This window comes from Micromonospora sp. NPDC049060 (genome assembly GCF_040649055.1).
GTDB lineage: Bacteria > Actinomycetota > Actinomycetes > Mycobacteriales > Micromonosporaceae > Micromonospora > Micromonospora reichwaldensis.
In genome coordinates, this window is record NZ_JBEZEV010000017.1 from 1 (window position 1) to 86,398 (window position 86,398).

An 86,398-nucleotide genomic window follows, 5' to 3' on the forward strand; every position below is an offset into this window, starting at 1 on the left:
CGACGGGTTCCGGCACGGCGAGACCGTCGGAGGCGGCGGCAACCGGGGCCACCGGCCCGAGCGGCCGAAGCGGGGCTGGCGGAACGTCATCGGCATCCGCCTCCGGGAGCAGGTCCTGTGCCTCGGTGACCGGCTGCCCGAGCAGCGTCGTCGGGGTGGCGGCCCGGATCCGGGCCATCGCGTCGGCGATCAGCCGTAGGTCGTCCACCCGTACGGAGAGCTGGTCCGTGTGGTGCACGCCGAACTCGGCGGCCAGCTCGTCCAGCCGGTCGGTCAGGGTGCGCCCCTGCGCCTTGAGCCCGGCGGCCAGCTCCGCCACGGTCAGCGCGGCGGTGATGCCGTCCTTGTCGCGTACGTGCTCCGGGGCGACGCAGTAGCCGAGCGCCTCCTCGTAGCCGAAGACCAGCGGCTCGGTCCCGCCGCCGGCCCGGACGATCCACTTGAACCCGGTCAGCGTCTCGTCGTAGGGCAGGCCCCGGGCGGCACACATCGCCCGCAGCAGCGACGACGACACGATCGTGGTGGCGTACAGGCCGGTCACGCCGCGCCGCATGAGGTGGTCGGCCAGCAGCACGCCCACCTCGTCGCCGCGCAGCATCCGCCAGCCGGGCGGGTTCGCCGCCGGCTGATCCGGGCCGGCGACCGCTGCCTGCGTGCTCACCGCGGGACCGGTGTCCCGGACGGCCACCGCGCAGCGGTCCGCGTCGGGGTCGTTGGCGATGGCGATGTCCGCGCCGGTCGCCTCGGCCAGCGCGACCAGCCGGTCCACCGCCCCGGGCTCCTCCGGGTTGGGGAAGGAGACGGTCGGGAACGCCGGATCGGGCTCGGCCTGCTCGGGCACCACACCGGGCACGGGGAAGCCCGCGCGGGCGAACGCCGCGGTGAGCACCGCCGCGCCCACCCCGTGCAGCGGCGTGTACGCCACCGCCAGGTCGCGCGACCCGTCCGGGTCGATGACGGCGGCGGCCCGCTCCACGTAGGAGGCCACCAGGTCGTCGCCGAGCACCTGACCGGCCGGCCCGAGGGGCACCTCGGCCAGCGACCCGACCGACCGGATCGCGGCCTCGATGCCGGCGTCGGCCGGGGGCACGATCTGGGCGCCGTCGCCGAGCGTCCCGCCCAGTTCCGCGCCGAGGTAGACCTTGTAGCCGTTGTCCTGCGGCGGGTTGTGGCTGGCGGTCACCATCACCCCGGCGACCGCCCCGAGGTGGCGCACCGCGTACGCGAGCACGGGGGTGGGCAGCGGGCGGGGCAGCAGCAGCGCCAGGCGTCCCACGCCGGTGGCGACCTGGGCGGTCCGCTCGGCGAACTCGCGGGAACCGTGCCGGGCGTCGTACCCGATCACCAGCGGGCCGGAGCCGCCCTGGGCGGCGAGCCAGCCGACCAGCCCGGCGGCGGCCCGGGTGACCACCGCGAGGTTCATCCCGTTGGGGCCGGCGCGCAGCGGGCCGCGCAGCCCGGCGGTGCCGAAGGTCAGCGGGCCGGCGAAGCGGTCGGCCAGCTCCGGGGCGCTCGCCGGCAGGCGGTCGAGCACCGCCCGCAACTCCTCCCGGCTGGCCGGGTCGGGATCGTCGTCGAGCCAGCGCCGTGCTTGCTCGCGAATGTCGTCGATGTCAGTGGTTTCCGCCGGCATGTCTCTTGATAGCACGCCGGCGGATCACCACCGCGCTTCCCCCGGGCTCAGCCGGCCTCGGTGAGCTGGAACGTCTTCACCATCTCGTCGAAGATCGGCCGGCTGTCGGCGAACTTCGTGTCGGTCGAGGTGAGGTAGAACGAGTAGACCTTGCCCTCGTGGACCACGCCGCGCCACACGCCGTGCCGCTTGGCCTCGCCCTCGCCGCAGGTGTACTCGAACTCGGCCGCCGCCTTGCCGACCCACTGCACCTCGTTCATGGCGAGCTGGGCGTACGGCTTGGCGCAGGACTTGGAGCGGTTCTTCAGACCGTCCTCGGCGACCTCGGCCCAGCGCATCGAGTTGGTGCGGAAGTCCTCCACCAGGATCCGGACCTTGCGGCCCTCGTCCTCCGGGTCGACGTAGTCCACCCAGTTGCCGGCGCTTTTGATCTCCCAGCCCTGCGGCACCATGACCCGTACGCCCTTGCCGGTGTGCTCCTTCATCTCGGGCACGCCGGCGGCCGGGGCCTGCGACGTCGGGGCGGCCTGCGGGACGGTCGGCGCCGGGTCGTCGCCGCCGGTGAAGAGGACGACCGCCCCGATCAGCAGCAGTGCCGCCAGGCCGCCGGCGGCGGCGAGCTGCACCTTGCGCGGCCAGCCCTTGACGGTGCCGACGAGCTGGTTGCCGACGGCGCCGACCCGGCCGCCGAAGCCGCCGCCCGAGCCGCTCGCGGCGGGCGCGGTGGCGGGGGTCGCCCACGGCTGCCCGGTGCCCGGCACCGACCACTGGCCGCCGCCGTAGGTGCCGCCGAGGTGCTGGGTGGCCTCCGGCGGCGGTGCGCCGAAGACGGGCGCTCCGGCGCCCACCCGCTGGGTGGCCTCGGGCGGGGTGCCGAAGGTGGGCGTGCCCGCCTTCACCCGCTGGGTCGCCTCGGTCGGGCCGCTGAAGCCGACCAGGCCGGCGGCGTTGGTGCGCAGCTGCTGGGTGGCGTCCGACCCGCCGGACGTCATCCGCTGGGTCGCCTCGGCGCCGCCGTAGGTGCGGCCGGCCGGCGTGGACCCGCTCGGCGCCGGCATCGCGCCGGTGGGGGTGTGCAGCGGTCCGGCCAGGGCGTCGGCGCTGGTGTCGTCCATCGCGGCGGGGCTCGCGGCGAGGGCGGCCTGCGCGGGGCGCTCGCCCCGGCGCAGCGCCGCCAGCCGGTCGGTGAGCGACTCGCCGGGGTTGAGCATGGCCCGGCCGCCGATCTGCCCGCTCGGCTTCGGCTGCTCCGGCGCGGCGGCCGGCGGGGTCGGCACGGGCCGCTGCACCGGGACCACCGAGTAGGGATCGGTCACCGAGTTCACGGCGGCGGCGTTGCTGGTCAGCGGGCCGGCGAGCAGCTCGCGCAGCATGGCCCGGGCGGTGTGCACGTCGAGGCGGCGGGCCGGGTCCTTCTCCAACAGGCCCATCAGCACCCGGGCCAGCGGCCCGCTGCGCTGCGGCGGGGCAGGCGGGTCCTCGACCACGGCGTGCATGGTCTCGATCGGGTCGCCCTTGTCGAACGGGGGCCGCCCCTCCACCGCCGTGTAGAGCGTGACGCCCAGCGAGAAGAGGTCGCTCGGCGGGCCGAACTCCTGGCCCATCGCCCGCTCGGGGGAGATGAAGTGCGGCGAGCCGAGCACCATCCCGGGGGTGGTGAGCTGCACGTCGGTGGGCATCCGGGCCACGCCGAAGTCGGTCAGCACGCAGCGCCCGTCGGCGCAGATCAGCACGTTGGCCGGCTTGACGTCGCGGTGCAGCACGCCGATCGCGTGCGCCACCTCCAGCGCGCCGAGCAGGGCGATGCCGATCTTGGCGACCACCCGCTGCGCGACCGGCCCGTCCTCGATCACCATGTCGGCGAGGCTGCGGGCGTCGAGCAGCTCCATCACGATCCACGGCCGGCCGCCCTCGGTGACCACGTCGTAGACCTGGACGACGGCCGGGTGCTGGATGGCCGCCGCGGCGCGGGCCTCGCGCAGGGTGCGCTCGTACATGGCGTCGCGGTCGCTGGGGGCCAGCCCCGGGGGCAGGACGACCTCCTTGACGGCCACGTCCCGCCGCAGGAGTGTGTCCGTGGCACGCCAGACCGTGCCCATGCCGCCGTTGCCCACCGCCGAACGCAGCGAGTAGCGCTCGCCGATGGTCGTGCCGGGCGTCGCGCGTCCGTTGGGGGAACTGACTGGTCCGCCGCTCCACGTCGGGATCTGAGTCACAGAAAAGCCACCGGGGGAATTCGAGGGGGGCTGGGACACAACCCCCCTATCTTGCTGGTTCCGACGCCCGATGCGAAACCCGACGCGGCGGACGTTTGTCGAACTGGACGGTACGTGTCCGAGCGTTCACCTCTCGTCGATGCCCGTCGACGCGTCGACCGGTGTGCGGTATCCCTCACCCGCCGACGCCGTCGCGCGTCCTACCATCCGCTAATGAGCGAACCGCGGTCAAGCGAGTCCGGTTTCCCGATCAAGGGCGTCTACACGGCGGCGGACCTTCCGGAGGATCTGGACTCCCGGCTCGGCGGCCCGGGCGAGTTCCCGTACGCGCGCGGGGTCTACCCCACCATGTACACCTCCCGCCCCTGGACCATGCGCCAGTACGCCGGCTTCGGCACTGCCACCGAGTCCAACGCGCGCTACCACCAGTTGTTGCGGGCCGGCACGATGGGTCTCTCCGTGGCCTTCGACCTGCCGACGCAGATGGGCTACGACTCCGACGACCCGATCGCACACGGCGAGGTGGGCAAGGTCGGGGTGGCCATCGACTCGATCGACGACATGCGGCTGCTCTTCGACGGCATCCCGCTCGACAAGGTCTCGACCTCGATGACCATCAACGCGCCCGGCTCGGTGCTGCTCCTGCTCTACCAGCTCGTGGCCGAGGAGAACGGGGTCGCCGGCTCGGCCCTCAACGGCACGATCCAGAACGACATCCTGAAGGAGTACATCGCCCGCGGGACGTACATCTTCCCGCCGAAGCCCTCGCTGCGGCTGGTCGCCGACACCTTCGGCTACTGCCGCAAGGAGGTGCCGAAGTGGAACACCATCTCCATCTCCGGCTACCACATGGCCGAGGCCGGCGCGTCGCCCGCGCAGGAGATCGCGTTCACCCTGGCCAACGGCGTCGAGTACGTCCGGGCCGCGCTGGAGGCCGGCCTGGCCGTGGACGACTTCGCGCCCCGGCTGTCGTTCTTCTTCGTCGCCCGCACGACCCTGCTGGAGGAGGTGGCCAAGTTCCGGGCCGCCCGCCGGATCTGGGCCCGGCTGATGCGCGACGACTTCGGCGCCAAGAACCCGAAGTCGATGATGCTGCGCTTCCACACCCAGACCGCGGGCGTGCAGCTCACCGCCCAGCAGCCGGAGGTCAACCTGGTCCGGGTGGCGGTGCAGGGCCTCGGCGCGGTGCTCGGCGGCACCCAGTCGCTGCACACCAACAGCTTCGACGAGGCGATCGCGCTGCCCACCGAGAAGGCGGCCCGGCTGGCGCTGCGGACCCAGCAGGTGCTGGCGTACGAGACGGACCTGACCGCCACCGTCGACCCGTTCGCCGGCTCGTACGTGGTGGAGGCGATGACCGCCGAGATCGAGGCGGCGGCGACCGAGCTGATGGAGCGGGTGGCCGACCACGGTTCGGCGGTCGACGCCATCGAGGCGGGCTTCCAGAAGCGGGAGATCGAGCAGTCCGCGTACCGGATCGCGCAGGAGATCGATTCCGGCGAGCGGGTGGTGGTGGGCCTCAACCGGTTCACCGTCGACGAGGAGGAGCCGTACGAGCCGCTGCGGGTCGACCCGACGATCGAGGCGGCGCAGGCCGAGCGGCTGGCCCGGCTGCGTGCCGAGCGCGACGCCGGGGCGGTCGAGCGGGGACTGGCCGAGCTGCGGGCCGCCGCCGAGGGCACGGAGAACGTGCTCTACCCGATGCGGGAGGCGCTGCGGGCCCGCGCCACCGTGGGCGAGGTCTGCGGCACCCTGCGCCAGGTGTGGGGGCTGTACCGCCCGAGCGACCGGTTCTGATCACGTCGGCCGACGGCCGTCCGACCTCCCGCCGCGTCGGGGGCGGGCGGCCGTCGGCGTACGGTGCGGCGCTGCTTCACCCCTGCGCCGTAACCGGCCGGTGCACGTCCGGGTAACGACCCGCCCACGGCGCGTTCCCGCTGGTCGCGGGCGTGCGGGGCGGAGCGCTACAGTCGGAGCAGACGCTGGCCGCCCATCGGCGGCGCGGGCGCGTGGAGCAGTCCCGGCGACGCCGCCGGAGGGCCGCGCGCGGTGCGGGGCGACGTGGCCGACCGGCCACGGCGTGTGCCGGACGGGTTCGGGGGTAACCCGACCGGGTGGACGTGGACGCACACGGTGTGCGGTTGGTCGGCGACGGGGTGTGTGACCGTCTCGGGTGCCCTCGCTCGGGCGATGGTCGGGTAATTGTCGGAGTGTCCGTCGGTGTGACCGACTAATGCGACAATTCGGAAAAGCGGCCTCTGCGATCGGCATCGATTTCGCGACGGCCGGGCCGATTACGCGTTGTAGGAGGTGGGGGGCGGATGACGGCGTTCGACCGCGATCTACCTGCTGTCCCGCAGATCTACGAGCGCTCCGAGCAGGGCATACGTGACGCTGTGCGGTCCGACGGCTACCGGAACGACGTTGCGCAGCGTCACCGTCGGAGGTCTAGGCTGTCTGCTGTTCCTGATGATCCATCCATCTCTAGCGAACGAGAATTCGACGTGACGAGTGCGTTGACGCTGCCCACCGGCAACCAGCTGGCGTCGTCCTGGCCGGAGGCGCCGGCCGGCTCCCAGCCCCTGCCGTTCGAGCTGGACCACCTGCTCGCCCTCCGGGTGCCCGGGCTGATCGCCACCCGTCGCCACCTCCACTCCCACCCGGAGCTCTCCGGCGAGGAGTTCGAGACGGCCGCCCTGATCGCCCGGGAGCTCACCCTGGCCGGGCTGAGGCCGCGGCTGCTGCCGAAGGGCAACGGGGTCATCTGCGACATCGACGGCCGCCCCGACGGCCCGGTGGTCGCGCTGCGCGCCGACATCGACGCCCTGCCGCTGACCGACTCGAAGGACGTGCCGTACCGCTCCACGGTGGACGGCGTCTGCCACGCCTGTGGCCACGACGTGCACACCACCGTGATGCTCGGCGTCGGCATGCTGCTGGCCCAGCTCGCCGACCTCGGCGAGCTGCCCGGCCGGGTCCGGCTGATCTTCCAGCCCGCCGAGGAGATCCTGCCCTGCGGCTCGCTGGAGGTCATCGAGGCGGGCGGCCTGGACGACGTGGTGCAGATCTTCGCGCTGCACTGCGACCCCAACCTGCCGGTCGGGCAGGTCGGCCTGCGGGTCGGCCCGATCACCGCCGCCGCCGACAACGTCACCGTCCGGCTCACCGGCCCGGGCGGGCACACCGCCCGCCCGCACCTGACCGTCGACCTGGTCGACGCGCTGGGCCGCCTGATCACCGAGGTGCCGGCCCTGGTCAGCCGCCGGGTGCCGGCCAACAGCGGGCTGCTGCTGGTCTTCGGCCACGCCTCGGCCGGCACCCGTTACAACGTCATCCCCTCCGAGGCGTGCGCCTCCGGCACCCTGCGGGTGATGGACCGCGACACCTGGGAGTTGGCCCCCAAGATCGTGGGTCAGGTGGTCCGCGACGTCGTCGCGCCGACCGGTGCCACCGTCGACCTGGAATACCTGCGGGGCCGCCCGCCCGTGTGTAACGACTCCCGGGCCATCCAGGTCCTGACCGGCGCCACCGTCGCCGCGCTCGGGCCGGAGGGCGTCGCCGAGACCCCGCAGAGCATGGGCGGCGAGGACTTCTCCTGGTACCTGGAGTACGTCCCCGGCGCGCTCGCCCGGCTGGGCGTCGGCCGCTCCGGCCCGAACGTGGACCTGCACCGGGCCTCGTTCGACGCGGACGAACGGGCCATCCCGGTCGGCGTACGACTCATGGTCCAGACCGCGCTGCGGGCACTGGCGGCGGCGCGGTAGGCGGCAGCGGCGCGGCCGGTCCGGTCGGCGTCATCGCCGGCGGGGCCGTACGCCGCCGCCGGCGCAGCACCACCAGCAGCACCGCCACCGGTACGCCGATCGCCAGCAGCCACGGCAGCACCGCGCCCAGCACCGTCAGCAGGATGGTCATGGAGGTCAGGAAGACCTTCCAGCCGCCCTTGAAGCCCGCCAGGAAGCCGATCTCGGTTTCCTCGTCTGCGGTGCTCGCGTCGGGGCCGACCAGCGACACGGTGATCGTCGACAGGCTGGTCAGGTCCGCCAGCCGCTCCTTCTTCGCCTCCAGCGAGGCGAGGTCGGCCTCCCGGCGCGACAGCTCGTTCTCCAGCGACACCAGGTCGCTGATCGAGGTGGCCCGGGCCAGCAGCTTGCGGGCGCTCTCCACCCGGGCGCGCTGGGTCGTGATCCGCGCGTCCAGGTCGACCATCTGCTCGGTGACGTCCTCCGTGCGGATCTCCCGCCGCTGCTGCCGGCCGAGCTTCGCCAGCTCGTCGACGACGCCGTGGAACTTCGCCGCCGGCACCCGCAGCTCCAGCTCGGCCCGCGCGTCCGCGTCGGCGCTGCGCCGCTGGTCGCCGCCGATGAAACCACCGGCCGCCGTGACCGTGGCGATCGCGCTCCGCGCCGCCTCGTCCACATCGTCCACCTGCACGCGCATCGTGCCCGTGTAGATGATGGAGCGCTGGTCGACCCGCAGGTCCGGTGCGCCGGCGCCGCTGCCCTGCTCGGCCTTGCCGCCGCCCCGCTCCGCCGCGCCACCCGCCGGGTCCGCAGCGCCACCGGCCTGGTCCGCCGCGCCGCCGGCCCGGTCCCGCTCCGCCGGGGCCGCCGCCGGCCCGCTGTCGGCGTTGTCCCGCGCGTCGCTGCCGCAACCCGCGAGCGCGAACAGCGCCACCAGCGCGGCGGCCGTCAGCCGTACGCCTCGACGTCGCCGATCCCGTCCGTCCATCCCGCCTCCATCGTCCTCGCCCCCGTGCGGGGCGATACCTCAGACGTGACGCGTCCCCACGTCGGTTCCGGCAGACTGCGCTCAGGACATCACGATTCGATAATCTTGGAGTCACGATGCAGCTCACCAAGTACGCCCACTCCTGCCTCCGGGTGGAACACGACGGGGGAGTGCTGGTCATCGACCCGGGTGTGTTCAGCGATCCGGCTGCGCTCGACGGGGCCGACGCGGTGCTGATCACCCACGAGCATCCCGACCACCTCGACGTCGAGGCGGTCACCCGGCAGCTCGACCGACGGCGCTTCGTCATCCACGGGCCGGCGTCGCTGGCCGACACCCTGGGCGACGCCGCCGAGGCGCTCGACGCGGTCCGACCCGGACAGTCGTTCACGGCCGCCGGCGTGCCGGTACGCGCCCACGGCGGCCGCCACGCCGTGATCCACCCCGACATCCCGGTGATCGACAACCTGGCGTACCTGCTGAACGACACGGTGTACCACCCCGGGGACAGCCTGGTCGTCCCCGAGGACGCGCAGGTCGACACGCTCTTCCTGCCGATCCACGCGCCGTGGACGAAGTTCTCCGAGTCGCTGGACTTCCTCCGGGCGGTCGCCCCGCGCCGGGCGTACGCGCTGCACGACGGGCTGCTCAACGACAACGGGCTCAACGTGCTCAACGGCAACTTCACCCGGCTGTCCGACGTGGAGTACCGCCGGCTCGAACCGGGCACCCGGATCGACGCCTGACGGCGATGCCCGGCCCGCCCCGAGAGCTGGTGCACCGGCTCTACACCACCCCGCCGGACCGGTTCGTCGCGATCCGCGACGAGGCCGTCGCCGAGGCCCGCCGCGCCGGCGACCCGAAGGCCGCCCGGGAGATCGCCAGGCTGCGCCGGCCCACCGTGGCCGCCTGGCTGGTCAACCTGCTCGCCATCCGCCGCCCCGAGCTGGTCGCCGACCTGGCCCAGCTCGCCGAGGCCCTGCGCACCGCCCAACGCGAGCTGCGCGGGCCCCGGCTGCGGGAACTCTCCACCCAGCGGCGGGCGGTGGTCGGCGCGCTCGTCGCCGAGGTACGCAAGCTGGCGGCCGGGGTGGAGGAGGCCCCGCCGACCGGGAAGCTGCCGCTGGGCGAGGTGGAGGCCACCCTCAACGCCGCGCTCGCCGACACCGACGTCGCCGAACAGGTCCGCTCCGGCCGGCTGCTGCGGGCCGCCACGTACGCCGGCTTCGGCGAGGTGCCCCGCCCCCAGCTGCGGCTGGTGACCGGCGGGGAGGAGCCGGAACCGGAGCTCCGGCCCGAGCCGGCCGGGAAGCAGCGGGGCGGCGTCGACCGGGCCGCGCTCCGGGCCGAGCAGGCGGAACGGGCCGCCCGGGCGGAGCGGGCGCGCCGCCGGCGGGCGCTGGAGAAGGAGCTGGCCAGGGCGCGTACCGACCAGGAGCGCGCCGAGGCGGAGCTGGCCGGCGCGACGGCGGCCGAGCGCGACGGCGTCGGCGCCCTGGACGCGATCGAGGCGGAACTGGCCGAGCTGGAGCGGCGCCGGGCCGTCGCCGAGCAGGACCTGAGCCGGGCGAGGCTGGCCCGGCGCGGGGCGGAACGCACGGTGACGGCCGCGCGCCGCCGCGCCGGCGAGGTCGAGGCGGCGGTGGAGGCCCTCGACGCCGAAGAGGGGGATGCCGAGTCGGGCGGCGGCGCGGCAGACTGACCCCTGTGGACGGACGGGGAGCGGGCGGATGACGCCGGAACAGGTCGCCGCGGCCAGCAAGCCGATCGTGCTGGACCTCGGCGACGTCTTCACCCGCTGCCCGACCACCCTGCGTCGGGCCCGGCTGCTCGGCATCCCCGGCTGGGCGTTCTACGTCACCGGGCGGGCCGGTGCCCTCGGGGACGTGCGCGCCGAGACGGTCGCCGCCGCCCTCGGCTTCCTGGCCCCCGAAGCGGTCGCCGACGGCTGGGACGCGGCCCGCCGGGTCGTCCCGCCGGTCGAGGTGGCCGCCGCCACCATGGTCGAGTGCTGCCGGTGGGGCGAGGAGCGGCTCGACACCCTCGCCGGGGTGAGCCGGCTCGCCGCCCTGCTCAGCCGCGCGGTCGACGCCGCGGACGCCAGCGGCATGCCGCTCTTCGCGGCCTGGCGCGCCATGCCGGTGCCGGTCCGGACGGCCGGCGCCCGGGCGGCCGTCGGCCTGCGCCTGCTCAGGGAGCACTTCGCCGGGGCCCACCTGATCGCGGTCCGGGCCAGCGGGATGACCCCGCTGGAGGCCGTGCTCGCCGGCCCGGACGGGGAGGCGGGCGCGGTCGCCTGCGGCTGGCCGCCGCCGTACCCGCCGGTCGGGCCGTTGGTGCGCAGGCGGCTCTGGGCCGAGGCGGTGACCGACCGGCTGGCCTCGCCGGCCTTCGCGGCGCTCGGCCCCGCCGACGGCACCGAGCTGGTGGAGCTGCTCACCGCGACCCGGGCCCACCTGACCGACCCGGGCTGAGCCGCCGCGCCGGACCCCGGTCCGCGCCGGAACGGTGCCCGCGCAGGAACCTGGTCCGCGCCGGAGCCCGGCCGCCGGGGCGGGCCGGAAAATCGGCGGCGACCCGCCGGCCCGCCTGTCAGGATCGCCCCCGTGACTCTTCCCGCCGGCTGGCACGCCCGCCGACCCACCCTGGACGACGTACCGGCGATCCTGGCGGTGGTGCACGCCGCCGACACCTTCGCCATCGGCTACCCGGACTTCGACGCCGACGACGTGCGCGAGGCGCTCACCGCGCCGAACGTCGACCCGGAGCGGGACTCCTGGGTGGTGGCCGATCCGGAGGGCGCGCTGGTGGCCTGGGCGATCCTGCAGAACGAGACCGGGACGGGGCGGGAGTTCGTCGACGTGTTCGTCGACCCGGACCGGGGCGCGGAGGTGCGGGCGCCGCTGCTGGCCCGGCAGCTGGACCGGGTGGCCGCGCGGGCCGCCGAGCGCGGTCTGCCGGACCTGACCGTGCGCTGCCCCGCCTGCGAGCCCGAGCGCCGGTGGGCGGCCGAGCTGACCGAGGCGGGGTTCGACTTCGTCAAGCGGTACCAGCTCCTGCGCCGGTCGTTGGCGGGGGTGCCCGGCGAGCCGCCGCCACCGCCGCCCGGGGTGACGGTCCGGCCGGTGCGTCCCGGCGACGAGTCGGAGCTGCGCGACTTCCACCGGATCTTCGACACCGCCTTCCGCGACACCCCCGACTACGAGCCGTCGGGCTACGACCGGTGGCGGGCCCTCATCAGGCCCGGGACGGCCTGGGACGAGTGGTTCGTCGCCGAGGTGGACGGGCAGCCCGCCGGCGTGCTCCGGTCGTCCGACCAGGCGCTCGACCGGAACGAGGGATGGGTCAGAAACCTCGCGGTGCTGCCCGGTCACCGGCGTCGCGGGGTGGGCGCGGCACTGCTGAACCACGCGTTCGCCCGGTACGCGGAGAAGGGCCGGGAGTCCGTCGGCCTCGGGGTCGACCTGGCCAACCCGACCGCGCCGCTCTCGCTCTACCGGTCGGTGGGGCTGCGCGAGGTGCGCTGGGTCGACATGTACGAGCTGGTCGTGCCGGCCGCCGGTGTGTGATTGACGACGCCGGGCGGGGCCGGATGGGGGCCCCGCCCGGCGCCGGAGCAGACTGGGGGCCGTGGGATACGCGCGGGGCCGACCGTACGGGCTAGGCCGACGCGGTGCCGGTGGGACGGGACCGCAGCTCGGTGACGTAGTCGTCCGGCGCGCCCGCCTTCTCGGCGGCGTTCGCGATCTCCGAGAGGTACCACGCCGTGGGCAGCCCGCCCTCGTACCCGTCGAAGACGTAGATCCACGCGGTCACGTCGCCGTCGAGGGTGGAGATCCGCACGTGCAGCTTGCGGTACGTGCCGGCGGTCACCCCCTCCAGCTCGTCGAGCTGGGCGGCGTCGTAGGGGTGGATGTCGTAGATGGCCACGAAGACCCGGTCGCCGGGCGACTCGACGACCGTGCTGACCGCGCCCTCCCAGCCGATCACGTCCTCGCCCGCGAAGGTGAGCCGCCAGCCTTCCAGCCAGCCGGTGCCCACCATCGGCGAATGCGGGCAGTAGGCGCGCATGCGGGCGGGGTCGAGGTTAGAGCCGTAGGCGGCGTGATGACGCACGGCGATGACGATAGCCCGCCCGCGGGGTGGGGGAGAATACGACTGAGCGTGTCGGACGCGTTCGGGAGAAGAAAGTCACTGTGAGCATTGGTCGGAGGCGGGCACGGTGAGCGCGAGGAGCGCAGCGGAGCGGAGCCCCGCAGCCGCGAACGAGAGGATGGCCCTGTGAGCCGGATCGTGATCATCGGCGGTGGACCGGCCGGCTACGAGGCGGCCCTGGTCGCCGCGCAGCTGGACGCTGATGTCACCGTCGTGGAGGCCGAGGGCGCCGGCGGGGCCTGCGTGCTGTCCGACTGCGTACCGTCGAAGACCTTCATCGCCAGCTCGGAGGTGGTGACCGGCTACCGGGACACCGAGGAGTTCGGGGTGGACTCCGACGGCCTGGAGGCGGTCACGGTCGACGCCGGCGCGGTGCACGAGCGGGTCAAGCGCCTCGCGCTCGCCCAGTCCGCCGACATCCACGCCAAGCTGGTCAAGGCCGGGGTGACCTTCGTGTCGGGCACCGCCCGGCTCGGCGAGGACACCCTCGGGCACACCCACCGGGTGCTCGTCACCCCGACCGACGGCGGCGGCGAGCAGTCCATCGCCGCGTCGACCGTGCTGGTCGCCACCGGCGCCACCCCGCGCCAGTTGCCCACCGCCGTACCGGACGGCGAGCGCATCCTGACCTGGCGCCAGGTGTACGACCTGCCGGAGCTGCCCGAGCACCTGATCGTGGTCGGCTCCGGCGTCACCGGCGCGGAGTTCGCCAGCGCCTACCTGGCGATGGGCGTGCCGGTGACGCTGGTGTCGAGCCGCGACCGGGTGATGCCGCACGAGGACGCCGACGCGGCCATGGCCATCGAGCGGGTCTTCCGCACCCGGGGCATGAGCATCCTCAACAACTCCCGGGCCGACGCGGTCCGGCGTACCGCCGACGGGGTGGAGGTCGAGCTCTCCGACGGCCGGAAGGTGGCCGGCTCGCACGCGCTGATCGCGGTCGGCTCCATCCCCAACACCGCCGACCTGGGCCTGGCCGAGTACGGCGTCGCGCTGGCCCGGGGCGGCTACGTCACCGTCGACCGGGTCTCCCGGACCAACGTGCCCGGCATCTACGCGGCCGGCGACTGCACCGGGGTGCTGCCGCTGGCCAGCGTCGCCGCCATGCAGGGCCGGATCGCGATGTGGCACGCGCTCGGCGAGGCGGTCCGGCCGCTGCGGCTGCGTACCGTCGCGGCGAACGTGTTCACCGACCCGGAGCTGGCCACGGTGGGCGTCTCGCAGGACGAGGTCGACTCGGGCAAGGTGCCGGCCCGGCAGGTCATGCTGCCGCTGGACGGCAACGCCCGCGCCAAGATGGACGGCCTCGCCGACGGCTTCGTCAAGCTCTTCTGCCGCCCGGCCAGCGGGCAGGTGATCGGCGGCGTGGTGGTGGCGCCGAAGGCCAGCGAGCTGATCCTGCCGATCACCATGGCGGTGGAGAACAACCTCACGGTCAACGAGCTGGCCCAGACGATCACGATCTACCCGAGCCTGTCCGGCTCCATCACCGAGGCCGCCCGCCAGCTCATGCTGCACGAGCTGGAGTGACCCGCCGGAGCAGGGTGACCGCGACGACGACGAGCACGGCGACCTCGGTGAGGATCAGCAGGCGCTCGACCAGGCCGAGCAGCAGCCGGTCGCCGGCGTAGGCGGACCAGACCATCGTCGCCGCCAGGACCACGCTGGCCGTGGCGAGACCGCGTACCCGGCGGCCCGCGGCTGCGGGCAGGCGTCGGGCGAGCAGCCAGCCGGCGGCCGGCAGCGCCAGGAAGGCGACCACCGAGGCGTACCGGTGGACGTAGGCGGCGGTGTCCATGGGCAGGCCGGGCTCGTTCGTCGGCACCACCGCGGCCAGCAGCAGCCCGCCGACCCAGGCGGCCAGGAACGCCTCGGCCGCCCGTCCCGCTCCGGCGGCGGGCGGCCGGTGGCCGCGCCACAGGGCGGGCAGGAGCACGGCGGTGGCCGCCGCGAGCACCAGCATGGCGACGTCGATGACGCCGCCCCGGTCGGAGACGGCGTAGTCGCTGACGGTCAGCGTCCACGGGTCCAGGTTCTCGTTGACCTCGACGTGGCCGATCACGGCGAGCAGCGTCGCCAGGGCGATCCCGCCGAGGGCCAGCAGTCCACTGTTCCGGGTTCCGCGCATGGCTCAGCCTGTCCCGCGAGGGACCCCAGACGGATCCGGGCCGCCCACCGAGATCGGCCCCCGGGACCACCCCTAGGCGGCGCCGGGGCGGCCGGTCACTCCGCCCCGGGCGCGTCCCGCCTCGCCGCGACGACGACCGGCACCGCGACCGACTCGGCCGCCCGCCGGGCCCCGACGGCGGTCATGGCCCAGCCCGCCGCCGCGAAGCCGGCCGCCGCGACCCCCGCGATCAGCGCCAGCCGCCACGCGCTCTCGGTGAGCGCCGTCCCGCCGAGGTGCCCGACCAGCCCGCCGTACGTCGCCCAGGCCAGCGCCGCCAGGCCCTCGTAGAGCAGGAAGAGGCGGTACGGGTACCGGCTGCGGCCGGCCGAGAAGCAGGCGGCCATCCGCCCGCCGGGCACGAAGCGGCAGAGCAGGATCACGAGCGGCCCGGGTCGGCGCAGCCCCTGGGTGACCCGGCTGGCGACGCGCCGGGCCCGGCCCCGTTGGGCGTCGCGCGGCGCCCGGCGGTCCGGCGCGCCCCGCCCGAGCAGGTAGCAGGCCAGGTCCCCGACGAAGACGCCGAGCGCGCCGACGGCGATGGTCACCGGCAGGTTCAGCCCGCCGTACACGGTGAGCGCGCCGCCGGTGATCATCACGACCTGGGTGGGGATCACGGGGACGAAGGCGTCCGCGACCAGCAGCGCGAGCAGTGCGAGGTACGCCCAGGCCGGCGTTGCGACCTCAGTGAGTAGTTCGGGCACGACTGCCACCTCGCCGGACGGGGCCGATTGCGGGTACCGAGCCTGACGGGTGGTCCGGCGTCACGGGGCGGGACCCTGGCGCGTGGTGACCACCGACACGGCAGGGCCACCGGACACAACGAGCGGAGACCGCCGCGGGTGACGGATGGGCGCGGCGCCGAGGGTCGGCGGACCGGGGCGCCCCGGCGTACCGTTGTCGGGGCGCGGCCCCACGACCGTCAGGTCCCCCGTTCCTGACGGTGCGGCCGCCGCGGGCCGTCGGCAGGTCCCGTGCCGGCGGCCCGCCCCCGTGCCCGTCCGCGCTCCCGCCCCCCTCGTGCCGGGCCGCCCGGAAAAACCGGCTGCGGTCCCCGCGGGCAGGGCCGTACGGTCGCGGCATGCGCAGTGCGGTATCCACCACGACGCCGGGAGACCCCGGCGCGCCGTACTGACCTGACCGTCGACGAGGCCCCGGGGCGATCCGCCCCGGGGCCTCGCGGCGTCCGGTGACCGGGTCGCCTCCGGGTCGTACCCGATCAAGGAGCGCGACATGATCGACCACCGCAGGCTCGGCCGGGAGCTGGAGCTGTTCGGTTCCGACCCGCTGGCCGGCGCCGGGCTGCCGCTCTGGCTGCCGGCCGGCGCCGCCGCCCGGCACGCCGTCGAGGAGTACGTCCGCGAGCTGGAACGCCGGGCCGGCTACCGGCACGTGTCCACCCCGCCGCTGGGCAGGCGGGAACTCTTCGAACTCTCCGGCCATCTCGGCTACTTCGCCGAGGACATGTTCCCGCCGATGGCGCTCGGCGCCGACGACGAGCTCGTGCTGCGCCCGGCGCTCTGCCCGCACCACGCCCTGGTGTTCCGGGCCCGGGACCGCTCCTACCGGGAGCTGCCGCTGCGGATCGCCGAGCTGGGCGGCATGTACCGCGCCGAGCGCTCGGGGGTGCTCGGCGGGCTGTCCCGGGTGCGCGCCATCTCGCTCAACGACGCGCACAACTTCTGTGCCCTGGAGCAGGTGGGCGAGGAGGTCGTCGAGATCCTCCGGCTGATCCGCGAGGCGCACGCCGCGCTCGGCGTACGGCCGGCGGGGTTCCGGCTGTCGCTGCGCGGGCCGGGGGAGAAGTACGTCGGGGACGACGCCGGCTGGGTGCGGGCCGAGGAGCTGCTGCGCGCCGCGCTCGACGGGGTGGAGTTCACCGAGGCGCCGGGGGAGGCCGCGTTCTACGGGCCGAAGATCGACGTGCAGGTGCGCGACGCCGCCGGGCGGGAGTTCACCCTCTCCACCGTCCAGCTCGACTTCGACAAGCCGGAGCGGTTCGACCTGTCGTACACCGACGCGTCCGGGGCGCGGCGTCGACCGGTGCTGGTGCACCGCAGCCTCGTGGGCAGCATGGAGCGGCTCTTCGCGTACCTGATCGAGGTGCACGAGGGCGCCTTCCCCGCCTGGTACGCCCCGGTGCAGCTGGTGGTGCTGCCCGTCGGCGACGACCAGGCCGGGGCGGCGGCCCGGCTCGCCCGCGACGCGCTGGCTGCCGGGCTGCGCGTCGAGGTCGACGGGGCCGGTTCGCTGGGCTCCCGCATCCGCGACGCGGCCCGCGCCCGGGTCCCGTACGCCGCCGTCGTCGGACCCCGCGAGGCGGCCGGGGGCGCGGTCTCCCTGCGGTTGCGCGGCGGCCGGGCCCTGGACCCGATGCCCGCCGCCGACGCCCTCCGGCTGATCGGCGCGGTGGTGGCCGACCGCGGCCCGGCCCTGCTGCCGACCCGCTGAGCCCCCGCCCGGCCCCGACCCCGTCGACCGCCCGCCCGTCGCCGCCGGCGGTCTCCCCGTCACCGGGACGACCCTTCGAGCGGCGCGGGCTCGGGGCCGGCCTGGAGGTCGAGGCCGGGCTGGGGTTCGGGGTCGGGTTCGGGCTGGAGGGCGGCGGTGAACTGCGACCGGTACAGGCGGTGGTACGCGCCCCGCGCGGCGAGCAGTTCCTCGTGCGTGCCCTGCTCCACGATCCGGCCGTCCTCCATCATCAGGATCAGGTCGGCGTCGCGGATGGTGGAGAGCCGGTGCGCGATGACGAAGCTCGTCCGGTCCGACCGCAGCGCGGCCATCGCCCGCTGGAGCAGCACCTCGGTGCGGGTGTCCACCGAGCTGGTCGCCTCGTCCAGGATCAGCAGCGACGGCTCGGCGAGGAAGGCCCGGGCGATCGTGATGAGCTGCTTCTCGCCGGCGCTGACGTTGCTGCCCTCCTCGTCGATCACCGTGTCGTAGCCGTCGGGCAGGCTGCGCACGAACCGGTCCACGAACGTGGCCCGGGCCGCGGCCAGGATCTCCTCCTCGGACGCCCCGGGGCGGCCGTACGCGATGTTGTCGCGGATGGTGCCCCCGAAGAGCCACGTCTCCTGGAGCACCATGCCGATCCGGCCGCGCAGGTCGTCGCGGCGCATCGTGGTCACGTCCACCCCGTCGAGCGTGATCCGGCCGGCGTCCAGCTCGTAGAAGCGCATGACCAGGTTGACAAGCGTGGTCTTGCCGGCCCCGGTCGGCCCCACGATGGCGACCGTGTGGCCGGGCTCGGCGACCAGGGACAGGTCCTCGATCAGCGGCTTGTCGGGGGCGTACCGGAAGGAGACGTTCGCGAACTCGACCCGGCCGTGCGGGTCGCGTACGCGGGCCGGCTCGGCCGGGTCGGGGCTCTGCTCCTCGGCGTCGAGCACGGCGAAGACCCGCTCGGCGGAGGCGACCCCGGACTGGAGCAGGTTCGCCATCGAGGCGACCTGGGTGAGCGGCTGGGTGAACTGCCGCGAGTACTGGATGAACGCCTGCACGTCGCCGAGGCTCATCGACCCCGACGCCACCCGCAGGCCACCGACCACGGCGATCGCCACGTAGCTGAGGTTCCCGACGAACATCATCGCCGGCATGATGATCCCGCTGATGAACTGGGCGCCGAAGCTCGCCCGGAACAGCTCGTCGTTCTTGGCGGTGAAGGCGGCCTCCACCTCGCGCTGCCGGCCGAAGACCTTGACCAGCTCGTGGCCGGTGAACGCCTCCTCGATCTGGCCGTTCAGCTCGCCGGTGTGCTCCCACTGGGCGATGAACTGCTGCTGCGACCGCTTGGCGATGGCACCGGTGACGACCACCGAGACCGGTACCGCGACCAGGGCCACCAGGGCCAGCAGCGGCGAGATCCAGAACATCATGGCGAGCACGCCGACGACGGTGAGCAGCGAGGTGAGCAGCTGGCTCAGCGTCTGCTGGAGGCTCGTCGAGATGTTGTCGATGTCGTTGGTGACCCGGCTGAGCAGCTCGCCCCGGGGCTGCCGGTCGAAGTAGGGCAGCGGCAGCCGGTTCAGCTTCTCCTCCACCTCGGCGCGCAGCCGCAGCACGGTGCGCTGCACCACCCCGTTGAGCAGCCAGCCCTGCCACCACATCAGCAGGCTGGCCACCAGGTAGAGCCCGAGTGCCAGCAGCAGCACCCGCGCCAGCGCGGTGAAGTCGATGCCCTCGCCGGGCACCACGTCCATCCGGGCGAGCATGTCGGCGAAGTTGTCGTTGCCGGCCGCCCGCGCGGCGGCCACCGCCTGGTCGGCGGTGGTGCCCGCCGGCAGCTGCCGGCCGATCACCCCGGTGAAGATCAGGTCGGTGGCCCAGCCGAGCACCTTCGGCCCGACCACGCTGAGCCCGACGCTGAGCACGGCCAGCGCGATCACGGCGACGAGCTGGAGGCGCTGCGGGCGCAGCAGGCCCAGCAGCCGCCGGGCCGAGGGCCCGAAGTTCATCGACCGCTCGGCGGGCATCCCGGCGCCCGCGTGCGGACCGCCGCGCTGCCCGCCGGGCGGCAGCCGCTTCGGCGTCGCGGCGTCGGCGGCCGGCTTCTGCTGCGGTACGGCGCTCGCGCCGCTGTGCCTGACGGTGGGCTCGCTCCGCTCGCTCACGCGACCACCTCCGTGGTGTTCTGCGACGCCACGATCTCGGCGTACGTCGGGCAGGTGAGTAGTAGCTCGTCGTGCCGGCCGATCCCGACCACGCCCCCGTTCTCGAGGACGACGATCTGGTCGGCGCCGACGATCGTGGAGACCCGCTGCGCCACGATCACCACGGCGGCGTCCGCGGTGACGGGGCGCAGCGCCGCCCGCAGCCGCGCGTCCGTGCCGAGGTCGAGCGCGGAGAACGAGTCGTCGAAGAGGTAGATCTCCGGCCGCCGGACCAGGGCCCGCGCGATGGCCAGCCGCTGCCGTTGCCCGCCCGAGACGTTCGTGCCGCCCTGCGCGATCGGCGCCGCCAGCCCCTCGGGCATCGCCTCGACGAAGTCCCGCGCCTGGGCGATCTCCAGCGCGTCCCAGAGTTCCGCGTCGGTCGCGTCCGGGTTGCCGTAGCGCAGGTTGCTCGCCACGGTCCCGGTGAACAGGTACGGCCGCTGCGGCACCAGCCCGATGCGGCGCCACAGCTCGTCCGGCGCCAGCTCCCGCACGTCGACGCCGTCGACCAGCACTGCGCCGGCGGTCGCGTCGACCAGTCGGGGCACGAGCGACAGCAGGGTGGTCTTGCCCGCGCCGGTGCTGCCGATGACCGCCGTCGTCGTCCCCGGCGTCACCCGGAACGACACGTTGCGCAGCACCGGCTCGGCCGCCCCCGGGTACTGGAACGCGACGTCGCGCAGTTCCAGCTCGCCGTGGCTCGTCACCTCGGTCACCGGGCGGGCGGCGGGCACCACGGAGGAGTCGGTGTCGAGCACCTCGACGATCCGTTCGGCGCAGACCGCCGCCCGCGGCACCATCATCAGCATGAAGGTGGCCATCATGACGGCCATCAGGATCTGCATCAGGTACTGGAGGAAGGCGGTGAGGGCGCCGACCTGGATCGCCCCGGCGTCCACCCGCTCGGCGCCGAACCAGAGCACCGCGACGCTGGAGACGTTGAGCACCAGCATCACCACCGGGAAGATCAACGCCATCAGGCGGCCGATCCGCAGGGCGGTCGCGGTCAGGTCGGCGTTCGCCGTGGCGAAGCGATCCGTCTCGTACGGCTCCCGGACGAACGCCCGCACCACCCGGATGCCGGTGATCTGCTCGCGCAGCACCCGGTTGACCGTGTCGATGCGGGTCTGCATGAGCCGGAAGCCCGGCACCATCCGCCGGATGATCAGCCACAGGGCGACTGCCAGCACGGGCACGCTGACGAGCATCAGCCAGGAGAGCCCGACGTCCTCGCGCAGCGCCATCACCACGCCGCCGACGCTCATGATGGGCACGGCGACGAGCATCGTGCAGCTCATCAGCACGAGCATCTGCACCTGCTGCACGTCGTTGGTGTTGCGGGTGATCAGCGAGGGCGCGCCGAACCGGGCGACCTCGCGGGCGGAGAAGCGGTTGACATGCCCGAAGATCGACGACCGGACGTCCCGGCCGAAGGCCATCGCCGTGCGCGCGCCGAGGTAGACGGCCGCGACCGAGCAGACGATCTGGATCAGGCTGACCGCGAGCATCCAGCCGCCGGTGCGCATGATGTAGCCGGTGTCGCCCCGGGCCACGCCCAGGTCGATGATGTCGGCGTTGAGGCTGGGCAGGTAGAGCGACGCCATGGTGCCGACGAACTGGAGCAGTACCACGGCGGCCAACGGCCGGTGGTACGGGCGAAGGTGCGTACGCAGCAGCCGGGTCAGCACGCCGGGCTCCCTTCCGGGGTGCTGTGGTCGCCGTTGCCGATGACCTCGAGGAGGAACTCGCGGATCACCGCCGCCTTCGCCGGGTCGGCGTCGACCGAGGTCAGCGGCTGCCCGGAGCGGATCATGGCGGTCAGCGCGTCGATCCGGGCGCGGCCGGCCGGGGTGATCGCGATCTTGACGCTGCGCCGGTCGGCCTCGTCGCGCTGCCGCTCGACGAGGCCGTCGCGTTCGAGGGTGTCGACGATGCCGGTCAGGGTGGCCGGTCGGACGAAACAGTGCTCGGCGACCGCGCGGTGCGCCAGCTCGCCGTGCTCGGCGAGAGTCATCAGAGCGACCATCCCGGCCTGGGTGAGGCCGTGCGCCTCGGCCAGGTAGCGATTCCACCGCTGCCCGGTGACGTGCCCGGCGACCACGAGCAGTCGCGCTATCGGCACGTCCCGTAGCGTCAACAATTCCATGGGCGGCAGATTAGCGCCCTGAACGTCAGGCCCCAAACGAAATAGCGACAGCCACTCCGACGAAGAGGATCTGCTCCGCCGTACGCGGGACGAGGGGGGTCGCCGGGCGGCCGGCCAGGGTCAGCCCGCGCCGTACCGCCGAGACGTTCGCCGGGAACATGGCCAGCATCAGCAGGGCGAGCCCGGCCGCGGTCCAGCGGGCGGTCGCCGGCACCAGCAGCCCGACCGCGCCCACCAGCTCCAGCACGCCGGTGACGGTGACCAGTAGGTCGGGCCGGGGCAGGCGCGGCGGCACCATCGCGATCATGTCGGCCCGGTAGGCGGGGGCGAAGTGCGCGACGCCGGTCACCACGAACATCAGCGCCAGGCCCACCCGCAGCGCCGGATGCCAGCCGTCGAGGGCGGCCACGCCGGCCAGCCCGGCCAACCGGGCGAGCGCGGTGCCGGCCACGAGTGCGATCAGCGGAGCCATCGGTACCTCCTCGGTCGTAACTTGTCGGCGACAAGATTGCCTCCGGAAGTGTCATCTTGTCAATGGCAAGATATGATGGCGCAATGACCGGAACGCGCGGCTACCACCACGGCGACCTGCGTCGCGCCCTGCTCGCGGCGGCGGTGCAGGTGATCGAGGAGTCGGGCCCGGCAGCGCTGAGCCTGCGCGACCTGGCCCGCCGGGCGGGCGTCTCGCACGCCGCCCCGGCCCACCACTTCGGCGACAAGGCCGGGCTGCTCACCGCCCTCGCCACCGAGGGCTTCCACCTGCTGGCCGAGGCGCTGCACGGCGCCGGCGGCGAACTGCTCGACCGGGGCGTCGCGTACGTCGACTTCGCGGTCCGCCACCGCGCGCACTTCGAGGTGATGTTCCGTCCGGACCTCTACCGGGCCGACGCGAAGGAGCTGGTGGCGGCCCGCCAGCGCGCCGGGGCCGCGCTGCACTCGGGCGTCGCCGGGCTGTCCGAGCGACGCCCGACGGCGGAGGATCCGCAGGGCGACGCGCTCGCGGCCTGGTCCATCGTGCACGGCTTCGCCACGCTCTGGATCTCGGGCGCGCTGCCGCCCCGCGTCGGCGACGACCCCCGGAAGGCGGCCCGCGAGGTGATCCACCGCCTCTTTCCGCAGCAGCCCTGACGGGCGAGTGCCGGCCGGGCGACCGGGTGGCAGTGCCCGTGCCGGTCCTGTCGAGCTGATGTCGTAGCCGATTCAGCCCGACAGGCGCCGCTGACGAGACCGGCCCGGCGGTCCCATGTGGGGCCACCACCAACCGCCGCCGGCCACCGACAGGCAGCGTCAGCCCACTGCGGCGCGGCCCGGGGGTCTCACCAGCTGGTGGGCAGCGGCATCCCCTCGGTGTAGCCGGCCGTGCTCTGCACGCCGACCAGGGCCCGCTCGTGGAACTCCGCGAGGTCACGGGCGCCCGCGTAGGTGAAGGCGCTGCGCACCCCCGCGATGATCTCGTCGATCAGGTCCTCCACGCCCGGGCGGGTCGGGTCCAGGTACATCCGCGCCGAGGAGATGCCCTCCTCGAAGACCGCCTTGCGGGCCCGGTCGTACGCGCTGTCGTCGGCCGTCCGCGCGCTTACCGCCCGCGCCGAGGCCATGCCGAAGCTCTCCTTGTAGCGCCGGCCGTCGGCGTCGGTGTAGAGGTCGCCGGGGGACTCGTAGGTGCCGGCGAACCAGGAGCCGATCATCACGTTCGAGGCCCCGGCGGCCAGCGCCAGCGCCACGTCGCGCGGGTGCCGCACGCCGCCGTCGGCCCAGACGTGCCGGCCGAGCTGCCGGGCCGCCGCGGCACAGTCGAGCACGGCGGAGAACTGCGGCCGGCCCACCCCGGTCATCATCCGGGTGGTGCACATCGCACCCGGGCCGACGCCGACCTTGACGATGTCGGCCCCCGCCCGCACGAGGTCGCGTACGCCCTCGGCGGTCACCACGTTGCCCGCCGCGACCGGGACCGCCGGATCCAGCGCGCGGACCGCCCGCAGGGCGGTGATCATGCGTTCCTGGTGGCCGTGCGCGGTGTCCACCACCAGCGTGTCCACCCCGGCCTCCAGCAGCGCCGCCGCCTTGCCGGTCACGTCGCCGTTGATGCCCACGGCGGCGGCGATCCGCAGCCGGCCCCGGTCGTCCACCGCCGGCCGGTAGAGGGTCGCCCGCAGCGCGCCCTGCCGGGTCAGCACCCCGACCAGGCGGCCCTCGGCGTCGACCACCGGGGCCAACCGGCGCCGCCCCGCCGAGAGCCGCTCGAAGCCGGTACGCGGGTCCGCGTCCGCCGGCACGGTGTGCAGCTCCGTGGACATCACGTGCCGGAGCTGGGCGAAGCGGTCCACGCTGACCGTGTCGGCCTCGGTCACCACGCCCACCGGCCGGCTCTCCTCGTCGATCACCACCACGGCGCCGTGCGACCGCTTCGGCAGCAGGTGGATCGCGTCGCCGACGGTGTCGGTCGGGCCCAGCGTGATCGCCGTGTCGTGCACCAGGTGCCGCCGCTTGACCCAGGCGACGACGTTCGCCACCACCTCGATCGGGATGTCCTGCGGGATGACCGCGATCGCGCCGCGCCGGGCGACCGTCTCGGCCATCCGGCGGCCGGACACCGCCGTCATGTTCGACACGACCAGCGGGATGGTGGTGCCCGTGCCGTCGGGGGTGGCCAGGTCGACGTCGAGCCGCGACCCCACCTCGGAACGGACGGGCGCCATGAAGACGTCGTTGTAGGTCAGGTCGTGCGCGGGGACCGCGCCGTGAAGGAACCGCACGTCGCCATCATTCCCGCCCGCCGGCGCCCGCGCCCCCGGTGGTAGCCGAAAACACCCCGACCGGCGGGTGTGCGTCGTCAGTCGAACAGCAGGGTCGCCGCGACCGCCACCATCACGACGGCCACCGTCCCGTCGATCACCCGCCACGCCCCGGGGCGGGCCAGCACGGGCGCGAGCCGGTGGGCGGCGGCGCCGAGGACCGTGAACCAGACCACGCTGGCCAGCGCGGCGCCCGCGCCGAAGACCCAGTGGTGCGGGTGCTGGCGGGCCACCCCGCCGAGCAGGAGGACGGTGTCGAGGTACACGTGCGGGTTGAGGTAGGTGAACGCGAGGCAGGCCAGCAGCGTCGCCCCGAGCGTGGCCGGCGGCCGGTCGGCGGGGGAGAGCGCGCCGGGACGCAGCGCGCGGCGGGCGGCCAGCACGGCGTACCCGAGCAGGAACGCGGCGCCGAGCCACCGGACGGCGGTGAGGGCGGTGGGGTGCTCCGCCGTCGCGCCGCCCATGCCGGCGATGCCGAGCGCGATGAGCAGCGCGTCGGACGCGGCGCAGACGGCGACGACCGGCAGGACGTGCTCGCGGCGCAGGCCCTGCCGCAGGACGAAGGCGTTCTGCGCGCCGATGGCGGCGATCAGCGCGATGGCGAGGGAGAAACCGGCGGCGGCGGAGCCGGCCACGGAGCTGCTGAGGATGTCGGGCACGAGCCGAGGTTACGAGCCCCGCGTGATGCAGCCCAGCTAAAGATTCTCATGCCGGATAAGCTCTGCTTCATCATGCTGGACACCACGCAGCTCCGGACCTTCGCCGCGGTGGTCCGCGAGGGCAGCTTCGAGGCGGCGGCGCGGTCCCTGCACGTCACCCCCTCGGCAGTCAGCCAGCGGCTCAAGGCGCTGGAGCAGTCCGTCGGTCAGGTGCTCGTCCAGCGGACGAAGCCGTGCCGGGCCACCGACGCGGGCCGGCCGCTGCTGCGGCTCGCCGGGCAGGTGGCCCTGCTGGAACGGGAGGCGCTGGACGCCGCCCGGCCCGCGCTCGGCGGGCCCGCGCCCACCCGCGTGACGGTCGTCGCGAACGGGGACTCGCTGGGCACCTGGTTCGTCGGCGCGCTGGCCCGACTGCCCACCGAGCTGGCGCTGCTGTTCGACGTACGCCGGGACGACGAGGACCACACGGCGGAGCTGATCCGCGACGGCACGGCGATGGCGGCCGTGACCGCGCAGCGCGAGGCCGTGCAGGGCTGCCGGGTGGAGCGGCTGGGCGCCATGCGGTACGTCGCCCTCGCCGAGACCGGGTTCGCCGCGCGCCACTTCCCCGACGGGCTCACCGAGGCCGCCCTGGCGTCGGCGCCGATGATGGCGTTCGACCGTAAGGACCAGCTCCAGCAGCGGTTCGCGCGCACCGTCACCCGGCGTCGGCTCGACCCGCCGGTCCACTACGTCCCGTCCTTCGACGGCTTCAACGAGGCGGTGCGGCTCGGGCTCGGCTGGGGACTGGTCCCGGAGCGGATCGCCCGCGCCGACGTGGCCGCCGGACGCTGCGTCGACCTCGGCGCCGGGCGCCACCTGGACCGCCCGCTGTACTGGCAGCACTGGCGGGTGGACTCCACCACCCTGGACGCGCTGACCGCCGCCGTCCGAACGGTGGCGGGCGCCGAACTGCGCTGACCGCCCGGCGGGCTCAGGCGATGGTGCAGATCGCCGCGCCGGCGGTGATGACGGCGCCGACCTCGGCCGCGAGGCCGCTGACCGTGCCCGCCTTGTGGGCGTGCAGCGGCTGCTCCATCTTCATCGCCTCCAGCACCACGACCAGGTCACCCTCGGCCACGGTGTCGCCGTCGGCGACCGCGATCTTGACGATGGTGCCCTGCATCGGGGAGGTGAGCGCGTCGCCGCTGACCGCGACGCCGGCCTTGGCCCCGCCGCCCCGGCGGGCCGGCTTGCGCGCGGCGGGCGCGGCGGTGGCCGTACCCCCGCCGAGGCCGGCGGGGAGGCTGACCTCCAGCCGCTTGCCGCCGACCTCGACCACGACGGTCTCGCGCTCGGCCGGCGCGTCGGCGGGGCCGGCGGCGGCGGTGAACGGCGCGACGGTGTTGTCGAACTCGGTCTCGATCCACCGGGTGTGCACGGTGAAGGGCTCGGCGGTGAACGCCTCGTCCCGGACGACCAGCCGGTGGAACGGCAGCGCGGTGGCCATGCCCTCGACGACCATCTCGTCCAGGGCGCGGCGGGCGCGCTCCAGCGCCTCGGTACGCGTCTCGCCGGTGATGATCACCTTGGCCAGCAGCGAGTCGAAGTTGCCGCCGATCACGTCGCCGGCGGAGATGCCGGTGTCGACCCGGACGCCGGGGCCGGTGGGCAGCCGCAGCGCGGTGACCGTGCCGGGGGCGGGCAGGAAGGTGCGGCCCGGGTCCTCGCCGTTGATCCGGAACTCGATCGAGTGCCCGCGCGGCGTCGGGTCCTCGGTGAACCGCAGCCGCTCGCCGTCGGCGATCCGGAACTGCTCGCGGACCAGGTCGATGCCGGCGGTCTCCTCGGTGACCGGGTGCTCGACCTGGAGTCGGGTGTTGACCTCCAGGAAGGAGATGGTGCCGTCGGCGCCGACCAGGTATTCCACCGTGCCGGCGCCGTGGTAGCCCGCCTCGCGGCAGATGGCCTTGGCGCTGTCGTGGATCTGGGCCCGCTGGGCGTCCGTGAGGAACGGCGCGGGGGCCTCCTCGACCAGCTTCTGGTGGCGGCGCTGGAGCGAGCAGTCCCGGGTGCCGACCACGATCACGTTGCCGTGCCGGTCGGCCAGCACCTGCGCCTCGACGTGGCGCGGCTGGTCCAGGTAGCGCTCGACGAAGCACTCGCCCCGGCCGAACGCGGCGACCGCCTCGCGGGTGGCCGACTCGAACAGGTGCGGGATCTCCTCCATGGTGCGGGCCACCTTGAGCCCGCGCCCGCCGCCGCCGAAGGCGGCCTTGATGGCGACCGGCAGGCCGTGGTCGACGGCGAACGCCAACACCTCGTCGGGGCCGCCGACCGGGTCGGGGGTGCCGGGCACCAGGGGCGCGCCGGCGCGCTGGGCGATGTGCCGGGCGGTGACCTTGTCGCCGAGGTCCCGGATCGCCTGCGGGGTGGGGCCGATCCAGGTCAGCCCGGCGTCGATGACGGCCTGGGCGAAGTCGGCGTTCTCGGAGAGGAAGCCGTAGCCGGGGTGGACCGCGTCGGCGTCGGCCTTCGCGGCGATCTCCAGCAGCTTGTCGATCCGCAGGTACGTGTCGGTGGCGGTGTCGCCGCCGAGCGCGTACGCCTCGTCGGCCAGCGTGGCGTGCAGGGCGTCCCGGTCGGAGTCCGCGTAGACGGCGACGCTGCCGAGGCCGGCGTCGCGACAGGCGCGGATGACGCGGACGGCGATCTCGCCGCGGTTGGCGATGAGTACCTTGCGCACCTTGCTGGCTCCTCCCGGAGGGTCACTGACCGGGAGTGTATCGGCCACCGTGGCGGCCCTAACGATCGCTCAGTGTGGGATGCCGCACTGTTCACCGCGCCCTAGTCAAATTTGCTTATTACGCTCGTCCGGTGTCTGCCACGCGAATGATGATCCTCGGGCTGGTGCGCTGGATGCAGCCCGTGCACGGCTACGACGTGCGCCGTGAGCTGCTCAGTTGGAGCGCCGACAGATGGGCGAACGTGCAGCCCGGATCGATCTACCACGCCCTGCGCAAGCTGACCCAGGAAGGGCTGTTGCGCGAGGTGGCCACCGAGCAGGTGGGCGCCCGTCCGGCCCGCACCACGTACGAGGTGACGCCGAAGGGCGAGGAGGAGTTCGAGTCGCTGCTGCGCGGCCTGTGGTGGCAGCTGCACGAGCCGCCGGATCCGTTCGCGGCGGCGTTCTCCTTCCTGCCCGCGATGCCGCGCGAGGAGGCGGCGGCCGCCCTGCGCAACCGGGCGAACCTGCTGCGCGCCGGTGTCGAGTGGATGCGTACGTCGTTGAGTTCTGGCTGGATGCGTTCGACCAAGCCGGTGCACGTGGGGTGGATGTTCGAACTGTGGACCGCCCGCTCCGAGGCGGAGATCTCCTGGTGCGAGCGGATCGCGGAACGGATCGAGTCGGGGGTGTCGTACCTGCCCGAGGGGCTGGAGCGGGCGCAGGGCTGGGAGGGCTGGGAGGAGCAGCTGCCGCCCCGGCCGACGGAGGGCGAATAATCAACGTTGACCAAAAGAGCTATATCGCGTTAGCCTGCCCGGGGCGCCACGGGGGAAGCATGCCGTCCGGCGTCGTCTCCGAGGGACAGACAGGTGGCCGGTGGCACCGGCCCGGACGACCAGGAGCAGACATGATCGAGACCAGAGGGTTGCGGAAGTCGTTCCGCTCCCGAGAGGGTCGCCAGAAGAAGACCGTCGACGCGGTGCGCGGCGTCGACCTGAAGGTCACCGAGGGGGAGATCTTCGGTTTCCTCGGCCCCAACGGCGCCGGCAAGACCACCACCCTGCGGATGCTGGCCACGCTCATCGAGCCGGACGGCGGCGAGGCGACCGTCGCCGGGGTCGACCTGCGCAAGGACCCGGCCGAGGTGCGCCGCCGCATCGGCTACGTCGCCCAGGGCGGCAGCACCTGGGACGAGTCCACCGCCCGGGAGGAACTCGTCCTGCACGCCCGGATGTACGGCATCGGCAAGGCCGACGCGCACCGGCGGGCCGCCCGCGCCCTCGACGCCTTCCAGCTCACCGAGTACGCCGACCGTAAGTGCAAGACGTACTCCGGCGGTCAGCGCCGGCGGGTGGAGATCGCCCTCGGCATCATCCACGAGCCGAGCATCGTCTTCCTCGACGAGCCGACGACCGGCCTCGACCCGCAGAGCCGGGCGCACATGTGGGACGAGATCCGCCGGCTGCGGGGCGACGGCATGACCGTCTTCATCACCACCCACTACCTGGAGGAGGCCGACGCGCTCTGCGACCGGATCGCGATCATGGATCACGGCGAGGTGGTCGCGGAGGGCACCCCGACGGAGCTGAAGCGCGAGATCTCCGGCGACGTCGTGCTGGTCGGGCTCGACGCGGCGGCCACCCCGCAGGCCGCGCAGCTGCTCGACGGCGAGCCGTACGTCAACAAGATGGAGACCGCCGAGGAGGGCGGGCTACGCCTCTACGTCGACGAGGGCGCCACGGCCATCCCGCAGATCCTGCGCCGCGTCGACACCGCCGGCCTCGGGCTCAGGTCCATCGAGCTGCACCGGCCCAGCCTCGACGACGTCTTCCTCACCAAGACCGGCCGCTCGCTGCGCGAGTCCTGATCCCGACCGGAGAGATCCCATGAAACTCGCCCGTGACACCTGGCTGATCTTCCAGCGGCAGCTCCAGCTACTGCTGCGCAACCCCGTCTGGGTCTTCGTCGGCGTCTTCCAGCCGGTGATGTACCTGCTGCTCTTCGCCCCGCTGCTCAAGCCGGCGCTGAACGCGCCCACCCAGGCGGAGGCCTACAAGATCTTCGTACCCGGCCTGCTGGTGCTGCTGGCCATCTTCGGCGGCCTCTTCCAGGGCTTCGGCCTGATCGCCGAGCTGCGCGCCGGGGTCATCGAACGCTCCCGGGTCACCCCGATCAGCCGCCTCGCCCTGCTGCTCGGCCGCTCGCTGCGCGACGTGGTGTCGCTCATCGTGCAGGCGGTCATCATCACCCTGCTCGCGCTCCTGTTCGACCTGCACGTCTCCCTCGTCGACCTGCTGCTGGCGTACCTCATGCTGGCCCTGATCGCGCTGATGACCTCGGCCGTCTCCTACGGCATCGCGCTCAAGGTCAAGAGCGAGGACGCGCTGGCCCCCCTGATGAACACCGTGGCCCAGCCCGTGCTGCTGCTCTCCGGCATCCTGCTGCCGTTGACCTTCGCCCCCGGCTGGCTCCAGGGCATCGCCGAGTGGAACCCGTTCTCCTGGGCGGTCGACGGCACCCGGGCCCTCTTCGCCGGCCAGCTCGGCGACGACAAGGTCTGGCAGGGCCTCGGCATCATCGCGCTCCTCGCCGCCGCCGGCGTCGTCTGGGCCGCCCGCCAGTTCGCCCGCAGCGTCCGCTGAGGTGTAAGGAAGGGCACCTTCCTGACGCCTGCGGTAGAGGAAGGTGCCCTTCCTGACGCTGGGGGAGAGTTGCCTCTCACCACGGGCGGGGCACCGGCCCGGCGCTTGTAGCGTGAGGCCGGTGCCCCAGCTAACCCGTGACCGGCTCACCTGGCTGACCTACGCCCAGCTGGGACTGTGGGGCTTCTTCCTCTACGGCTTCGGGCCGGTCGTGCCGCTGCTCCGCGACGAACAGGGCACCTCGGCCGCCGTCGCAAGCCTGCACAGCACCGGCATCGCCGTCGGCGCGCTGGCCGGCGGGGCGCTCTTCGCACCCCTGGCCCGCCGCCTCGGCCGGGGCCGGGCGATCTGGGTCGGGCTGGCCGGCGTGGCGGCCGGCGTCGCCGCCCTGGGCGTCGTCCGCGCCCTGCCCGCCACGATCACCGCCGTAGCCGTGATCGCCGCCTTCGGCATGCTGGTGATCAGCGGCGTGTCCGTGGTACTCACCGACCGGCACGGCGCCGGCGCGCCAGCGGCGCTGACCGAGGCCAATGCCGCCTGCGCCGGCGCCGGCATCCTCGCCCCGCTGGTCATCGGCGCCAGCGTCGACGCAGGATGGGGCTGGCGACCGGCGATGGCCGTCGAGGTCGGCCTGATCGCACTGGTCGCGCTCGCCGCCGTGACTTTCCGCGTACGCCTGCCGCAGCCCGCCCCCGCTGCCGCGGCTCCCGGCTCTTCGGCTCCCGGCTCTCCGGCTTCTGGCTCTTCGGCTCCCGGCTCTCCGGCTCTCGACTCTTCGGTTTCCGGCCTTCCGGTTTCCGGCGGGGTCGCCTCGGGGGCCGGCGTCCACGGGGCTGGCCGACGCCTGCCGGTGGCGTACTGGATCGCCTGGGTGCTGATGGCGGTCACCGGCTCGATCGAGGTCTGCCTGTCGCTCTGGACGGCCGACGTGCTCCGCTCGCATGCCGGGATGGCGGCCGGCGGCGCCTCGGCCGCCGTCGCCGCGATCGTCTGCGGCATGTTCGTGGGCCGGCTCGCCGGGGGCCGGCTCGCCCTGCGGTACCGGCCCGTGCCGCTGCTGCTGGCCGCGCTGGGCGTGTCGCTGGCCGGGTTCGCGCTCTTCTGGATCGCGCCGGTCGGCTGGCTCGCCGTCACCGGCCTGGTCGTCCTCGGCCTCGGCAACGCCCTGCACTACCCGCTGGCGATCTCGATCGCGCTCGCCGTCGCCGGGCCGGCTGCGGACCGGGCGGCCGGCTATGCGTCGTACTCGATGGGGGTGGGCTTCGGGATCGCGCCGGTCGCGCTCGGCTGGGTGGCCGACGGCGTCGGACCGCACCTGGCCTTCCTGCTGCTGCCGGCCTTCATCGCGGCGGCTGCGCTGCTCGCCGCCCGCCTGGGCCGCGCCCTGCGCCCGGCCCCCGCCGACCTCCGATCCCCGACCCCCGCCTGACGCCAGCGCCCCTCGCGGATCTTGGATCTCCGGCGGTTCTTGCGTCCTCCGTGGATCTTGCATCCCGGTGGACCTTGGGTCCCGGTGGATCCGCTGGATCTTGGTAGGAAACGGCCCCTCCAGGGGCTGTTGCCTACCAAGATCGCGCAGAGGCCGGTCAGGGTCAGTGCACTCGGGCCAGGGTGAGGCCGTCGGCGATCGGGAGCATCACCGCGTCGACGCGGACGTCGGCGAGCACCTCGTCGTTGAACGCCGCGATGGCCCGGTCGTCGGCGTTCTGCGGGGCGATCACCCGGCCACCGCGCAGCACGTTGTCGACCGCGATCACCCCGCCGGGACGCATCCGGGGCACCAGCTCCGCCCAGTAGACCGGGTAGCCGGTCTTGTCGGCGTCGATGAACGCGAAGTCCAGGTGGCGCTCGTGGGGCAGCTCGCGCAGCGTGTCGCCGGCCGGGCCGATGCGCAGCTCGATCCGGTCGTCCACGCCGGCGCGGGCCCAGTACCGCCGGGCGATTCCGGTGAACTCCTCAGAGATGTCAAAGCAGGTCAGCCGCCCGCCCTCGGGCAGCCCACGGGCGATCGCCAGCGACGAGAGCCCGGTGAACGTGCCCACCTCGACGGCCTGCCGCACCCCGAGCAGCCGGGTAAGGAAGGTCAGGAAGGCGGCCTGCTCCGGTGCGACCTGCATCTGCGCGTCGTTCGGCAGGGCCGCGCGGGTCTCCTCGGCCAGGTCCCGCATGATCTCGTCCGGCGGCGCACCGTGCCCGACCAGGTACGAATGCAGTTCCGACGTGAGCGGGATCGACTTGGTGGTCATGAGCGGACGCTAACCGAGCGACTCGACCGTCTGGTTGCCGGGCGCGACCTTCGTCCACAAATCTGTGAGCCGCAGGTCCAACTCGGCGAGCAGGCGGCGCAGCATCGGCAGGCTGAGCCCGATGACCGTGCTCGGATCACCCTCGATCCGCTCCACGAAGGGCCCGCCCAGGCCGTCGATCGTGAAGGCACCCGCCACGGCCAGCGGCTCGCCCGTACCCACGTACGTGGCGATCTCGTCGTCGCCGATGTCGGCGAAGTGCACGACGGTGGAGGCGACCGCCTCGGCCCGCCGCCCGGCCTCGACGTCGATCAGGCAGTGCCCGCTGTGCAGCACACCGCTGCGCCCGCGCATCCGCTCCCAGCGCCGGGTGGCGTCGGCCTCGTCGGTCGGCTTGCCGAAGATCTCCCCCTCGAAGGCCAGCACCGAGTCACACCCGATCACCAGCGTCCGCTGGTCGTCGACCGGCCGCAGCCGGGTGAGTACCGCCTGCGCCTTCAGGCGGGCCAGTTCCAGGCAGAGCTCCTCGGCCCGCTCCGTGACCACGAGGGACTCGTCGACGCCGCTGACCAGCACGTCCGTCTCGATCCCGGCGGCCTGGAGAATCTTGCGGCGGGCAGGGCTGGCGGAGGCGAGCACGAGGCGGAGCGGCAAGGACTTCGGCACGTCGCCGACGTTACCGGCTGACCTGGACGACGACGTCTCGGGTGGGACGTGTCGACCCCTTCCACGCCCGTTCCCGTTCTCCGGGTTGCTCAGCGACTGACGCGGGGCGGCGGGTCGTCGCCCCGACGGTGCCGACGGGCGATGAGCGTCCACGCGCCGCCGGCCGCCACGATCACGCCGAGGGTGACCAGGCCACGGGCCGTCGCCGCACCGTTCCCGTCGCCCGCCGGCTCCGCTACCGCCGTCGTGGTCGAGGGGGTGTGGGCCGGCACGCTCGCCGTCGCCGATCCGAAACCCAACGGCGGTACGTCAGCCGTCAACGCCGCCACCAGGTCGATGACCCCGTGGCCGTACTCGTCGTCCCGTCCCGGAGGGCCCTTGTCGATCGCTGTGGCGGTGAGCCTGTGCGCCACCTCGGAGGCCGGCAGGTACGGATACTTGGATCGGATCAACGCGACGGCCCCAGCAACGATCGCGGTAGCGCCGGAGGTTCCCGTCGCCTTGCGGTACTTGCCGCCAACACTCGTGCTGTAGATATCGACTGCCGGAGCAGCTAAATCGACTTCCGCGCCGGTTGTGGATATGGCTGCATGCTGTCCAGCCTGATCTATCCCGCCTACCGCGATTACGCCAGGTTCCCGAGCAGGGTAAGCAACGGTTCTATCGTTCGGAATATTGCCAGCGCCGGCTACGACTACAATGTTGGACGCTAAGGCTTTCTTTACGGCCTGTGTCAGGCGTGGGCTAGTGTTTCCCCCGCTGGATACACTGATCACATCAGCGCCTTCAGAAATCGCGAACTCTATTCCTAGGGCTAGGTCGTCGGCGTCACCTAGATTGTCGGCCGATGACGACATGATCGGAAGGACCTTAGCCTCGGGGGCGATGCCGAGTGCGCCTGCGCTCGAGGCCTGGCCGTGCGCAGCTATTAATCCCGCCATCCCCGTGCCGTGTCCATTTCTGTCCTGCCGGCCGTCGCCACTACCGCCAGGAATGACATCTGTTCCGGCGAGCAGATTTTTGCGAAGGTCGGGATGTGCGGCAACGCCGGTGTCTGGTACGGCAACAACGATGCCTTCCCCGCGAGTTATCTGATGTGCTTGGCTTAACTTAAGCTCTCGCAGATGCCACTGGTCGCCTCGGATGCGGTCTACGCCGTGTGGCTGGTGTGCATGATTCAGGATTTCATTTCGAGCGGCGGGGAAAGTTAACATGGACACGCTTAGCGTAAGCGCGCCGAGAACTGCACGTATCCTCACCTGTTAAGGCCGATGGTCGGCCCTGGGTCTATCGGTCCCTCCTCATTGGGTGAACTTACGATCGGGGGGACCCCCTGATCTGTCTCCCATGGATGGTCTGGGTCCCAACGACGAGCTTGCTCGGTCTCGTGCCGCCCGCGACGTCCGGTTGCACCGTTCGGGCCGCCCATTCCCGCCGCATTTCCGAGCGGAGTACCTCCGATGGGGGGCATGCCCTGAGTAAGCCCAAAACCTCGGCTTCCGCCGGGTCGGGATCCCGCTCCGCCTGTCGGTGCTGTGCCCGCACCGCCACCGCCGATCAAACCCCCGATCGGATTCACTCGGCGTGGTTGATTGTGGCCCGCACTGGGTTGGCCAAGCCCCATGCCAGGTACTCCTCCGATCAATCCGCCAGGTGGCATGGCGCGATTCGAAGGTGGTTGCGTCGGGTGGGCTGGGCCGCTAGCGCCTCTCAGGTTCGGGCGCCCCAAGGGGCCGTGTTGCGGCGCTGTGGCACTGGGCCGACTGATTCCTGTCGGCAGCGGAGGCGTCGCTCCGCCCCCAGCAGGTGAGTTGGGTGGTGCGGGCGGTGTGGCGCTTGGAAGGCTAGGGCCGGCTGGTGCCGGCACCAACCCAGCGCCAGTTCCGCCCAGAATGGGACCGGTGTTCGGCGCGGTGGGGGTCTGGACAGGTCGAATAGGTCCGGACGGTGTGCGGACCGATGGTGCGCCGGTCGACGTCGCCAGCGGTAGCGGGATGATTGGCGGGATGGTTGGCGGTGGCCCGCCGCCGTATAGATCTGCGGATCCGGGGTCGGTTCCGGGCCGTGGTGTCCTGACGGGCGGGGGTTTTTGGAGCATTACTCGGGCGTGTTGGAGTTCGCCGCTGAGGCCGTACATGATGCCGCGCGCCTGGACGTTGAGGCGTTCGAGGTCCGCGTCCGTCACGGGGCGGTCGGGGACCCGGCTGCCCATGGCTGCCTTCGGGTCGGCGAGCGTCGCGTCGTACGTCTGCTTCTCCTGGACCTTGACGGCGTACGTCTCGTAGATCTTCTTCAGTTCCGTGCGGGTGGCGCTGATGGCCTGCGTGGCGGCGGAGAGCGCGGTGTAGTTGGCGCTGGCGGCGTCGTGTGTGCGCTGCACCTTGTCGATGAGCTCGTCCAGTTCGCGGACGTACGCCCGGGCCGCCTCGTTGGTCTCCGGGGGCCATGCCTCGGCGAGCCCCTTGCGGTATTCCTGGAGCCGGCTCAGGTGCATCCGGGCGAGGTCGCAGATCTTGCGCCAGCCGGCGACCTGCTTCCAGTGGTTGGTGGTGTCGTGGTCCTGCAGGCAGGCCCACATGCTGGCGACGTCCATCAGCCGCCAGTCGGTGAGGGCGGACGTGCGGCCGCCGGTGCCCCGTTCGATCATGGCAGCACCACCGGACCCTGTCCCCGTCCCTGTCCCGGCGCGGGTTCCGGCCCGGTGGGATCGGGCAGCATCGGCGGCGCGCCGCGAGGTGCTGTGGGGGCCGGGTTGGCGAGGGCCCGCTCGATGTCGGTCACGCGCGCGGCGGCGAAGGCGTCGGACCCGGTGTAGCGGGTGGCGACGGTGCCGGCGGCGACGGCCAGGTGGCCGGTGACGTCGCGGACGCCCCAGACCATGTCGGCGGTGGCCTGCTGGGTCTCGTGGTGCGCGCGCAGGAAGTCGACCAGCTCGATGAACGCGTCGGCCGGGTTGGGCACCGGTGCTGTCAGGTCCGCGGCGATGTACGACAGGTGCGGGGCGTAGTTGCGTTCCACTTCGGCCTGGAGCTTGTCGGCGAACTCGCGGAGCTGGCGGATGTCGGCCTCGATGCCGCCGTAGCCGCGGAGCCAGGACGCTGGACCGTCCTCCTCGGGGATCATCGGCCCTCCCTGCCCGTCACTGCGTCGTTTCCCTGAGTGAGGTTAATGGGTCCCGGGGGTGTCGGCAGCCCCGCCCCGGCACACACCGGCTGCCCTGCGGGTGTGCAGGGGCGCCGAGCTGCGGTGATCCGTGCGGAAAAGGTCAGCGGGGCAGGCCGGACGCCCGCCAGGCGCCGGGGCCGGCGACCGCCGCCGCGACGGGCCGGCCGGAGCGCGCCCAGGCGGACGCGGCGACCGGAGGGGTCGCGGCGGCCGGGCGGGACCGTACGACGATCGCGCCCACCAGCGCGGCCAGTTCCTCGGCGGTGGGGACCCCGCGGACGACCCGGAACAGCGGCTCTTCGGCAGACATGGCGTCAGCGTACGCGTCGGAGAGGTTGACCTGAACCGCACAGTGGCGTGCCGGCGGTGTGAGCGTCGTCGGCTCCGGGTACCGTCTGGGCGATGTCGAACGCGCTGCCCCAACTCGTCGCTGACCGATACCGGCTTCTCTCGCCGCTCGGTCAGGGCGGCATGGGTCGGGTGTGGAAGGCGCGCGACGAGGTGCTGCACCGGGACGTGGCGATCAAGGAACTCGTCCCGCCGCCCAGCCTCACCGACGAGGAGCGCCGCGAGATGCGGGAACGCTCGCTGCGTGAGGCCCGGGCCATCGCCCGGCTCAACCACATCAACGTGGTCCGCATCTTCGACGTGCTGCGCACCGACGGCGACCCGTGGATCGTCATGGAGTACGTGGCGTCGAAGTCGTTGCAGGACACGCTCGCCGAGGACGGCCCGGTGACGCCGGCGCGCGCAGTGGAGATCGGCCTGGGCGTGCTGGCCGCGCTGAAGTCGGCGCACAAGGCCGGCGTGATGCACCGCGACGTCAAGCCCGGCAACGTGCTGCTCGGCGACGACGGCCGGGTGGTGCTGACCGATTTCGGCCTCGCCACGATTCCCGGCGACCCCAACGTGACCCGCACGGGAATGGTGCTCGGGTCGCCCGCGTACATCTCGCCGGAGCGGGCCCGCGAGGGCACCGCCGGGCCGGAGGCCGACCTCTGGTCGCTGGGCGCCACCCTCTACGCGGCGGTCGAGGGCAAGTCGCCGTACGCGCGACCGTCGGCGATCGCCACCCTGGCCGCGCTGGCCACCGAGCCGATGCCGCCGCCGAAGAACGCCGGGCCGCTCAAGCCGGTGCTCAACGGCCTGCTGCGCAAGGACCCGAAGGAGCGGATCACCGCCGAGGTGGCGGAGAAGTTGCTGCGCCGCGCCGGCGGCAAGCGCACCCGCACGATTCCGCTGCTGGACGGCGTACGCCGGCCGGGGCCGAACGGTCCGCGTGAGCCGCGCCCGCCGCTGGTGCCGGCGCCGCGACCGGCCGAGGGCGGGGCCGACAAGCCGATCAGCCCGCCGGCGCCGCGCGCGCCGCTGGCGGCGGCCGCCGCCGGTGCCGCCTCGGCGTCCACCGCCGAGGACGCGACGGCGGCGCTCTCCTCGGACTCCGTGCCGACCGCGAAGGTCGGATCCTCCACCTCGGACGCGGCCCCGACGGCGAAGGTCGACCCGCCGAAGCCCGCGCTCGACGACACGAAGGCCGAGCCGGCGGTCCCGGCGCCCGGCAGGCCGGCGAATCCCACCTCGGTGATGCCCGCGCCGGTCAGCCCGCCGTCCGGCCGGGCGACGGTCGTGGCGTCCGACGGTACGAAGCCGAACAACACCCGGCGCAACGTCCTGATCGGCGTACTGGTGGCGCTGCTGCTGATCGGCCTGGTGGCGGTCGTGCCGATGCTGACGAGCGGCGACGGTGGGGACGGCGGCGGCAGCCCGCAGGCCGACCCGACCGGCGCGGCGACCTCGCAGGGGCAGCCGCCGCAGTCCTCCGCGCCGGCCCCGCCCACGAGCGCCGCGCCGAGCCCGACGCCGTCGGCCACCCCGTCGCCGACCCCGGACGCGCTGCCGGCGGGCTGGAAGCTGCACAAGGACCCGGGCGGCTTCACGGTGCCGATCCCGGCGAACTGGGTGCGCCGCAACGCCGGGCAGAACACCGTCGTCTTCGACGAGCCCAACGGTGTGGGCGAGCTGCTGGTCCAGTGGACCAGCAACCCGCAGCCGGACGCGCTGGCCGACTGGAAGCAGCAGGAACCGAACCGCAAGAGCCGCGTGAACAACTACCAGTACGTCGATATCACGAGCTGCGACGGCTACTGGAAGACCTGCGCGGACTGGGAGTGGCTGGAGACCCGCGACGGCACGCGGATCCACGTCCGCAACCGGGGCTTCGTCACGGCCAAGAACCGGGGCTACGCCCTGCGCTGGGAGGTCGCCGCGAAGGACTGGCAGGCCAAGCTGGCCGACTTCGACCGGATCGCCAAGGGCTTCGTGCCCGACCGCAAGGACTGACCCGCGGGATTCGCGCCCGTTGCGAGATCGACTCGCATGATCTTCCGCCGTACGGGGTATCTGACCTTCACGACGGAAGGGAGGGTACGACATGGGTTACCGACGGAGGGACGCCCGGCCCCGAGTGGCACTGTGGATGCTCGTGGCCCTCGGCGACATCGTCCTGCTGCTCGTCGCCGCCGGCCTGCCGCTGCTGTTCGCACTGCTCAGCGTCGTCACCGTCACCCTCGCCGGGGTGGGCGTCCGGCGCTTCGCCCGGCGGAACGCGCTCGCCCGCGAGAACGCGGCGACCGTGCCCGTGGCGGCCCGACGGCAGGTCTGACGCCCGCGAGAGCGGCGTGGCGGCAGCCGGACCAGTTGTCGACCGTACGGTGACAACCGATCCCGCTGCCGCCAACCGCCTCCCCAGGCGATTCAGGCTCAGGTGTTGTTGGCCAGCGCGATCAGCCGGCTCCGGTCACCGTTCCAGTGGTTGCGGTCGACCCCGCCGCTGATTCCGGCGACGCTGCCCCGGTCGGTGTACTGCCAGAAGCTCCAGAACGGCGCCCCGGCCGGCAGCGTGCCGACGGTGCTCGACCAGCGGGCGACCCAGAGCGGGTGGTTGGCCCAGGGGGCCGTCCAGCTGCCGGTGCACTGGTTCCACCAGCTCGTGGTGGTGTAGATGACGGCGTAGCGGCCGGTGCGGGAGCGGTAGGTGTTCAGGAAGTCCTGCACCCAGTTGCGCATGCCGGTCGTGCTCAGGCCGTAGCAGTAGCCGCCCGCGTACGGGTTTGCTTCGAGGTCCAGCGCGGCCGGGAGGGTGCGGCTGTCGGCCGACCAGGCGCCGCCGTTGGAGGCCAGGTAGTTCGCCTGTACCGCCCCGGAGGAGATGTTGGGCCGGGCGAAGTGGTACGCGCCCCGGATGACGCCGGCGTTGTAGGCGGCCACGTAGTTCGTGTTGAACCTCGGGTCCTTGTAGCTGGTGCCCTCGGTCGCCTTGATGAAGGCGAACTGGATGCCCGCGTTGCGGACGCTGGTCCAGTTGATGGCGCCCTGGTAGTGCGACACGTCGATGCCGGGCGTGGTGGCGGCCGCCGCGGGGGTCGCGGTCGCGACGAGCCCCGCCGCCGCGGTGGCGAGGGCCGCCAGGGTGGCGGCCAGCAGCCGCCGAAGGGATGTTCCGGTACGGGTCATGGATGCCTCCAAGGACGCCGGACTGAATTGACATCCATCTTTGGAGGTAAGTGCCCCTAATGGCAAGGGGAGCTAAGGAAATCTTCATGAACGGCGGAAGCCGGCCACCCCGGCGGCGGGTGGCACCGCAGCCGGCGAGCGGACCGGGTGAGGCGCTCTCCGCCTCAGCGCAGCGCGGCCGGGTCGACGCGCCACCGGATAGGCTCAGCCAGGCGGAACTCCTCGCCCGGCTTCGCCACCTGGTCCTCGACGTAGTGCGCGCCGTCGAGCCGGTGCAGCCGCAGCGAGTGGCCGGCGCCGTCCTGCTCCACCAGCAGGTACCACGGGATCCCGGCGATCGCGTAGAGCTGCATCTTGACCAACCGGTCGGCGGCCGCGTTCCCCGGCGAGACGATCTCGCAGACGAGGACCACCTCGCCCGCCTCGACGACGGTGCCCTCGTCGTCGGTGTCAGCCACCACCACGTCAGGGATGACGATGCGGTCGACACCGAGCCGGACGTTCACCGCCTCGAAGACCGCGAGGGCATCCGCCGCGCCGTCCAGGCTGTTGGCCAGCAGCCACGACACCCGCTGGTGCCGCTTGCTCGGGGCAGGGCTGACGAGCAGGCTCCCGTCGAGCAACTCGATCCGGTTCGCGGTCTCGCCCATGGCGAGGTACTCGGCCTCGGTCCACAGGCCGACGTGGGGTTCCAGGGGTGCCGCGGTCACCGGCGTCCACCTTCCGCTCCTGTCGCCACCGGACCAGCGTTCCAGGCTTCGGGCCGACGAGGACGCAGCGACACAGGTCGGGGCCGGTAGGCTCGCGCCCCATGGTGTCGATCGACGGGCTCGGCGGTCTCTGGGACAAGTTGTTCGCGGCGCAGCCGGACCCACCGCCCCTGCTGGTGCTGCTGACCGCCGCCGTCGCGCTGGTGGTCGTCTCCACCCGGCTGCCCTGGCGGATCGCCCGCAACGCCATCACCATCGCCCACGAGGGCGGGCACGCGCTGGCCGCCCTGCTCACCGGCCGCCGGCTGCACGGCATCCGGTTGCACTCGGACACCTCGGGGCTGACCCTCTCCGCCGGCCGGCCCACCGGCCCCGGGATGATCCTCACCCTGCTCGCCGGCTACGTCGCCCCGCCGCTGGTCGGGCTGGCCGGCGCGTGGCTGCTCGGCGGCAACCGGATCACCCTGCTGCTCTGGGTCGCCGTGGCGCTGCTGCTGGCCATGCTGATCATGATCCGCAACGTCTTCGGCGTGCTCTCGCTGCTGGTCACCGGCGGGGTGGTCCTCGCCGTCTCCTGGTACGCCGAGCCGCAGGTGCAGGCGGCGTTCGCGTACGCCGGGGTGTGGTTCCTGCTGCTCGGCGGGGTGCGACCGGTGGTGGAGCTGCAACGGCTGCGCTCGCGGGGTCGGATGCCCGCCTCCGACGCCGACCAGCTCGCCGGCCTCACCCCGCTGCCGGCCTTCTTCTGGGTCACCGTCTTCGCCCTGGTCAACCTGGCCGCCCTCGGCGTCGGCGCGCTGCTGCTGGCCGGCCCGATCCTCACCGAGGCCGGCCTGACGCCCGGAAATTGACCGGTCGACCGGGCAACCGGCGGCACCGTCCGACGCGTGTCCCCTGCGACCGTCACGGGGAGGTAGCAGGTGCCGGACGTCGACGGATTCGACGAGTTCTACCGGGGCAGCCGCCAACGGCTGCTCGGCTACGTCTACGCGCTGACGGGCGACCTCGCCGAGGCGCAGGACGCCGTGCAGGAGGCGTACATCCGGGCCTGGCAGCGCTGGTCGACGGTGAGCGCGTACGAGGAGCCGGAGGCGTGGGTGCGGGTGGTGGCGAGCCGGATCGCGGTCAGCCGGTGGCGCAGCCTGCGCAGCCGGGCCCGCGCCTACCTGCGCCACGGCCCCGGCGAGAGCGTGCCCGGCCCGGACACCGCCACCGTCGAGGTGGTCACCGCCCTGCGCCGGCTCCCCGAGGAGCAGCGCACCGCGATCGCCCTCTACTACCTGGTCGGCATGCCGGTCGCCGAGGTGGCCCGGCAGACGGCCGCCCCGGTGGGCACCGTCAAGGCCCGACTCTTCCGGGGGCGCGCCGCGCTCGCCGGGCTGCTCGCCGTCTCTGACCTGGAGGAGGCCGCCGATGCGTGACGAGACGACGTTCGTCGAGCAACTGCACCGCGACCTGCGCGAGGTCCGCTGGCCGGAGCCGGCGGAGATCCGCGCCCGGGCCCGCAGGCGCAGCAGGCGTACGGCGGTGCTGGCGGCGGTCGCGGTGCTCGTCGTCGTCTCCGCCTCCGCCGTGGCAGTCGGGGACCGGTCCGGGCGGCGGGGGCTGGCCCCGGCGGCGTCCCCGTCGCGGGCGGCGGCGCCGGTGGCCCGGGTCGAGATCCCCCCGGCGGCCCTGCTGCAACAGGACGACCTGACGGCGCGCAGCGGTCTGCAACTCAGCGAGGCCGGCCTGGGCGGGACCGTCGACGTGGGCATGGCCCTCCGCCAGTGCGCCACCAGGCGCGACAGCGGTGTGCCGGCGCAGGAGACCTGGGTGAGCCGGTCCCAGACGGTGCTGCGACCGGCGACCGGCGGGGGGCGGCTCGGCGACGTCCTGGTCGTCCAGGACCTGCACCGGATGCGGGACGACGGGGCCGCCCGGTTCTTCGACGGACTGCGCAGGCAACTCACCGTCTGCCGGGAGTGGCGGGAGGTGCGGTCGATCGAGTGGGGCGGCGAGTCCGTCACCGTCGAGGACGTGCACCGCTGGGACGTGCCGCGCCGCGACTTCGCCGGTGACGAGTCCCTGCTGCTGCGCCACTCCGTCGCCGCGACCCTCGACCCGGCCGACGGGCAGGTGCCCGGCCACCCGTCCACGCCGGACGCGACCGTGGTGGTGCGGGTCGGCGACCTGGTGAGCGTGCTGATCCTGGAACCGACCGCCGAGGCCGACCTGGTCCGCCTCGCCGGGCTGGCCGCGCGGCGCATGTGCGCCGCCGCCAACCCGTCCTGCTGACCGCCGCCCACCGATCGGGCGCCCCACCCCCGGTCCGCGCGATGTCAGGGCAGCCGTGACCTGCCACGGTCGACGGGGGACACCGCGCGGATCCCGCGGGGCAGGGGCGTCAGAGCGGGATGTTGCCGTGCTTCTTCGGCGGCAGGGTCTCGCGCTTGGTGCGCAGCACCCGCAGCGCGCGGACGATCTGGGCGCGCGTCTCGTGCGGCGGGATGACGCTGTCCACGTAGCCGCGCTCCGCCGCGATGTACGGGTTGGCGAGGGTGTCCTCGTACTCGGCGATCTTCTCGGCCCGCACGGCGGCCGGGTCCTCGGCGGCGGCCAGTTCCGAGCGGTAGAGGATGTTCACCGCGCCCTGCGCCCCCATCACCGCGATCTGCGCGGTCGGCCAGGCGAAGTTCAGGTCCGCGCCGAGGTGCTTGGAGCCCATCACGTCGTACGCCCCGCCGTACGCCTTGCGGGTGATGACGGTGACCTTCGGGACGGTGGCCTCGGCGTACGCGTAGATGAGCTTCGCGCCCCGGCGGATGATGCCGTCCCACTCCTGGCCGGTGCCGGGCAGGAAGCCGGGGACGTCCACGAAGGTCAGCACCGGGATGTTGAACGCGTCGCAGGTGCGTACGAACCGGGCGGCCTTCTCGGAGGCGGCGATGTCCAGGGTGCCGGCGAAGTGCATCGGCTGGTTGGCGACCACGCCCACCGGACGGCCCTCCACCCGGCCGTAGCCGACGACCATGTTCTGCGCGTAGAGCGGCTGGACCTCCAGGAACTCGCCGTCGTCGAGGACGTGCTCGATCACCCGGTGCATGTCGTACGGCTGGTTCGCCGAGTCGGGGATCAGCGTGTCCAGCTCCCGGTCCTCGTCGGTCACGTCGAGGTCGGCGGGCGCGTCGAAGACGACCGGCTCGTCCAGGTTGTTCGACGGCAGGTACGACAGCAGCGCCTTGACGTAGTCGATGGCGTCCTGCTCGTCCGCGGCGAGGTAGTGCGCGTTGCCGCTGCGCGAGTTGTGCGTACGGGCGCCGCCCAGCTCCTCCATGCCCACGTCCTCGCCGGTGACCGTCTTGATGACGTCCGGGCCGGTGATGAACATGTGTGAGGTCTGGTCGACCATCACCGTGAAGTCCGTGACCGCCGGGGAGTAGACCGCGCCACCGGCGCACGGGCCCATGATCAGGGAGATCTGCGGGATGACGCCGCTGGCCCGTACGTTGCGGAAGAAGATCTCGCCGTAGAGGCCGAGCGAGGCGACGCCCTCCTGGATGCGCGCGCCCCCGGAGTCGTTGATGCCGACGACCGGGCAGCCGATCTTCATGGCCAGGTCCATGACCTTGACGATCTTCTCGCCGAAGACCTCGCCCAGGGAGCCGCCGAAGACCGTGAAGTCCTGGGCGAAGACGCAGACCTGCCGGCCGTCGATGGTGCCGTAGCCGGTGATGACGCCGTCGCCGTACGGGCGGGTCTTCGCCAGCCCGAAGTTGGTGGACCGGTGCCGGGCCAGCTCGTCCAGCTCGACGAAGGAACCCTCGTCGAGCAGCATCTCGATCCGCTCGCGGGCGGTCTTCTTGCCCCTCGCGTGCTGCTTCTCGACCGCGCGCGCCGACCCGGCGTGCACCGCCTCGTCGACCCGCCGATCCAGGTCGGCCAGCTTGCCCGCGGTGCTGTGGATGTTGATCCCGGTCTCGGTAGTCACCCTGGGAATATAACGATGGTTCAGGCCACCGCCGCTGTGCAGTTCGCCTCAGCCGGGCCGCGACGTCCCCGGTCGGCCGGCCGGGGGCGGCCGTAGGCTGACGGGATGCCGGGCTCGCCGTACACCGATCTGGACCGCCCGCCGCTGTCGGCGGCGCGGCTGCGGCGGGCGCTGGTCGCCCCGCACGGGCCCTGGGCCCGCCTGGAGTTGCGCGTCGAGACCGGCTCGACAAACGCGGACGTCGCCGAGGCGGCCCGGGCCGGCGAGCCCGAGGGCCTGGTGGTGGTCGCGGAGCGGCAGAGCGCCGGGCGCGGCCGGCGGGGCCGGGCCTGGCAGTCGCCGGCCCGGGCCGGCATCGCCACCAGCGTGCTGCTCCGCCCCGGGGAGGCCGTCGCCGACCGTGGCTGGCAGTCGGCGCCCCAGACGGGGTACGGCTGGCTGCCGCTGCTCGCCGGCGTCGCCCTGGTCGAGACGGTGACCCGGCTGGCGGAGCTGGACGCGGGCCTGAAGTGGCCGAACGACCTGCTCGTCGGTGACGCGAAGTGTGCCGGCATCCTCGCCGAGGCGGTGCCCGGGCCCTCGCCGGCCGGGCCGCCCGCGATCGTGCTCGGTGTCGGCCTCAACGTCACGCTGCGCGCCGACGAGCTGCCGGAGAACCCGACCGGGCTGCCGGCCACCTCCCTGCAACTGGCCGGCGCGGCGGCCACCGACCGGGACCCGCTGCTGCGGGCGCTGCTGCGCGGGATCGCCGACTGGTACGGCGAGTGGCGCGCGGCCGGTGGGGACGCGGTCGCCAGCGGCCTGCGCGACGCCTACCTGGCGAGCTGCGCGACGATCGACCGGCAGGTACGCGTGCTGCTGCCCGGCGGCGACGAGGTGACCGGCACCGCGACCGGCGTGGACGCCGACGGCCAGCTCCTGGTCGCCACCCCCGCCGGCACCCGTGCCCTGGCGGCCGGTGACGTCCTGCATCTCCGCTGATCGCGGACTCCCGCCGCGCGGCTGATCCCCCGGCGGGAGGGGAGCGGCTACGGTCAGCGCGTCCGTTTCTGCGAGGAGGTTCCCGTGGCGTTCCCCGATGACGTGCTCACCGAGGACGAGCACGTCGTGCTGCACCTGCACCCGCACTGGAAGGCGCTGATCCGGCCGGTCGCGGTGCTCGTGCTCGCCGTCGCGGCGGTGGTGGCCGGCCTGGTCCTGCTGCCGTCCGGCGGGGGCGGCTCGATCGCGCTCGCCGTCATCGGCGGCCTGGCCCTGCTGGCGGTGCTGTGGCTGGCCCTGTGGCCGTTCCTGGTCTGGCGGAGCACCCACTACCTCTTCACGAACGAGCGGGTGCTGCTCCAGCAGGGGGTGCTCTCGCGCGACCGGCGGGACATCCCGCTGACCCGGATCAACGACCACGCGATGAACCAGCGGTTCGTGGAGCGTCTGCTCGGCTGCGGGACGCTGACCATCGAGTCCGCCGGTGAGCGCGGCCAGTCCGTCCTGCACGACGTGCCGGGGGTCGGCCGGGTGCAGACCAAGCTCTACGAGCTGGTGGAGGCCCACCACGACAAGCACTCCCTCGGCGACGACGAGATGCGCGACATCCTGGCGGACCTGCACGAGGGCAAGCCGCTGCGCGACTCGACCGCCTGAACCGGCACGGCCCGGCCGCCTGAACTGGCACGGCCCGGCCGGCATGGCCCGGGAGCGGGCCGGAACCGGTCGGGCCGAGACGGCGCGTGGGTCAGCGACGGCGCGTGGGTCAGCGACGGCGCGTGGGTCAGCGACGGGGCGGGCGGCGGGTGGTGGCCTGGAGCTCGGCGGCCAGTTCCGCCTCCAGCTCCCGGTCGAGGGAGCCGCCGAGGCCGGCGTCGAGCGGGACGGGGCGCCCCTGGACCGGGGCCGCCGGGCCCACGGTCGACGCGGGTTCGGGGCCGGCCGCGCCGCGCGGGACACGCCGCGTGGCGCCGGGCGGCGGTTCGGACTCCTCCAGCTCGGAGATCGACTCCGCCAGCTCGGCCACCGGATCCATCTCGGCCATGGTGTCCCACTCGTCGCGCGGAATGCTGTGCCACGTCTCGGCCGCGTGGGCCGGCGCCGGTTGGAAGACGAACGTGCGGTAGGACCAGAACCGGAACAGCGTCGCGAGCAGCACGCCACCGGTCTTGGCCACGTTGAGGGCCAGCAGGCTGGTCAGGCCCAGCCCGTACTTGGCGGCGGCCAGGACGCCCAGTTCGATGAGCAGGCCCGCCCCGTTGAAGAGGAAGAAGAGGACGTACTCGCGCCGCATGGCCGATTTGGGGCGATCCCGGTACGTCCAGTGACGATTCATCAGATAAGACGTGATCGTCGCCACCACGGTCGCGATGACCGTCGCCTTCAGTTGACCGTCCACGAAAACGGTCAGTGCGAGCACATTGAACACGGCGTAATTGATTACGGTGTTGACGCCGCCGACGATTCCGAACTTGAGCGCCTCGTGGATGAACTTCTGCCAGCGCTCAGGCAGCAGACGGACAAGACGCATGCGGAACACCTTAGGGCAGTGGGCGGGGCCGGCAGGCTCCGGCCGGGACGAAGGTGGGCGGTAGGTCACGCCCGGTGGTCTCGGTCGTGCTTCTCTTCCGGAACGGAGGGGGTTCCCGCTTCGACGAAGACGAACCGTCGGTAGGACCAGAACCGGAACAGCGTCCCGAGCCCGGTGCCGACGATGAAGCTGGCGATGTTGTCGGCCAGCGGGGTCTGGAACACCTCCGGCCAGATGCTGCCCAGGCCGTAGCGGCTGACCGCCAGGCAGGCCACGGCGATCCCCAGGCCGACGCCGTTGAAGAAGAAGAACAGCGCGTACTCGCGGGCCGGGTTGGAGCGCTTGCGGTGCCGCCACGTCCAGAACCGGTTGCCGACGAACGCGACGGACGCCGCGATCACCGTCGAGATGGTCTTCGCGGTGACCTGCTCGACGCCCCGCACGCTCGTCAGGTAGTTGAAGAGCGCGAAGTCGATCAGGAAGGCGATCCCGCCCACGGTGGCGAACTTGCTCAGCTCGCGGACCAGGTGGCCGAAGCGGTCCACCAGCGAACGGACCAGACCCGGGCGGGTCTGCGGAGAGCCGGGCTCCCCGGTCGTCGTCGCGGCCACGACGCGAGCCTACCGGCTGGGGTCATCCCGCACGGGTAGCAACGGCGGACCGCTCACCCGGGTGTGCGCCTGTGGACAGAGCGTAACGAGATCCGGCGGCCTGCGGGGCGGTTCGCGGGTTCCGCCGCCCGGGGTGCGGCCGGCCCCGCCGGTGACGGTTCCCCACAGGATTTGCGTGAAACTGCGCGTGAAAGCGGGTATTAGCTCGTGATGCCGCAGCGTGCCCGTACCTTGTGCAGTTCTTCACAACCAGTCCCACTGACTGGTGACCTCGCCCGGTTTACGCTGAGGCCAATCCCAGGTTTCCACGAAGACGACGCATAGCGCCGTCAAGACTCGTGCATCCCATAGATCGGTCAGCGTCGACCACAAGGAGATGTGTCATGGTTGCTCCGGCTACCGTTCGGGGTATCGATCAGGCCCCGACGTCCCACCCGAAACTGCTCGCCTGGGTCCGTGAGGTCGCTGAACTGACCACCCCCGACCGCGTCGTCTGGGTGGACGGGTCCGACGAGGAGTGGCGGCGCCTCACCGACGAGCTGGTCGAGGCCGGCACCCTGATCCGGCTCAACCCCGAGAAGAAGCCGAACTCGTTCTACGCGCGCACCGACCCGACGGACGTCGCCCGGGTCGAGGAGCGCACCTACATCTGCTCCGTCGACGAGGCGGACGCCGGCCCCACCAACAACTGGATGGCGCCGGCCGAGATGAAGCGGACGATGACGGAGCTCTACCGCGGTTGCATGCGCGGGCGCACCATGTACGTCATTCCGTTCTGCATGGGCCCGGTCGAGGCCGAGAGCCCCATGTTCGGCGTCGAGATCACCGACAGCCCGTACGTGGTCGCGTCGATGCGCATCATGACCCGGATGGGCGCCAAGGTCCTGGAGGCCATGGGCGACGACGCGGACTTCGTCCACGCGCTGCACTCCATCGGCGCCCCGCTCGCCCCCGGCCAGCAGGACGTGGCGTGGCCGTGCAACGAGACGAAGTACATCTCGCACTTCCCCGAGACCCGGGAGATCTGGTCCTTCGGCTCCGGCTACGGCGGCAACTCGCTGCTCGGCAAGAAGTGCTACTCGCTGCGGATCGCCAGCGTGATGGGCCGCGACGAGGGCTGGCTCGCCGAGCACATGCTCATCCTCAAGATCACTTCGCCGGAGGGCAAGGTCTACCACGTCGCCGGGGCCTTCCCGTCGGCCTGCGGCAAGACCAACCTGGCCATGCTGGAGCCGACCGTCCCGGGCTGGAAGGTCGAGACCATCGGCGACGACATCGCCTGGATGCGCTTCGGCCCGGACGGCCGCCTCTACGCGGTCAACCCCGAGTACGGCCTCTTCGGCGTCGCGCCCGGCACCGACTGGAAGACCAACGCCAACGCGATGCGGACGCTGGACCGCGGCAACTCCGTCTTCACCAACGTCGCCCTGACCGACGACGGGGACATCTGGTGGGAGGGCATGGGCGAGCCGCCGGCGCACCTGGTCGACTGGAAGGGCAACGACTGGACGCCGGAGAGCGACAGCCTCTCCTCGCACGCGAACAGCCGGTTCTGCACCCCGATCACCCAGTGCCCGATCCTCGCCGAGGACTACTTCGACCCGAACGGCGTGCCGATCGACGCGATCCTCTTCGGCGGTCGCCGCCGGGACACCATCCCGCTGGTGACCGAGGCCCGCGACTGGGTGCACGGGGTCTACATGGGCGCGACGCTCTCCTCGGAGACCACCGCCGCCGCCTCCGGCGCGGTCGGCGTCGTCCGGCGCGACCCGATGGCGATGCTCCCGTTCATCGGCTACCACGCCGGCGACTACTTCCGGCACTGGATCGAGATGGGCAAGGGCACCGACGGCGACGAGTCCAAGCTGCCCAAGATCTACTACGTCAACTGGTTCCGCAAGGACCCGGAGGGCAACTTCCTCTGGCCCGGGTTCGGCGAGAACTCCCGCGTGCTCAAGTGGATCATCGAGCGGATCGAGGGGCGCGCCGAGGCGGTGGAGACGCCGATCGGCATGGTCCCGGCCCAGGACGCGCTCGACGTCGAGGGCCTCGACATGACCCCGGAGGACGTCCGGATCGCGCTGAAGGTCGACCCGGAGGAGTGGCGCAATGAGCTCCCGATGGTCACCGAGTGGTTCGAGAAGTTCGGCGACAAGCTGCCGGGCGTGCTCTGGGCCGAGCTGGACGCGCTGCGTGCCCGGCTCGACGCTGCGCCGCAGCGCTGAGGACAGGTGTGACCGGAGCCCCGACGGGGCATCATCGGATCCCATGAGGACGGCCGCCGCGACCGAGGTCCGGCGGCCGTCCGCCGTCCGGGCGCTGACCGCACTGCTCGCGCTGACCGCGGCGGCCACCGTCGTGGTCGAGCTGCTCAACTGGTGGTACGCCCCGGAGCAGGGCTTCGGGCTGGCGGTGCGGACGGGCTGGGCGATGCTCCGTTCGCTCGGCTTCCTGCTGCTGATCGGGCACGTCCGTCGGGGCCGGACGGTGGCCCGGCCGTTCGGGCTGATCCTGGCGGTGACCACGGTCTTCGCGGTCGGCCGGCTGATCGTGCCCCGGCAGGGTGTGCCGCCGCTGCCGGGGCTGCTCGGGTTCGCCCTGCTCACGGTTCTCTGCGCCGCCATGGTCTGGCTGCTCTACCGCTCGTCCGCGGTGTCCGGGCACCTGGTCCGCCACCGGCCCCGCCTGGTCATCGACCGGGAGGGCATCTCGTGGCGGGAGACCCCGCCCCGCCGGCCGGAGGTCAGCGGTTGGCTGCTCACCAGCCGGGTCGCCGCTTTCACGTACAGCCCGCTCATGCTGGTCCCGGCGCTGGTCGCCGGCGGCGCGGTGCTGGACGACCGGCTGACCGCCGTGCCCGCCGTGCTGTTCTGGTTCGCCGCCGGGATCGTGACCAGCTACGCGGTGCTCTTCTGCACCGCCTTCCTGATGCGCGGCAAGGGCTGGGCGCGCACGCTGCTGGTGGCCGTCACCGCGATCGTGCTCGCCGTCGACCTGCCGCTGTGCTGGTGGCTGCTCGGCCCGGACGGGCTGGTCCGCGACGGCGCCCCGCTGGTGGCCGCCGCCGCGCTGTCGATCTACGGCCTCTGGCGCGCCACCCGCGCCGAACGCGCCACCCGCCCGACGTAGCGCGCGACCCGCGCCGAACGCGCCACCCGCCCGGCGTAGCGCGCGACCCGCGCCGAACCCCCGGCCGGTGCAGAGGGCGTTCCAGGCACCGCCCCTAGCCAGCCTGATCACCATCGCCACAGGGCCGGACCGCCCGGAGCCGCCCCGGCCCGTTCCCCACCAGCCTGGGGGTTGGCGCGGTGGACTGGGCTCGCACCCTCGGCCGCAACCTCGCCTCTGCGGCGGGGCGGGGGAGCGGTGCCATTCGCGCTGTCGACCTGCCCCGCCCATGAGACCGCCCTCAGGTTACGGCGCGTCGAACTGGCTGACCGCCCCGAACCGCCCGCCCTTCGCCCCGCCGACGAGACCGCCCACGAGACCGCCCGCGGGCCCGCCCCGCCCCTCGCCCCCGCCCACGGAAGCGCCCGCAGGCCCGTCACGCTTAGCCCTTCGCCGATCTTGGTAGTTACATGCCCCTCCAGGGGCATGTAACTACCAAGATCTCCCGCGCGCCGTCATACCGCCGTGCGTGGGGAGGCGCCGTCGCTGCCGGGGGACCCCTGCCGAATTTCGGCTTCGGGTTCGTGGGTCGCAGCGAGGGCCCGGCGAGGGCCTCGGGAAGAAGCCGCGAGGACCCCGGGAGGACGCCGGGAGGAAGCCGGCAGGAAGCCGGCAGGAAGCCGCGAGGGCCTCGGGAGGACGTCGGGAGGAAGCCGGCAGGGCGCCGGGAGAGCCTCGGGAGGCCGCCGGTGAGTTCGTGGTCCTCGTTGACGTGCCGGGCGGGTTTCGGCGTGGTGTGCGTCTGCGGCGGCAGGATGGCCGCAGGAGCCGGACCGGCGGTGGGAGGCGACGCGTGGGCGACGAGTCCGTAAGCGACGAGTTCGACGTGGTGGTGGTGGGGGCCGGTCCGGCGGGGTCGGCCGCCGCGCTGGCGGCCCGGCGGGCGGGGGCGAGCGTACTGCTGCTGGACCGGTCCGACTTTCCCCGAGACAAGGCGTGCGGGGACGGCATCGCCGCGCACGCGCTGGACGTGCTGGAGGAACTGGGGGTGCCCGACGCGGTGACCGGGTACGCGCCACTGCCGGCGCTGCGGCTGGTCGGGCCGGGCGGCGGTGCCGTGGCCCGGGCGCTGCCCCGGCCGGCGTACACCGTGCCCCGCAGGGTCTTCGACGCGCGGCTGGTGGCGGCGGCGGTCGCGGCCGGCGCGCGGCTGCGCCGGCACGCGGTGCGGAACGTCGAGGTGCGGGCCGACCGGGTGGTGCTCGACGGCGTGCTGGCGGGGCGGGCGGTGGTCGGGGCGGACGGCGCCGGGTCCGTCCTCCGGCGGGCGCTCGGGCACCGGCCGAACCCCGACCGGCACCTGGCGCTCGCCATCCGGGGGTACGCCCCGGCGCTGCCCGGCCCGCCCGAACAGCTCATCGTCACCTCGGCGCCGCGCTGGCCGGCGTACGCCTGGTCGTTTCCGATCGGGGACGGCCGGGCGAACGTCGGGTACGGGGAGGTGCTGCGGGGCGAGCCGCTGACCCGGGCGCACCTGGTCGACCGGCTCGGCGCGCTGCTACCCGGTACGGACCCGGCCACGGTCACCGACCTGCGGGCCCACCACCTGCCGCTGTCGACGCACCGTCCCGCCCCCGGGCGCGGCCGGCTGCTGCTCGCCGGCGACGCGCTCTCCCTGATCAACCCGTTCACCGGCGAGGGCATCTTCTACGCGCTGCTCTCCGGCGCGCTCGCCGGCGCGGCGGCGGCCGGCTCGCCCGAGCAGGCCGCCCGGCGGTACGCGGCGACGCTGCGCCGCCGCCTCGGCACCCACCTGCGGCACAGCTCGCTCGCGGCGTGGCTGGCCCGGCGCCGGCGGGTGGTCGACGCCGCGGTCCGCGCGGCGGGTCGGGACGACCGCGTCTACCGGACGGTGGTGGAGCTGGGGCTGGGCGACGGGCGGCTCGACGTCCGCACGCTGGGCATGATCGGCATCGGTCTGCCGGCGTGGGAGCGGACTCCGAGGCGGTGATTCGGCGCGCAGGTCGCTACGCTGCAAGGTGATGACTCTGCGGGACCTGATCTATTCCGTGTACGAGCGTCGCCTCACGGCGAAGCTCGCGGGCAAGCCGGTGCCCCGGCACGTCGGCGTGATGTGCGACGGCAACCGCAGGTGGGCCCGGGAGATGGGCTACGTCGACCCGAACGACGGTCACCGGATGGGCGCCGTCAAGATCAAGCACATGCTGGGCTGGTGCAACCAGGCCGGCATCGAGCACGTGACGCTCTACCTCCTGGCCACCGACAACCTGCGCCGGCCGGCCAAGGAGCTCGACCCGCTGCTCCAGATCATCGAGGACCTGGTGGTCGAGCTGGCCGAGGAGGGCAATCCCTGGCGGCTGCGGATGGTCGGCGCGCTCGACCTGCTCCCGGCCTCGACGGCCGCCGCGCTGAAGGCCGCCGAGGAACGCACCCGGGACCGCAGCGGCGGGACCGAGGTCAACATCGCGGTCGGCTACGGCGGCCGGCGGGAGATCACCGACGCGGTGCGGTCGCTGTTGCTTGAGTACGCCGCCAACGGCGGCACCCTCGAGGAACTGGCCGAGGTGCTGGACGTCGAGCACATCGCCGAGCACCTCTACACCCGGGGCCAGCCCGACCCCGACCTGGTCATCCGCACCAGCGGCGAGCAGCGCCTCTCCGGCTTCATGCTGTGGCAGTCGGCGCACTCGGAGTTCTACTTCTGCGAGCTCAACTGGCCGGACTTCCGGCACATCGACTTCCTGCGCGCCCTGCGCTCGTACGCCAACCGCCAGCGCCGCTACGGCGCCTGACCGACCCGGAGCACCTCGCCGGCCCGGCCGGCCGCGAGCGCTTCCTCGGCCCAGCCGGGCGAGAGGGCGTCAGGTGAGGTGTCGGGTGGCGTCGGTGAGGAACGCGCCGAGGGCGGCGGGGGAGTCCAGGGTCAGGTCGGCGGCCTCCGCGACCTCGCGGCCCGTCTCCGGATTGGCGACGGCGACGCAGACGCCGAAGAAGTCCGGATCGGCGGCGGCCCGGGCCCGCAGCGCGGCGAACGCCTTGATGTCGGAGACGTCGTCGCCGAAGTACCAGGCGCCCTCGGCGTCCCGGACGATCTCGTCGATCACCATGCCCTTGTCGCGGTCGACCGGGGGCTTGAGCTCCAGCACCATCCGCCCGGCCTGGACCTTGAGCCCGAGCCGCTCGGCCTGGGCCTGGCCCCACCGCTCCACGGCCGCGCCGAGCTGCGGCGCGGTGCGCCAGTGCAGCGCCACGGAGAGCCGCTTGTACTCCACCAGCGCGCCCTCGGGCAGCTCGGCCCGCGCCAGGTCGGCCAGCTCGGCCATGGTGGGCACCCAGGGCAGGGCCGCCGGCTCCGTCACGGTCTCGCCGCCGGAGTGGCTGTGCTCCAGACCGTAGAGGCCGTACAGGTCGACGCCGGTGAGCCCACCGAGGTGGTCGCGGAGGAAGTCGACCGGGCGCGCGGAGACGATCGCGATCCGCCGTACGACCGGGGCGAGCGCCTCGATCGCCGCCAGCACCTTCGGGGCGGGACGCACGGCGGTGGGATCGTCGTCGACCGGCGCCAGGGTGCCGTCGAAGTCGAAGAAGAGCACGGTCCCGGCCGCCCTCCCGGCGGTCGTCCGCCAGGCCTGGTCGGCGTCCAACGGGTTCCTCGGCTGCTGGTTGCCCAGATTCAACGGCGGCACGCGCGACAGCGTACCCCGGGCGGGGCGGCTCAATCCCCGGCCGAGAGGTGACCTCCGGCCGGCGCCTCGGGGGGCGCGCGGTCGGGGTGCGGCGGGCCCGACGGTCAGCGTTCGGCGGCTCCCCGTCCCCGCCGGCCGAACGGCACGACGGCGGCCTCCTGGCCGTGGTTGAGCAGGTAACCCTCGACGAAGCCGCTGTTGCGGTCGCCGGTGCGGTCCTCGATCTCCTGCAACTTGTTGACCAGGAATTCGGTCAGCGCGCTGACCCGGTTGTCGAGCCGGTCGTGCAGCTCGGCGATCACGGCCAGGATCACCGCGGTGCCGGCGGAGGTGAGCGCGACGAGGTTGACGAGCAGGGGAAGCTGCCCGCCGTTGACCGCCAGGGTCACCACGTTTCCGGTCACGCCCAGTGTCAGCGACACGGTGGCGATCACGACTGCCATCCACTTCAGGGTCATGGACAGACCCCTCCTTCTGTCCCGCAGGGCTGGGTTCGGCCTTGTCCCGTCCCCCGCCGACGACGAGCCCAAGCAGTACGAGTACGGACGCTAGCGCGCCCGTTCCGGCCCCGGAGCGAAACGAATGAGTCTGACCTGCCGTTCTTTCGCCATCTGAGGAACTAGCCGGCCTGTTTACCTCGTTTTCGGACATGGACCGGGAGGGTGGGGCGATACGCGAGATATCTGATGGTTTCCCGGATGTGGAACTTCTCCGCGTCGGAGACGTCGGGGTCCACGAGTCGCCGCAGCAGCGCCTCCACGTCCGGGTCCATCGGCGGCGTGGCCGGGGTGCTGCGCGGGGCGGTCGCCCGTTCCCAGCCCAGCGCGGCGAAGGCGGTCGCCGGGCTGAGGCCGAGGCCCTCGCAGAACGCCACCACGCGTTCGGCCTCCGGGTCGCTCGCCCAGTCGCCCCGGACCCAGCGGTTGATGGTCTGCCGGGAGACGCCGGTGCGACGGGACACCTCGGTGCCGCTCCACGCCCGGGTGGCCCGGGCCTCGTCGAGCGCCCTCCGGACGAAGGTGGCGAAGGCGATCTTCCGTGCGTTGGCCGTCTCGGTCACCCGGTGACGGTACGACCATCCGGCAACCGGTGCGTGTCCTGGCGCGCTGTTGTCACGCGGACGTGACGTGTTCTTCGGGATGCCGGTAAACGATCCGGCACCGCTTCTGAGGGGTGTCACCTGGGCAGAATAGATGCCCGTAGAGGTCGCCGTAAACGGACGAAAAGCTGATACTGTCACGCCCATGAGACAATCTACGGTGTGTCACGTGCATGAGACGATCAGTGCTCACATGCGTCACGCCCCCGGCGCGAGGGGGGTGTGGTGACCGAGCTAGCCACCCGTGCCCAGGCCTTCGGCCTGATCGCGGAGGGGGTGGCCACGGGCCTGAGCGCGCCATGGCGGCTCTACCTCGCCCGGGGCTGCCGTTACCTGTCACTCAGCGTCGGCGACCGCACCGAGTGGGACGCCTGGCGTACCCACCTCGGCTGCCCCGAGGTCAGCGTCCGCGTCTACGACGCCGGCGGGGAGATCCGCCGCTCCTCGGTGGCCGAGGTCGTCCTGGACGGCTGCCGGATCAGCGTCGAGTTGGTCGAGGAGGTCAGCACCGACGACCTGGACCGGCTCCTGGTCGCCGAGCCCACGCCGACCGAGCCGGAGGAGCGATGAAGCGGGACCCGCGGCGCACCGGAGCCGCCGGATGAGCCCCTTCCTCGCCGTCTTCCTCGTCCTCGTCCTCGGCGCCACGAGCTACGCGGCGGGGCGGCTGCACGGCCAGCTCAGCTACCGCATCGGCTACCGGTTCGGCTACCGGCAGGGCTACTTCGACGGCGACCGGGGGGCCTGGAACCGACGTCGCCGCGACGCCCAGGCCGCCATCGCGTCCGCCCTGGCCGGCCCGTCGCCCGCCGCCACCCGGGTCACCGGCACGGTGGTGCGGCCCGGCACCACGTACACCGGTTCGTCGTTCTCGACGCCGGTCGCCCCGGTCGCCGGGCGGCACCCGACCGGCACCCTGGTCCGGCGGACCGGTTGAACCCCGGTCGACGGGGAGCCCGAGGCCCCGTCGACCGGAACCAGGACGCGGTGCGTCGTCCGCGGCGGACACGCACCGTCGGGACCACGTCAGACCGGTGACGGTGGTTCCCGCCGGCCGGGGTGCGCGCAGGGGGCATGCATCCCGGCCGGATCCGCCGCCGGCCGAGTTCACCCGCCGGTCCCCGGAGATCCACCGCCGACCTCTAGCCGACAGGGTCCGACGCGGCTAGCGTCTAGGCATGGCACGGGGTTCTCCCGGGCCAGCCGGTCCGCCCGGATCTGCGACCTCGCGCACGGGGTTCCGCATCCGACCCCGTGTCCCCGGGCACCGGAGGAGGCGGAACGCGGGTGGCGGGTGCCCATCCGTCGGAGCAGGCCTGTGACGACTCGCCGTACGCCCGCCGGGACCGACCAGACCCCGGCCGCGACTGCCACGACCCGCCGCGCCACCCGGAGCCGCCGCGGCGCGTCCGCCGCCCCGGTGGACACCGAGGAGCCCCGACCAGCGGGCCAGGCGTTCGTTCTGGACACCTCGGTGCTCCTGTCCGACCCGGCGGCCTTCCACCGATTCGCCGAGCACGAGGTGGTCCTGCCCCTCGTGGTCATCTCCGAGTTGGAGGGCAAGCGGCACCATCCGGAGCTGGGCTGGTTCGCCCGGCAGTCCCTGCGCATGCTGGACGAGCTGCGGGTCCGGCACGGGCGGCTGGACCGTCCGGTGCCCGCCAACGACTCCGGCGGCACGCTGCGGGTGGAGCTCAACCACTCCGACGACGGCGTGCTGCCGCCGGGGTTCCGCACCGACTCCAACGACACCCGGATCCTCTCCGTCGCGCTGAACCTCGCCGCCGAGGGGCGGGAGGTCACCCTGGTCAGCAAGGACATGCCGCTGCGGGTCAAGGCCGCCTCGGTGGGCCTGCGGGCGGACGAGTACCGGCACGGCCAGGCCAGCGACCCCACCTGGACCGGGATGGCCGAGCTGGAACTCGCCGAGGAGCAGATCGGCCGGCTCTACGCCGGCGAGGCGCTGGACCTGGACGCCGCCGCCGGGCTGCCCTGCCACACCGGCCTGGTGCTGCACTCGGGCCGGGGCTCCGCGCTCGGGCGGGTGCTGCCCGACAAGACCGTACGGCTGGTCCGCGGCGACCGGGAGGCGTTCGGGCTGCACGGCCGCTCGGCCGAGCAGCGGATCGCGCTCGACCTGCTGCTGGACGAGTCGGTCGGCATCGTCTCGCTGGGCGGGCGGGCCGGCACCGGCAAGTCCGCGCTGGCCCTCTGCGCCGGGCTGGAGGCGGTGATGGAGCGCCGCCGGCACAAGAAGGTGGTGGTCTTCCGCCCGCTCTACGCCGTCGGCGGCCAGGAGCTGGGCTACCTGCCCGGCTCGGAGTCGGAGAAGATGTCGCCCTGGGCGCAGGCGGTCTTCGACACCCTCGGCGCGGTGGTGCACGAGAACGTGCTGGAGGAGGTCACCTCGCGGGGCCTGCTGGAGGTGCTGCCGTTGACGCACATCCGGGGCCGCAGCCTGCACGACGCGTTCGTGATCGTGGACGAGGCGCAGTCGCTGGAGCGCGGCGTGCTGCTCACGGTGCTCTCCCGCATCGGCCAGGGCTCCCGGGTGGTGCTCACCCACGACGTCGCCCAGCGGGACAACCTCCGCGTCGGCCGGCACGACGGGGTGACCGCCGTGATCGAGGCGCTCAAGGGCCATCCGCTCTTCGCCCACGTCACCCTCAGCCGTTCGGAGCGCTCGCCGATCGCCGCGATGGTGACGGATCTTCTGGAGGACATCCCGCAATGACGGTCGCTATGTAGGGGTTTGTCCGCATTCTCTTTGTGGCGCAGATCACAATCGGCGCTCTTCGTTTCCCATCAGCCTCACCGTGCGCGATGGTGTCCCACGAGCGCCCACGTACCGAGAAGATCGTTGGTGATCGTTCGTCACAGGACACGCCAGCAGTCACCGGGGTACGTCGGCTGCGACCGGCACCGGGTCGGGGCGCTCGCGACGCGCGGACGCGACCCACCCGGGTTGACGCCCCGCGCCGTGTCCTTGCACCCGACGAAGGGACCACTTCGTGAGTCGGCTGTGGAGCCGGTTCGGCGCCCGTACGGCCGCTGTCGCACTGCTCTCCGTGGGCGTTGCCGGCGGTGTCTACCTGGGTGAAGACCGACAGACCCAGCAGCAGGGCCTGACCGCGCAGGTCGGTGCCGCTGTCGAGCAGGCCGAGTTCGAGTACCAGCGCGAGCGGCAGGCCGCCCAGCAGGTGCAGTCCGCGAAGCAGCGGACCGCCGAGTACCAGGCGAAGCTGCGCGCCGCCGCGGCCGCCAAGGAGGCCGCCAAGCGCGCCCGCGAGGCCGAGGCCGCCGCCGCGTCGCGGAAGAAGGCCCGCGAGGCCGCCGCCAAGGCCGCGGCCGAGAAGGCCGCCGAGAGCAAGCCGTACGACGGGCCGATCCCGGCCTCCTGCGCCGAGTTCAGCGGCAACCGTGAGGTCGGCTGCGCGCTCATGGTGAAGGCGGGCTTCGGGATGGACCAGTTCCCGTGCCTGAACAAGCTCTGGGACAAGGAGAGCGGCTGGAACCACAAGGCCCGCAACCCCTCGTCCGGGGCGTACGGCATCCCGCAGTCGCTGCCGGGCAGCAAGATGGGCTCGGTCGCCGACGACTGGCAGACCAACCCGGCGACCCAGATCAAGTGGGGCCTCGGCTACATCGAGGGCCGCTACGGTTCGCCCTGCAAGGCCTGGGCCCACTCGCAGGACGTGGGCTGGTACTGATCGACCTCCGACGGCGGGGTGTGTGGGCGTCCACACACCCCGCCCTCGTCGTTCCGGGTACGGATCGCCGCAGAAGTGGCGGCTGCGCCCGACACCTGATAGCTCTTGACGGGTGACCCTGCACCCGGGAAGCGGCGACCCGCACCGGTTCGGCACCGAGGCGTTCTACGCCGCGCTCGGCCGGGCCTTCGTCGCCATGTGCGCGGTGGTGCCGTTCCTCTTCCTCATCGAGGCCCTCGACCAGGGACTCGCGGTCGGTCTCGACGCTACGGCCGGAATCATCCCGAAGCGCATCGACGGGCTCGACGGGGTCTTCTTCTCGCCCTTCCTGCACCACGGCTTCGACCACCTCTACAGCAACAGCATCCCGCTGATCCTGCTCGGCACCTTCGTACTCGCCGCCGGCGCCCGCCGCTTCCTCTGGTCGACGCTCGTCATCATCCTGGTCAGCGGGCTGGGGGTGTGGTTCACCGGCTCGTCGACCTCCGTGGTGGTCGGCGCGAGCGGGGTCATCTTCGGCTACCTGGGCATCCTGCTGACCCGGGGCATCGTCGAACGGAGCTGGTGGAACTTCGCGGTCTTCCTGCTCGTCGGCCTGCTCTACGGCTGGCAGCTGGTCGGCATCCTCCCCACCGACGAGCGGATCTCCTGGCAGGGTCACCTGTTCGGGCTGCTCGGCGGGGTGGTCGCCGCGATCATCTTCCGGCGCCGCCGGGGAGACCTGGGCGGCCCCCACCGCTCGGAGTCCACGCTCACCATGCCCTGAGCGTCGACGCGCCGGTGCCGCGCGGCGCCGGTGAGACATGCTTGCCCCGGGCGCGCCGCCGGCCCTACCGTCGGGATCAGCACGCGTTGATCCGTGAGCGGAAAGCGACGGTACGCACATGCGCGAGGTCGATGTCGCGGTGATCGGGGCCGGCCCCGCCGGGCTGTTCGCGGCCTACTACGCCGGATTCCGAGGGCTCTCCGTCGCGGTCGTCGACGCGCTGCCCGAGCCCGGCGGCCAGATCACCGCCATGTACCCGGAGAAGCTGATCCACGACGTCGCCGGCTTCCCGGCGGTCAAGGGGCGGGACCTGGTGGCCAACCTCGTCGCCCAGGCGGCTCCCTTCGACCCGTGCTACCTGCTCGGCACCCGCGCCGAGAAGCTCTCGTACGCCGACGGGCAGCCGGTGCTCGGCCTCGCCGGGGGCGGGCAGCTGCGGTGCGGGGCGGTGATCGTCACCGGTGGGCTGGGCAGCTTCACGCCCCGCCCGCTGCCGGTGGCGGAGCACTTCGCCGGCGCCGGGATCGTCTACTTCGTACCGCAGCCGACGGAGCTGGCCGACCGGGACGTGCTGATCGTCGGTGGCGGCGACTCCGCCTTCGACTGGGCGTCGACGCTTGAGCCGCTGGCCCGCTCGGTGACGGTGGTGCACCGGCGGGAGAAGTTCCGGGCACACGCGGCCACCGTCGCCCGGGTGCTGGGGCTGCCGGTGCGCGTGATCGTCAACGCCGAGGTGACCAGGCTGCACGGCGACGGCACGGTCACCGGCGCCGAGATCACCGTACGCGGCGGCGCGGCCGAGCTGCTGCCCGTGGACACGGTGGTGGCCGCCCTCGGCTTCACCGCCGACCTCGGCCCGCTGGCCGAGTGGGGGCTGCGGCTGGACCGCCGGCACATCGTCGTCGACAGCGCGATGGCGACGAACCTGCCCCGGGTCTTCGCGGCGGGCGACATCACGGAGTACCCGGGCAAGGTGCGGCTGATCGCGACCGGCTTCGGCGAGGCGGCCACGGCGGTCAACAACGCGGCGGTGGCCATCGACCCGAGCGCGCACCTGTTCCCCGGGCACTCGTCCGACGGCACCTGACGCACCGCTGCCGGACGCCGCCCCGGCCGCGACGGCGCGGGCGCGGGGCGTGGTCGGCGCCGGCCGGGCTCCGGTGCGGCGGGCCGCCCGGCACCGGCGGGCCCCGTCCGGCACGCCCATCGGCGTGCGGCGTCAGCGGCCGGGGCGCGGCGGCGGGGCGAGGGCGGCGACTCCGACCGCGACCAGGGTCAGCGCCGCGCCGAGCAGGGTGACGGGCCCCGGGCGGGAGGCCGCCGTGGGCAGCAGCAGGTCCAGCAGTACGGCGCCGACGATCTGCCCGGCGATGGTGGACAGGCCGAGTAGCAGCACGCCGGTGAACCGGACGATCGCCGCGGCGATCGCGATGAACACGATCCCGATCGGCCCGCCCAGGTAGAGCCACGGCTCGGCCGGCGCGCCGCCCGCCGGCCAGCCCCGGAGCGCGACGTCGACGGCGAAGGCGACCAGCAGGGCCACCGTGCCGACGGAGAAGTTGACGAGCGTGGCGGTCAGCGCGCTGCCGGCGGCCATCCGTACCCGGCCGTTGACCGCCTGCTGCCAGGCGATGGCCACCCCGGCGAGCAGCGGCAGCAGGGCCAGCACGAGGGTGCCCGGGTCGCCGAGCCGGTCGCCGACGGCCAGTAGGACCGCGACCACGGTCAGCGCCGCGCCGGCCAGCCGCTGGCCGGTGACCGGCTGGCGACCGCCCGGACCGACCCCGGCCCGGTCGACGGCCAGGCTGCTGCCGGACTGGCCGGCGACCACCGCGACGGTGAAGACCGCCACGCCGAGGGTGCCGATGGTCAGCCCCTGGGCGGCGACCAGGAGCGCGCCGCACGCCCCGCCGAGGCAGTGCCACGGCCGCAACGTGCCGTCGGTGAGCGCGCCGCGCAGGGCGACCAGCCCCCGCCGCCCACCCGGGGTGGCGGGGACCAGCACCAGCAGCACCAGCAGGCCCACCCCGAACGAGACGACCGCGGCGGCGATCCCGTCGGCCAGGCGTACGCCCAACTCGCCGTTGATCCGGGACTGCACGGCCACGGCCAGCCCGGAGGCGGTCGCGAGGCCCACGCCGGTGATCCGGCGGGCCGCCGACGTGGCTGGGGTGGCCAGCGTCCCGGCGACGCTCACTCCTGCTCGGCCAGCGGGCGGCCGTCGAAGTCGACGGCCGAGTAGAGCGCGAGCTTCTCCAGCCGGTGGTACGAGTCGATCACCCGGATCGTGCCGCTCTTCGAGCGCATGACGATCGACTGCGTGTACGCGCCACCGGCCCGGTAGCGGACGCCCCGCAGCAGGTCGCCGGAGGTGACGCCGGTGGCCACGAAGAAGCAGTTGTCCCCGGTGACGAGGTCGTCGGTCGTGAGCACCCGGTCCAGGTCGTGCCCGGCGGCGAGCGCCTTCTCCCGCTCCTCGGCGTCGCGCGGCCAGAGCTTGGCCTGCATCGCCCCGCCCATGCACTTCAGCGCGCAGGCGGAGATGATCCCCTCCGGGGTGCCGCCGATGCCCATCAGCACGTCGACGTCGGACTCGCCCCGGGCCGCCGCGATGGAGCCGGCGATGTCCCCGTCGGAGATGAACCGGATGCCCGCCCCGACCCGGCGGATCTGCGTGACCAGGTCGTCGTGGCGGCTGCGGTCCAGCACGCAGACCGTGACCTCGGAGACGTCGGTGCCCTTGACCTTGGCGATCCGGCGCAGATTCTCGGCCACCCCGGCGTTGATGTCCACCACGTCGGCGTACGCCGGGCCGACGGCGAGCTTCTCCATGTAGAAGACCGCGCTCGGGTCGAACATCGCGCCCCGCTCGGAGACGGCGAGCACCGCCACCGCGTTCGGCATGCCCTTGCTCATCAGCGTGGTGCCGTCGACCGGGTCGACGGCGACGTCCACCTCCGGGCCGGTGCCGTCGCCGACGTGCTCGCCGTTGAAGAGCATCGGGGCGTTGTCCTTCTCACCCTCGCCGATCACCACGACGCCCCGCATGGGGATCGAGTTGATCAGTTTGCGCATCGCGTCGACGGCGGCTCCGTCGCCGCCCTCCTTGTCACCCCGGCCGACCCAGCGACCGGCGGCCATCGCCGCGGCCTCGGTGACCCGGACCAGGTCGAGGGCGAGGTTGCGGTCGAGATCCTGTGGGATCCGCGTCCTGGTGTTCGTCATGACGGCTCCTCCTCGCGACGTTGCGGGGCGGCAGGGTGCGGCGTCGCCGCTGCCGGGTTTGTCGCTGATCCTCACACGATCGCTCACCCGGCGCGGGGTCGGGGCGGTGATGGCCCGGATACGGCCGGTCGGGAGGCTGCGAAGATGGTGGGGTGGAAGCCGCACAGCCTGCCGATCGCGTACCCGCCGACTCGACGCCGCCGGACGGCCAGCCGCCGGTCGCCCCGACCCGGGCCGCCGCCGTGCCGGAAGGGGAGCCGGCGCTTGTCGAACCCGCCGGCGCCCCCGGGGCGGCCCCGCCCGACGGCGGGGCGGAGACGGGCGAGCGGCCCGCGCCGCCGCCCGCGGTCGACACCCGCAAGTCGGAGCGCTCGCCGAAGGACATGGCGATCTCGCTGCTCGTGCTGCTGATCCCGATCGCCCTGCTGCTCGCCTTCTACCGGGGATTCCTCGGCGGCGACCAGCCGACGACCGTCGACCCGGCGCCCGCCCTCGAATCGGCGCGGGCCGCCAACGCCTTCCCGGTCAGCGAGCCGGCGGAGCTGGGCGACGGCTGGCGTACGGTCAGCGCGAACTTCCAGACCGTCGAAGGCGGGTCGAGCCTGCGCCTCGGCTATCTCACGCCGGAGGGGCGGGCCGCCCAGTTGGTGCAGAGCAGCGTGCCTCCGGAGCGGCTGCTGCCCGCCGAGCTGACCGCCGAGGGGCAACCGCAGGGCCAGACGGAGCTGGGCGGGCGTTCCTGGCAGCGGTACACCGCCCGCGGCAACGAACAGGCCCTGGTCCTGCTCGAACCGAACCGGACCGTGATCGTGGTGGGCGACGCCCGGGACAACGAACTGCGGCACCTGGCCTCGGCGATCCGGTAGCCCGCTCCCACGGCTGCCCCCCGGGTGTCGGTCGGATCGGCTACGCTGCCCCGGCTCACTGCCCGGCGGCGGAAGTCCGCCAGGTGCTCATCGTTTCGTGAAGAGAGACAACTAACTGTGAACATTCGACGGTGGAGCGTCGGCGTGCTCGCCGCCACCCTGCTCGTTCCCGGCCTGACTGCCTGCAAGTCGGACGATCCCGCGCCGACCGCCGCGGGCTCGGCGGCGTCGGCCGTGCCGGCCGACCCCAAGGAGGCGCTGCTCGCCTCCACGAAGGAGATCGAGAAGGGCAACTTCACCTTCACCCTCACCGGTGCCGGGCTGAGCGGCAAGGGCCTGGTGCACAAGCCCAGCAACAGCGCCCAGTTCAGCATGAAGTTCGACGACGAGTCCGGCGGCATGTCGATGGGCATGGAGCTGATCTACATCGAGCCGGACAGCTGGGTGATGCTCGACCTCGGCGAGCTGGGCGCCATGATCCCGGGCGCGGAGAAGTGGAAGGGCAAGTACCAGCACCTCGACCAGTCCAAGGTCAAGGGCGCCGGCGAGCTCAGCCGCTACATGGAGGAAGTCGATCCGGCTGGAAGCGCGAAGCTGACCAAGGGCATCACCGAGGTGCAGAAGACCGCCGAGGGCAGCTACACCGGCAAGCTCGACGTGTCCGCCGCGGGCGACGCCGCCACCCTGGACGCCGACCTGGTCAAGGCCCTCGGCGCGCAGGCCAAGACGCTGCCCTTCACCGCCAAGCTGGACGCGGAGGGCCGGCTCACCGAGCTGGTGATCTCGGTGCCGGCCGCCGGTGAGACCAAGGCGCACGACATCAAGGTCACGTACGCGGACTACGGCAGCGCCACCGCCGCGCAGAAGCCGTCGGCGGACAAGGTGGTCGAGGCGTCCCCCGAGACGTACGAGATGTTCAAGAAGTAACAGCGACACACGGAAACGGGGCGGCTCCGGCCGCCCCGTTTCCGCGTTCCGGCGTCACCCGTCCGGGGCAACCGGACATCCCGGTGATTGTGCGACGCGGCGACAGGGAACAGGAGTGGGGCGGACCCCGGACCGGTCGCCCCGGCAGCCGGCCTCAGGGGGGTTCGCGCGGCGCAGCCGACGTGGTGCGTCGCCCGGTTTCCGGCCGCCGCCAGGTGCGTCGGGTGACCCATGTGGGAGACACGTATGACTGTTCGACGCCTGAGCGCCGGCCTGGTGGCCGCCGCCCTCTTCACTCCCGGCCTGGCTGCCTGCAACTCCTCCGGGACCCCGACGGCGGGCTCGTCCGCCTCCCCGACCGTCTCGGCGTCCGGCACGCCCGCGCCCTCCGGCAGCGCGGCCCCGGCGTCCGGTGACGCCAAGCAGGCGCTGCTGGCCTCCACCCGTGAGATCAGCAACGGCAACTTCCGGTTCACCATGTCCGGCGTCGGCTCGACGGCTGAGGGACGGGTGCACGAGCCCACCCAGAGCGCCGAGATGCGGGTGACGATCGGCAAGCCGACCGACGACCTGTTCATGAAGCTCGACCTCGTCCACTACAAGCCGGACAGCTGGGTGAAGGTCGAACTCGGCGGCACGACCGCCAACAGCGTGCCGGGGGTGCAGAAGCTCAACCTCGGCAAGTACCAGCACCTGGACCAGACCCGGATCAAGGGCAACCGCAACCTCGGTTTCGACTTCGACAAGGTCGACCCCGCCGGCAGCGAGGTGCTGACGCAGGGCATCACGGAGGTACGCCAGACGGGCGACGGCGCGTACGCCGGCACGATCGACGTGTCGAAGGCGGCCGAGGCGGGTTCGGTGGACCCGACGGTGATCACGGCCCTCGGGGCGCAGGCGAAGTCGGTGCCGTTCACCGCGAAGCTCGACCCGCAGGGCCGGCTCAGCGAGATGGTCATCCAGATCCCGGCCGCCGGCCAGAACAAGGCGCAGGACATCAAGATCACGTACTCGGACTACGGCAGCGCCACCGCCGCCCAGAAGCCCCCGGCGGACCAGGTCGTCGAGGCCCCCGCCGAGCTCTACAACCTCTTCAACTAACCCCACCCCCCGGCGCGCTCCCGCCCGCCCGCGCCGATCATGCAGTTGTGGTGGGTGACACAAGGTGCAGAACGCCCTGTATCGCCCACCGCAACTCCATGATCGCCGGGCGAGCCAGGGTCCGAGCGGGGGCGCGCGGGAGCCCGGGCGGGGCGAGCGGGGGCCCTAGCGGGGGCGCGCGGGGGCCCGGGCGGGGCGTGCGGGGGCCTTAGCGGGGCCCGGGCGGGGGAGGTCAGGAGGCGGGGTCCTGGCGGGCGGCGTCGATGCGGGCGCGGGCGCCGTCCAGCCAGCGCTGGCAGGTATCGGCCAGCTTCTCGCCGCGCTCCCAGAGCGCCAGTGACTCCTCCAGCGTGGTGCCGCCGGTCTCCAGCCGCTCGACGACCGACGCCAGCTCGGCGCGGGCCTGCTCGTAGCTGAGCTGTTCGGCCTTCTTCTCGTCAGTCATCGCTGCCATCCCACCACATCGTGATTCCGTCGCCGTTCAGCGTCGACCGTCGCGGCCGGCCCGCCCTCGTGTGTTCCGCTTCCGTTCAGCCGTCGACCGTCGCGGCCAGCTCGCCCTCGGCGAGGCGTACCCGGAGCGGGTCGCCCTTGCCGACCTCGGACGCGGCGCGCAGGACCTGGCCGTCGGCGCGCTGGACGATCGCGTAGCCCCGGTCGAGGGTGGCGGCGGGGGAGAGAGCGCGCAGCCGGGCCAGGGTGTGCCGCAGGTCGTCGTCGGCGGCAGCGAGCCGGTGGTCCAGGCAGCGCCCGGCCCGCTGGCGCAGCCCGGTCAGGTCGGCGAGCCGCTGGTCGACCATCACCTGCGGGCGGGCCAGCACCGGTCGGGAGCGCAGGCCGTCGAGCCGGTGCGACTCGCGGTCCACCAGGTTGCGCACCGCGCGTTCGAGGCGGTGCCGGGCCTGCCGGATGACGCGCACCTCCTCGGTGAGGTCCGGAACCACGCGCTTGGCGGCGTCGGTCGGCGTCGAGGCCCGTACGTCGGCGACGTAGTCGACAAGCGGCGCGTCGGTCTCGTGGCCGATCGCGCTGACCACCGGCGTGCGGCAGGCGAAGACGGCCCGGCAGAGCGCCTCGTCGGAGAAGGGCAGCAGGTCCTCGATGCCACCCCCGCCCCGGGCGATGACGATCACGTCGACGGTCGGGTCGGCGTCCAGCACCTTGAGCGCGTCGAGGATCTGCGGGACGGCGCTCGGCCCCTGCACGGCCACGTTGACCGTGCGGAACTCCACCGCCGGCCAGCGCCGGCGGGCGTTGGTCAGCACGTCCCGCTCGGCGGCCGAGGCGCGACCCGTGATCAATCCCACCCGGTTGGGCAGGAACGGCGGCCGGCGCTTGCGCGCCCGGTCGAACAGCCCCTCGGCCGCGAGCAGCTTCTTCAGCTTCTCCAGCCGGGCCAGCAGCTCGCCGAGGCCGACCTGCCGGATCTCGTCGGCGCGCAGGCTCAGCGTGCCCCGGGCCGCGTAGAACTCCGGCTTGGCGTGCAGCACCACCCGGGCGCCCTCGCGCAGCTCAGGGGCGCCGACGTCCAGGACGTCCCGGTTGGTGGTGACCGTCAGGCTCAGGTCGGCCGACGGGTCCCGCAGCGTGAGGAAGACGGTGCTGGCGCCCGGCCGGCGGCTGATCTGCGCCACCTGCCCGTCCACCCACACCCAGCCCAGCCGGGCGATCCAGGCGCCGACCTTCTGGCTGACCACCCGGACCGGCCACGGCTCCTCGGACGTGCTCCGCCCCACCTCGCCTGTGTTCACCCGCCCACCCTACGGCCCGTCCCGGACAGTTCCGCGCGGCTCGGCCGGGGGTGGGCGGCGGGCGGCCGGCATCGCGCCGTGGTGGAGTCGCGGCCCGTGTCGCCCGCTCTGGCGGCACGTACGATGGGCGGGTGACTCAGGCTGAAGTGACGTCCCGGACCGGCAAGCGCGTGATCCTGGCCAAGCCCCGCGGCTACTGCGCGGGCGTGGACCGCGCGGTGCAGACCGTGGAGGAGGCACTCAAGCTCTACGGCGCCCCGATCTACGTACGCAAGCAGATCGTGCACAACAAGCACGTCGTGCAGACGCTGGAGGCCCAGGGCGCGATCTTCGTGGAGGAGAACGAGGAGGTGCCGGAGGGCGCCACCGTCATCTTCTCCGCGCACGGGGTGGCCCCGGAGGTCTACGAGCAGGCCCGGACCCGCTCGCTGCGGGCGATCGACGCGACCTGCCCGCTGGTCACCAAGGTGCACCAGGAGGCGAAGCGGTTCGCCGCCGAGGACTACGACATCCTGCTCATCGGCCACGAGGGGCACGAGGAGGTCATCGGCACCTCCGGCGAGGCCCCCGAGCACATCCAGCTCGTGGACGGCCCGGAGGACGCCGACCGGATCACCGTCCGCGACCCGAACAAGGTCGTCTGGCTCTCCCAGACCACCCTCTCGGTCGACGAGACGCTGGAGACGGTGGCCCGGCTCAAGAAGCGGCTGCCCATGCTCCAGTCGCCGCCCAGCGACGACATCTGCTACGCCACCTCCAACCGGCAGCACGTGGTCAAGGAGATCGCGCCCGAGTGCGACGTGATGATCGTCGTCGGCTCGGCCAACTCCTCCAACTCCGTACGCCTCGTCGAGGTCGCCCTGGACGCCGGGGCGCGCGCCGGGCACCTCGTCGACTTCGCGCACGAGATCGACGACGCGTGGCTGGAGGGCGCGCGCACGGTCGGCCTGACCTCGGGCGCCAGCGTTCCCGACCAGCTCGTCCAGGAGGTCCTCGCCCACCTCGCCGCGCGTGGCTTCACCGACGTCGACGAGGTGGTGACCGCCAACGAGCGGTTGACCTTCTCGCTGCCGCAGGAGCTCAAGCGGGACATGAAGGCCGCCGCCGCGGCCCGTGGCTGACCGGCGGGAACGGTGGGCGGTCCCGCTGCGTCAGACCAGGGTATGAGGACTCTTCGGCTCGCCGTCTCCGCGCTGGCCGTCTGCGTGGCGCTGAGCGCCTGCGGCGGGCAGGACGGTACCGGCGACACCCCCACCCCGACCCCGACGGGAGCGCAGCCGGTGACCAGCCCGCCCAGCCCTGATCCGAGCAGCTCCGTGGTCCCGCCGACCCCTGGCGACCCGGTGGACCCGACGGGGCCGGCCCTGCCCCCGCCCACGAGGCCCAGCGGCGGGCCGACGAAGACGCCGCCGGCCGGCGGCACCACCCTGACCGGGACCGTCACCTCCGGGGTGGAGCCCAACTGCCTGCTGCTCGACAACTACCTGCTGATCGGCGGCCCGCGTGACCTGCTGAAGCCGGGCGCCAAGGTCACGGTCACCGGCCGGGTCCAGCGCGACCTGCTCACGACCTGCCAGCAGGGCACGCCCTTCCTGGTCGAGACCGCCCGCCGGGGCTGAGCGGCACCGCCCGCCGGGGCTGGGCGGACGGCCGTCCGCCACACGTGGGTGCGCCTGCCCACCAGGGGCGAGCGCGTCCGTCCGTGGCGGCGTCGGGCGGGCTGAGCCCCCTGCGTCGCGACGGACGTGGCGAGCGCGTCCGTCCGTGCTGGGTCGGGCGGCCCGAGCACCCCGCGTCGCGGCGGAGTTCACCGTAACGGGCGGAGCCCGCCCCCGGGTGGGGACGGGCTCCGGTGTTCCGGTGCGGGACGGGTCAGTTCACGGCGCCGATGGAGACGGCACCGCGGCCGACGACCGCGCCCTCGGTGGTCACCACGGACAGCTCACCGAAGAGCGCCCGACCGGCGACCGGGGTGGACTGGGCGGTCACCGTACCGGTGAGGGTGGCGGTGGCGCCGTGGGCCAGGTTGAGCGGGGTGGCGGGCGCCGAGAGGCTGCCCAGCGCCGCCGCGGAGAACGAGTCCCGGTAGTCGTAGGCGGTGCTGCCACCGGCCCCGTCCACCGCGTAACCCTCGACGACCACCCGGTAGGTGCCCGCCGGCGGGTTGTTGATGGTCACGGCCTCCTCGGAGTCGCCGTCGGCGGCCCGACCGACCTCCGCGGTACCGCGGAAGACGTAGAGGTCGAGGTCGGCCGCGGCGCTGGCCGGGTTGCCGATCCGGGCGGTGAAGCGGGTCGCGCCCGCCGGCACCTCCACGGTGTACTCCTGCGACGCGCCCTCGACGATGGTGGGCCGCTCAGCGTGGACGCTGGAGAGCGGGCCGCCCTGACCGGTCACCGCGACCGGGCCGAAGGTGTTGGTCAGCGACCAGGTCACCGGGGTCGCCGCACCGGCGGTGACCGACGGCAGCTCGACCACGGCCGGCTCGACCGCGACACCCTGCACCCGCGCCGTGAGCTGGAACGGGTTGTTCAGCGACGGCGAGGTCCGACGGGACTCCACCTCGATCTCCCAGACCCCGGCGATCGGGTTCTGGTAGTCGCGCTCCTGCGGCTTGCAGGCGTTGGCGTCGGAGAAGTTGGTGTAGCAGGCGAGGCTGGAGGTGCTCTCCACCGGTACGCCGTACGGGTTGAACGCGATGAACCGGGTCTGCGAACCGGTGGCGATGCCGGAGAGGTTCACCTGGAGGGCGCCCGTGCCCGGCGGAACCGTCACGAAGTACGACGTGAAGCCGTTCCGGTCGACCGAGCCCTCGGCCGAGAAGGAGAAGTTCGGCTTCTTCACGTCGTTCGAGGCCACGACGACGGTGGAGACCTCGAAGTCGACGACCGAGGTGGCCGGGTCGTCGATCGTCATGATCGCGCCGTGCGCGCCGGCGGTGGCGGGCTTGGCGGTGACCGGGACGGTGACGGTCTTGTTCAGCGGGAGCGAGACGGTCTTCGGCGCCGTGAAGGTGCCGTCGTTGCCGCGCAGACCCACGTTGTGCTTCACGGTGCCGGCCGGCCCGCTGGTGCGGGTCAGCTTGACCTGGTAGCTCTTCGACTGGCCGATCCGCTGCCCACCCTCGGTGGAGGCGCAACGGTTGTAGAGGCCGGTGCCCAGGTTCGGGGTGCCCAGCTGACCGGACAGGACGGTGCAGACCGGGGCCTCGGAGGTGTAGGAGCGCGTCTCCACGCCCTTGCGCAGCAGCTTCCACGCGCCCGGCACGTTGAACATGCCGTAGCCCTGGGCGTACGTCGGGACGTCCTTGATCGGCTTGGCCGAGGTGTAGATCGCCCGGCGCAGCGCGGCCGGGGTGACGCCGTTGTCGGTCGCCTTGGCGGCCGACAGCAGCAGCGCGGCGGCGCCGGCGGCCTGCGGGGAGGCCATCGAGGTGCCGTTCAGCATCGCGTAGCCCGGGGGCAGCGCGTAGCCGGCCTCGGGGACCGCGTTGCCGGCCTGCCAGGTCGGGGCGGTGGAGATGGCCGAGCCGGGGGCGGCGATGTTCGGCTTGACGCCGCCGTCCTCGCGCGGGCCGCGGGAGGAGAAGTTGAACAGCGCGTTCTTCTTCTTCACCGCGGAGCCGTAGTTGGCCAGCCAGGTGTCCTTGCTGATGCTCGCCGCGACGCTGACCACGTTGGCGGCCACCGACGGGTCGCCGATGGTGTTCAGGCCCGGGCCGGAGTTGCCGGCCGAGATGAACATCTGCACGCCGTAGGTGGTGATCAGGTTGTTGTACAGCTCGGCGCGGGCGTTGTTGCCGTCGTTCAGCGCCGGCAGACCGCCGATCGACATGTTGACCACGTCGACCTTGCGGTTGATCACCAGGTCGGCCATGCCGGTGGTGAGGGCGGCGTAGGTGCAGCCGCCGCCCCACGAGCAGGCGCGGGCCGAGACGAGCTTGGCGCCGGGCGCGGCACCGTCGAAGGCGCCGTTGCCGAGCATGTCGTTGGCGGCGGTGATGCCGGCGACGTGCGTGCCGTGGGTGCTCTCGACGATGCCGATGTTGACGTAGTCCACCAGGCCGGGACCGCCGACGGGGGTGGTGTCCACGTCCTCGCGGTACTCGACCACGAACGGGATCCGCTCGACCACCGGGGTGGCCGCGTTGTCGGTGCCGAAGTGTCCGACGTCGAACTTCTCCTTGTACGGCCGCATCATGGCGTCGTCGGTGAAGTCGTTGTTCTGGTTGACGTCCACCCAGATGTTGTGGGTGGCCGGGTCGTAGAGGATGCCGAACGTGTCGGTCCGGTCCCCGTCGCGGTTGACGTCACCGGCCGGGTCGCTGGCAGCCGTGATCGACTCGGCGAACCGGTTGAACCGGTAGGTGCCCGCCGGGGCCGTCCAGGTCGCGCCGCCGGAGGTGAACGTCGGACCGGTCACCTCGGTGAGCATCGGGCGCCAGGTGGCGTCCTCGAACGGGTCCGTCGCGGTCACCCAGTCGACGATCTTCCGCTCACCCGTGGTGGTCTTCTGCAGCGCCGGGTGACCGAGGTCCACACCGGAGTCCATGATGCCGATCGTGACGCCGCGGCCGTCCCACTGGGGGTTCTTGGCGACGAAGTCGACCGCGCCGATCTCGTTGGTCGGCATGTAGGGGTTGGCGGCCGGGGTGTCGGCCCCGGGGCCGGTCAGCGTCGTGGCCTGCTTCGCCGCCTTCTTGCCGGAGGGGGCGACCTCGGGCGTCGGGTCGGGCAGCTGGATGGTCTCGTCGAGGTCGACGGCGGAGACGCCGGGCAGCGTGGCCGCCTTGACCACCTTGGAGGTGGGGACCTTGGCCAGGACGTAGCCGATGCTGTCGTACCGCTCGGTGACGGCCGCGCCCAGGTTCTTGAGGTCGGCGGCGACGTCCTTCGCCTCGCCCTTCTTGGTGGCCACGATCAGGGTGACGGTCGGGGCCTTCTTCGCCTCAGCCTCGGCGAGCAGCTTGGCGTCGTGCGAGCCCAGCGCCTCCACAGGGGTGGCCTGGGACGCGTCGGGTGCGGCGGTCGGCGCGGCGCTTGCGGTGGCGGCACCACCGGCCACCGTCACCGCGCTGGCCGCCACGACCGACGCGAAGAGCGCGGCGGAGGTCCGCCGGCTCAGGTTTCGGGGTTTGCTCACGTTCTCTTTCCTCCAGAGAACAGGGCCCTCAGATGCAGGGCACGCGTGAGGCGAATCCTTCGCGCTGCCGCTGGTCACTGTCACTACCGTGGAGTTCGTTGTGACCACTTCGTGACATGGGTGGGCGTCCATTGTCACATCGGCGATGATAGGTATCGGCCGTCAGTCCAGTGCCGACCGACCGGTCGGCGCCCCGGCCTCGGCGTTTCCGAGCAGTTCCGGGGCCTGCGGCTGACGGGGCGCCAGCTCGACCTGCGCGGGCGCGGCCAGCTCCTGGTCGGAGACCCCCAGCTCGGCAAGCTTGCGGGCGCTGACCAGCACGCGCGCCTCCAACGACCCCACGGCCCGGTTGTACGCGGTCACCGCGCCGCCGAGCGACGAGCCGAGCTTGCCGACGTGCTCACCCAGGGTCGACAGTCGCCCGTAGAGCTCCCGGGCCAGCGAGTGCACCGCGACCGCGTTGCGCGCCAGCGCCTCCTGCCGCCACGAGTAGGCGACCGTACGCAGCAGCGCGACCAGGGTGGCCGGGGTCGCCAGCACCACGTTGCGGGCGAACGCGTGCTCCAGCAGCGTCGGGTCGCGTTGCAGTGCGACGTCGAGGAACGGGTCGGCCGGCACGAAGAGCACCACGAACTCCGGCGTGCTGTCGAACGCGGCCCAGTAGGTCTTGGCGGCCAGCGCGTCCACGTGTCCGCGCAGGTGCTTGGCGTGCGCGTCGAGGTGCGTGTCGCGGCCCCGCTCGTCGCGGGCCTCCATCGCCGTCAGGTAGGCGTCGAACGGCGCCTTGGCGTCCACCACCACCGACCGGCCGCCGTGCAGCCGGACCACCAGGTCGGGACGGACCCCCTGGTGGTCGGTGGCGGCGGTGACCTGCTCGGAGAAGTCGCAGTGCTCCAGCATGCCGGCCGCCTCGACGATCCGGCGCAACTGGTGCTCGCCCCAGCGGCCCCGCACCTGGGGTGCCCGCAGCGCCGCCACCAGCTGCTTCGTCTCGGTACGCAGCTCGCCCGAGACCGTGCTCATCGCGCGGACCTGCTCGCGCAGTTCGGCGTACGCGTCGATCCGGTCGTGCTCCAGCTCGGCGACGCGCTGTTCGTAGCGGCGCAGCGTGTCGTGCAGCGGCGCGACGGCGCGGGCCACCGCCTCCTGGGACTGCGCGGTGGCCTCGTAGCTCAGCGCCCGCATGGACTGTTCGAGCCGCCCCTCGCCCTCCCGGGTGGCCCGCAGCGTGGCGTCCAGCCGGGCGATCTCGGTCGCCGAGCGGGTCCGGGCGGCGTACCAGCCCGCCGCGCCCCCGGCGCAGAGGCAGACGATCACCACGGCCAGCGTCGAGAAGTCCACCCCCGGAGCTTGCCAGACCGGCGCGCCACGCGCCGCCGTGCCGCTCTCGTCGCACCCGTCGCCTTTGTCGCGGATGGACGTTGTGGCCGATCGTGCCGAGTGGCGTGGCGGGGTGGGGCCGTTCCGGGCAGACAGGAAGCGGCGACATGGCCCAGAGTGACGACAGGACCTCGGAGGGAGACGACATGGCTGATCGGTTGCGTCCCGTACGGACACTCGTCGCCACAGCGGCGGGAGTCCTCCTCGCCGGCCTGGCCGCGCCGGTCGCGGTGGTCGCCGCACCGCCCGGCGGTGCCGTCGGCTGGCGGGACCTCGGGACGCTGGGCGGCGACTGGAGCGTCCCCGTCGGGCTCACCGACTCCGGGCTGGTCCTCGGCGACAGCCAGACCGCCGACGGCCGCATCCACGCGTTCGTGTGGCGGGACGGGACCCTGACCGACCTCGGCACGCTGGGCACGGACAGCCACGGCGCCGCCGTCAACGAGCGGGGCGTGGTGGTCGGCACCACCGTCCTGGCCGACGGGCGGACCAGGCCGTTCCGGTGGCGCGACGGCGTCATGACCGACCTCTCCGCCGTCCACGGGCCGTCCTCGGCCGTCGGCGTCAACGAGCGCGGCGAGGTGATCGGCACGAGACACACCGACGACAGCGGCCAGTACGGCCGGGCGTTCCGCTGGCGCAACGGGATCAGCACGGACCTGCCCGGTCGCGGTGGCGACACCCTCGCGGCGGCGATCAACGATCGCGGCGACGTCGTCGGCTTCACCAACAGCGCGGACGGGTCCAGCACCGAGGCGGCGCTGTGGCGCGACGGCAGGCTGGTCCGGCTGACGCCGCCAGCCAGCGCGACAAGCATGGCCACCGGCATCAACGACCGGGGCCAGGTCGTCGGCACCATGCGGGTCGACGGCTCCGGATGGCACGCCTTCCTGTGGTACGAAGGTGTCTTCACCGACCTCGGCACCGACAGCTACCCGGTGGGCGTCAACGGGCGCGGGCAGGTCGCCGGCAGCGCGCAGACCCCGACAGACATGCGCGCCGTGCGGTGGCACCACGGCGTCGTCACCGATCTGGGCACCCTCGGCGGCTCCTACAGCCAGGCCATGGCGATCAACGGCGCCGGCACCGTGGTCGGCGAGGCGACCGTCGCCAGCGGCGCGAAACACGGCGTGGCCTGGGCGCGGGGCCGCAGCGTCGACCTCGGCCCGCTGGATCTCGGCCGCTCCGGCGGCCGGGTGGGCTTCGTCAACGACCGTGGGCTCGTCGCCGGCCAGCTGGCCGCCACCGGCGGTGATGTGCACGCCGTCGTGTGGAACCTCGGCCGGCGACACTAGCCCGGCCTGCCCCTGCCTGCCGCTGCCCGGCCCGCCGCTGCCCTCGCCCGGCTGGGCCCGGCTCGGCCCTGCCCTCGCCCGGCTAGGCCCGGCTCGGCCTGGCCCGGGCCTCCTCGGCTCTGCCTCCGATCCGCGCCGCCGAGCTGCGTCGATCGGAGGCGTGGCGCTGGCCTGGCCTGGGTAACGTCGCAGACATGAGATATCTGCCGCTGCTCATCCTCGTGGTGCTGCTGGTGGGTGCGGTCGTCTGGTGGCGTCGGGAGAGCGCCGCCCGCGCGGAGCGCCGCCTCGCCGACGCGCGGGCCGACGCCCAGCGCTGGTACGAGCGGCTCGGCGGCCAGGTGATGAACCTGCACGGCGACCACCCGGCCGTGCGTCAGGCGCTGGTCGACGCCGGGGAGCGTTACAACGCGGCCGGCAGCCAGTTGGAGCAGGCCCGCAGCGTCGAGCAGTACCGCCTGGCCCGGGAGACCGCGCTGGAGGGGCTGACCTACGCCCGGGCGGCCCGGGTGGCGCTCGGCATCGACCCCGGCCCCGAGCTGCCCCCGCTGGCCGCCGCGCAGGGCGCCGGGCAGCTCACCCGGGAGCGTCAGGTCGACGTGCAGGGGCAGACCTTCAAGGCCGGCCCGCAGCCCGGCCGCGACACCCCGTACTACTACCCGGGCGGGCGCTACCAGGGCCGGCCGGTGCCGGCGGGCTGGTACTCCACCCCGTGGTGGAAGACCGCACTGGGCGCCGGCGCGGGTGTCCTCGGCGGCGTGCTGATCGCCGACGCGCTCTTCTCGCCCGGCTTCGGCGACCCCGGGTACGGCTACGAGGCCGGCTACCAGGAGGGCTTCGGCGACGGCACCGGATTCGGCGAGCAGGGCGGTGACTTCGGCGGCGGCGGTGACTTTGGCGGCGGCGGAGATTTCGGGGGCGGCGACTTCGGCGGCGGTGACTTCGGCGGCGGCGACTGGTAGGGCCGACGCCGACGGCACGACCGACACTGACAGCACGACCAGCACTGACGGCGCCACCGGTGCCGGCGGCACGGCCGACACCGGCGCCGGCGGCACGGGCGGCACGACCGGCATCGGTGGCGCTGGCCGGCTCGGCGGCGCCGTAGAGGAAGGGCACCCCTCCGCTGCGGGAAGCGCGGAAAGGTGCCCCTCCTCGCTGCTCAGCCCGTGTTGCGCATGCCGGCGGCGATGCCGTTGACCGTGGTCAGCAGCGCCCGCTCCAGCGCCGTACCGTCGCTCGGCGCACGCCGGCCGCCCGGCGCCGTGGCCACCGCCCGGCCCGCCGCCCCGGACTCCCGGTACTGGCGCAGCAGGGCCACCTGGAGGTGGTGCAGCGGCTCCAGGTACGTGTCGCGGACGGCCAGGGTGCGCTGGAGCACCGGGGAGTTCTCCAGCAGGGCCGGCGAGGAGGTCACCGCCAGCACCTCCTGCTTGGTCAGCTCGTACTCCTGCTCGATCTTGTGGAAGATCGGGTGCAGCTTCTTCGGCACCAGCGTCTCGACGTACCGGCGGGCGATGCTCAGGTCGGTCTTGGTGAGCATCATCTCGACGTTCGACAGGAACGTGCGGAAGAAGTGCCAGTTGCGGTGCATCTCGGCCAGCACGTCCTCCATTCCCGCCTCGCGGGCCGCGGCCAGCCCGGAGCCGACCCCGAACCAGCCGGGCACGATCTGCCGGGTCTGGGTCCAGCCGAACACCCACGGGATGGCGCGCAGCCCGGCGAGCCCGGCCCCGGTGTTCGGCCGCTTCGCCGGCCGGGAGCCGATGTTCAGCGCGCCGAGCAGCTCCGTCGGCGTCGACGCCCAGAAGTACGCGGGCAGGTCCGGGTCCTCGACCAGCGACCGGTACGACCGGAAGGCCGAGTCGGAGACCAGCTCCATGGTGGCGTCCCAGCGTTCCAGCATCTCGGCGGGCTGCCGGGGCGCGGTGTGCAGCAGGGTGGCCTGGAGCACCGCGGCCAGGGTCAGCTCCAGGTTCTCCCGCGCCAGCGACGGCAGCGAGTACTTGTCGGAGATGACCTCGCCCTGCTCGGTGACCTTGATCGCGCCGTCCAGCGTGCCGTACGGCTGGGCCAGGATCGCCTCGTGCGTGGGCCCGCCGCCGCGACCCACCGTGCCGCCGCGGCCGTGGAAGAGCCGCAGGTGTACGCCGTGCCGGGCCGCCACGTCGCGCAGCGCGCGCTGGGCCCGGTGGATGGACCACTGGCTGGTGGTGATGCCGGCCTCCTTGTTGGAGTCGGAGTAGCCCAGCATCACCTCCTGCACGTCGCCCCGCGCCGCCACCAGGGCCCGGTACGCCGGCAGCGAGAGCAGCTCGTCGAGCAGTTCGCCGCCCGTGTTCAGCTCGGCCGGGGTCTCCAGCAGCGGCACGAAGCCGATCCGGGACCGGCCGCTGTGCACGTCGATCAGGCCGGCCTCGCGCGCCAGCACCACGGCGGCGAGCACGTCGTCCACGCCGAGCGTCATCGAGACGATGTACGACTCGATGACCTCGTTGCCGAACCGGTCCTGCGCCTCGCGGATGGTGCCGAACACGTCGAACGTCTTGCGGGTCGCCTCGGTCAGCGGGGTGTCCAGCGTGGAGAGCGGCCGGCGACCGGTCAGCTCGTCGGCGAGCAGCTTCGTGCGTTCCTGCCGGCTCAGCGACGGGTAGTCGGAGACCTCGCCGACGGCCGCGTAGAGCTGGGCGAGCACCGCGTGGTGCGCCTCGGCGTGCTCCCGGACGTCCATGGTCGCCAGGTGCAGCCCGAACGCGGAGACCGTACGGATGGTCGAGGCGAGCCGGCCCACGGCGGTGAGCTGGCCGGCGTTGCGGGCCAGCGAGGCGCGCAGCAGCTCCAGGTCGGCGACCAGCTCGGCGGAGCCGCGGTAGTCCCGCCCGGGCACGTGCGCGGTGCCCTGGCGCAGCCGCTGCCGGGTGTTGGCCAGCTTCGCCTTCACGCAGCGGGCCTTGAGCCGGTAGGGCTCCTCGGCGTTGACCCGGCGGAACCGGGCCGCCACCTCGGGCAGCGCGTCCAGGTCGGTGGCGAGGCTCGCGGAGAGGTCGAGCGACACCCCGCGCAGCCGCCGGGACACGGACACCTCGTCGATCAGGTGGTCCATCGCCTTCTCGGTGGCCGCGATGCCGTGCTCGTGCTGGATCGTCAGCACCTCGCGGGTCACCGCCGGCGTGACGAACGGGTTGCCGTCGCGGTCGCCGCCGATCCAGGTGCCGAAGGACAGCGGCCGGGCGGTCGGGGAGGTCTCCACGCCGAGGGTGCGCAGCGTGTCGGCGAGGTCGTCGAGGACCTGCGGGGCGGCCTCGGCGTACAGGTCGCGCAGGTAGTAGATGGCGTTGCGGGCCTCGTCGGTCGGGTCCGGCCGGTCCAGCCGCAGCTCGTCGGTCTGCCACATCAGGTCGAGCAGTTCGGCGAGGCGGCGGTTGGCCGGGCCCTCGTCGCTGGCGCCGTAGAGGATCGCGTTCGCGGTCTCGGTGTCCAGCTCGTCGGCGATGGCGCGCAGCTTGGACAGGATCGACCGGCGGGCCGCCTCGGTCGGGTGGGCGGTGAAGACGGGCCGTACCGCCAGCCGCCGGGCCGCCGCGGCGATCTCCTCGGCCGGCACCCCGCGCTCGGCGATCATCTTGGCCGCCTGGTCCAGCCAGCCGCCCTGCACCGCCCGGCGGCGCCGCAGCTCCCGGGCCCGGTGCACCTGCTCGGTGATGTTGGCCAGGTGGAAGTAGGTGGAGAAGGCGCGGGCCAGCTTGGTGCCGGTGGTGACGTCCAGGCCGGCGAGCCGCTGCGCGGCGGTGGGGGCGTCCGAGCGCACCTGGGCGCGGATCTCCTCGACGAGGTCGAGCAGCGGCCGGCCCTCCTGGCGGGCGAGGGTCTGCCCGAGCAGGGTGCCGAGGCGGCGGATGTCGGCCCGCAGGGCGGCGTCGGGGCCGTCGTGGTCGTGCTGGTCGGTCACGATGCGCTCCTTACGCGAGTACGAAGGACAGCGCTGTCCGACTCCCTGGATCGTATCCGCGTCCCCCGCCGGGAAGGAGGGGACCCTTGCAATCGTCTGCGGTAGAGGAAGGGGCCCTTCCTGACATCTCAGCCGGCGCCGGGCGCATCTGTGCTGGTGGGGCCGGGTGCGGGGCGTCGACCGGCGCGACGGCGGGCCTGGAACGGGGTGGCGCTGAGCACACCCGCCACGCCCAGCGCCGTCCAGATGGTGAGCCCGGCGATCGGCCAGCCGGTCGACCGGCGGTCGAAGTAGACGACGGACTTGAGCAGGTCGGTGGCGAGCCCCGGCACGTTCCACCGGTGCATGCCGCGCAGCCAGGTCGGCAGGAACTCGGGGGCGTAGATGCCGCCGGAGCCGGGGTTGCCGAGCACGACCAGCAGCAGGATCACCAGCCCGGTGCCGAACAGCCCCAGCCAGCCCTGCACCGCCGAGGCGATCATCGCCGCCGCGAGGACCGCCAGCGCCCCGCTCGCGGCGACCCCGACCAGGTCGTGGTCCCAGACGTCCAGGACGGGTCCCACCACGATCGCGCCGGCGGCCCCGAGCACCAGGCTGTAGACGGCCAGCGCGGCGATCCGCAGCCCGGCGCGGCGCAGGCTGCGCGGGGCGGTGCCGTTGCCCAGGCCGAGCACGGTGGCGGCGAGGTAACCGCCCAGCACGTACCCGACGGCCAGGTAGAACGGCACGAGCCCGCGCGGATCGGTCGCGGCCACCGGCACCTCGTCGGTGACCCGCAGCGGCATCTCCGCCTGCCGGGCGGCGGTGTCGAGGACCCGGACGACGACGTCGGTAGCGGCCGGCGCGGCGGCGCTCGCGGTGGTCAGCACCAGTCCGCCCTCGGCGCCGGTGGCGAGCACCCCGTACACCTCGCGGGTGAGCAGGCCGTCGTCGGCGGCCCGCGGGTCGGCGTACTCGACGGCGTCGAGGGTGCCGCTCTGGTTGCGTACGGCGGCGAGGACGGCCTGTGCCTTCTGGTCGCCGCGCACCACCCCGACCGGCACGTCGCGGGGCGTGGGACGGTGCAGCGCGCCGACGTACGCGGTGATGAACGCGGTGGCGAGCACCAGGGTGCCGAGCAGCAGCGCGGCGGTACGCGGCAGCTCGTCGCGCATCTCCTGGTCCACGCCGCCAGCCTAGGGCGGCTCGTGCCCGGTATGTGGGGTTTCCCGGCCGGGCCGGGGCTGCCGGCGCCGCGTCGATCAGGTGAGCTGGCAGCGGCCTGCGCTGTAGTGGGCGACCGCCGCCATGATCTCCGCCTCGGACCGGTCCGCGAAGTTGAGCGTGGCGACCAGCCCCGAGCCGTAGAAGGCGCTCAGGGCCGCGCTGTCGAGCGCCGTGAACGCCCCGAGGTGCTGGAGCGCCCGCGCATCGCGTGGCGTGACCACCAGCATCTTCTCCAGGCTCCACCGGCGCCGGGAGATCCGCGCGACGCCCTCCCACGGCAGCCAGATCGCCTGGCCCCGGGTCGGCCGGGTGCGGATCCAGAGCCCGGCGGGGCCGAGTGCCAGCACCGGGCCGCCGGAACCGATCAGCCAGAGCTGGATCCCCAGCGGCAGGGCGACCAGGGCCAGCAGGCAGCCCACCACGCCGAGGATCGCGACCACGGACTGGGAGCGCAGCTGCGGATCGGACGAGTTCGCCATGCCGAGACCGGCGCAGCAGGCGATCGGGAGGATGAGGAGCAGCACCACCCCCGTCATCAGCAGGCCGCGTTTCGCGACGTTGGGGCGTACCACGAAGGGCTGGTCCTCCGGGATGCGCCTGGTCACCGGCGGCGGCACGGGGCCTCCCCACGGGCCGCCGTGCGGTGGGCCGTGGTGGAAGGGCTGCGGCGGATGTCCGGCGGGGGTGCTCACGGGGCCTCCGAATGCTCGATCAACTTCGGCGGGGCCAGCCTAGAGGCCGTCCGCCAGCGTCCCGGCGGGGCGGACCAGCGGAAAACCGCTGGAGCCGGTCGGTAGCGTCCGATCATGACGTCGTCGAGCTATCCCCCCAAGCCACGACCGGGAGACCGGGTCGCGGTCGTCTCGCCGTCCGCCGGCCTGCCGGCCCTCTTCCCCCACGTGTACGAGTTGGGGCTGCGCCGGCTGCGCGAGGAGTTCGGCCTGGAGCCGGTGGAGTACCCGACCACCCGGGTACTCGGCGCCGACCCGCGCGACCGGGCCCGGGACCTGACCGCCGCCTTCGCCGACCCGACGATCGCCGCCGTGCTCGCCACGGTGGGCGGGGACGACCTGATCACGGTCACCCCGCACCTGGACGACGCCGTGCTGCGGGCCAACCCGAAGCCGTACTTCGGCTACTCCGACAACACCAACGTCCTCAACCACCTGTACCGGCTGGGCGTCGTGTCGTACCACGGCGGGTCGGTGCTCGTGCACCTCGGTCGGCCGGGCAGCCCGCACCCGCTGACCTTCGACTCGCTGCGCGCGGCCCTCTTCACCTCCGGCTGGTACGACCTCACGCCCGCGCCTGAATGGGGCGACCGGCCGAACGACTGGCAGGACCCGGCGACGCTGGCCGACGAGCCGGAGATGCTCCCGGGCGAGGGCTGGCGCTGGCAGGGGCCGTCGACGGTCGTCGAGGGGCGCACCTGGGGCGGCAACCTGGAGATCCTGCACTGGCTGCTGGCCGCCGACCGGGTCCCTGACGCCGGGGAACTCGCCGGGTCGGTGCTGATGGTCGAGACCTCCGAGGAACTCCCCTCGGCCACCGAGGTGTTCCGGATCCTGCGCAACATGGGGGAGCGCGGTCTGCTCGCCGGCTTCCCGGCGGTCCTCGTCGGCCGGCCGAAGGCGTGGGACTTCACCCGGCAGCACACCCCCGACGAGCGGCGGGACTGGGCGGCGGCGCAGCGGGAGGCGGTCACCCGGGCGCTGGCCGCCTATTGCCCCGACGCGGTGGTGGTCTTCGACGTCGACCTCGGCCACACCGACCCGCAGCTGATCGTCCCGTACGGCGGCGAGATCCGCATCGACCCGACCACCCGACACATCTCGGTCCGCTACTGACCCACCCCCGCCCCGCCTTCACGTGCGGCCGCCCTCGCCGCCCGCCGCGTGCGTGCGGGCGCCCCGGTGATCAGGACGCCATGGACGTTATCTGGCCGGTTTGAGGTCCATGGCGTCCTGATCAGCATTGGGCGGGCCGGCGTTCCTGGATTGCGTCGGTCACCAGCCGGACAATCCGGGCGGGGTGCCGCAGTACGTCGTCCGCCGTGAAGCGCAACACCAACCAGCCCGCCGCGCGGAGCGCGTTGAGCCGAGCCACGTCCCGCTGGAAGTGGGCGCGTTCCCGGTGGTGGTCACCCTCGTACTCGGTGGCGATTCGCCACCGGGGGTGGGCGAGGTCGACGCGGCGGAGGAAGACGCGTCCCCGCTGCGCATGGGTGCCGTACACGTCGTGCTGCGCGGTCAGGGGTGGCAGGCCGGCGTCGTGCAGGACGAGCCGGAGCCGGGTCTCCATCGGGGACTCGCTCAGCGGCTCGGCCAGCGCGAGCACCTCCCGCAGTTGGGCGGTGCCGGGCCAGCCGTTGTGCGTGTCCAGGTAGCTGCCCAACGTCGGGAGCTTGACCACCCGCCGATGCAGCAGCGCGTCCACCGCCACGAGCGCGTCCGTCCGGGCCGACTGCCGCCCGAGGTCGAAGGCCGTGCGGACGCCGGTGGTGACCGGCAAACCGGCGAAGCGGGTGATCTCCCGCGCGGAGAACGACCGTTGGTCGACCGACACACGCCGAGTGGAGCGTCGACGGGCCGTCGCCGGAAGCGTGACGAAGACCGGGCTCGCGCGTGGGAGGAGGTCCACGCCCCACAGGAATGCCGCGCTGAGACCGCTGATGGCGGCCCCCGTCGGCAGGGTGAGGGCAACGGCGTCGCACCACATCCGGTGGTCGTTCTCACGGTAGCCGTCGACGTGGACGTAGATGTCGGGCAGCAGCCGGCGCCAGGACGGCCCGCGGAGCATCCGCCACGTGACGAGGCCGGCGGCGACGGCCCGACTGCCGGAGAACGGGAGGAACGCCAACTCTCTGGGGACGCGCGGTGCCCGTGACATCCCGGCAGCCTGCCGTCACGGCCAGCTCGCGCGCCGACCCGAAGGTTGATCTCGCGGTGTTGGCGTGGCCCTCGGTCGCCGATCAGGTGGGATTGAGGACCGCGAAGGCCCGTACCGGGAAGGTGCCCATGCCGGCCACCATCGGTGGGGCGGCCGTGAACCGGAAGCCGGTCGGAGGCAGCGCGTCGAGCCCGGTCAGGTGCTCCACGATCGGGACGCCGGCGGCCAGCAGGGTGCTGTGCGCCGGTCGCTCGCCGGCCGCAGCCGGGCTCATGTCGTCGATGTTGATCGAGTCGATACCGACCAGGGCGGCGCCCGCGTCGACCAGGGCCCGGGCGCCGTCGCCGGTGAGGTAGGGCGCCTCCGGCGCGCCGTACCGGTCCGTGCCGAAGTGCGCCGACCAGCCCGTGTGCAGCAGCACCGCGTGCCCGGCGACGTCGTACGGCGCCAGCAGCAGCCGGTCCACCGCGCGGGTGCCGGCCGGTACCCGGACCACGAGGCCGGGCAGGTCGGCGAGGCGGTCCAGCGGGGTGCCAGCGAGGTCGGCGCCGTCGGCGAAGCGGTGGGCGGGCGTGTCCACGTACGTGCCGGTGTTGGCGATCATGTCGATGCGCCCCACCTGGAACTCGGTGCCGGGGGCGTAGTTGGCGCGGGACGCCTCCCGGGTCAGCCACTCGGTGATCCGTGGCGCCGGCCAGCCCGGCAGGGTGGTCATGCCGTCGGTGACCACGTGGCTCAGCTCGACCAGCCGTCGCCGGGAACCGTCGTCCGGGCCGGCCCCGGCGGCCACACCCCGGCCGCCCTTGTGCGGCTCCTCGATGATCGTCCGGCCGGTGATGCGTACCTCGGCCACCATCAGCAGCCCGAGGTGCCGGACGAACAGCGCCGCCAGTTCGTCGTCGGCGATGTCGCGGCCGGGGATGTCCAGACGGAACCCGTCGGTCCGCAGCCCGCCGCCGTTGGCGAAGGTGACCTCTGCGTCGAACTGTGCCCGCCACTGGTTGCCCATGAGCGCAGCCGATCACGGCCGGCCATCCCCGTCAAGATCCTTCGAACGGGCCGCCCCGTGCCCACCGGAGTGCCGTACAGGGGGGTGTACGGCACCACCGGCGGGCGGCGACGGCGCCTTGCCGTCGCCGAGGTCGCAGCCGGTTGGAGCTGCGGGCCTCCCCGAACAGGTCCGCGCACCCCGCGACCGCCGATCCGGCGGCTCGATCCCGGCTGACGGATTCCATCTTCGGCCGCCGGGCGGCCCGGGTCTTGAACATCGATGCTCGGTTGACCGCCGACTCAAAACCCCGCCACGATCCGGCCCGACCGACCGGCCCGACCCGGCCGCCCGACCTGGCCCGAACGCAGGGACAGCGGGTCAAGGAGTAAGGCGGGGTCAGGGCCGTCGGGTTTGGGTGAGGAGTCGGCGCAGGTGGGCCGGGGGGTGGCCGACGTGGTCCCGGACCACCCGGGTGAGGTGGGCCTGGTCGGCGAAGCCGTGTTCCGCCGCCACCGTGCGCAGCGGCCGCTCGTCCGACTCGGCGAGGGTGTCCAGCACCGCCCGGACCCGCAGCCGGTTCCGGTAGGCGGTGAGGCTGCTGCCGGTGACCCGGTGGAACACCCGGCTCAGGTGGTGCGGGGAGGCGCCCACCTCGCGGGCCACCTCGTCGAGGCTGAGCGAGTAGTCGCCGGCGGTGAGCACCTCGCGGGCCCGGTCGGCCAGGCGGCGGTGGGCGACCTGGGTGGCGGGCCGCCGGCTGACCGCGCGTGCCAGGTCCGTCCCCGGCTCGTCCCGGGCACCGGTACGGCTGAGCACCCCGTCGAGGAAGCGGTGCAGCCGCTCCGTCATCTCGAAGTGGTCCAGTCCCCGCCGGAACTCCGCGATGAGCATCCGGTGTGCCAGGTCGAGCGACGCGTCCGAGGTGCCCTCCCAGCCGGCGGTCTCCAGCCAGCGCGCCCCGTCCGGGCGTCCGGCCAGCACCGTCGGGTCGACCTGCACGCAGGTGTACGAGTCGCCGCAGCCCAGCGGGTGGGACACGGACATCTCGTCGCCGGGCCGGGTCATCAGCACGGAGGTGGCGTCCGAGAAGGTCGTACGACCGTTGAGCCGCCGCCGGTAGGCCCCCGATCGCCCGAGGATGAGGTTGTGGAACCTCTCGGCGGCGGGCTCGGTCCAGCCGTGGCTCTCGACGATGCAGCGCACCTCGTAGATCAGGATGCCCTCCGGGTGACCCAGCACCCGCCACCGGCCGGGCGTGGTCTTGCGGCGTGGATCGCTGCCGGTTCCCTCAGGCACAGGGAGGTGCGGCCGGCGGCCCAGGCGTCCAGCAGGTGCGCGGCGAAGAGCCGGTCCACCGCCAGCGCGGCGGCGGCGCCGAAGAGGACGTCCG

At 73.2% G+C, this 86,398-nt stretch carries 77 protein-coding genes; 39 read left to right on the forward strand and 38 right to left on the reverse strand.

The features are described 5' to 3' along the window. On the reverse strand, positions 1-1,633 hold a 1,633-nt coding region (locus AB0B83_RS10070), incomplete at its 3' end, for a phospho-sugar mutase (RefSeq protein WP_357577852.1). Between the two features lie 47 nt (positions 1,634-1,680). Beyond that, the gene (locus tag AB0B83_RS10075; protein WP_357577853.1) at positions 1,681-3,849 is read right to left on the reverse strand and encodes a serine/threonine-protein kinase; all 2,169 of its coding nucleotides are present in this window, start codon (positions 3,847-3,849) and stop codon (positions 1,681-1,683) included. Between the two features lie 213 nt (positions 3,850-4,062). On the opposite strand from AB0B83_RS10075, the gene AB0B83_RS10080 reads away from it, so the two are divergent. Beyond that, a complete protein-coding gene (locus AB0B83_RS10080) occupies positions 4,063-5,646 on the forward strand; it encodes a methylmalonyl-CoA mutase family protein (RefSeq protein ID WP_357577854.1) in 1,584 nt (527 codons plus the stop codon). 707 nt (positions 5,647-6,353) lie between these two features. Further along, complete coding sequence (locus tag AB0B83_RS10085) at positions 6,354-7,613, forward strand: amidohydrolase (RefSeq protein ID WP_357577855.1); 1,260 nt, start codon at positions 6,354-6,356, stop codon at positions 7,611-7,613. Here the strand turns inward: AB0B83_RS10085 and AB0B83_RS10090 are convergent. After that, on the reverse strand, positions 7,570-8,580 hold the full coding sequence (locus tag AB0B83_RS10090; RefSeq protein ID WP_357577856.1) for a DUF4349 domain-containing protein: 1,011 nt from the start codon (positions 8,578-8,580) through the stop codon (positions 7,570-7,572). The genes AB0B83_RS10085 and AB0B83_RS10090 overlap by 44 nt on opposite strands. A gap of 116 nt (positions 8,581-8,696) precedes the next feature. Here AB0B83_RS10090 and AB0B83_RS10095 point away from each other — a divergent pair, with 116 nt between their 5' ends. From AB0B83_RS10095 to AB0B83_RS10110, 4 genes are all read left to right on the forward strand, one after another. Beyond that, the gene (locus AB0B83_RS10095) at positions 8,697-9,326 is read left to right on the forward strand and encodes an MBL fold metallo-hydrolase (protein ID WP_357577857.1); all 630 of its coding nucleotides are present in this window, start codon (positions 8,697-8,699) and stop codon (positions 9,324-9,326) included. A gap of 5 nt (positions 9,327-9,331) precedes the next feature. Beyond that, complete coding sequence (locus AB0B83_RS10100; protein WP_357577858.1) at positions 9,332-10,282, forward strand: hypothetical protein; 951 nt, start codon at positions 9,332-9,334, stop codon at positions 10,280-10,282. 28 nt (positions 10,283-10,310) lie between these two features. Next, positions 10,311-11,054 carry a hypothetical protein gene (locus tag AB0B83_RS10105; RefSeq protein ID WP_357577859.1) on the forward strand — a complete coding sequence of 248 codons (744 nt, stop codon included), beginning with the start codon at positions 10,311-10,313 and terminating at the stop codon, positions 11,052-11,054. Positions 11,055-11,186: 132 nt separating this feature from the next. Continuing rightward, the gene (locus AB0B83_RS10110) at positions 11,187-12,149 is read left to right on the forward strand and encodes a GNAT family N-acetyltransferase (protein WP_357577860.1); all 963 of its coding nucleotides are present in this window, start codon (positions 11,187-11,189) and stop codon (positions 12,147-12,149) included. 91 nt (positions 12,150-12,240) lie between these two features. Here the strand turns inward: AB0B83_RS10110 and AB0B83_RS10115 are convergent, their stop codons facing one another. Then, the gene (locus AB0B83_RS10115; protein ID WP_132233291.1) at positions 12,241-12,696 is read right to left on the reverse strand and encodes a gamma-glutamylcyclotransferase; all 456 of its coding nucleotides are present in this window, start codon (positions 12,694-12,696) and stop codon (positions 12,241-12,243) included. A gap of 165 nt (positions 12,697-12,861) precedes the next feature. Between AB0B83_RS10115 and AB0B83_RS10120 the strand changes: the two genes are divergently transcribed. Continuing rightward, positions 12,862-14,265, forward strand: a complete 1,404-nt coding sequence (locus tag AB0B83_RS10120; protein WP_132233293.1) for an NAD(P)H-quinone dehydrogenase — start codon at positions 12,862-12,864, stop codon at positions 14,263-14,265. Here AB0B83_RS10120 and AB0B83_RS10125 read toward each other — a convergent pair. After that, a complete protein-coding gene (locus tag AB0B83_RS10125; RefSeq protein WP_357577861.1) occupies positions 14,243-14,863 on the reverse strand; it encodes a DUF998 domain-containing protein in 621 nt (206 codons plus the stop codon). The two genes, AB0B83_RS10120 and AB0B83_RS10125, sit on opposite strands and share 23 nt — an antisense overlap. A 95-nt stretch (positions 14,864-14,958) precedes the next feature. After that, positions 14,959-15,606 (reverse strand): DedA family protein, encoded by a 648-nt coding sequence (locus tag AB0B83_RS10130; protein ID WP_327030467.1) that lies wholly within the window; start codon positions 15,604-15,606, stop codon positions 14,959-14,961. Between the two features lie 529 nt (positions 15,607-16,135). On the opposite strand from AB0B83_RS10130, the gene thrS reads away from it, so the two are divergent. After that, entirely contained in the window at positions 16,136-17,353 is a 1,218-nt protein-coding gene (thrS, locus tag AB0B83_RS10135) for a threonine--tRNA ligase (protein ID WP_357577862.1), read from the forward strand. A 59-nt stretch (positions 17,354-17,412) separates the two neighbouring features. On the opposite strand, the gene AB0B83_RS10140 is transcribed toward thrS, so the two are convergent. From AB0B83_RS10140 to AB0B83_RS10155, 4 genes are all read right to left on the reverse strand, one after another. Further along, a complete protein-coding gene (locus tag AB0B83_RS10140) occupies positions 17,413-19,374 on the reverse strand; it encodes an ABC transporter ATP-binding protein (protein ID WP_357577908.1) in 1,962 nt (653 codons plus the stop codon). Between the two features lie 134 nt (positions 19,375-19,508). Continuing rightward, positions 19,509-21,242 (reverse strand): ABC transporter ATP-binding protein, encoded by a 1,734-nt coding sequence (locus AB0B83_RS10145; protein ID WP_357577863.1) that lies wholly within the window; start codon positions 21,240-21,242, stop codon positions 19,509-19,511. Then, on the reverse strand, positions 21,236-21,700 hold the full coding sequence (locus AB0B83_RS10150) for a MarR family transcriptional regulator (protein ID WP_357577864.1): 465 nt from the start codon (positions 21,698-21,700) through the stop codon (positions 21,236-21,238). The genes AB0B83_RS10145 and AB0B83_RS10150 overlap by 7 nt, the downstream gene beginning before the upstream one ends. 25 nt (positions 21,701-21,725) lie before the next feature. Continuing rightward, entirely contained in the window at positions 21,726-22,172 is a 447-nt protein-coding gene (locus tag AB0B83_RS10155) for a DoxX family protein (RefSeq protein WP_357577865.1), read from the reverse strand. An 83-nt stretch (positions 22,173-22,255) separates the two neighbouring features. On the opposite strand from AB0B83_RS10155, the gene AB0B83_RS10160 reads away from it, so the two are divergent. Beyond that, positions 22,256-22,828: a TetR/AcrR family transcriptional regulator gene (locus AB0B83_RS10160; RefSeq protein ID WP_357577866.1), complete on the forward strand. Its 573-nt coding sequence runs from the start codon at positions 22,256-22,258 to the stop codon at positions 22,826-22,828. Positions 22,829-23,016: 188 nt separating this feature from the next. Here the strand turns inward: AB0B83_RS10160 and AB0B83_RS10165 are convergent, their stop codons facing one another. Both AB0B83_RS10165 and AB0B83_RS10170 read right to left on the reverse strand, forming a co-directional pair. Further along, positions 23,017-24,456, reverse strand: a complete 1,440-nt coding sequence (locus AB0B83_RS10165) for a GuaB1 family IMP dehydrogenase-related protein (RefSeq protein ID WP_357577867.1) — start codon at positions 24,454-24,456, stop codon at positions 23,017-23,019. A gap of 77 nt (positions 24,457-24,533) precedes the next feature. After that, the gene (locus AB0B83_RS10170; RefSeq protein ID WP_357577909.1) at positions 24,534-25,130 is read right to left on the reverse strand and encodes a LysE/ArgO family amino acid transporter; all 597 of its coding nucleotides are present in this window, start codon (positions 25,128-25,130) and stop codon (positions 24,534-24,536) included. 96 nt (positions 25,131-25,226) lie between these two features. Here AB0B83_RS10170 and AB0B83_RS10175 point away from each other — a divergent pair, with 96 nt between their 5' ends. Further along, positions 25,227-26,114: a LysR family transcriptional regulator ArgP gene (locus AB0B83_RS10175; protein WP_357577910.1), complete on the forward strand. Its 888-nt coding sequence runs from the start codon at positions 25,227-25,229 to the stop codon at positions 26,112-26,114. Between the two features lie 13 nt (positions 26,115-26,127). Here the strand turns inward: AB0B83_RS10175 and AB0B83_RS10180 are convergent, their stop codons facing one another. Continuing rightward, positions 26,128-27,879, reverse strand: coding sequence for a biotin carboxylase N-terminal domain-containing protein (locus tag AB0B83_RS10180; protein WP_357577868.1), 1,752 nt, complete (start codon positions 27,877-27,879; stop codon positions 26,128-26,130). Positions 27,880-28,025: 146 nt separating this feature from the next. Between AB0B83_RS10180 and AB0B83_RS10185 the strand changes: the two genes are divergently transcribed. The 4 genes from AB0B83_RS10185 to AB0B83_RS10200 all read left to right on the forward strand — a co-directional run bounded on the left by AB0B83_RS10185 (position 28,026) and on the right by AB0B83_RS10200 (position 31,932). Continuing rightward, on the forward strand, positions 28,026-28,637 hold the full coding sequence (locus AB0B83_RS10185) for a PadR family transcriptional regulator (protein ID WP_132233960.1): 612 nt from the start codon (positions 28,026-28,028) through the stop codon (positions 28,635-28,637). Between the two features lie 131 nt (positions 28,638-28,768). Beyond that, positions 28,769-29,728: an ATP-binding cassette domain-containing protein gene (locus AB0B83_RS10190; RefSeq protein ID WP_357577869.1), complete on the forward strand. Its 960-nt coding sequence runs from the start codon at positions 28,769-28,771 to the stop codon at positions 29,726-29,728. A 19-nt stretch (positions 29,729-29,747) separates the two neighbouring features. Beyond that, positions 29,748-30,503, forward strand: a complete 756-nt coding sequence (locus tag AB0B83_RS10195; RefSeq protein ID WP_357577870.1) for an ABC transporter permease — start codon at positions 29,748-29,750, stop codon at positions 30,501-30,503. A gap of 121 nt (positions 30,504-30,624) precedes the next feature. Beyond that, positions 30,625-31,932, forward strand: a complete 1,308-nt coding sequence (locus AB0B83_RS10200; RefSeq protein WP_357577871.1) for an MFS transporter — start codon at positions 30,625-30,627, stop codon at positions 31,930-31,932. Positions 31,933-32,095: 163 nt separating this feature from the next. Here AB0B83_RS10200 and AB0B83_RS10205 read toward each other — a convergent pair whose 3' ends face one another. The 5 genes from AB0B83_RS10205 to AB0B83_RS10225 form a co-directional block, all read right to left on the reverse strand. Next, positions 32,096-32,749, reverse strand: coding sequence for an O-methyltransferase (locus AB0B83_RS10205; protein WP_357577872.1), 654 nt, complete (start codon positions 32,747-32,749; stop codon positions 32,096-32,098). A gap of 9 nt (positions 32,750-32,758) precedes the next feature. Further along, complete coding sequence (locus AB0B83_RS10210) at positions 32,759-33,415, reverse strand: nucleoside triphosphate pyrophosphatase (RefSeq protein WP_357577873.1); 657 nt, start codon at positions 33,413-33,415, stop codon at positions 32,759-32,761. 89 nt (positions 33,416-33,504) lie between these two features. Further along, positions 33,505-34,674, reverse strand: a complete 1,170-nt coding sequence (gene mycP, locus AB0B83_RS10215; RefSeq protein WP_357577874.1) for a type VII secretion-associated serine protease mycosin — start codon at positions 34,672-34,674, stop codon at positions 33,505-33,507. Positions 34,675-36,058: 1,384 nt separating this feature from the next. Beyond that, entirely contained in the window at positions 36,059-36,538 is a 480-nt protein-coding gene (locus AB0B83_RS10220; protein ID WP_357577875.1) for a hypothetical protein, read from the reverse strand. A 142-nt stretch (positions 36,539-36,680) separates the two neighbouring features. Further along, positions 36,681-36,890, reverse strand: coding sequence for an acyl-CoA carboxylase subunit epsilon (locus AB0B83_RS10225; protein ID WP_357577876.1), 210 nt, complete (start codon positions 36,888-36,890; stop codon positions 36,681-36,683). A 92-nt stretch (positions 36,891-36,982) separates the two neighbouring features. Between AB0B83_RS10225 and AB0B83_RS10230 the strand changes: the two genes are divergently transcribed. Continuing rightward, on the forward strand, positions 36,983-38,920 hold the full coding sequence (locus AB0B83_RS10230; RefSeq protein WP_357577877.1) for a protein kinase: 1,938 nt from the start codon (positions 36,983-36,985) through the stop codon (positions 38,918-38,920). 91 nt (positions 38,921-39,011) lie between these two features. Further along, entirely contained in the window at positions 39,012-39,242 is a 231-nt protein-coding gene (locus tag AB0B83_RS10235) for a hypothetical protein (protein ID WP_357577878.1), read from the forward strand. A 98-nt stretch (positions 39,243-39,340) separates the two neighbouring features. On the opposite strand, the gene AB0B83_RS10240 is transcribed toward AB0B83_RS10235, so the two are convergent. Together AB0B83_RS10240 and AB0B83_RS10245 are read right to left on the reverse strand one after the other, a co-directional pair. Next, positions 39,341-40,093: a GH25 family lysozyme gene (locus AB0B83_RS10240; protein WP_357577879.1), complete on the reverse strand. Its 753-nt coding sequence runs from the start codon at positions 40,091-40,093 to the stop codon at positions 39,341-39,343. A gap of 164 nt (positions 40,094-40,257) precedes the next feature. Next, positions 40,258-40,803: a Uma2 family endonuclease gene (locus tag AB0B83_RS10245; protein ID WP_357577880.1), complete on the reverse strand. Its 546-nt coding sequence runs from the start codon at positions 40,801-40,803 to the stop codon at positions 40,258-40,260. Between the two features lie 101 nt (positions 40,804-40,904). On the opposite strand from AB0B83_RS10245, the gene AB0B83_RS10250 reads away from it, so the two are divergent. The 3 genes from AB0B83_RS10250 to AB0B83_RS10260 all read left to right on the forward strand — a co-directional run bounded on the left by AB0B83_RS10250 (position 40,905) and on the right by AB0B83_RS10260 (position 43,080). Further along, entirely contained in the window at positions 40,905-41,654 is a 750-nt protein-coding gene (locus tag AB0B83_RS10250; RefSeq protein ID WP_357577881.1) for a M50 family metallopeptidase, read from the forward strand. Between the two features lie 69 nt (positions 41,655-41,723). After that, positions 41,724-42,224 carry a SigE family RNA polymerase sigma factor gene (locus AB0B83_RS10255; protein ID WP_132233334.1) on the forward strand — a complete coding sequence of 167 codons (501 nt, stop codon included), beginning with the start codon at positions 41,724-41,726 and terminating at the stop codon, positions 42,222-42,224. After that, on the forward strand, positions 42,217-43,080 hold the full coding sequence (locus tag AB0B83_RS10260) for a hypothetical protein (protein ID WP_357577882.1): 864 nt from the start codon (positions 42,217-42,219) through the stop codon (positions 43,078-43,080). The genes AB0B83_RS10255 and AB0B83_RS10260 overlap by 8 nt, the downstream gene beginning before the upstream one ends. 109 nt (positions 43,081-43,189) lie before the next feature. Here AB0B83_RS10260 and AB0B83_RS10265 read toward each other — a convergent pair whose 3' ends face one another. After that, the gene (locus tag AB0B83_RS10265; RefSeq protein ID WP_311414022.1) at positions 43,190-44,773 is read right to left on the reverse strand and encodes an acyl-CoA carboxylase subunit beta; all 1,584 of its coding nucleotides are present in this window, start codon (positions 44,771-44,773) and stop codon (positions 43,190-43,192) included. A gap of 105 nt (positions 44,774-44,878) precedes the next feature. Here AB0B83_RS10265 and AB0B83_RS10270 point away from each other — a divergent pair, with 105 nt between their 5' ends. After that, positions 44,879-45,754 (forward strand): biotin--[acetyl-CoA-carboxylase] ligase, encoded by an 876-nt coding sequence (locus tag AB0B83_RS10270; protein WP_357577883.1) that lies wholly within the window; start codon positions 44,879-44,881, stop codon positions 45,752-45,754. Between the two features lie 84 nt (positions 45,755-45,838). Next, positions 45,839-46,411 carry a PH domain-containing protein gene (locus AB0B83_RS10275; RefSeq protein WP_357577884.1) on the forward strand — a complete coding sequence of 191 codons (573 nt, stop codon included), beginning with the start codon at positions 45,839-45,841 and terminating at the stop codon, positions 46,409-46,411. Between the two features lie 127 nt (positions 46,412-46,538). Here AB0B83_RS10275 and AB0B83_RS10280 read toward each other — a convergent pair whose 3' ends face one another. Together AB0B83_RS10280 and AB0B83_RS10285 are read right to left on the reverse strand one after the other, a co-directional pair. Further along, entirely contained in the window at positions 46,539-47,285 is a 747-nt protein-coding gene (locus tag AB0B83_RS10280) for a GtrA family protein (protein WP_357577911.1), read from the reverse strand. Positions 47,286-47,350: 65 nt separating this feature from the next. Next, the gene (locus AB0B83_RS10285; RefSeq protein WP_132233346.1) at positions 47,351-47,896 is read right to left on the reverse strand and encodes a GtrA family protein; all 546 of its coding nucleotides are present in this window, start codon (positions 47,894-47,896) and stop codon (positions 47,351-47,353) included. Positions 47,897-48,279: 383 nt separating this feature from the next. Between AB0B83_RS10285 and AB0B83_RS10290 the strand changes: the two genes are divergently transcribed. From AB0B83_RS10290 to AB0B83_RS10305, 4 genes are all read left to right on the forward strand, one after another. Continuing rightward, positions 48,280-50,121: a phosphoenolpyruvate carboxykinase (GTP) gene (locus AB0B83_RS10290; RefSeq protein ID WP_357577885.1), complete on the forward strand. Its 1,842-nt coding sequence runs from the start codon at positions 48,280-48,282 to the stop codon at positions 50,119-50,121. 43 nt (positions 50,122-50,164) lie between these two features. Then, positions 50,165-51,025, forward strand: a complete 861-nt coding sequence (locus tag AB0B83_RS10295; protein ID WP_357577886.1) for a hypothetical protein — start codon at positions 50,165-50,167, stop codon at positions 51,023-51,025. A gap of 832 nt (positions 51,026-51,857) precedes the next feature. Then, positions 51,858-53,015, forward strand: coding sequence for a geranylgeranyl reductase family protein (locus AB0B83_RS10300; RefSeq protein ID WP_357577887.1), 1,158 nt, complete (start codon positions 51,858-51,860; stop codon positions 53,013-53,015). 31 nt (positions 53,016-53,046) lie between these two features. Beyond that, positions 53,047-53,817, forward strand: coding sequence for an isoprenyl transferase (locus AB0B83_RS10305; protein ID WP_132233354.1), 771 nt, complete (start codon positions 53,047-53,049; stop codon positions 53,815-53,817). 69 nt (positions 53,818-53,886) lie between these two features. Here the strand turns inward: AB0B83_RS10305 and otsB are convergent, their stop codons facing one another. The 3 genes from otsB to AB0B83_RS10320 all read right to left on the reverse strand — a co-directional run bounded on the left by otsB (position 53,887) and on the right by AB0B83_RS10320 (position 55,771). After that, complete coding sequence (gene otsB / locus AB0B83_RS10310) at positions 53,887-54,711, reverse strand: trehalose-phosphatase (RefSeq protein ID WP_357577888.1); 825 nt, start codon at positions 54,709-54,711, stop codon at positions 53,887-53,889. 104 nt (positions 54,712-54,815) lie between these two features. Next, positions 54,816-55,169 (reverse strand): hypothetical protein, encoded by a 354-nt coding sequence (locus AB0B83_RS10315; RefSeq protein ID WP_357577889.1) that lies wholly within the window; start codon positions 55,167-55,169, stop codon positions 54,816-54,818. A gap of 161 nt (positions 55,170-55,330) precedes the next feature. Beyond that, positions 55,331-55,771 (reverse strand): XRE family transcriptional regulator, encoded by a 441-nt coding sequence (locus tag AB0B83_RS10320; RefSeq protein ID WP_151455784.1) that lies wholly within the window; start codon positions 55,769-55,771, stop codon positions 55,331-55,333. 264 nt (positions 55,772-56,035) lie between these two features. Here AB0B83_RS10320 and AB0B83_RS10325 point away from each other — a divergent pair, with 264 nt between their 5' ends. From AB0B83_RS10325 to AB0B83_RS10350, 6 genes are all read left to right on the forward strand, one after another. Then, on the forward strand, positions 56,036-56,380 hold the full coding sequence (locus AB0B83_RS10325; protein WP_089003683.1) for a hypothetical protein: 345 nt from the start codon (positions 56,036-56,038) through the stop codon (positions 56,378-56,380). 31 nt (positions 56,381-56,411) lie between these two features. Then, positions 56,412-56,747, forward strand: a complete 336-nt coding sequence (locus AB0B83_RS10330; protein ID WP_357577890.1) for a hypothetical protein — start codon at positions 56,412-56,414, stop codon at positions 56,745-56,747. Positions 56,748-57,128: 381 nt separating this feature from the next. Further along, entirely contained in the window at positions 57,129-58,544 is a 1,416-nt protein-coding gene (locus AB0B83_RS10335) for a PhoH family protein (RefSeq protein ID WP_132233364.1), read from the forward strand. A 277-nt stretch (positions 58,545-58,821) separates the two neighbouring features. Then, positions 58,822-59,520, forward strand: coding sequence for a lytic transglycosylase domain-containing protein (locus AB0B83_RS10340; protein WP_357577891.1), 699 nt, complete (start codon positions 58,822-58,824; stop codon positions 59,518-59,520). Positions 59,521-59,632: 112 nt separating this feature from the next. Then, positions 59,633-60,286, forward strand: a complete 654-nt coding sequence (locus AB0B83_RS10345; protein WP_151455782.1) for a rhomboid family intramembrane serine protease — start codon at positions 59,633-59,635, stop codon at positions 60,284-60,286. Positions 60,287-60,404: 118 nt separating this feature from the next. Beyond that, positions 60,405-61,373, forward strand: coding sequence for an NAD(P)/FAD-dependent oxidoreductase (locus AB0B83_RS10350; RefSeq protein ID WP_151455781.1), 969 nt, complete (start codon positions 60,405-60,407; stop codon positions 61,371-61,373). 132 nt (positions 61,374-61,505) lie between these two features. Here the strand turns inward: AB0B83_RS10350 and AB0B83_RS10355 are convergent, their stop codons facing one another. Both AB0B83_RS10355 and glpX read right to left on the reverse strand, forming a co-directional pair. Then, positions 61,506-62,465 (reverse strand): DMT family transporter, encoded by a 960-nt coding sequence (locus AB0B83_RS10355; protein ID WP_357577912.1) that lies wholly within the window; start codon positions 62,463-62,465, stop codon positions 61,506-61,508. A gap of 14 nt (positions 62,466-62,479) precedes the next feature. Continuing rightward, positions 62,480-63,511 carry a class II fructose-bisphosphatase gene (gene glpX, locus AB0B83_RS10360; RefSeq protein ID WP_132233372.1) on the reverse strand — a complete coding sequence of 344 codons (1,032 nt, stop codon included), beginning with the start codon at positions 63,509-63,511 and terminating at the stop codon, positions 62,480-62,482. 152 nt (positions 63,512-63,663) lie between these two features. Here glpX and AB0B83_RS10365 point away from each other — a divergent pair, with 152 nt between their 5' ends. The 3 genes from AB0B83_RS10365 (at position 63,664) to AB0B83_RS10375 (ending at position 66,405) form a co-directional block, all read left to right on the forward strand. Further along, positions 63,664-64,377, forward strand: coding sequence for a DUF4245 family protein (locus tag AB0B83_RS10365; RefSeq protein ID WP_357577892.1), 714 nt, complete (start codon positions 63,664-63,666; stop codon positions 64,375-64,377). A gap of 117 nt (positions 64,378-64,494) precedes the next feature. Next, positions 64,495-65,304, forward strand: a complete 810-nt coding sequence (locus AB0B83_RS10370; RefSeq protein WP_357577893.1) for a hypothetical protein — start codon at positions 64,495-64,497, stop codon at positions 65,302-65,304. Positions 65,305-65,550: 246 nt separating this feature from the next. Further along, positions 65,551-66,405, forward strand: a complete 855-nt coding sequence (locus AB0B83_RS10375) for a hypothetical protein (RefSeq protein ID WP_357577894.1) — start codon at positions 65,551-65,553, stop codon at positions 66,403-66,405. Positions 66,406-66,637: 232 nt separating this feature from the next. Here the strand turns inward: AB0B83_RS10375 and AB0B83_RS10380 are convergent, their stop codons facing one another. Both AB0B83_RS10380 and xseA read right to left on the reverse strand, forming a co-directional pair. Further along, entirely contained in the window at positions 66,638-66,850 is a 213-nt protein-coding gene (locus tag AB0B83_RS10380) for an exodeoxyribonuclease VII small subunit (protein WP_357577913.1), read from the reverse strand. Between the two features lie 85 nt (positions 66,851-66,935). Next, positions 66,936-68,156: an exodeoxyribonuclease VII large subunit gene (xseA, locus tag AB0B83_RS10385; protein WP_357577895.1), complete on the reverse strand. Its 1,221-nt coding sequence runs from the start codon at positions 68,154-68,156 to the stop codon at positions 66,936-66,938. A gap of 131 nt (positions 68,157-68,287) precedes the next feature. Here xseA and AB0B83_RS10390 point away from each other — a divergent pair, with 131 nt between their 5' ends. Together AB0B83_RS10390 and AB0B83_RS10395 are read left to right on the forward strand one after the other, a co-directional pair. Further along, on the forward strand, positions 68,288-69,277 hold the full coding sequence (locus AB0B83_RS10390; RefSeq protein ID WP_132233380.1) for a 4-hydroxy-3-methylbut-2-enyl diphosphate reductase: 990 nt from the start codon (positions 68,288-68,290) through the stop codon (positions 69,275-69,277). 42 nt (positions 69,278-69,319) lie between these two features. After that, positions 69,320-69,775: a hypothetical protein gene (locus tag AB0B83_RS10395; protein WP_357577896.1), complete on the forward strand. Its 456-nt coding sequence runs from the start codon at positions 69,320-69,322 to the stop codon at positions 69,773-69,775. A 253-nt stretch (positions 69,776-70,028) separates the two neighbouring features. On the opposite strand, the gene AB0B83_RS10400 is transcribed toward AB0B83_RS10395, so the two are convergent. Together AB0B83_RS10400 and AB0B83_RS10405 are read right to left on the reverse strand one after the other, a co-directional pair. Then, complete coding sequence (locus tag AB0B83_RS10400; protein WP_357577897.1) at positions 70,029-73,298, reverse strand: S8 family serine peptidase; 3,270 nt, start codon at positions 73,296-73,298, stop codon at positions 70,029-70,031. Between the two features lie 162 nt (positions 73,299-73,460). Beyond that, on the reverse strand, positions 73,461-74,639 hold the full coding sequence (locus tag AB0B83_RS10405) for a DNA recombination protein RmuC (RefSeq protein WP_357577898.1): 1,179 nt from the start codon (positions 74,637-74,639) through the stop codon (positions 73,461-73,463). A 185-nt stretch (positions 74,640-74,824) separates the two neighbouring features. On the opposite strand from AB0B83_RS10405, the gene AB0B83_RS10410 reads away from it, so the two are divergent. After that, the gene (locus tag AB0B83_RS10410; protein ID WP_357577899.1) at positions 74,825-75,973 is read left to right on the forward strand and encodes a hypothetical protein; all 1,149 of its coding nucleotides are present in this window, start codon (positions 74,825-74,827) and stop codon (positions 75,971-75,973) included. A 194-nt stretch (positions 75,974-76,167) separates the two neighbouring features. Next, on the forward strand, positions 76,168-76,935 hold the full coding sequence (locus AB0B83_RS10415) for a hypothetical protein (protein ID WP_357577900.1): 768 nt from the start codon (positions 76,168-76,170) through the stop codon (positions 76,933-76,935). Positions 76,936-77,135: 200 nt separating this feature from the next. Here AB0B83_RS10415 and ppc read toward each other — a convergent pair whose 3' ends face one another. From ppc to AB0B83_RS10430, 3 genes are all read right to left on the reverse strand, one after another. Continuing rightward, a complete protein-coding gene (gene ppc / locus AB0B83_RS10420; RefSeq protein ID WP_357577901.1) occupies positions 77,136-79,922 on the reverse strand; it encodes a phosphoenolpyruvate carboxylase in 2,787 nt (928 codons plus the stop codon). Between the two features lie 128 nt (positions 79,923-80,050). Continuing rightward, entirely contained in the window at positions 80,051-81,088 is a 1,038-nt protein-coding gene (locus AB0B83_RS10425) for a hypothetical protein (protein WP_357577902.1), read from the reverse strand. A gap of 75 nt (positions 81,089-81,163) precedes the next feature. Continuing rightward, positions 81,164-81,745 (reverse strand): hypothetical protein, encoded by a 582-nt coding sequence (locus tag AB0B83_RS10430; RefSeq protein ID WP_357577903.1) that lies wholly within the window; start codon positions 81,743-81,745, stop codon positions 81,164-81,166. 189 nt (positions 81,746-81,934) lie between these two features. Between AB0B83_RS10430 and AB0B83_RS10435 the strand changes: the two genes are divergently transcribed. After that, the gene (locus AB0B83_RS10435) at positions 81,935-82,975 is read left to right on the forward strand and encodes a S66 peptidase family protein (RefSeq protein ID WP_357577904.1); all 1,041 of its coding nucleotides are present in this window, start codon (positions 81,935-81,937) and stop codon (positions 82,973-82,975) included. Between the two features lie 121 nt (positions 82,976-83,096). Here the strand turns inward: AB0B83_RS10435 and AB0B83_RS10440 are convergent, their stop codons facing one another. The 3 genes from AB0B83_RS10440 to AB0B83_RS10450 all read right to left on the reverse strand — a co-directional run bounded on the left by AB0B83_RS10440 (position 83,097) and on the right by AB0B83_RS10450 (position 86,247). Further along, entirely contained in the window at positions 83,097-84,017 is a 921-nt protein-coding gene (locus AB0B83_RS10440; protein WP_357577905.1) for a DUF559 domain-containing protein, read from the reverse strand. Positions 84,018-84,099: 82 nt separating this feature from the next. After that, positions 84,100-85,026, reverse strand: coding sequence for a cyclase family protein (locus AB0B83_RS10445; protein ID WP_357577906.1), 927 nt, complete (start codon positions 85,024-85,026; stop codon positions 84,100-84,102). 378 nt (positions 85,027-85,404) lie between these two features. After that, positions 85,405-86,247: an AraC family transcriptional regulator gene (locus AB0B83_RS10450; protein WP_357577907.1), complete on the reverse strand. Its 843-nt coding sequence runs from the start codon at positions 86,245-86,247 to the stop codon at positions 85,405-85,407. Positions 86,248-86,398: the final 151 nt, after the last annotated feature.

Coding starts and splice junctions, on each gene's coding strand:
- AB0B83_RS10080 (WP_357577854.1), top strand. CDS start 4,063: ATGAGCGAACCGCGGTCAAGCGAGTCCGGTTTCCCGATCAAGGGCGTC.
- AB0B83_RS10090 (WP_357577856.1), bottom strand. CDS start 8,580: ATGGACGGACGGGATCGGCGACGTCGAGGCGTACGGCTGACGGCCGCC.
- AB0B83_RS10095 (WP_357577857.1), top strand. CDS start 8,697: ATGCAGCTCACCAAGTACGCCCACTCCTGCCTCCGGGTGGAACACGAC.
- AB0B83_RS10100 (WP_357577858.1), top strand. CDS start 9,332: ATGCCCGGCCCGCCCCGAGAGCTGGTGCACCGGCTCTACACCACCCCG.
- AB0B83_RS10105 (WP_357577859.1), top strand. CDS start 10,311: ATGACGCCGGAACAGGTCGCCGCGGCCAGCAAGCCGATCGTGCTGGAC.
- AB0B83_RS10125 (WP_357577861.1), bottom strand. CDS start 14,863: ATGCGCGGAACCCGGAACAGTGGACTGCTGGCCCTCGGCGGGATCGCC.
- thrS (WP_357577862.1), top strand. CDS start 16,136: ATGATCGACCACCGCAGGCTCGGCCGGGAGCTGGAGCTGTTCGGTTCC.
- AB0B83_RS10140 (WP_357577908.1), bottom strand. CDS start 19,374: ATGCCCGCCGAGCGGTCGATGAACTTCGGGCCCTCGGCCCGGCGGCTG.
- AB0B83_RS10150 (WP_357577864.1), bottom strand. CDS start 21,700: ATGGAATTGTTGACGCTACGGGACGTGCCGATAGCGCGACTGCTCGTG.
- AB0B83_RS10155 (WP_357577865.1), bottom strand. CDS start 22,172: ATGGCTCCGCTGATCGCACTCGTGGCCGGCACCGCGCTCGCCCGGTTG.
- AB0B83_RS10160 (WP_357577866.1), top strand. CDS start 22,256: ATGACCGGAACGCGCGGCTACCACCACGGCGACCTGCGTCGCGCCCTG.
- AB0B83_RS10175 (WP_357577910.1), top strand. CDS start 25,227: ATGCTGGACACCACGCAGCTCCGGACCTTCGCCGCGGTGGTCCGCGAG.
- AB0B83_RS10185 (WP_132233960.1), top strand. CDS start 28,026: ATGATGATCCTCGGGCTGGTGCGCTGGATGCAGCCCGTGCACGGCTAC.
- AB0B83_RS10190 (WP_357577869.1), top strand. CDS start 28,769: ATGATCGAGACCAGAGGGTTGCGGAAGTCGTTCCGCTCCCGAGAGGGT.
- AB0B83_RS10195 (WP_357577870.1), top strand. CDS start 29,748: ATGAAACTCGCCCGTGACACCTGGCTGATCTTCCAGCGGCAGCTCCAG.
- AB0B83_RS10205 (WP_357577872.1), bottom strand. CDS start 32,749: ATGACCACCAAGTCGATCCCGCTCACGTCGGAACTGCATTCGTACCTG.
- AB0B83_RS10220 (WP_357577875.1), bottom strand. CDS start 36,538: ATGATCCCCGAGGAGGACGGTCCAGCGTCCTGGCTCCGCGGCTACGGC.
- AB0B83_RS10225 (WP_357577876.1), bottom strand. CDS start 36,890: ATGTCTGCCGAAGAGCCGCTGTTCCGGGTCGTCCGCGGGGTCCCCACC.
- AB0B83_RS10230 (WP_357577877.1), top strand. CDS start 36,983: ATGTCGAACGCGCTGCCCCAACTCGTCGCTGACCGATACCGGCTTCTC.
- AB0B83_RS10235 (WP_357577878.1), top strand. CDS start 39,012: ATGGGTTACCGACGGAGGGACGCCCGGCCCCGAGTGGCACTGTGGATG.
- AB0B83_RS10240 (WP_357577879.1), bottom strand. CDS start 40,093: ATGACCCGTACCGGAACATCCCTTCGGCGGCTGCTGGCCGCCACCCTG.
- AB0B83_RS10250 (WP_357577881.1), top strand. CDS start 40,905: ATGGTGTCGATCGACGGGCTCGGCGGTCTCTGGGACAAGTTGTTCGCG.
- AB0B83_RS10260 (WP_357577882.1), top strand. CDS start 42,217: ATGCGTGACGAGACGACGTTCGTCGAGCAACTGCACCGCGACCTGCGC.
- AB0B83_RS10270 (WP_357577883.1), top strand. CDS start 44,879: ATGCCGGGCTCGCCGTACACCGATCTGGACCGCCCGCCGCTGTCGGCG.
- AB0B83_RS10280 (WP_357577911.1), bottom strand. CDS start 47,285: ATGCGTCTTGTCCGTCTGCTGCCTGAGCGCTGGCAGAAGTTCATCCAC.
- AB0B83_RS10290 (WP_357577885.1), top strand. CDS start 48,280: ATGGTTGCTCCGGCTACCGTTCGGGGTATCGATCAGGCCCCGACGTCC.
- AB0B83_RS10295 (WP_357577886.1), top strand. CDS start 50,165: ATGAGGACGGCCGCCGCGACCGAGGTCCGGCGGCCGTCCGCCGTCCGG.
- AB0B83_RS10305 (WP_132233354.1), top strand. CDS start 53,047: ATGACTCTGCGGGACCTGATCTATTCCGTGTACGAGCGTCGCCTCACG.
- AB0B83_RS10315 (WP_357577889.1), bottom strand. CDS start 55,169: ATGACCCTGAAGTGGATGGCAGTCGTGATCGCCACCGTGTCGCTGACA.
- AB0B83_RS10330 (WP_357577890.1), top strand. CDS start 56,412: ATGAGCCCCTTCCTCGCCGTCTTCCTCGTCCTCGTCCTCGGCGCCACG.
- AB0B83_RS10350 (WP_151455781.1), top strand. CDS start 60,405: ATGCGCGAGGTCGATGTCGCGGTGATCGGGGCCGGCCCCGCCGGGCTG.
- glpX (WP_132233372.1), bottom strand. CDS start 63,511: ATGACGAACACCAGGACGCGGATCCCACAGGATCTCGACCGCAACCTC.
- AB0B83_RS10375 (WP_357577894.1), top strand. CDS start 65,551: ATGACTGTTCGACGCCTGAGCGCCGGCCTGGTGGCCGCCGCCCTCTTC.
- AB0B83_RS10380 (WP_357577913.1), bottom strand. CDS start 66,850: ATGACTGACGAGAAGAAGGCCGAACAGCTCAGCTACGAGCAGGCCCGC.
- AB0B83_RS10395 (WP_357577896.1), top strand. CDS start 69,320: ATGAGGACTCTTCGGCTCGCCGTCTCCGCGCTGGCCGTCTGCGTGGCG.
- AB0B83_RS10410 (WP_357577899.1), top strand. CDS start 74,825: ATGGCTGATCGGTTGCGTCCCGTACGGACACTCGTCGCCACAGCGGCG.
- AB0B83_RS10415 (WP_357577900.1), top strand. CDS start 76,168: ATGAGATATCTGCCGCTGCTCATCCTCGTGGTGCTGCTGGTGGGTGCG.
- AB0B83_RS10435 (WP_357577904.1), top strand. CDS start 81,935: ATGACGTCGTCGAGCTATCCCCCCAAGCCACGACCGGGAGACCGGGTC.
- AB0B83_RS10440 (WP_357577905.1), bottom strand. CDS start 84,017: ATGTCACGGGCACCGCGCGTCCCCAGAGAGTTGGCGTTCCTCCCGTTC.
- AB0B83_RS10445 (WP_357577906.1), bottom strand. CDS start 85,026: ATGGGCAACCAGTGGCGGGCACAGTTCGACGCAGAGGTCACCTTCGCC.